Here is a 113,545-nt window from a genome sequence, read left to right on the forward strand (position 1 = left end):
CAGGGGCTTTACCCTAAAACCCCGCCTTCGAAAGAGGGCGGGGTTTTTCTTTGCGTCGGGAGAATGTCCGGCAGGTCCAGCATTATCGGTGCAGGCCCGGCGGGCTCCCCGACACGACTGCGGGGAGCCGACGGACGTATCTCCAGCCATTATCTTGGATATTAACGGGCCGTTATTCCGCCGTTATCGGCCGCGTTTTTTCGGCCGCCGATCGCATCAAAAAAAAGGCCGCCCGAAGACGGCCTTTTCCACATAGAACCTGTCCACCGGAGCCGCCGCTACAGCACCAGCGGCGGCTCCCCGCCCACGATCACCACGTCGGCCGGCCGCCGAGCGAACAAGCCCACGCTCACCACCCCCGGGATCTGGTTGATCGTCGACTCCAGACCCGCCGGGTCCACGTCCGCAAGCCGTGGATGTCCAATATCCAGTTGCCGTTGTCTGTCGTTAGCGCAGAGCGGTCGTCATGTCGACGATTGGTCTCGGCGCGCGCCGCTCAAACGCTGGTGAGGTAGCCGTATCGCCATTGCGGCATGGACGCCGATGAACGCTGGGTTCGGGCTTCAGGCGTCCGCCTTGAACGTCACGACCAGTACGTCCCGGTGCGCCTCGCGCGTGGGATCGAGCGGCTCGACGGCGGTGACGCCGTGATACACGCGCCGATCCACGACCAGCGCCGATTCGAGCGGGCGCGCAAGCGTGAAGCTGCCGAGCATCCGGCCTTCCAGATCGTGGATCGATGTCGTGCCGCTGGCGATGTTGTGGCGATCGACCATCAGCACCAGCACGTAGTCCACGCCGTCGCGGTGCAGCCCCTCCGGGGTCGGTTCGCCGGGGTGATCGGGGCTCGCCTCGATGCGGAACTGGTGGACCTCCACTCGCCAGATTCCGACCTCGGGCGACATCGCGCCAAACAGGGTCTGCGCGAATGCGAGGATCGATCGCAGGCAGCGGCTGGACGCCGCGGCATCCTCCACCGGCTCGAACCAGCGCTCGATACCGCCCTGCAGCGGATTGTTCGCGACGGCCTGGTAGTGCGGCTGGTGTGGCGCACGGACCAACGCGGCGCCGGTCGCCTCGAACACCGCGTGCCGTCGGCGACGGTGGCGGCCGAGCGCGGCGAGGTACGCGTCGGGCTGCAGGCGGTTCCAGCTGTCGGCGAACGCATCCCAGTCGTCGAGGCTCCCGCACGAGGTGACCAGCGCCCGCATCTCGGCGTGGTCCACGTGCGCGAAGCCCTCTCGCATCAGGCGGGCGCGTAGCGCCGCCGTGCCCGACTCGACCGACGACGTCATCGCGGGCGTCCTACTGACTGCTCAGCCGCCGACGCGCAGCGCCGCCAGCGCCAGCAGCGCGGCGGCGCAGGCGACGCCGCCGAACCACACCAGGCTGCGTGCGCCGTGGCGGTTGGCGAGGTACAGCAGACCGTGCGCCACCCGGAACACGACGAATGCGATCGCCAGCGTCGAGACGGTCTGCGCCGGCACGCCGGCCAACTGCGCCATCACGACGCCGGCGGCGAACGGGGCGAACGCTTCGAACGCGTTCAGCTGCGCCGCGTTGGCGCGCTGCACGAGCGGGTTGTCCTGGCGCGCGAGCCAGCCGCGCGGATCGCGGTTGTTGTAGCGCTGGCCGCGCGATTTGGCGATGCCGACCCACACGTACGGCAGCAACGCGGCAATCAGCACGCACCAGTAGGCGATCGACAGGGACATGGCCCAGCCTCGTGAAAAGACGGCACAGCCTAGCGGCAAAATGAACACGGCGCCGCCCCCTCGCGGGAACGGCGCCGTCAGGCCGATGCAGCGGTGACGCGCGGCTCAGCCGCGCGCGCCGTCACTTCGTTGCGGGCATCAGCTTCTGTTGCGCCGCGCGGAACGCGTTGCCCTCGTACCACGTCGGCCACGTCTCGCCGCCGGCGACCTCGCGGCCCACGGCGTACAGTGCCTCGAGGTCCTGGATCACTCCGTCGAGCTTCCACGCCGGATCGAACTCGTCGGCCGGCTTGTGGTAGCGGTTGTCGCGGTAGTCGACCTGAGCGGCCTGGCCCGCGGCGGTGCCGCCTTCGAGCAGGTCGTCGCCGCCCTTCGCGTACAGCGCCGGCACGCCGGCCTTGGCGAAGTTGAAGTGATCGGAACGGAAGTAGAAGCCGCTCTCTGGCGTGGCCTCGGCCACCAGCGTGCGGCCCTGCGCCTGCGCGATCGGCTTGAGGATGTCCTCGAGCTCGGAGCTGCCCATGCCGACGACGGTCATGTCGCGCGCCTTGCCGATCACCGGCATCGCGTCGAGGTTGATCACCGCCGCGGTCTTGTTCAGCGGCACGACCGGATTGGCGACGTAGTACTTGGAGCCGAGCAGGCCGGACTCCTCCAGCGTGACGGCCAGGAACAGCACCGAGCGCTTCGGCGCCGGGTTCTGCTTGGCGAACGCCTCGGCGATCTCGACGATGCCGGCCACGCCGGTCGCGTTGTCGACCGCGCCGTTGTAGATCGTGTCGGCTGCGGCGTCAGCGGCGGCCGGGGCCGCTCCATCGGCATGCCCCTCGCCCTGGTGGTCACCGAGGTGATCCCAGTGCGCCATGTAGACCACGGCCTCGTCCGGGCGCTCGCTGCCGGGCAGCATCGCCACCACGTTCTGCGAGGACTTCTCGGTGATCGTGCTCTTGAGGTCGACCGAGACCTTCGCCTTCAGCGGCATCGCCTTGAAGCCCTTCTTGCCGGCGGCCGCGTACAGCGCGGTCAGGTCGTGGCCGAGGTCGGCCAGCATCGACTGGGCCTGGGCGGCGGTGATCCAGCCCTGCACCGGCAGGCGCGGTTCCGGATCGCTCTTGGCCGGCAGGTCGAACTGCGCGCCCGACCAGCTGTTCTTGACCACGTCCCAGCCGTACGACGCGCCGGCGTCGTCGTGGATCAGGATCGCCGCGGCGGCGCCCTGGCGCGCGGCCTCTTCGTACTTGTACGTCCAGCGGCCGTAGTACGTCATCCGCTTGCCCTCGAACAGGCTCGCGTCCTGCTGGTGGAAGCCCGGGTCGTTGACGAACATGACGACCGTCTTGCCCTTTACGTCGACGCCGGCGTAGTCGTTCCAGCCCAGCTCCGGCGCGTTGACGCCGTAGCCGACGAACACCACGTCGCTGCCGTCGACCGTCACCTGCGGCTGCCCGGTGCGCGTGCCGATCACCATGTCGGTGCCGAACGCGAGCTGGCGGGGCTTGCCGTCGATCTCGACGGTCATCACCGTCGACGGATCGGCGGTGGTCTCGACCATCGGCACCTGCTGCACCCAGCTGCCGTTGTTGCCGGGCTTCAATCCGATCTGCTCGAACTGCGCCTGCAGCCACGCGACGGTCTTGGCTTCGCCGTCGCTGCCGGGCGCGCGGCCGCCGAAGCTGTCGTCCGACAGCGCCTTGACGCGCTCGGCGTAGTCGGCGGCGTTGATCTCCGGCGCGTAGGCATGCGCGGCGGCGGCGGGGGCGGGCGCGTCCTGCGCGGTCGGGGCCGGCGTTTCGGCCGGTCGGTTGCAGGCCGCGAGGGCGATCGCGGCGGCCACCAGCGAGGTGGCATGGAGCAGCGTGCGGGACATGGACTCTCCGGACTGGAATCACCGCCGTCGGGTGGCGGAACCCCATTCTATGTCCGGGCCGCCGACCGACGCAGGAAGGCGTCGGGCCGGCGGACAGGGCGCTGCGCGATCAGTCCTGAGGCGGCGTCGCGCCGCTGTAGGCGATCGCCGTCGCGCCGGTGACCGGGCCGGTCTTGGCGGTGGCGTGCACGTACAGCCGCACTTCGCGCTCGAACACGAGCGCGCCGTCGACGCGCGCGTCCGGCCCGATGATGACCCGCGGGATGCGCGGCTTGTTGATCGTCAGCCACTGCTTGCTGGGCTTGTCGATGCGCAGGCCACCGCGCACGTGCGAACCCGCGCCGACGGTGACGTCGCCGTTGACCGTCGCGATGCCGCCCGACAGGTCGGTGTCGACGATGCCGATCGCGCCGTTGACGGTCTCGACGCCGCCGCGCACGTCGCCGCCCCGGCCGATGTAGATGCTGCCGTTGACGGTCTCGACGTCGCCGCCGATCTGCCCCTGCTGCTCGACGCGGATGCTGCCGTTGACCGTCTCGAGCCCGCCGACGCGGACGTTCTCGGCCGCGCGGATGCTGCCGTTGACGGTCTCGGCGCTGCCGGTGGTGGCGTTCGCGCCGATGTTGATGCTGCCGTTGACGGTCTCCAGCGAGCCGACGCGCTCGCTGGCGTCGACGGTGATGCTGCCGTTGACCTTCTCGATGTCGCCCTGCGCGGCGAAGGCGGCCGGCGCGAACGCGGCGAGGGCAAACGAGAGCGAGAGGGCGAGGGAGCGACGCGTCATGGTCATGTCCTTTGTGGGTGGAACACCGGATGTGTACCGGGTGGGATGCCGGCCGCGCCCGCAGCGTTTAAAGCGCGCCGCCGGCGGCGGCGACGCGCTGCCGGGGCCGTGCGCGCCGCTTCGCTACAATCCCATGGCCATCGCCCCCGGGCCCCTGCCCGAAGTCACTGGGACCATCGTCGTGTCGAATCCTGCTGCCCGCCCGAAGCCCGTCGTCCTGCTGATCCTCGACGGCTGGGGCCACCGCGACGACCCGACCGACAACGCGCTCGCCCAGGCGACGCTGCCGAACTGGCACGCGCTGCTGGCCGACTGTCCGCACACGCTGATCCACACCGAGGGCCGCCACGTCGGCCTGCCCGACGGGCAGATGGGCAACTCCGAAGTCGGCCACATGAACCTCGGCGCCGGCCGCATCGTCTATCAGGACCTGACCCGCGTCGACGCGGCGATCGAAGACGGCAGCTTCTACGCCAACGACGAACTGCGCGCGGCATGCGCGGCGGCGAAGCAGGCGGGCGGCACGCTGCACGTGATGGGCCTCATCTCGCCCGGCGGCGTGCACAGCCACGAGCAGCACGTGTTCGCGATGCTCGAACTGGCGCGCCGCGAAGGCGTGCCGCAGGTGGCGGTGCATGCCTTCCTCGACGGCCGCGACACGCCGCCGCAGTCGGCCGAGCCGAGCCTGCGCGCCCTGCAGGACGCGTGCGAGCGCGCCGGCAACGCGCGCATCGCCAGCGTCGGCGGGCGCTACTACGCGATGGACCGCGACCAGCGCTGGGACCGCGTGCGCCGCGGCTGGGACGCGATCGTCGAGGCGAGCGGTGCGCATTCCGCCCCGAACGCCCTGACCGCGCTGCAAGAGGCCTACACGCGCGGCGAGAACGACGAGTTCGTCGCGCCGACCGTGCTGGCCGGGCATGCGCCGATGCGCGACGGCGACGCCGTGGTGTTCATGAACTTCCGCGCCGACCGCGCCCGCCAGCTGACCGCGGCGTTCGTGTCGCCGCAGTTCGATGGGTTCGACGCGCGCCGCCCGGCGCTGTCGCGCTTCGTCTGCCTGACCGAGTACGACGCCACGCTGCCCGCGCCGGTGGCGTTCGGCCCGGACGACCTGCGCAACACGCTCGGCGAGGTGCTGGCCGATGCCGGCCTGCGCCAGCTGCGCATCGCCGAGACCGAGAAGTACGCGCACGTGACGTTCTTCTTCAGCGGCGGGCGCGAGACGCCGTACGCCGGCGAAACGCGCACGCTGGTGCCGAGCCCGAAGGTCGCCACCTACGACCTGCAGCCGGAGATGAGCTGCCCGGAAGTCACCGAAAAGCTTGTCGCGGCGATCCGCTCGGGCGCGATCGACGTGGCGGTGTGCAACATCGCCAACCCGGACATGGTCGGCCACAGCGGCATTCTCGCCGCGGCGATCCAGGCCGCCGAAGCCGTCGACGTCGCGATCGGCGCGGTGCGCGCTGCGGTCGCCGACGTCGGCGGCGCGCTGCTGGTGACGGCTGACCACGGGAACGTCGAGATGATGCGCGACCCGGTCACGGGCCAGCCGCACACGGCGCACACGGTCGGCCCGGTGCCGTTCGTGTACTGCGGTCCGCGGGCGGCGACGCTGCGCCAAGGCGGCGCGCTGCGCGACGTCGCGCCGACGATCCTCGACCTGCTCGGCCTGCCGCAGCCGGCCGAAATGACCGGCCGCAGCCTGCTGATGCCGGCCGCCCGGGCGGACTGATGCGCCACGCCGCCGGGTTCGCCGTGCTGATCGTCGCGCTGCTGGCCGGACCGGCCGCGGCGCAGAACAGCCGCGAGGCCGAGCGCCGCCTGGAAACCGTGCAGCGCGAGTTGCGCAAGGTCGCCGCCGAGCGGCGCAAGATCGAAGGCCAGCGCGGCAGCGCATCGCGCGAGCTGCGCGCGGTCGACGAGAAGGTCGGCCAGACCAGCCGTGCGCTGCGCGAGGCCGAGCAGACGCTGGCCACCGACGAGCAGCGGCTGGCGCAGCTGCAGCGCGAGCGCGACGCGATGCGCGCGCGCGTGGCCGCGCAGCGCGCCGAGCTCGCGCAGCTGCTGCGCGCGGCCTACCGCGAGCGCGACGACGCGCCGCTGAAGGCGCTGCTGTCGCAGGACCGCGTCGCCGACGCCGGCCGCACGCTGACCTACCACCGCTACCTGCAGCGCGACCGCGCGCGGCGCATCGAGGAGCTGACCGCGCAGATCGGCGCGGTCGAGGCGATGGAGCGCGACATCCTCGCGCGCCGCAGCCGGCTCGACCGCGCCCGCGCCGAGCAGCGCGCGCGCCTGGGCACGCTCGAGCGCGACCGGCTCGAGCGCGCACGGATGGTCGCCGAGCTCGAACAGCAGTTCCGCGACCGCAGCACGCGCGAGAAGGCGCTCGGCCGCGACGCGAAGGGCCTGCAGCAGTTGCTGCGCAAGCTGCGCGCCGCGGCCGCCCGGGCCGAGGCGCAGCGCCGCGCGGCGGCGAAGGCCGAGCGCGCCGCGCCGCGGACCAACGGCGCCGCGCCGCGCAGGCCGGCGGCCGTCGCCAGCGCCGCGCCGCTGCAGGTCGGCGGCCTCGGCTGGCCGCTGTCGGGCGCGCTGCTCGCCGGCTACGGCGCGCGCATGCCCGACGGGCGCGGCAGCGACGGCCTGTTGATCGCCGCCAGCGCCGGCGCGCCGGTCAAGGCCGTCGCCGACGGCAGCGTCGTCTACGCCGAGTGGATGACCGGCTACGGCCTGCTGCTGATCGTCGACCACGGCAACGGCTACATGAGCCTGTACGCGCACAACGACGCGCTGCTCAAGGACGTCGGCGCCGCGGTCAAGCGCGGCGACACGGTCAGCACCGTCGGCAGCTCCGGCGGGCAGGGCCGCCCGGCGCTGTACTTCGAGCTGCGCCGCAACGGCCAGCCGGTCAATCCGAACGTCTGGCTGCGCCGGTGAGCCGGGCCTGACCGGCGGCGCGCCGCTTAACCGAAACTTCGCCGCCGCATGCGCGGCTGTGGTGATAATCCGGGCAACCCTGGCCGCCGCGCGCGGTCGAACCCCATCCACCCCGGAGCCGTCCATGCCCCAGCGCCGCCTGCATCCGCTCGCCGTTGCCGCCGCCGTCCTCGTTGCTTCGGCGTGCGTGCCGGTGGCCGCGCAGGACGCGCCCGCGCCGCCGGCGCCCGCGAAGACGGCCGCGGCCAGCGGGGCGGACGCCGACGCCGGCAAGGTGCCGCTCGACGAGATCCGCCGCTACGTCGCGGTCTACAACGCGGTCCGCCAGGCTTATGTCGAGCCGGTCACCGACCAGAAGCTGATGCAGTCGGCGATCCGCGGCCTGCTGTTCGACCTGGACCCGCACAGCGTGTACCTGGAAAAGAGCGCGGCCGACGACTTCGAGGAGGGCGCGCGCGGCGCGTACGAGGGCATCGGCGTGGAACTGCAGCGCCAGCCCGACGGCTCGCTGAAGGTGATCGCGCCGATCGACGGCACGCCGGCGGCGCGCGCCGGCATCAAGTCCGGCGACGTGATCACCGCGATCGACGGCAAGCCGTTCTCGATCGACGAGGGCGACACGTCGGCGCCGCTGCGCGGCGCGGCCGGCACCAAGGTCGTGCTGACGATCGTGCGCGCCGGCCGCGACAAGCCGTTCGAAGTCAGCGTGGAGCGCGACACCATCCGCGTCGCGAGCGTGCGCAGCCGCATGCTCGAGCCGGGGTACGGCTACATCCGTGTCGCCGCGTTCCAGGCCGACACCGCCGCCGATTTCGAAAGCCAGCTCGAAGCGCTGAAGGCGCAGTCCGGCGGCACCCTGCGCGGGCTGGTGCTGGACCTGCGCAGCAACCCGGGCGGGTTGCTGACCTCGGCCGTGCAGATCGCCGACGACCTGCTCGAGCGCGGCAGGATCGTCAGCACGCGCGGGCGCATTCCGATCAGCGACGCCGAGTTCGGCGCCACGCCGGGCGACCGCGCCGGCGGTGCGCCGGTGGTGGTGCTGGTCGATGCCGGTTCGGCGAGCGCATCGGAAGTGCTGGCCGGCGCCCTGCGCGACAACGGCCGCGCGCGCGTGATCGGAAGCCGCACGTTCGGCAAGGGCTCGGTGCAGACCGTGCTGCCGCTCGACAACGGCGACTCGGTCAAGCTGACCACCGCGCGCTACTTCACGCCGAGCGGCAAGTCGATACAGGCGCTCGGCATCCAGCCCGACGTGGTGCTGCGCGCCGGCAAGGACGCGCCCAACGGCGGGCGTCCGGGCTACACCGAATCGGCGCTGCCGGGGCGGCTGAGCGGTGACGAGGACGCGGTGGCCGGCGCCAACGCCGGCGAAGTGCTCGATGGCGAGGGCCCGATCGCCGCCGCGCTGCTGGAGCTGAAGAAGCCGGTCGCCGTCGCGCCGGTCGCGCCGGCCAAGGGCTAGTCGGACGACGCAATGCCGCGCGTTCGCGTCGTACCGCGACGGCGTGTCAGCGCGGCTTGGCCGGCATCGGGAACGGCATGACCACCTTCTCGCCGGTGGTCGCGTCGCGGATCGCCGACTGGCCTTTGCGCTCGACCTCCTCGATCCGCACGATGCTCTGCATCGGCAGGTGCAGCACGCGGGTGCTGCCGAACTCGTCGCGCAGGCGCTCCTCGGTCGGGTCGATGACGAGGCCGTCGTGCACGTCGAACACCAGTTCGGCGATCTCGGTGAATCCCCACAGGTTGCCGGAGCCGACGCGACGCGCGTACAGCTCGTAGATCTTGCCGGCGTTGAAGAAGGTCACCTTGTACAGGGGCTTGCTCATGGGGCGGGGATCCGTCGTCGTTACCGGCGAAATGGGGGCCGCGGCGCGCGACGGCAAGGGCCGCGGGCGCGCCGCCGGCCGGTCAGAAGCCGCGCTTGCGCCGCATCCGCCGGGCGATGCCGGCGCGGGCCACCAGCGCGAACGCACCGCCGAAGCCGAACCCGGCCAGGTGCGCCGACCACGCGACCGCGCCGAACGACGGGCCGATGAAGGTGTAGACGAGCTGCAGCAGCGCCCAGATGCCGATCAGCAGCGGCGCCGGCACCCGCACGAACTGCAGGAAGAGGCCCAGCGGCACGACCACGCCCAGCTTCGCGCCCGGGAACAGCGCCAAGTACGCGCCGATCAGCGCCGACACCGCACCGCTGGCGCCGATGATCAGCCGGTCGGGCGTGCCGATCATCAGCACCGCGGCGAGGTTCGCCGCCGCGCCGCCGAACAGGAACAGCGCGAACAGCCGCCACGGGCCCATCGTGCGCTCGGCCGGCAGCCCGAAGATCAGCAGGAACACCAAGTTGCCGATCAGGTGCGCCCAGTCGGCGTGCAGGAACAGCGCGCTGAACAGCCGCAGCGGTCCGCCGTCGCGCAGCCAGTCGCTGCCTTGGCCGGGGTGAGCGAGGTCGCCCGACAGCGCGCCCCAGTCCAGCATCAGCCGGCGCTGGTCGTGGTCGGGCAGCACGATGAATGCGACGAAGCACAGCCACAGCGCGGCGAACAGCAGCGGCACCGCCCAGCGCAGCGGCGCGCGGTCGCGCGACGGAATGGCTATGAACACGCGCGCACCTGCGTCGATGGCGGCGTGCCGCGTTCCGGAAAAATGAATGCGCGCGAAGGCGTGTGAATGTGCCGCGCGGCGCGGACGCAGGCGACGGTCGCGGCTACTGTTAGCGCGATGTTAATCGTATAGTGCATACGGCGTCGTACGTCGGGAGGGACTTCCGGCGAGCGTCCTGCCCCGTCCGCTGGGCACGCCCGACCGCCGCACAAGTTCAAAGCATCCATTGGAGAGTACACGCATGCAACACGTACACCGCATCACGCGCCTGTCGGCGCTTGCGCTGGGCATCACCGGCGCGCTGGCGCTCGGCAACGTCCACGCCTCGGGCTTCCAGCTGAAGGAAAACAGCGTCAAGGCCATGGGCAGCGCGTTCGCGGGCCAGGGCGTCCGCACCGACGACAGCTCGGTGGTGGTCAACAACGCGGCCACGATGGCGCGCTTCACCGGCACCACCGTGCAGGTCGACGTCACCGCGATCGACCTCAGCTACGAATTCCAGGGCTCGGGCACCGACGCGTTCGGTCGTCCGCTGACCGGCGGCAACGGCGGCAACGCAGGCGACCTCGCCGCGGTGCCGGCGATGTCGGTGATCCACAAGTTCGACAACGGCCTGGCGCTCGGCGCTATGGTCAGCGCGCCGTTCGGCCTGAAGACCGAGTACGAGCCCAACTGGGCCGGCCGCTACTTCGCCCAGACCTCGGACGTGGCGATCGTCGACCTGACGATGGCGATGGCCGTCGACATCGTGCCGGACCGCTTCTCGGTCGGCCTCGGCGCGATCTACTCGCACGCCGACGTGACCCTGTCGAAGGCGGTCGATTTCGGCACGCTGCTGTTCTCCAACCCGGCCACCCGCCCGCTGCCGTTCGCGCAGCCGCAGGCGCGTGACGGCTCGGCGGTGGTGCAGGGCGACGACGTCGGCTTCGGCTGGACGATCGGCGCCAACTTCAGCCCGACCGACAAGCTGTCCATCGGCCTGAGCTACCGCTCGGAGATCGACTACGACCTGGAAGGCACCGCCGACTGGACCGTGCCGGGCGACGTCGCCGCGGTGTTCGCCAGCAGCCCGACCGGCCGCGTGCTGTTCCAGGACGGCGACGTGACCGCCGCGCTGACCACGCCGTCGACGACCAGCGTCGACGTGTCGTACGCGTTCACCGACCGCTTCTCGATGATGGCCTCGTGGGCCGAGACCGGCTGGGAATCGCTGCGCGAAGTGCGCATCGACTTCGAGAACCCGGACCCGGACTCGGTCGAGGACTTCTCGTGGAAGAACACGCAGTTCATGTCGCTCGGCGCCGAGTACAAGCTCAACGACGCGTTCACGCTGCGCGCCGGCGTCGCCTACGACGAGACCCCGACCAGCATCGAGACGCGCACCCCGCGCCTGCCCGATGACGACCGCACCTGGTACTCGATCGGTGCGTCGTGGAAGGCCAGCGAGGCGCTCGAGATCAACGCCGGCTACACCCGGATCGAGCCGGACGCGCCGGAAGTGGACATCTCGTCGGGCGGCTCGACGATCACCGGTCCGTTCGACGGCCACGCGAACCTGTTCGGCGTCTCGGCGCAGTACAAGTTCTAAGCGTTCGCTCCATGCACAAAAAGAAAAGCCCCGCTTCGGCGGGGCTTTTCTTTTGCGTCGACGCCCGGCGCGTGCGGCGCGCGGGCGGGCCAGCGGGCCCCGATCAGTCGCCGAGCGTCAGCAGCGAGGCGTTGCCGCCGGCCGCCGTGGTGTTGACGGTGATCGTCTTCTCGGTCGCGAAGCGCGCCAGGTAGTGCGGGCCGCCGGCCTTGGGCCCGGTGCCGGACAGGCCCTGGCCGCCGAACGGCTGCACGCCGACGACCGCGCCGATCTGGTTGCGGTTGACGTAGCAGTTGCCGACCTTGATCCGGCTGCTGATCTTCTCGATCGTCTCGTCGATGCGGGAGTGGATGCCGAGCGTCAGGCCGTAGCCGGTCGCGTTGATCGCATCGATCACCGCGTCGAGCTGGTCGGCCTTCCAGCGCACCACGTGCAGCACCGGCCCGAACACTTCCTGGCGGAGCACGTCGAGCGACGCGATCTCGTACGCACGCGGCGCGAAGAAGCTGCCGTGCGCGGTGTCGTCGCCGAGCGGCACCTCGGCGATCTCCTTCGCCTCGCGGTCCATCCGCGCGGCGTGGTCGCGCAGCATCGCCAGCGCGTCCTCGTCGATCACCGGGCCGACGTCGGTCGACGGCAGGCCCGGGTCGCCGACGCTGAGTTCGGCCATCGCGCCGGCCAGCATGCCGACGACCTTGTCGGCGATGTCGTCCTGCACGAACAGCACGCGCGCGGCCGAGCAGCGCTGGCCGGCCGAAGTGAACGCCGAACCGACCGCGTCCTTGACCACCTGCTCGGGCAGCGACGACGAGTCGGCGATCATCGCGTTCTGGCCGCCGGTCTCGGCGATCAGAACGCCGATCGCAGCGTCCCGGGCGGCCAGCGCACGATTGATCGCGCGCGCGGTGTCGGTCGAGCCGGTGAACGCCACGCCGGCCACGCGCGGGTCGCGGGTCAGCGCGGCGCCGACGGTGGCGCCGTCGCCGGGCAGGAACTGCAGCACGGCCTCGGGGATGCCGGCCTCGTGCAGCAGCTTCACCGCGTGGTAGCCGATCAGGTTGGTCTGCTCGGCCGGCTTGGCGATCACCGTGTTGCCGGCGGCGAGCGCCGCGGCGACCTGGCCGGCGAAGATCGCCAGCGGGAAGTTCCACGGGCTGATACAGACGAACACGCCGCGGCCGGACAGTTGCAGCGTGTTGGACTCGCCGGTCGGGCCGGGCAGCGCCTCGGGCGCGAACTGCTTGCGCGCCTGGGCGGCGTAGTAGCGCAGGAAGTCGACCGCCTCGCGCACCTCGGCGACGCCGTCGGGCAGGCTCTTGCCGGCCTCCTTGGTGCACAGCGCGAGGTACTGCGGCATGCGCTGCTCGAGCAGGTTGGCGGCGTGTTCGAGGATCGCCGCGCGGCTCGCGGCCGGCGTCGCGTTCCACGCGTCGTGGGCGGCGACGGCGTTGGCGAGCGCGCGCTCGACCGTCGCGCTGTCGGCCGCCTGCCACTGGCCGACGGTCTCGCGCCGGTCGGCGGGGTTGGTGACCGCGATGTCCGGGCCGCCGACGCTCGCGCCGGGCACCAGCGGCGTCGCGCGCCAGTCGCTGCGGGCGGCGGCGTTGACCTGCTCGGCGAGTGCGCGCAGCTGGTCGTCGTTGGCGAGGTTGACGCCCATCGAGTTGCTCCTATCGAGGCCGAAACTGCGGTACAGGTCGACCGGCAGCGGAATGCGGGGGTGGGGAATGGAGTCGAACGCGGCCACGGTCTCGACCGGGTCGCGGACCAGGTCCTCGATCGCGACGGCCTCGTCGGTGATGCGGTTGACGAAGCTGGAGTTGGCGCCGTTCTCGAGCAGGCGGCGCACCAGGTACGGCAGCAGGTCCTCGTGGCTGCCGACCGGCGCGTAGACGCGGCACGGCACGTCGAGGCGGTCGGCCGGGATCACCTCGGCGTACAGGTCGTCGCCCATGCCGTGCAGCTTCTGGAACTCGAAGTGCCGGCCGCGGCCCATCGCCACGGCGCGGCGGTGGATCGTCGCGATCGTGTGAGCGTTGTGGGTCGCGAACATCGGGTAGATCGCGTCGTGCGCCTCGAGCATGCGGCGCGCGTTCGCCAGGTACGACACGTCGGTGTTCGGCTTGCGGGTGAACACCGGGTAGCCCGGCTGCCCGTCGACCTGCGCGCGCTTGACCTCGCTGTCCCAGTACGCGCCCTTGACCAGCCGGACCGGGATGCGGCGGCCGTGCGCGCGGGCCAGTTCGGCGATGAAGTCGATCACCTCCGGCGCCCGCTTCTGGTACGCCTGCACCGCCAGGCCGTAGCCCTCCCAGCCGTCGAGCGACGGGTCGCGGTAGGCGCCGGCGATCACGTCCAGCGACAGTTCGAGCCGGTCGGACTCCTCGGCGTCGATCGTGAAGCCGATCCCGTACGACTTGGCCAGCTGCGCCAGTTCGAGCACGCGCGGGGTCAGCTCGGCGAACACGCGCGCGCGCTTGGCGTGCTCGTAGCGCGGGTGCAGCGCCGACAGCTTGACCGAGATCGACGGCACGCCGAACACGTCGCGGCCCTTGAAGTCGCCGCTCTTGCCGATCGCGTGGATCGCGTCGCGGTACGCCTGCAGGTAGCGCAGCGCGTCCCTGGTGGTCAGCGCGCCCTCGCCGAGCATGTCGAACGAGTAGCGGTAGCTGGCGTTGTCGCCCTTGTTGGACCGCGCCAGCGCCTCGCCGATCGTGCGGCCCATGACGAACTGGTGGCCCATGATCTTCATCGCCTGGCGCACGGCGAGGCGGATCACCGGCTCGCCGACGCGGCCGATCAGGCGCTTGAATGCGTTGTGGACGTCGCGCTTGGTGTCGTCGGCCAGGTCGACCAGGTGGCCGGTGAGCATCAGGCCCCAGGTCGAGGCGTTGACCAGCACCGAGTCGGACTGGCCCATGTGGCGCTTCCAGTCGGCCTCGCCGAGCTTGTCGCGGATCAGCTTGTCGGCGGTGTCCTGGTCCGGGATGCGGAGCAGCGCCTCGGCCACGCACATCAGCAGCACGCCTTCCTCGCTGCCGAGGTCGTACTGGCGCATGAAGGCCTCGATCGCGCCCTGGTCTTGGGCGCGCGCGCGGACCCGGCGCACGAGGTCGGCCGCGGTGGCCTGCGCTGCGGCGCGGTCGGCGTCGGGCAGGCGCGCCTGCTCGAGCAGCGCGCGCACGTGCGCGGCCTCGTCGCGGACCCAGCCGGCGGTGATCGCGGCGCGGGCGCCGGTGGGCGCCGGCGGGAGCTCGGGGCGCAGGATCGCACGACGCGGCGAGACGTCGGCGGTGGGGGCGTGCTGCTGGTTCATGGGGCCCGGGGACAGCCGTTGCGGGCCGACTAGTCTAGGGCTTCCGTTCCGTTTTTGGCCCGACGGTATCGTCCCGGCGCGGCCCGTGTCGCATCCGCGCAAGCCTGCGCGGCGTAGCTTGGGCCATGCATGCCGGACGCTTTCCGACGCGGCGCAACCCGCGCCCGCGCGGGCTCCGCGGGTTGCCGCAGGGCGCCCCCGGGGCTACCATTTGCAGGTTATCCGCAGCGCCGCGCAGGCGTGCTGGGTCCGCTCGGGCCCGACACCAACACATTCCGGACGGTCCACCGCGCGCGACAGGGCGCTGGTCGGTGCCGGGATGAAGCGCCGCCGCCGCTCCCCGAGGTTTCCGATGATTACCAAGCTCAGTCTGGGGCTCGAAGTGATGAAAGCCGGTCGTATCAAGCAGTGGGCAGTCGGCGCGGCCATGGCCGTCCTGCCGGTCCTGGCGTTCGCGCAGTCCGCCGACCCCAAGCGTTGGCAGCTCAACATGGGCGAGGGCGTCACGGCGCAATCGGCCAACGCCTACTCGGCGCACATGCTGGCGCTGTGGATCTGCGTGGCCATCGGCGTGCTGGTGTTCGGCGCGATGGCGTACGCGATGTTCAAGTTCCGCCATTCCAAGGGCGCGGTGCCGGACAAGGACTTCACCCACAGCACCAAGCTCGAGGTGGTCTGGACCGTGGTGCCGGTGGCGCTGCTGGTGCTGATGGCGTTCCCGGCGACCAGCAAGCTGATCGCGATGTACGACACCCGCGACGCCGAGATGACCGTCAAGGTCACCGGCTACCAGTGGATGTGGAAGTACGAGTATCTGGGCGAGGACGTCGAGTTCACCAGCCGCCTCGACCGCAAGAGCGACCAGATCCGCCAGAGCGGCGTCGACGCGCGCACCGCCAACCACCCGACCTACCTGCTCGACGTGGACAACGTGCTGGTGCTGCCGACCGACACCAAGATCCGCTTCGTGATCACCGCCGACGACGTGATCCACGCGTGGTGGGTGCCGGCGCTGGGCTGGAAGCAGGACGCGATCCCGGGCATCGTCAACGAGGCCTGGACCGACATCAAGCAGCCGGGCATCTACCGCGGCCAGTGCGCCGAGCTGTGCGGCAAGGACCACGGCTTCATGCCGATCGTGGTCAAGGCCGTGCCGAAGGCCGAGTACCAGCAGTGGCTGACGGCGCAGCGCGAAGGCAACGGCGACGCCGCGGCCACCGCGGCCGCCCCGGCCGAAGCGGCCCCCGCCGAACCGACCCCGGCGCCGGTCGCCGATGCCCCGACCACCGACGCCCCGGCCGCCGACGCGGTCGCCGGCTGATCGACACGAACTTCCAGAGGTTAGGCCATGGCCGTCACGCACGCTGACCACCACCACGATGACCACGCCCACACGCAGGGCTTCGTCGAGCGTTGGTTCTTCTCGACCAACCACAAGGACATCGGCACGCTCTACCTGATCTTCAGCTTCGTCATGTTCATCATCGGCGCGGCGATGTCGGTGGTGATCCGCGCGGAGCTGGCGCAGCCGGGCCTGCAGTTCGTCGCGCCCGAGTTCTTCAACCAGATGACCACCGTGCACGCGCTGGTGATGATCTTCGGCGGCGTGATGCCGGCCTTTGTCGGCCTGGCCAACTGGATGGTGCCGCTGCAGATCGGCGCGCCGGACATGGCGCTGCCGCGCATGAACAACTGGTCCTTCTGGATCATGCCGTTCGCCTTCAGCCTGCTGCTGATGACGCTGTTCCTGCCGGGCGGCGCGCCGGCCGGCGGCTGGACGCTGTACCCGCCGCTGTCGCTGCAGGGCGGCAACAACGTGGCGTTCGTGATCTTCGCCATCCACCTGATGGGCATCAGCTCGATCATGGGCGCGATCAACATCATCGCGACCATCCTCAACATGCGCGCGCCGGGCGTGGACCTGCTGAAGATGCCGATCTTCTGCTGGACCTGGCTGATCACCGCGTTCCTGCTGATCGCGGTGATGCCGGTGCTCGCCGGCGCCGTGACGATGCTGCTGACCGACAAGTTCTTCGCCACCTCGTTCTTCAACGCGGCCGGCGGCGGCGACCCGGTGATGTTCCAGCACATCTTCTGGTTCTTCGGGCACCCCGAGGTCTACATCATGATCCTGCCGGCGTTCGGCATCGTGTCGGAGATCATCCCGACCTTCAGCCGCAAGCCGCTGTTCGGTTACCAGGCGATGGTCTACGCGACCGCGTCGATCGCGTTCCTGTCGTTCATCGTGTGGGCGCACCACATGTTCACCGTCGGCATGCCGCTCGGTGGCGAGATCTACTTCATGTTCGCGACGATGCTGATCGCGGTGCCGACCGGCGTGAAGGTGTTCAACTGGGTCACCACGATGTGGCGCGGCTCGATCTCGTTCGAATCGCCGATGCTGTGGTCGATCGCGTTCGTGATCCTGTTCACCATCGGCGGCTTCTCCGGCCTGATGCTGGCGATCGTCCCGGCCGACTTCCAGTACCACGACACCTACTTCGTCGTCGCCCACTTCCACTACGTGCTGGTGACCGGCGCGCTGTTCGCGATCATCGCCGCCGTGTACTACTGGTGGCCGAAGTGGACCGGCCGCATGTACAACGAGGGCCTGGCGAAGTTCCACTTCTGGTGGACGATGGTGTTCGTCAACCTGCTGTTCTTCCCGCAGCATTTCCTCGGCCTGGCCGGCATGCCGCGCCGCATCCCCGACTACAACGTCGTGTTCGCGGACTGGAACCTGGTCAGCTCGATCGGCGCGTTCGGCATGTTCGCCACTCCGTTCATGATGGCGTTCGTGCTGTGGCGCTCGAAGGCCGTCGGCGAGAAGGCCGAGGCGCGCGCGTGGCCGACCGCCCGCGGACTGGAGTGGACGGTGCCGAGCCCGGCCCCGCACCACACGTTCACGGTGCCGCCGGTGATCCGCGACGGCGACCTCGCCCACGGCGACATCACCCACTGACCGGCTGGCAGGACCGCGCATGACCGCCCCGACCGACACCCGCACCGACGTCGACGCGCGCCGCCAGCGCGCGCGCCGCACGGCGCTGGTGTTCGGCGTGCTCGCGGTCGCGGTCTACGTCGCATTCCTGATGCTCGGAGTGTTGTCGCAATGAGCGCCCCCGCGTCGAGCCCGCATGCCGGGCTGGTGAAGATGGTGCTGGTCGCACTGGCCGCGTTTGCGTTCACGTTCGCGCTGGTGCCGCTGTACCGAATCGCCTGTGAGAAGGTGTTCGGCATCCGCCTCGACCGCGAGGCCTCCGACGGCGGCACCGCGGCCGTCGCCACCAAGGCGCGCGAGCTGACGATCCAGTTCGACGGCGGCGTGAACTCGAAGCTGCCGTGGAAGTTCAAGCCGCAGCAGCTGACGATGACGGTGCGCCCCGGCGAGCAGTACGAGGCGATGTACGTGGCGCAGAACACCAGCGACCGCGCGATCGTCGGCAGCGCAACGCCGTCGGTGGCGCCGGCGAGGGCGTCGGGCTACTTCAACAAGACCGAGTGCTTCTGCTTCACCGCGCAGACGCTCGCCGCCGGCGAGTCGCGCGAGATGCCGGTGCGCTTCATCGTCGACCCGAACCTGCCGGCCGACGTCAAGACGATCACCCTGTCGTACACCTTCTTCAAGAACGACGTGCTCACCGCCCGGCTCGGCGCGGCGGGCACGGCGTCGTCGCCGGCGCCGTCGCGCGCGGCGCCCTGAGCCCCTTTACCCTCTAGTCGTCGCTTCTCAACGGAACCCGCCGCCATGGCCCAAGTCCACGCCTCGCCAGACGCCAACGTCTACTACGTCCCGCACAGCAGCCGCTGGCCGTTCCTGGGTTCGATCGCGCTGTTCGTGACCATGCTCGGCGTCGCCAGCTGGCTCAACGAGGTCAGCTGGGGCAAGCCGGTGTTCTTCTTCGGCATCGCGCTGACGATCGGCGTGCTGGCGGCGTGGTTCACGGACGTGGTCCGCGAGTCGGTCGGCGGCAGCTACAACAAGCAGGTCGACACGTCGTTCCGGATGGGGATGGTGTGGTTCATCTTCTCCGAGGTGATGTTCTTCGCTGCGTTCTTCGGCGCGCTGTTCTACGCGCGCCAGTTCGCGCTGCCGTGGCTGGGCGGCGAGGGCGACGGCGTGGCGACCAACAACCTGCTCTGGGACGGCTTCGCCAGCGCGTGGCCGAGCAACGGCCCGGGCGCGGTCGGCGGCCAGTTCCAGACGATCCCCGCGTGGGGCCTGCCGCTGCTCAACACGCTGATCCTGCTGGCGTCGGGCGTGACGGTCACGATCGCGCACCACGCGCTCAAGGCCGGCCACCGCAAGCAGCTGCTGGTGTTCCTCGGCCTGACGGTCGCGCTGGGCTGCCTGTTCCTGTTCTACCAGGGCGAGGAGTACATCCACGCCTACAAGGAGCTGAACCTGACGCTCGGTTCGGGCATCTACGGCTCGACGTTCTTCATGCTGACCGGCTTCCACGGCCTGCACGTCACGCTCGGCACGATCATGCTGGCCGTGATCTGGTTCCGCTGCGCCAAGGGCCACTTCACCAAGGAGAACCACTTCGCGTTCGAGGCGGTGGCCTGGTACTGGCACTTCGTCGACGTGGTGTGGCTGGGCCTGTTCCTGTTCGTCTACGTGCTGTAAGGCGAACGACACCGCATCGCTCGGGCCGGCATCGCCGGCCCGTTGCGTCTGTGGGGCCCGGAAAAACGTATCAGTACGGCGTGCGCAGCGCGCGCGCGAGGTTCAGCGGCACGATCAGCGGCCGACGCCGTGCGGCTGGATCCAGCCCATTTTGATCGACAGGACCACGATCAGGATCAGCGCGACGGACAGCGCGATGCGGCGGGTCAGCGCGTTGACGGTGCGCTTGCTCTCGCCCTTGTCGACAAGCATGTAGTAGAGGCCGGCACCGAGGTTCCAGAGGATGACGACCAGGAACGCGATGATCAGCAGGGTCTTCAGGGAGTCGTTCATTGCGGCCTCCGGGGCGGTGCAGGGCCGCGGCGCGGCCGGTGGATTATCGCGCCTTTGCGCGGGACGGGCATGAGTCGCGTCGGGATGCACCGTCCCGGCATCCGTCGGCGGCACACGCTCACGATCGGCTGGACGCTGGCGCTGCTGGCGATCGCGCTGTTCGCGCGGCTCGGCTTCTGGCAGGCGCAGCGCGCGGACGAAAAGCAGGCGATGCTTGATGCCGCGTCGCGCGTGCTGGCCGAACGCCGCGCCGCGCCGCGCGATGCCGCCGCCGATGCCACGCGCGCCGGCGACTTCGACTGGTACGTGGCGCGCGGACGATTCGATGCGCGCCCGCCGCTGCTGCTCGACAACCAGCTGCGCGGCGGTCGCGCCGGCGTGCGCGTGTACCGGCTGTTTGCGCCGGACGGGGCCGCACAGTCCGTGCTGGTCGATCTGGGCTGGCTGCCGCTGGCCGGCGACCGCGCCTTGCCGACGCTCGACGCGCCGCCCGCAGGCGAGGTCGAGCTGCGCGGGCTGCTGGCGCCGCCGCCGTCGACCGGGCTGGCGGTCGGCGCGCCGCTGGCCCGGCGCGACGGTGCGTGGCTGATGAGCCGGTTCGATGCGCCGGCGATCGCCGCCGCGCTCGGGCAGGCGCCGGCGCCGCGCGTGCTGCGGCTCGATCCTGACCTGCCGCTGGGCTACACCCGCGACCTGGCGCTGCTCGCCAATACCCTGCCGCCCGACAAGCACCGCGGCTACGCGCTGCAGTGGTTCGCCCTCGCGCTTGCGGTGCTGGTCACCGCCGTGGTCCTCACCCTGAGAAAGAAATTCGCATGAGCGACGCCCAGCCGACTCCCCGCCCCGAACCCCAGCCCGACATCGACCCGCGCACGCGCCGCCGCAACCGGGTGATGCTGGTCGGCATCGCCGCGATCTTCATCGTGCCGATCCTGGTCGCGACCGCGATCAACGTGCTGGGCCTGCGCCCGGCGCCGACGCGCCAGCACGGCGAGCTGCTCGATCCGCGTCCCGACCTGCGCGAGCTGTCGCCGACGACGCTCGACGGCGGCCGCTACGGTTGGGACCCGGCGGCGCGACGCTGGCGGATCCTGCTGGCCCCGCCGGCCGGCTGCGACGCCGCGTGCCAGCGGCTCGGCGCCGACCTCGACAAGGTCTGGCAGCTGTTCGGCAAGGACGCCGACCGCGTCGACGTGCTGTGGCTGTGCGCGGCCGAGCGGTGCACCGTGGCCGACGGCGCGCAGCGCATCGCCACGCTGCGCACGCTGCGCCCCGACCCGGCGCTGCGCGCGCGGCTGCCGCAGGTGGACGACGCCCGCGGCACCCCGGTCTACGTGGTCGACCCGTACGGCTTCGTGGTGCTGCGCTACGCGCCGGGCACCGACCCCGGCGGGCTGCGCAGCGACGTCGCCCGGCTGATCAAGCTCAAATGACCGGGCCCGCGGCGCGCCACAGGCGCGCCGATGGTGCGCGTCTCCCTTTTCCCCTCGTCTTGTCGTGAGTCCCCCATGACCGTCCCGACCAAGCCTTCGGTTCACCGTCACTTCCACCGCGTCGCGTGGCTCGCGGTCGCACTGGCGCTGTGCGTGATCGTGTTCGGCGCCTTCGTGCGCCTGTCGCACGCCGGCCTCAGCTGCCCCGACTGGCCGACCTGCTACGGCCGCGCCACGTGGCCGCAGGGCGCGCACGAAGTCAGCGACGCCAGCCTCACCGACATCCGCCCGGTCGAAGTGGCCAAGGCGTGGCGCGAGCAGTTCCACCGCCACATCGCCGCCGGCCTCGGCCTGCTGGTGTTCGCGCTGGCGCTGATGGCCGCGCGCCGCCGCCGCTTCGGCCTCGCGCAGGTGATCGGCGCGGCCGGCCTGGTCGCCGTCGCGATTCCGCTGTACATGCAGGGCGCGCACGTCGCGTCGTCGGCGCTGGTCGTCGTGGCGGAGGCCATCCTGCTGCTGGCCGCGCTGCGCTGGAGCAACGTCGACCTGGCCCGCGCGTCGGCGCTGACGCTGGCGGTGATCATCTTCCAGGCGATGCTCGGCATGTGGACGGTCACCTGGCTGCTGAAGCCGGTGGTCGTGATGGCGCACCTGGTCGGCGGCCTGACGACGTTCTCGCTGCTGGTGTGGATGGCGTGGCGCGCGACCCACGCGCCGATCCTGCTGGCCGAGGCGCTGGCGATGCGCAAGCTGGTGATCGCCGGCATCGCGCTGACCGCGGTGCAGATCGCGCTCGGCGGATGGGTCAGCGCCAACTACGCCGCGCTGGCGTGCGGCAACGACTTCCCGACCTGCGTCGGCCAGTGGTGGCCGCGCCACGACTTCCGCGAGGGCTTCGTGCTGTGGCGCGGCATCGGCGTCGACTACGAGGGCGGCATCCTCGACGGCGAGGCCCGCATCGCGATCCAGCTCGCGCACCGGATGATGGCGGTGGTGGTGTTCGTCTACCTGCTGTGGCTGGCGGCGCGCCTGCTGGCGACCCCCGGCATGCGCGGCTGGGGCACGACCCTGGCCGTCGCGACCCTGGCCCAGGTCGCGCTCGGCATCGCCAACGTCAAGCTCGGGCTGCCGCTGTGGGTCGCGACGCTGCACAATGCGGGCGCCGTGGTGCTGCTGTTCGTGCTGGTCTCGCTGCTCGCACGCCTGCGCCCGCCCCAACCGTGAGTCCCGCCCCGATGCGCGCCACCGTTCGCCAGTACTGGGACCTGACCAAGCCGCGCGTCGTCGCGCTGATCGTGTTCACCGCGCTGGTCGGGATGTTCCTGGCGATCGACGGCCTGCCGACGCGCGACGAGCTGGTCCGCGGCGCGCTCGGCTTCCTCGGCATCTGGCTGGCCGCGTCGAGCGCGGCGGCGATCAACCAGCTGCTCGACGCGCGCATCGACGCGAAGATGGCGCGGACCTCGTGGCGGCCGATCGTCGCCGGCCAGGTCACCCCGGAGCAGGCGCTAGTGTTCGCCCTCGTCCTGGCGCTGGCGTCGATGGTGGTGCTGATGGTGTGGGTCAACGCGATCACCGCGTGGCTGACGTTCGCCTCGCTGATCGGCTACGCGGTCATCTACACCGTGTTCCTGAAGCGCGCGACCCCGCAGAACATCGTGATCGGCGGCATCGCCGGCGCCGCGCCGCCGCTGCTGGGCTGGTCGGCGATCACCGGCATGCAGGGCGAGTGGGACTGGGCGCACGCGCTGCTGCTGGTACTTATCATCTTCGTGTGGACGCCGCCGCACTTCTGGGCCCTGGCGATCTTCCGCCGCGACGACTACGCGCGCGCGATGGTGCCGATGCTGCCGGTCACCCACGGCGTCACCTACACGCGCTGGCAGATCCTGCTGTACACGTGGCTGCTGGTCGCCGCGACCGTGCTGCCGTGGGCCGCCGGCATGAGCGGGCTGTTCTACCTCGGCGGCGCGCTGGTGCTCGGCGCGGTGTTCCTGTGGTACGCGTGGCGGCTGCTCGACCCGCCGGACGAGCTGTTCGCGATGCGGACGTTCAACTTCTCGATCGTCTACCTGATGGCGCTGTTCGCGTTCCTGCTGGTCGACCACTGGCTGATGCCGTGGCTGGAGCCCGCGCCGCTGCTCGAGTTCCAGCCGCTGCGCTGACGCGCGCGGCCTTCCTTCGACGGACTTCCCATGCCCAACGCCTTCCGCCGCCTCCCGCGCACGCTGCTGCTTGCGCTCGTCCTCGCCAGCCCGGCGGCGGCCGCGCAGCCGGTCGCCGACACGGTGGTGATCACCGCCGCGCGCCTGCTCGACGTGCGCAGCGGCCGCTACGTCGAGCAGCCGCAGCTGCTGGTGCGCGACGGCCGGGTCGTGTCGATCGAACGCGCCGGCGCGCCCGTGCCCGACGGCGCGCGCCGCGTCGACCTGGCCGGCCTGACGCTGGTGCCGGGCCTGATCGACATGCACACGCACCTGGACTCCGACCCGAGCTACGGCGGCTACACCGGGCTGCAGTTCAGCGACCGCTTCTGGTCGATGCTCGCGGTCAAGCACGCCGAGCGCACGCTGATGGCCGGCTTCACCACCGTGCGCAACGTCGGCTCCGACGCGTGGAACGACGTCGGCCTGCGCGAGGCCATCGACGAGGGCAAGGTGCCCGGTCCGCGCGTGGTGTCGGCGGCGTACTCGTTCGGCGCGACCGGCGGCCACTGCGATTCGACCTACTTCCCGCCGTCGATGGCGCAGAAGAGCCCGTACAACGCCGACAGCCCGGAGGAGGCGCGCAAGGTCGTGCGCGAGCTGCGCAAGTACGGCGCGCGCGTGATCAAGGTCTGCGCGACCGGCGGCGTGTTCTCGCGCAACACCGAGCCGGGCCAGCAGCAGATGTCGCTGGCCGAGATGCAGGCGGTCGCCGACGAGGCCCACCAGTGGGGCCTGAAGGTCGCCGCGCACGCGCACGGCGCGGCCGGCATCAAGGACGCGATCCGCGCCGGCATCGACACGATCGAGCACGCCAGCCTGATCGACGACGAGGGCATCCGCTTGGCGAAGCAGCGCGGCGCGTGGCTGTCGATGGACATCTACAACACCGAGTACACCCAGGCCGAGGGCAAGAAGAACGGCGTGCTCGAGGACAACCTGCGCAAGGACCGCGAGATCGCCGACCTGCAGCGCGAGAACTTCCGCCGCGCGCACGCGGCCGGCGCGAAGATGGTCTACGGCACCGACGCTGGCATCTACCCGCACGGCGACAACGCGCGGCAGCTGGCGGTGATGGTGCGCTACGGCATGTCGCCGCTGCAGGCGATCCAGTCGGCGACGCTCAACGCCTCGCAGGCGCTGGGCCGGGACGACGTCGGCGTGCTCGAGGCCGGCCGCTGGGCCGACCTGGTCGCCGTCGCGGGCGATCCGCTGGCCGACGTGCGCGTGCTCGAGACGGTGCCGGTGGTGATCAAGGGCGGCGCCGTGGTCAAGGACGCGCGCACGGGGGACTAACGCGACAGCCTTCCTCGGCGACGCCCAAAAAAGAACCCGAGGGCCCGCCGCGCGCGGAGAGATGCGACGGCGCGGTGGCCCCCGGGCCGGGAAATCAGCCGGCGGCGGGGTGCCAGTGCCCGCCGGCGACGGTCGCGCGCAGCGCCAGCGTGTCCGGATCGAGCAGCACCAGGTCGGCATCGGCGCCGACCCGCAGTTCGCCCTTGCGCGGCAGGCCCCACACCGCGGCCGGGGAGCGCGTCACCGTCGCCAGCGCCTGCTCGAACGTGACCCCGTGCGCGTGCACCGCGGCGACCAGCGCCTCGTGCAGGCTGCGCACCGGCGCGATGCCGAGCTCCAGCAGTGTCCCGTCCGCGGCGAAGTGCGGCAGGCTGGCCTGGCCGTCGGAGCTGATCGTGATCCGCGCCGCCGGTACGCCCGCGTCGAGCAGCTCGGCCAGCGCCGCGGCGGCCGGGACGTCGCCGGCCTCGACCAGCGCCGGCGTGGTGCCGGCGGTCAGGTCGACGCTGCCGCCGCGTGCGACCCACGCCGGCGCCTTGCGCAGCAGCTGGCGGTTGCGGTTGACGTGGGTCGGGTGCCACTGCGACGGCGGCAGCGGGAAGTGGTCGCTGACCTCGTGCAGCAGCGCCAGGCCCTCATCGGCATCGCCGACGTGGACCAGCACGGTGCCGCGCTTGCCCGCGAGCATGCCGCCGACGCGCGCGTCGGCGCCGATCCGCGCCAGCTCGCCGGCGGACGGCTGCGAGCCGCGGTGGTCGGCGATCGCGATCTCGCCGACGCCGAGGATGTCGGGCACCAGCACCAGGTCGTCGCGCACGCTGCCGGTCAGCGTCGCCACCGGCACCCGGTAGCTGCCGGTCAGCGCGTAGGCGCTGAGGCCGTGCGCCGACAGCGCGCGCGCGCAGGCCAGCAGGTCGGCGTGGCTGCGGGTGACGTCGTCGGTCCCGAGCGCGCCGATCAGCGTGGTGACGCCTGCGGCGAGCGCGTCGCCGGCCGACAGCGCCGGCGTGCGCGTGGCGAAGCCGCCCTCGCCGCCGCCGCCGGACAGGTGCACCAGCGAGTCGACGAAGCCGGGGCAGGTGAGCGCGCCGTCGGCGTCGATCGTCTCGTGCGGCAGGTCGAAGCGCAGGTCGGCCTGCATCGCGAGGATCCGGCCGGCGCCGAGCAGCACGTCCATCCGCCCGAGCGGCGTGGGCGCGTGCACCTGCGCGTTGCGGATCAGCACGAACGTCATGGGGGTCCTTGGGGCAGGGAGGCGAGGCGCGGCGGCGTTCGCGCGCGCCTCGACGGCAGATGGAGTGACGGCGACGCGGGAGGCGCGTCGGCCGCTGGACGCGCACCGCGCCCCGGGCGGACCCGGGGCGCGGCGAATGCACGACGCCGGCTCAGCGGAGCTTGATCAGCGGAACTTGTAGTCAAGCCCGATGTAGAACGAACGGCCGCGCGGGTCGGTGTAGGTCGGGTCGTACGAGGCGAGGAAGTAGTACGCCTGGTTCGAGAACGGCGGGTCGGTGTCGAGCAGGTTCAGCACGCCGGCGCGCACGCGCAGGCGCTCGCTGGCCTGCCAGCTGCCGGTCAGGTCCCACAGCGAGTACGCCTCGACGTCGCGCGACGGCAGCAGCTCGTCGCTGACCGGGTCGTAGGTCGTGTTCTGGTCGCGGTAGCCGGACGAGTAGCTGTTGGCCAGGCTCAGGCCGAACGCGCCCTTGTCCCAGTTGAGGCTGACGCGGTGGCGCCAGCGCTGGATCACCTGGTCGTTGAGGAACACGCCGAGATTGCTGCGGAACGGCTCCAGCGGCCCGAACTGGCGCTCGTACTCGAGCACGTACGTGCCCGACACGTCGATGCCGAACCGGCCCCACGCGCCGTCGGCGGTGCTGGCGCTGGCGGTCAGGTCGATGCCGGAGGTGCGCAGTTCGCCCTGGTTCTCCTTCTGCAGCAGGATGTTGGTGATGAAGCCGTCGGCGTCGCGCTCGATGTAGGTGCCGTCGTACTTGTCCGGGCTCTCGAGGATGATCTGCTCGCCGAGCGTGCTGATCACGTCGGTCTTCTCGATGTTCCAGTAGTCCAGCCCGACGCTGTAGCGGTCGTTCGGCGCGAACACGACGCCGAACGAGTACTGGGTCGACTCCTCGGGCTTGAGGTTCGGGTTGCTGCGGCGCTCGACCGGCCACTGGTCGGTGCACAGATCGATCGAGCCTTCGATGTCGACGCAGCCCGGGTCGGTCAGGAAGCTCGACGCGGTGCCGAACGTGGTCGGGCGGTACAGGTCGTCCAGCGACGGCGCGCGGAAGCCGGTGCCGGCCGACGCGCGCACCAGCAGCTCGGGGATCGGCTGCCAGCGCATGCCGAGCTTCGGGTTGACGGTCGAGCCCACGCGCCCGCTGTAGTCGTCGTAGCGCAGCGCGGCCTGCAGTTCGAACGTGCTGGTGAACGGCGCGACGAACTCGACGTAGGCCGAACCGACCTCGCGCTCGCGGAACGTCGGCACGATGTCCGAGCCGTCGCCGCTGCTGTCGCGGTCGCCGGCGATGTTGTTGCTCAGCAGCAGCGCCGACGGGGTGAAGCGCTGCGATTCGGTGCGGTACTCGGCGCCGAGCGCCATGCCCAGGCTGCCGCCGGCCAGGTCGAACAGCGGCCGCGACAGGTTGACGTCCCAGCTCTCGGTGATGCCTTCGGACTTGCGCGCGGTGTCGCGGATGGTGATCGAGTCGATGTAGTCGCGGCCGGCCTGCGACGATGGGCCGAACGGGTTGATCAGCCCGCTGCGCACGCCGGCGTCGAACGCGTCGAACAGCACGTAGCCGTCGACGTAGCGGTCGGCGACCTTATTCTTGCTGTAGCTGTAGGCGGTGTCGTAGCTCCACTCGCCGAACGCGCCCTCGAGGCCGGCGACGTAGCGCTGGCCGTCGCTGGTGACCTCGTTGGTGCGGTTGCCGGCTTCGGTCATGCGGTAGCGGATCCCGCTGAACGTGGTGAAGCCGGCGGCCGTCAGCGCGTTGCGGTACGCCGTCGGCAGCACCGAGACCGGCAGGTTGCGGATGCGCTGCGGGTTCGGGCTCAGCCGGTAGGTCGTGTCGGCGCTGGTGTAGACGGCCTCGACGAAGGCGCGGTGCGCATCGTTGAGCGCGAACGTGCCGCGGCCGACGAAGCCGAGCTTGCTCGCCTCCGGGTACAGCTCGGTGTCGCGCATGTAGTCGTAGCTGCACGCGAGCGGGCCGCCCGGGCCTTCCGGCGCGTACACGGTCGCCGGCGGGTTGCACTCGGGCGAGCTCGGGTTGATGCGGTTGCGCGTGGCGCCGGCCGGCAGCAGCCCGGCGGCGATCAGCGCATTGCGCTGCGCGCTGCTGATGTCGATGTTGGCCGGGTAGGTGTTCGACGACATCAGCGCCGGCAGGAACTCGGCCAGCGGCCGCTCCTGGATGAAGTCGCGCTGGCTCGAGCGCAGCGAGCCGAGCTCCTGCAGGTCGAGCACGCCGAACAGGTTGAAGCGGTCGGTGTCGAGGTCGCCATACCCGCCGCTCAGCGTGACGGTCTGCTTGTCGGCGCCGCCTTCCTGGGTGTCGGCCGCCGACACGCTCAGGTCGACGCCCTGGTAGTCCTTGCGGGTGATGAAGTTGATGACGCCGCCGATCGCATCGGTGCCGTAGACCGCCGAGGCGCCGTCCTTCAGCACCTCGACGCGCTCGATCGCGCCGGCCGGGATGGTGTTGAGGTCGACCGCCGAGGTGTCGCCGGGCGAGGCGAAGTTGGCCAGCCGCCGGCCGTTGAGCAGCACCAGCGTGCTCGATGCGCCGATGCCGCGCAGGTTCGCGCCGTTGAGGCCGCGCTGGCCCGAGGTGCCGTCGGTGATGCTGATGCCGTCGCTGATCGGCGCGGTGTTGGCCGACAGCGTCTTGACCAGCTCGGCCGCGGTGGTGACGCCGCGCTTGGCGATCTCCTGGCGGCTGATCGTCTCGACCGGCAGCGCGGTCTCGGCGTCGGTGCGCTTGACGCGCGAGCCGGTGACGGTGACCGCGTCGAGCGCGGTGACCTCGTCGCTGGCCGCCGGCGCGGCCGGCGCGTCCTGCGCCACGGCCGAGTGCTGCGCGAGGATCGCGCTGCAACAGGCGGCCAGGATCCAGCTGGACTTGCGCACGAGGCGCGTGGAGCGGCGCGTGGAGCGCGGAACGACAACGGTCATGCGATCGATCTCCCCGGGTGGTCATTGCCGTCGGCAACGGTGGAACGCCGTCACGTGCGGCAAGCCGGTGCGTGCGGTCGATTGGGGTCGGACTGTAGTGGCTCGATTCCGGCGCGCATGGGCCGATCGGCGGCGTTGTCGCGTGTCGACAACTTGCTGTCGCTTTCATGAAAACGACATCGCCGCGGTGTAGCGCGCGTCGACTTGCACGAATGCGACACCGATTTGCGCAATCGCACCGCGCGCTGCTTGCCGCGTCGACGGACGCGATCGGCGCGTCCGGCCGCGCGCTGCAACTCGGGTACATTGCGCCCCATGCACGATCCGGCCCACCGCCTCGGCTTCGTCCTGCTGCCGGGCTGCGGCCTGATGGCAGCGGGCGCGGCGTTCGACGCGCTGCGCGCGGCCAACGCGTGGACCGACGGCGTGCGCTACCAGCCGCTGCTGCTGTCGGCCGGCAACGACGACGACGGCGCGCTGCCGCTGCCCCCGCTCGCCGATGCGCCGCCCCTGCACGGACTGTTCGTGGTCGCCGCGCGGCTGCCCGACGCCGGCGAGGCGCTGCCGCCGGGGCTCGACGCGGCGCTGGCGAAGGTCGACGCCGGCGGCGGCGTGCTCGGCGGGATCGGCACCGGCGCGGCGTGGCTCGCCCACGCCGGCCGGCTCGACGGCCACCGCTGCACGGTCCCGGCGCGCCACGCCGAAGCGGTGTCGGCGCGCTACCCCGGCGTCACCGTGTCGCGCCACCTGTACGAGCTCAACCGCGCGCGCGCGACCTGCGCGCATGGCACCGCCAGCCTCGACATGGCGATCGCGTGGCTCGGGCAGCGTCACGGCCACGAGCTGGTGCAGCAGCTGCTGATGCACTTCGGCCTCGAGCGCCTGCGCCCGAGCGACGAGCCGCAGCACGCGTCGCGCCCGGCGATGCTGCGCGCGAACCCGAAGCTGGCCGAGGCGATCGCGCTGATGGAAGCCAACATCGGCGAGCCGCTGTCGACCCAGGACATCGCGACGCTGATCGGCGTCTCGCGGCGCCAGCTCGAGCGGCTGTTCAAGCAGCACCTCGATACGCTGCCGTCGCGCTGGTACCTGGAGAAGCGACTCGATCACGCCCGCAGGCTGCTGCAGCAGACCTCGCGCTCGATCCTGCAGATCGGGCTGAGCAGCGGCTTCTCGTCCGGAGCGCACTTCTCCAACGCGTACCGCGCCTGCTACGGACGCACGCCGCGCGACGAGCGCAGCGCGCGCGCCGTCGCCTGGCGCGACGCCGCCACCGACACCACGAGGGCCGAGCGGCCCGGGACACCCGCATGACCAACCACGACGCCCTCGACCCCGGCCGCTTCGTGCTGCGCCCGTGCGCGCCCGAGGACCTGCCGGCGCTGCGCCGCTTCGCCGCCGCCAGCGCGCACGGCATCACCACGCTGCCCAACGACGCGGCCGCGCTCGAGTCGCGGCTGGAGCGCTCGCTGCAGTCGTTCGCCACCGACGACACCAGCGGCGAGGAGATCTACCTATTCGTGCTCGAGGACCAGGCCGCCGGCCGCATCGTCGGCACCAGCGGCATCGGCGCGCGCGCCGGCTTCTCCGACCGCTTCTACACCTACCGCAACGAGTTCGTGGTCCAGCGCAGCGACGTGCTCGCCACCACCAACCGCATCCACACGCTCCACCTGTGCCACCACCTGACCGGGGTGACGCTGCTGACCTCGTTCTACCTCGACGCCGACTACCACGACACGCTCGCGCCGCAGCTGCTGTCGCGCGCGCGGCTGCTGTTCATCGCCCAGCACGCCGACCGCTTCTCCGACCGCATCGCGGCCGAAAGCCCGGGGCTGGCCGACGACAGCGGGCGCTGTCCGTTCTGGGACGCGGTCGGGCGGCGCTTCTTCGACATGGACTATCCGACCGTCGAGCGCCTCGCCGGCGGCCGCAGCAAGTCGTTCATCGCCGAGCTGATGCCGGCGTCGCCGATCTACGTGCCGCTGCTGCCCGACGCCGCGCAGTGGGCGATCGGCCAGCTGCACCCGGAGGCCGAGCTGCCGTTCTCGATCCTGCTCGACGAGGGCTTCGACGCCGACACCTACGTCGACATCTTCGACGCGGGTCCGACCGTGCAGGAGCGGCTGGGCATGCTGAAGACGGTCGCGCGATCGCAACTGCTGCGGGTCGCGGCCGGCGACGCGGGCACCGCGCAGCCGCGCCTGCACCTGGTCGCCAACACCGCGCTGCAGTCGTTCCGGGCGACGCTGGCGCTGGGCGCGGCCGGCCCGGCCGGCGCGGCGTTCGACGCCGAGGCCGCGCAGCGCGCCGGCGTCGCGCCGGGCGAGCTGGTGCGCATCGCCGAACTCGACGCGACGATCGGAGAAGCCGCATGAGCCCGCTGCGCCTACGTCCGGCCCGGAACGACGAATGGACGACGCTGCCCGCCTCGCTGCGCGAGTGCGCCGCGCCCGATCCGGGGCTCGACTGCGCCGACGACGCGCTGCTGGTGGTCGAGGCCGCGCGAGACGGCGGCTTCGATGCGCCGATCGCCTGCGTGCGCGTGCGCCGCGCGATCGGCCTGCGCCAGCCGCGCTACTGGTACCACGTCGGCTGCGCGATGCGCGTGGCCACCGAGCTGAACCTGCATCACCGCGACCGCGTGCTGTCGCTGGGCAACGACCACACCGGCGCGACCGAGCTTTGCGCGATCGCCGTGGACGCGGAGCGCACGGACGATGCGATGCGCGACGCCGCGCTGCAGCTGCTGGTCGACGGCGCGCTGGCGTGGGCGTGGCGCGACGTGGCCGACGGCCCCCTCGACGCGCGCGTCATTGTCGAACTGCCCGGGCTCCGCGCGGCGGGGCGCTCGCCGTTCTGGCACGGCCTCGGCCGCCACTTCTACGGCGGCGATCCGCGCGCGGCGGTGCAGCGGCACGGCGCGCTGTGGCGCACCCACGTCGCCGCGCTGCTGCCGCAGCACCCGCTGGTGGCGTCGCTGCTCGATGCGGACGCACAGGCCGCGATCGGCGCGGTGCCGGCCGAGGCCGAGCCGCTGCGCGCCGCGCTCGATGCCGCCGGGCTGCGCCGCGGCGACCACGTCACCATCGACGAGGGCGGTGCGGTCTACGTCGGCGAGTTGGCTCGGATGCCGGCGATCGCGGCGCTGCGGCCGCGCACGTTGCGCGTCGACGCCGGCATCGATGCCGACGCCGCGGGCGCCGACGCGTGCCTGCTGCTGCACGGCGACGCGGCATGGCGCATGCCGGCGCGGGTGGATGACGGGACGGTGCGCATCGCGCCCCGCGACGCCGCCGCAGTCGGCCTGGCCGACGGCGCGCGGGTTGACGCCTCTGATCTGGGCGGCCGACGCTAGCGTTGCGCCGCGCCTGCGCGGAGCCCCGCACGAAGAAGCCCGCCGATGGCGGGCTTCTTCGTCGACAGGCCGGTCGCGCGCCGGGCGCTAGTCGCCCAGCAGGTGCTGCTGCCAGAACAGCACCGTCGCGGCGTTGAAGTAGTCGCTATTGGCCTTCTTGCGGAAGCCGTGGCCCTCGTCGGCGTACTCGAGGTACCACACCGGCTGGCCGTTGGCGCGCACCGCTTTCACGATCTGCTCGGCTTCGGTGTACGGCACGCGCGGGTCGTTGCGGCCCTGGGCGACGAACAGCGGCGCGCGGATCTTCGACGCGTTCCGGAGCGGGCTGATGCGCTCGAACACCGCGGCCATCGCCGGGTCGCGCTCGTCGCCGTACTCGGCGCGGCGCAGGTCGCGGCGGTAGCTCTCGGTGTTCTTCAGGAAGGTGCCGAAGTGCGAGATGCCGACCACGTCGACGCCGGCGCGCACGCGCTCGGGGTAGTTGGTCAGCGTCGCCAGCGTCATGTAGCCGCCGTAGCTGCCGCCGATCACGCCGACCCGGGAGGCGTCGAGCTCCGGCTGCCGGGAGATCCATTCGAGCAGCGCGCCGATGTCCTTGACCGAGTCCTCGCGCTTCTCGGCGTTGTCGAGCGCCAGGTACGACTTGCCGTAGCCCGACGAGCCGCGCACGTTGGGCACCAGCATCGCCACGCCGAGTTCGTTGGCGAGGAACTGCGCTGTCGGGTTGAACGTCGGCAGCGACTGCGCCTCCGGCCCGCCGTGGATGTTGATCACCACCGGCAGCTTCCTCCCCGCCGGTACGTTGGCCGGGCGGTAGTAGAACGCCGGGATCGTGCGCGGCTGCCCGTCGACGGTGTCGAAGGTCGGGTAGCGCACCAGCGTCGGCTCGACGAACGTCGCCGGGTCGAGCCCGCCGACTTCGCTGCGCGTCCAGCGCGCCAGCGCGCCGCGCGCGAGGTCGATCACGTGCACGTCGCTCGGCGATGTCGCCGAGTTCAGGCTGATCGCCAGCCGCGTGCCGTCCGGCGAGAACGCGCCGGTGTCGATCACGCCGACCGGCAGCGCCGGCAGTGCGACCGGCCGGTGGTCGGGGATCGTGCGCACGTGCAGCTTCGAGATGCCGTCCTCGTTGCTGGTGAATGCCAGGTGCCTGCCGTCGTCGGCGATCACCAGGCCCGACACGTCCCACGGGATGCCGGCGCTCAGCACGGTGAGCTTGCCAGTCGCCGGATCGTGGTGGCGCAGCGAGCTGAATTCCTGCGGCTTGCCGTCGATCGGCTCGTCGGAGATGAAGTACACGCCGCGGCCGTCGGGCGCGAACGCGAAGCCGTCGAACGAGGCCTTGCCGCCGTCGACCGGGAACAGCTCGAGCTTGCCGGTGGCGACGTCGACGACGCCCGGGTAGGACTCGGCCGCCGACACGTACTTCATCACCAGCAGGCGCCGGCCGTCGGGCGAGAAGTCCATCGCCGCCCAGCTGCCGCCCTCGGTCAGCAGCGCGCGCGACCGGCCGGTGGCGACGTCGCGCACCCACACGTCGCGGTCGGTGCCGTTGCGCGCGGTGCTCGCGTAGGCGATGCGCGCACCGTCGCGGCTGAACACCGTGCCGCCGTTCTGCGAGCGCTTGCCGTCGGTCAGCAGCGTCGTCGCGCGGCTGTCGAAGTCGAACCAGTACAGCTGCGAGAACTCGTCGCCGCCCTTGTCCTTGGCGAACACGAAGCCGTTGGCCTTCGCCGCCGCGGGCACCGGCGTGATCCCGGCGACCGGCTCGGGGTAGAACGTCAGCTGCTCGCGCATCCCCAGCGGCTGGCACACGCGGTGCACCTGCGCGGTTTCGGCGAAGCGCGTGCTGACCAGCAGGCAGCCGTCTCGGGTCCAGCCGGCGACGCCGGCGCCGCGCGTGTTCTGGTAGCGATTGAGCTGTTCGACCAGCGCCGGCGGCAGCGCCGGGATGTTCTCGCTGGTGCGGTTGCCGACGGTTTCGCGCTGCACCGCCGGCGCCTGCGCGAACGCGGCGCTGCAGGCGAGGGCGACGAACAGGGCGGACAGCAGGGCGGTGCGGCGCAGGTGCATGGCGGATTCCCCGGGGAGCAGGCCGCGAGGGTAGCGCGAGCGGCGGCGCCGGCCTGCGTGAAGTGCAGCACGCCGGCGTAGCCGGACTACAGCTTGCGCAGCGACGCCTGCAGCGCGACCAGTTCGGCCTTCTCGGCCGGCGACAGCGCGCCGAAGCCGCCCTGGCGGACGTGCTCGTGCAGCTCGTCGACGCGCTGCTGCACGGTCTGCCGCTCGAGCTGGGTGATCGCGTCGATGAACTCGGTGCCCCACGCGGCGTCTTCGCCCGGCAGCGTCTGCGACGCGAGCTTCTGCAGCGCGGCGTGCTCCTCGCGGTCGGCGAAGTGGTCGACCAGGCTGCCGACCCCGATATCGGGGCGGCCGTGGACCAGTTCGACCAGTTCGACCAGCAGCGGGATGCCGGGCTGGCGCAGCGCGGCGAAGCGCAGCGGCGGCGCGAGCTCGAGCGCCAGCGCCGGACGCTGCAGCAGCAGCGCGATCGCACCGCGCACCAGGCTGCGCTTGGGCGCTGCGGTGCCGGTCGGCCGCGTCGCGTGCGCCCGCTGCGTCGGCACGTGGGTCTCGGGCGAACTCGCGCGCGCGCCGACGCCGGTCAGCTCGGTCAGGCGCTGCTTCATCAGGTCCGCGAACGCGCCGTCGGGGATCTGCGCCAGCAGCGGCCGCGCGCGCTCGGCCAGCCGGCCCTTGCCCTCGAGCGTCGACAGGTTGACGTCGCTCGACAGCGAATCGAACAGGAACTGCGACAGCGGCGTGGCCTGCTGCAGCCGCGCGTCGAAGCCGGCCTGGCCTTCGGCGCGCACCAGCGAATCCGGGTCCTCGCCGTCGGGCAGGAACAGGAAGAACGCCTGGCGCCCGTCCTTCATCCGCGGCAGCACCGACTCGACCGCCTTCCACGCCGCGCCGCGGCCGGCGCGGTCGCCGTCGAAGCAGAAGTACACGTCGGGCGCGTTGCGGAACAGCAGCTCGGCGTGGTCGGGCGTGGTAGCGGTGCCGAGCGTGGCGACCGCGTAGTCGACGCCGTGCTGGAACAGCGCGACCACGTCCATGTAGCCTTCGACCACGACCAGCCGCTCGATCTTCGAACGCGCCTGCCGCACCTGCCACAGGCCGTACAGCTCGCGGCCCTTATGGAACAGCGCGGTCTCCGGCGAGTTGAGGTACTTCGGCGAGTCGTCCTTCTCGATGACGCGGCCGCCGAACGCGATCGTGCGCCCGCGCCGGTCGAGGATCGGGAACATGATGCGGTCGCGGAACTTGTCGTAGACGCGGCCGCTGTCGTTCTTCGAGAACAGGCCGGCGCGCTCGAGCAGCGCTATCCGCCGCGGGTCGGTGCCGAGCGCGTCGCGCAGGCCGTTGAAGCCGTCCGGCGCGTAGCCGATGGCGAACTGCTCGCGCACCACTTCGCTGACGTCGCGCCGGTCGAGGTACGCCTGCGCCTTGGCGCTGCCGGCCAGCTGCTTGCGGAAGAACGCCGACGCCGCCTCGACCGCGGCGTACAGGTCCTGCAGGTCGGGGTTGGCGTTGCGCTGCTGGGTGTCGCGCGGCACCTCCATGCCGACGCGCTTGGCCAGCTCCTCGACCGCGTCGAGGAACTCGAGCCGGTCGTAGTTCATCAGGAAGCTGATCGCGGTGCCGTGCGCCCCGCAGCCGAAGCAGTGGTAGAACTGCTTGGTCGGCGACACGGTGAAGCTCGGCGAGCGCTCGTCGTGGAACGGGCAGCGGGCCGAGTACTCCTTGCCCTGGCGCTTCAGCGGAACGCGCGCGCCGATCAGCTCGACGATGTCGGAGCGCGCGAGCAGATCGTCGATGAAGGCGTCAGGGATGCGTGCCACGGGTCCGGGTCCATGCCGCACGGAAGAGGCGCAGGCGCGCGGCGGCGCGTCGACCCGTGCCGCGGCCCACTGGCGCCGCGGCGCGGTCGTCGATGAAGGCGTCAGGCATGCGTGCCATGGGTTCGGTTCCATGCCGCAGACGATCGCTGCCCACCCGCCGCGCGGCGCGATGCGCAGGCGTCCGCTCGCGAGGCTTCGAAGTGGGGCATCACGGCGTGGGTAGGGCAGGCCATCGGACCGCTAGGATGCCACGCGGGGTTGCCGCGACCGGTGTCGTGTGGCGCGACGTGGCGTCAGGTGCATGCGCGACGCCGGCACCGACGCGGGCGGCGCCGCGCGCGACCGGTCGAGTGCGCCGCGCGCGGGCCTCAGCCCGCGAGCGCCTGCTTGACCAGCTTCGACACGAGGCCCATGTCGGCCTGGCCGGCGAGCTTCGGCTTCAGCGCGCCCATCAGCTTGCCGATGTCGGCCGGGCCGGCAGCGCCGGTTTCGGCGATCGCGGCGGCGATCGCGGCCTGGATCTCGGCCTCGCCGAGCTTGGCCGGCAGGTAGCGCTCGATCACGCCAATCTCGGCCTGCTCGATCTCGGCCAGGTCGGCGCGGGCGGCGGCCTCGTACTGGGTCACCGAGTCGCGCCGCTGCTTGACCATCTTGTCGAGCACGGCGATCACCGCGGCGTCGTCGAGCTCGATGCGCTCGTCGACCTCCTTCTGCTTGATCGCGGCGTTGACCAGGCGGATCACGCCGAGGCTGTGCTTGTCGCCGCTCTTCATCGCGGCCTTCATGTCGTCGGTGAGGCGCTGCTTGAGGCTCATGCTGGGGCTCCGGTCGGGGCGCGGCGTCGGGGGGCGACGGCGGCAGGGGGTCGGGGCGCGGGTCCGGCGGCACGGGGCGCCGGGACCGGCAAAACGTCAGGCACGCAAAAAGCCGGCGGCGCAGGGCGCGGCCGGCTTGCGTGACAGCGGGGAAACGGGTCCGCGCGCGGCGCGGGGCCCGTCACCGGGCGCGATCAGTACAGGCGCTGACGCTTGGTGACGTCGCGCGACGAGCGACGGACCTGGCGCTTCACCGCCGCGGCCGCCTTGCGCTTGCGTTCCTGCGTCGGCTTCTCGTAGAACTCGCGCTTGCGGGTCTCGGCGAGGACGCCGGCCTTCTCGCAGGTGCGCTTGAAGCGGCGCAGAGCAAACTCGAACGGCTCGTTTTCGCGGACTTTGACGCTGGGCATACGTGATCTCTGTTGTGAGGACCGCACGGCCGGGCCGGGCGAGCCGCGTATGATAGCCAAACCCCGTCCGGGCGCGCAAGCCGATTGCGCCGGCGCCGGGCCGGGGGCCCGCCGCCACTGGGTTTGCGGGCGCGCGACCCCCAGATCGTCCCCCATCGCCACCCTCCTGAAGCGGATCTGCCGACGTGAAAGTCCTGGGTATCGAAACCAGCTGCGACGAGACCGGCGTGGCCGTGTACGACACGGACACCGGCCTGCGGGCGCACGCGGTCTACAGCCAGATCGCCCTGCACGCCGAGTACGGCGGGGTGGTGCCCGAACTGGCCAGCCGCGACCACGTGCGCAAGCTGCTGCCGCTGGTCCGCCAGACCCTGGCCGACGCCGGCCTCACCCTGGATGAGCTGGACGGCGTCGCCTACACCGCCGGCCCCGGGCTGGTCGGCGCCCTGCTGGTCGGCGCCGGCGTCGCCCGCGCGCTGGCATGGGCGCTGGACGTGCCGGCCGTCGGCGTCCACCACATGGAGGGCCACCTGCTGGCCCCGCTGCTCGAGGACGACCCGGTCCGCGGCCGGCCCGAGCCGCCGTTCGTCGCCCTGCTGGTGTCCGGCGGGCACACCCAGCTGGTCGCGGTCGACGCGATCGGCCGCTACCGGCTGCTGGGCGAGACGCTCGACGACGCGGCCGGCGAAGCCTTCGACAAGACCGCCAAGCTGATGGGCCTGCCGTACCCCGGGGGGCCGCAGCTGGCCGCGCTGGCCGAGACCGGCACGCCGGGCGCCTACCGCTTCTCGCGGCCGATGACCGACCGGCCCGGGCTCGACTTCAGCTTCAGCGGGCTGAAGACGCAGGTGCTGCTGGCGTGGCAGGACAGCGACAAGTCCGAGGCGACCCGCGCCGACATCGCGCGCGGGTTCGAGGACGCGGTGGTCGAGACGCTGGCGATCAAGTGCGAGCGGGCGCTGGACGCGGCCGGCTGCGACACGCTGGTGATCGCCGGCGGCGTCGGTGCCAACAAGCGCCTGCGCGCGCGGCTGGAGGCGATGGCCGCCAAGCGCGGCGGCCGCGCGTGCTTCCCGCGGCCGGTGTTCTGCACCGACAACGGCGCGATGATCGCGTTCGCCGGGGCGCTGCGGCTGCAGGGCGGTCAGCGCGAGAGCGCGTCGGTGACGGTGGCGCCGCGGTGGGACATGGCCACGCTGGAGGCGGTCGGCGCCGCGGCGTGACGCGCGTGCGGGCGCGCGCAACCGCGCGCCGCGAACGGCCGTAAGCTCTCACCGCTTCCGCTCCACTCCCCCACCACGCAACCCGGCCCGCACATGGACAAGGTTTTCATCGAGGCGCTCGAGATCGACGCGCTGATCGGCATCTACGACTGGGAGCGGCGGATCCGCCAGCCGCTGGTGTTCGACATCGAGATGGCCTTCGACAACCGCGTGCCGGCGGCCACCGACGCGATCGAAGACACGCTCGACTACAAGGCGGTCAGCAAGCGGGTCATGGAGTACGTCGGCGCGTCGTCGTTCGGGCTGGTCGAGACGCTGGCCGAAAGCGTGGCCGACCTCATCCTGGCCGAGTTCGGCGTGCGCCACGTGCGGCTCAAGCTCAGCAAGCCCGGCGCGGTGCGCGGCGCGCGCGCAGTCGGCGTGCTGATCGAGCGCTCGCGCGACTGAGCCGATCGCGATGACCTTGCACCGCGCGTACCTGAGCCTCGGCAGCAACCGCGACGCCGCCCACCACCTGCGCACCGCGATCGCCGAACTGCGCGATCGCTTCGGCGACGTCGTCGTCTCGCCGGTGTACCGCACGCGCGCGGTCGGCTTCGATGGCGACGACTTCCTCAATGCCGCCGCGATCGTGCGCACCGGGCTCGATCCGCTCGCGCTCAACGCGTGGCTGCACGCGCTCGAGGACGCGCACGGTCGCGACCGCAGCGGGCCGCGCTTCGGCGACCGCACGCTCGACATCGACATCGTGCTGTTCGACGAGGTGGTGATGGACGGTCCCGGCCACCTGCAGCTGCCGCGCGACGAGCTGCGCCACGCCTTCGTGCTGCGGCCGCTGGCCGACATCGCGCCAGGCGTCGTGGTGCCCGGCAGCGGGCGCACGCTGGCGCAGCTGTGGGCCGCGCACCCGGATTGCGACCAAGTGCCGGACGTGGTCGAACTGTGATCACGCTGCCGGCGGTGGCCGACGCCCGCGCGGTCCCCCGGCGGGTTGCATAATCGCCCGGTCCGGAGCCCCCGCTCCGGCGCCTGGGGAGGCAATCCAATGATCGACAAGTTTTCGCGCAGCTGGTCGCTGGTGAAGGCCAGCGCGGCCGTGCTGCGCTCGGATAAAGAGCTGATGGTGTTCCCGCTGGTGTCGGCGGCGGCGACGCTGCTGGTGCTGGCGACGTTCCTGGTGCCGATGGTCGGCTGGCGCGTGCTCGAGCAGGGCTTCGGCGTGACCACGGCGGTGTGGGCGTTCCTGTTCTACTTCTGCCAGTACGCGGTGATCGTGTTCTGCAACAGCGCGCTGGTCGGCGCGGCGCTGATGCGGATGGAGGGCCACGACCCGACCCTGCGCGACGGGTTCGAGATCGCGTGGTCGCGGATCGGCGCGATCCTCGGCTACGCCGCGATCGCCGCCACCGTCGGCGTGCTGCTGCAGGGGCTCAAGGACCGCGACAACAACATCGTGATCCGCCTGCTCGGCAGCGGGCTCGGCGCTGCGTGGACGCTGGCGACGTTCCTGGTGGTGCCGGTGCTGGTCAGCCGCGGCATCGGCCCGGTCGACGCGCTGAAGCAGAGCGCAGCGCTGCTCAAGCGCACCTGGGGCGAGAACGCGATCGGCACCGTCGGCATCGGGCTGGCGTTCGGCCTGATGACGTTCGGCGTCGCGCTGGTCGGCGTGCTGCTCGCGGTGCTCGCCGCGAAGCTGTCGTGGGCGCTCGCGCTGGTCGTGGCCGGCGTGTTCGTCGCCGCGATCGCGCTGATGGCGGTGTACCAGGCCGCACTGTCGGGCGTGTACTCGGCGGCGCTGTACCGCTACGCGTCGGCCGGCGAAGTGTCGCCGGGATTCGAGTTCGCCCAGATCGACCGGGCGTTCGCGCCGAAGTCGGCCTGAGGCCGGACGGCTGCCGCGGCCGCGCGCGTCGCGGTCGCGTCGGTCCGCCTTCGCTCAGCCCTCGATCATCCGCCCGCCGTCCAGGTGCAGCACCTGGCCGGTGGAGTAGTGCGCGTCCTGCAGCAGCCAGCGCACCGCCTCGGCGATCTCGTCCGGCGTGCCGGTGCGGCCGAGCGGCGTGCGGTCGAGCATCGCCTGCTGCGCCGGCGTGACCGCCGCGACGCCGTCGCCTTCGGGCCACAGGATCGCGCCCGGCGACACCGCGTTGACCCGCACCTCGGGGCCGAGCTCGAGCGCCAGCGCGCGCGTCATCATCAGCAGCGCGGCCTTGGCCATGCAGTACACCGCGTGGCCGCGCTTGGGCCGCTCGGCGTAGATGTCGACGAGGTTGACGATGCCGCCGCGCGCGGCGCGCAGGTGCGGCGCCGCGGCCTGCGACAGGAAGTACGGCGCGCGCGCGTTGCTGGCGAACAGCGCGTCCCACTGCGCCGGCGTCGTGGTGCCCAGCCCGGTCGGGATGAAGGTCGAGGCGTTGTTGACCAGCGCGTCGAGCCGGCCGAAGCGGCCCACCGTCTGCGCGACCAGCTCGGGCAGGCGGTCGAAGGCGTCGAGGTCGGCGCGCAGCAGCAGCGTGGTGCCCGGGCGCGCGCGCTCGAACTCGGCGGCCAGCGCCTCGGCGTCGCCCTGCGCGCTGCGGTAGTGGATCGCGACCGAGTAGCCGGCGTCGTGCAGCGTGCGCGCGACGACCGCGCCGATGCGCCGCGCGGCGCCGGTGACGAGTGCGACGGGCGGGGGGGCGAGCGACATCGGGCGGCTCCAGCGCGTGACGTATCCTGAGCGGCCAGTGTCCCACGCGACCGCGCCCGTCCGCATGCCCGCCTCCCGAACCGACCTGCCCGCCCCCGCGGCCGACGCGCTCGCGCACAGCGCCCGGCTGCAGGCGCACGTCCGCGCGGAGATCGACGCCGCCGGCGGCGCGATCCCGTTTTCCCGCTTCATGGAGCTGGCGCTGTACGCGCCCGGGCTGGGCTACTACAGCGCCGGCGCCAGCAAGTTCGGCGAGGAGGGCGACTTCGTCACCGCGCCCGAGCTCGGCCCGGTGTTCGCCGCGTGCGTGGCGGACTCGATCGCGCCGGTGCTGCAGCAGCTCGGGCCGCAGGCGCTGGTGCTCGAACTCGGCGGCGGCACCGGCGCGCTGGCCGAGGTCGCGCTGAAGCGGCTGACCGAGCTCGACGCGCTGCCCGACCGCTACCTGATCCTCGAGCCGAGCGCGCAGCTGCGCGAGCGCCAGCGCGAGCGCCTGCGCGAGAAACTGCCGCCGCTGCTGTTCGAACTGCTCGAGTGGCCCGACGGCCCCGTGCCGCACGACTGGGACGGCGTGCTGATCGCCAACGAAGTCATCGACGCGCTGCCGACGCCGCGCTTCGCAGTCCTCGGCCCCGGCGCGGACAGCGACGAAAGCGAGATCTTCGAGGAGCACGTCGCCGTCGACGACGGCGTGCTGGTGCGCGTGCTGCGCCCGGCCGACGCGTTCCTGGCCAATGCGGTGCGCCACGTCGAGCGCTCGCTCGGCCGCGCGCTGCCCGACGGCTACCGCTCCGAGGTGCTGCCGCAGCTGCCGTACTGGATCCAGGCGGTCGCCGGCGGCATGCAGCGCGGCGCGATGCTGTTCGTCGACTACGGCCACCCGCGCGGCGAGTACTACCTGCCCGAGCGCGACGACGGCACGCTGCGCGCGTACTACCGCCACCGCGTGCACGCCGATCCGCTGGTCTACCCGGGGCTGCAGGACATCACCGCGTCGGTCGACTTCACCGCGCTGGCCGAGGCCGGCGTCGCCGCCGGCTTCGACTTCGCCGGCTACTGCAGCCAGGCCAGCTTCCTGCTCGGCAACGGGCTGGCCGGGGTGCTCGAGCGGATCGAGCGCATCGCCGACCCGGTCGAGCGCCAGCGCCGCACCAACGAGGTGCGCAAGCTGACGTTGCCGAGCGAGATGGGCGAGCGCTTCCAGGCGATGGGCTTCCACAAGGGCGTCGAGTTCGGCGCGGCGTTCCTGCACGGCGACCTGAGCTTCCGCCTATGAGCGCGACGAACGCGGGCGGCGTGCTGCGCGGCTTCCGCCGCCCGTTCGTCTGGGTCGCGATCTGGGCGGTGATGGTCGCCGGCGTCGTCGCCGGTTCGCTGCTGCCGCCGAGCACGCTGCCGACGCCGATGTTCGACGGCGTCGACAAGCTGCAGCACCTGCTCGGCTACTTCGCGCTGTCGCTGTACGCGGTGATGCTGTTTGCACGGCAGCGCGGGCAGGCGCTGGCCGCGGCCGGGCTGGTGCTGCTCGGGATCGGGCTCGAGGTCGCGCAGGCCGCGCTGACCGCCGGGCGCCAGGCCGACCTGGTCGACGCGGCCTGCAACGCCGCCGGCGTGGTGCTGGCGCTGCCGCTGGCGTCGACGCGCGCGGCCGGCCTGCTGCAGCGGCTCGACCAGCGGCTGCGCTGACGCGGCGCGGCGGCGACGACCCCTGAAACGGGCTCCCCAAAACGAACGCGGCGCGGGAAATCCCGCGCCGCGTCCACTACTCCGGTGAGGCCGAACCTCAGAACTTGAAGCCGACCCGCGCGTAGTAGAAGCCGCCGTTGAAGCCGTACGGCGTGTGCACCGGGTACTGCGCGCCGGCGATGAAGTCCCACGGGTTGCGCTCGGGCACCTCGTCGAACAGGTTCTGCGCGCCGAGACTGAAGTACAGGCCCGAGGCGAACTTCCAGCCGATCTCGGCGTCGACCGTCACCGCGCTGTCGCCGTTGATCGGCAGGCCGCCGTCGTCGAGGTGGTCCTCGAAGAACGATCCGTAGTAGTTCACCCGCGCATTGGCGTGGAACACCTCGCGCTGGTGGTCGATGCTGAAGTAGCCCTTGGTGCTCGGCAGCGACTCTTCCAGCTTCTTGATCCGGATCGGCGTGATGATGCCCGGGGTGAAGTCGTCGACCTCGGTCTGGTTCCAGTTGGCGGCGAGCGAGTAGGTGGTCTCGCCGCCGAAGTGGTCGCTGGCGTAGCTGGTGACCAGGTCGATGCCGGTGGTGGTGGTGTCGAAGTCGTTGACGAAGAACTGCACCTCGCTGATGGACGCCGCCTCCGGGTTGCCGCCGGCCACAAGCGCCGCGCGGTCGGCCGGGGTCACGGTGAAGAACGTGCTCAGCGCGATCCGGTCCTCGGTCTTGATCTGGTACCAGTCGAGCGTGGCCAGCCAGCCGCCGCTGTTCCAGACCAGGCCCAGCGAGGCGTTCTTCGACTCTTCCGGGGTCAGCGGCTCGGCGCCGTAGAACTGCGCGATCGCGTTGTTCGGCGACAGCACCGCCGTGTCGCGCAGTTGGCCGGCGATGAACGACGTGGTCACCTGCTCGGCGTTGGCCTGGCCTGGGGTCGGTGCGCGGAAGCCGGTGCTGACCGCGCCGCGCACGGCGAAGGTGTCGGTGAAGTCGTAGCGGCCGGTGAGCTTCCAGTTGGTGGTGCCGCCGAAGTCGCTGAAGTCCTCGTGGCGGACCGCGGCGGCGAGGCGGAACTGCTCGGTGAACGGCGCCTCGGCATCGACGTAGACCGCCCAGTTGTCGCGGCTGTTGCTGCCGGCGGTGCGCGGGTTGAAGCCGTTGAAGCCGTTCGAGCCCAGCGAGAAGCCCTGCGCCACCAGCGGCCCGATCGCGTACGACGCGTAGTCGCCGGCGCGGACCTCGAACTCCTCCTCGCGCCACTCGGCGCCCATCGCGACGCTGACCGGACCGCCGCGGGTGAAGCCGGTGTCGAAGTCGCGCGACAGGTCGAAGTTGACGCTCATTTCGGTCTGGGTGTTGCCGCCCGGCGCGAACTCGTTGTCGCCCGGCTGGCTCGGACCCAGCGAGGCGTTGACCGTGTTGAGCATGTAGAAGTTGATCTCGTTGCGGCCGTGGCTGCCGCTGAGGTCCCAGTGCCAGCCGTCGCCCCAGACGCCCTTGACGCCGAGCGTCAGCGCGGCGTCCTCCATCCGTCCGCCGAACTTCGGCGTGAAGCCGCCCGGGAACTGCGACAGGAAGGTGAAGCACTCCGACGGCAGCGCGGCGACGGCGGCGCCGACCCCGGCGTACGGCAGCAGGTTGCCGTTGGCGTCGCGCAGCGCGATCGTCGGGCAGGTGGTGGCGTTGCCGGTGTTGAGGTCGCCGATCAGCAGCGTCTGGCCGCCGTCGTTCGAGAACACGCCGCTGCGGGCGGTCGGGTTGCGGTAGTAGAAGCCGCCCTCGACGTCGCGCTTGGCGTAGTTGCCGAAGCCGTAGAAGTCCACGCTCTCGCCGGAGATGCCGAAGTTGGCGACGAACTTCATGTCCTCGTGGGTCTTCGGCGAGCCCCAGACCTGCACCGGGTCGAGCACGCCCGGGTAGCCGGCGGCGGCCACGGCGGCCGCGTCGTCGCGCTGCACGCTGCGCGAGGTGTCGTCGGCCGAGCGCCACTCGGCGGTCAGCGTCGCAAAGCCATTGGCGGTCAGCGGCAGGCCGATCTGCGCGGTGTACTGCTGGGTGGCGCCGTCGCCCTCGTAGTACTGGCCGCCGAACGCCTCGACCGTGCCGCCGCTGTCGAGCCGCTTGAGGCCGAAGTTGATGACGCCGGCGATCGCGTCGGAACCGTACTGCGCCGCCGCGCCGTCGCGCAGCACTTCGACCTGCTCCAGCGCCAGCGACGGGAACACCGACACGTCGCCGCCCTGCGCGCCGTCGGACAGGCCGCGGCCGAGGAAGGTGATCACCGCCGCGCGGTGGCGGCGCTTGCCGTTGACCAGGATCAGCGTGTTGTCCGGCGGCAGGCCGCGCAGGTTGGCCGGGCGCACCAGCGTCGCGGCGTCGTCGATCGGAATCGTGCTGACGTTGAACGACGGCACCAGCGTGCGCAGCTTGTCGAGCACGTCGACCGACGGCTGGGTGTGGAACTCCTCGCCGCCGAGGATGTCGATCGGCACCGCTGAGCTGGCCTCGGTGCGCGGCTTGGTGCGCGATCCGAGCACCGAGACGGTCTCGAGCGTGGTCGCGCCTTCGTCACCGGCCTGCGCGGCCGGCTGTTGCTGCGGCGCGGGGGCCGGCGCCTGCTGGGCGTGGACGCTGCCGATGCCGGCCAGCGCCAGTACCGTGCCGCCCCACAGGGCGTGGCGGATGCCGAGCGCGATGGAATTCCTTCTGCAACGCAGTCTGCTGCTCATCGAGGTGTCCTAGTGACGCGCAGGCGCCCCCCTGGGACGGCCGTCCTGCCGTCCCATCCGCCAGCGCGCCGCGCTGAAGACCGACGGACCGGACCTGAATTAACAGAACCGCAACACTGAAACAACAAATCCGAAACACTCGGGCGCCGGATTGCGCACAGGGTCCCGCCAGATTCGGCACAGTCCGACGCCCGGCTGCGGGTCGCGGCCGCCGGCTGACGAGGTCGGAGAGGGCGCGACCCGACTTCGACGCCGGGCGCGGCCGCGGGCGCTCAGCGCGGCTTGGACAGCGCCTGGGCGATCGCGCCGATCCGCGCCTGGCGCAGGGCCTCGCCGAGCGCGGGCCCGTCGAGCGGGGCGCCGTCGCGGCCCGGTCCGAGGTCGGCGGCCCGCACGGCGCGGGCGGCCGCGTGGGCGGCGAGCAGGGCCGGGCCCTGCGGGTAGGCGTCCTCGGCGGCGCCGCCGCGGCCGCGCTTGTCGGCCTCGCACACCGTGGCCAGCTGGGCGATCCGCTCGGGGCGGCGGTAGCCGTCGCAGCGCGCGATCAAGGCCTCGACGGTGGACGCGCGCAGTTCGTAGAACCGGTGCACGTTGAGGTGCTCGCGGCACGCGGCCTCGGCCAGCTGGCGGTGTTGCGCCGGAATGCGCAGGCGCTCGCACAGCGCGCGCAGCGGGGCGACGCCAGCGTGCTCGTGGTTGACGTGGCGCGGCAGCTGCGATGACGGGGTCAGCGCCTTGCCGAGGTCGTGGGTCAGCGCGGCGAAGCCGACGAGGTCGTCGCCCGGGGCCAGTCGCGCGGCCATGTCGCAGACCATCTCGACGTGCACGCCGGTGTCGACCTCGGGGTGGTACTCGGCGCGCTGCGGCACGCCGTACAGCGCGTCGACCTCGGGCAGCACCGCGGCCAGGGCGCCGGCGTCATGCAGCGTGCGCAGGAACGCCGACGGCGCCGCGCTGGCCAGCGCGCGGCGCAGCTCCTGCCACACGCGTTCGGGCACCAGGTCGGCGAGTTCGCCCGCGTCGACCATCGCGCGCATCAGCGCCATCGTGTCCGGCGCGACGGTGAAGCCCAGCGGCGCGAACCGCGCCATGAAGCGGCCGGCGCGCAGCACCCGCAGCGGGTCCTCGGCGAACGCCGGGCCGACGTGGCGCAGCACGCGGTCCTGCAGGTCGCGGTGGCCGCCGTACGGGTCGACCAGCGTGCCGTCGGGGGCCTGGGCGATCGCGTTGATCGTGAAGTCGCGGCGATGCAGGTCCTGCTCGAGCGTGACCGACGGATCGGCGTCGACGACGAAGCCGCGGTGGCCGCGCCCGCTTTTGCGCTCGGTCCGCGCCAGCGCGTACTCCTCGCCGCTGGCCGGGTGCAGGAACACCGGGAAATCGGCGCCGACCGCGCGGAAGCCCGCGGCCTCCATCGAGGCCTGGGTCTCGCCGACGACCACCCAGTCGCGGTCGCCCGGCGGCAGGCCGAGCAGGGCGTCGCGCACGGCGCCGCCGACGAGGTAGGTCTGCACGGGGTTGGGCCTCGAGGGTCGGGCCCGACAGCCTACCCAGTCGCGCGCGTGGCGTGTGTCGCGGCCGGCCCGCGGGGCGGGCTCAGCCGTCGAGGTAGGGGTTCCAGGTCTGGATGCCCTGGCCCGACTGCATCTGCTCGCGCGCCTCGCGCCGCTCGGCGTCGCGCTCGCTCCTCGTGCGGCACACGCGCTTGACGAAGGCGGTGCCGGTGCGGCGCTCGCGGGTGCACAGCGGTCGTTCGTCGGCGCCGGTTGTCGAGGCGACCGGTGCGTGGGGCACCGTGTCCGACCCGGCCGCAGGGGCCGTGGACGGCGCCGACGAGGCGGCGTTCGCGAGCGCCCAGGCGAGGACGGAGGTCATGGCGAGGCTGGGCATGCGGGCGGCTCGAGCGGTGGTGGCCCGAGTCTAGGTCGCGGCCGCGCCGCACGACCTTGCCGAACGTGGCCGCTCAGCGCGGCGCGTACTGCGCCAGCAGCGCGATGATGTCCTCGGCGCCGGCGTTGCGCCCGAGCGCGCGCGCGATCGGCGCGGCCTGGCCCGACACCCACACGCGCAGCTCGGCCTCCAGGTCGAAATGCCCGGCCGTCTCCAGCGCGAACATCGCGATGCTGCGGTACGGCACGCTGAGGAACTCGCTCTTGCGCCCGGTCACGCCCTGCTTGTCGACGAAGATCAGCCGGCGGTCGGTGAACACGATCAGGTCGCGGATTTCGCCGAACGCGCGCTGCACGGTCTCGCCCGGCGCCAGCAGCGGGCCGAGCGCCTCGTTGACCTGGTCGGTGGACTTCTCGCCGGCGTGGCCGAGCAGGGTGTCGAGCAGTCCCATGGCGATCTCCGGAAGGTCGGGCGGTGCGGGGGTGGCGGCTACGCGTCGCGGGCGATGCCGAGGATCTCGGGCAGCTTCGGCAGCACCGGGGTCGGCGTCAGGCCGAGCTTCGGCAGGCCGTTGTCGGCGCTGGTCGAGTCCAGCTGCAGCGAGCGCCAGTTGTCGCGGCTGATCGGCTTGCCCGGCAGGTGCTCGCCGACCTCGGCCTGCAGCTTGCCCAGGCCGGGCGGCAGCGGGATCACGAAGCGCGTGCGCCGGCGCGCGCGCGCGGTGAAGCGCACGATCTCGGCCAGCGACATCGTGTCCGGGCCGACCAGGTCGTAGACCTGGCCGATGGTCTTGTCGTCGACCAGCGCGCGTGCGAACGCGTCGGCGACGTCGCCGACCCACACCGGCTGGAACTTCGCGTCGGCGCGGCCGATCGGCAGCACCGGGGCGAGTTTCAGCAGCCCGTCGAAGCGGCAGAACAGGCCGTCGCCCGGCCCGGCGATCACCGACGGGCGGAAGATCGTCCAGTCCAGCTGCGACGCGCGCACGCGCTTGTCGGCTTCGCCGCGCGCCATCAGGTAGTGGCTGGCGCCGTCGGTCGCGTGCAGCGCGCTCATCTGCAGCAGCCGGCGCACGCGCATATCGCGCATCGCCTGGATCAGCGTTTCGGTCAGGCCGACGAACACCTGGCGGAAGCCGTCGCCGTCGTCGCCGCGCTCGTTGAGGATGCCGGTCAGGTTCACGACCGCGTCGGCGTCGTCGAGCACCGCGCGCAGGAACTGGCCGTCGGCGACGTCGCCTTCGATCACGCTCGCCCCGCGCGGCAGCTGCGCGCGGCGGCCGGCGTCGCCGCCGCGGCTGAGCACGGTCACGCGGTGGCCGTCGCCGAGCAGGCGCGCGGCTAGGTGGCGACCGACGAAGCCGGTGCCGCCGAGGATCAGGACGTGCTGTCGGGCCATGGGGTGTGCTTCAACGGCGGGTGGCGGGCCTGCCGGCGGCCGGCGCCGCCGCGGCGGGCGCGGTCGACGGCAGCGGGCAGCTGAAGCGCTTGCGCGGGCCATCGAGCCGGCCGCGCATGCGGTCGTCCAGTGTCACCGCGTCGCCGTTGAGGCGCCAGTCGTAGATCACGCTGAAGGCCAGCACCCGGGCGACGTAGTCGCGGGTTTCCTTGTAGCTGATCGTCTCGATCCAGAAGTCCGGGTCCATGCCCGGGCGCTGCGACTGCCAGCGGCCCAGCGGCGCGGGGCCGGCGTTGTAGCCGGCAATCGCGAAGTACGGCTGGCCGCCGTACTTGTCCATCAGCTGGCGCAGGTACGCGCTGCCGAGGGTGATGTTGGTGTCCGGGTCGTACAGGCTGTCGGCGCCGCCCCACGGCTGGCCGATCCCGCGCGCGACCTGGGCGCCGGTGGCGGGCAGGATCTGCATCAGCCCGAGCGCGTTCGCCGACGAGCGCGCGGTCGGGGTGAAGATGCTTTCGGCGCGGATCTCGGCCGCGACCCACGCCGGGTCGAGGCCATTGCGGCGCGCCTCGCGGCGGATGGTGTCGTCGTGGTGCAGCGGGAAGCGCAGCGGGTACAGGCGCAGTTCGTCCGGCCGCGGCTCGCCCGCCGGCGTCTTGCCAAGGGAGAACACGCCGCGGTCGAACCAGCCGTGCTGCTGCGCGACCTCGACGGCCATGCGCCGCTGCGCATCGTCGAAGCGCGCGAGCGCCTCGTCCCACTCGCGCACCGCCCAGCCGTTGCGCTGGATCCGGTACAGGCCGAGCGCGCGCACGATCGCCGGGTCGCGGGCGACCGCGGCCTTGGCTGCGGCGCTGTCGGCCGGCATCCACGGGCACAGCGCGTACGGCTGGTTCAGGCGGTCGGCGGCGAGGAAGCCGTGGAACTCGGGCTTGGTCGCGGCCTCGCGGTACAGCCGCTGCGCGGTCGCGCGGTCGCCGGCGCGCTCGGCCAGTCGCGCCTCGAAATACGTCCAGCGCGAGTCGGCGCGTTGCTTGGCGCCCATCCTGCGGATCGCGGCCAGCGCCGCCGGCCAGTCCGAGCGCGCCATCGCCTCGCGTGCGCGCCACTCGTGCAGGCGGTCGTCGTAGGACACGTCGGGTACGGCGTTGAGGCGGCGCGCGGAGTCCGGTTCGTACGACGCGACGGTCCACAGCGCGATCTCGTACAGCACGCGGCCGCGGTCCTGGTCGCCCATGCCGAGCGCCTGCGCGTACTGCGGCAGCTGCGCCTCGGCCGCCGCCGGCGCCGTCTTGGCCAGCTTGGCCAGCCCGTACGAGGCGATGCGGCGGCTGCGTTCGGTCTTCGGCCACGACAGCGCACGCGCATGCACCCCGTCGAGGAATGCGGCGTAGTCGTTGGCCAGCGCGGCGTCGTCGGGCGGCAGGCCGCGCGCGACGCTGCGGATCACCGCGGGCTGCCGCTCGGCGGCCGCCGCATCGATGCGTTCCCAGCGCAGCGCCGGGGTGAGACCGCCCGCCGCCGCCAGCGACGCGAACGTGGCGTCGCAGGTGGCCGACAGCGGCTTGCCGGCGCCGCGCCAGATCGCCTGCGCTTCGCCGATCCACGCCGCATCCGCCGGGGCCAGCGCGCGGCGCGCGTTGAGCTGGGCGCAGCGCAGCTCGGTCGACTTGATGCCCGGCCGCCACGCGGCCATCAGCGCCGCCCAGTCCTCGCGGCGCGACGCCGCGGCGAGCCACAGCTCGCGGAACGCGTCGCCGACGGCCTGGCGGTCGTGGCGCGCGAGGAAGGCCTCGGCGCGCGCGCGCGGCAGCGTGTCGATCTCGCGGCGCAGCGCGGCGTACTCGATCCAGCCGTAGAGCGGATGGCGGGTCAGGTCGGCGTTGGCGCCGGCGTCGAAGTCGCCACGCTCGGCCGCTTCGATCGCTGCGCGCACGCGCGGCAGTTGCGGGTCGGACGCGACCAGCGCGGTGGAGGTGGCGGGCGACTGCGCACGCGGCGACGACGGCACGCCCGTCTGCGCGAGCGCGCAGGGAGCGAAAGCGAACGTCAATGCGGCGAGTACGATGGCGTGGGGGCGGGTCATCGTCATGCGCCGGACTATAGCCCAGCGTCGATGAACGACCCGCGTGAAGAACGCCTGCCAGCGATGCGCCGCAATGCCCTGCGCGCCAAGCGCGGCGCGGGTTTGCGCACGGCGCGCGTGAAGGCGTGGCGCGTGCGGAGGCAGGAGTGGATCGATGATCGAGTGGCTGCTGTTCCTCGTGCTCGGCGCGATCGCCGGCGTGCTCGCCGGACTGCTCGGCGTCGGCGGCGGGCTCGTGCTCGTCGCCGCGCTGGCGTGGCTGCTGCCGCTGCTCGGTGTGCCCGCCGACGCGGCGATGCATGCCGCGCTCGCGAGCTCGCTGGCGAGCATCGTGCTGACCGCGGCGGCGTCGGCTCGCGCGCACGCCAAGCGCGGCAGCGTGCTGTGGCCGACGGTGGCGTGGATGGTGCCGGGGCTGCTGCTCGGCGGCTGGCTCGGCAGCGGCGTGGCGGTGCGTATCGACGGCGACGCGCTGCGCTGGATCGTCGCCGGCTACTGCGTGATCGCCGCGCTGCAGCTGCTGCTCGGCAAGGGCCGCGAGGGCCGGCCGGACGGACGCCCTGCGCCGAAGGGCCCGGGCATGGCCGCGGCCGGCGGCGTGATCGGAGCGGTGTCGGCCGTGGTCGGAATCGGCGGCGGCAGCATGACGGTGCCGCTGCTGGTCTCGCGCGGCGTCGCACCGGTGCGCGCGGTCGGGACCTCGTCCGCGTGCGGCGTGGCGATCGGGCTGGCCAGCGCGGTCGGCTACGCGCTGCATGCGCCGGCGGGCGCGCTGCCGGAGCACGCCGTCGGCTACGTCTACCTGCCGGCGGCGATCGGCGTGGCGATGGCGTCGGTGCTCGCCGCGCCGTTCGGCACCCGCCTCGCGCACCGGCTGCACGGCGACACCCTCAAGCGCGTGTTCGCGCTGTTCCTGCTCGCGGTCGCCGCCAGCCTCGCGTCCGGCGGCTGAGCCGCCCCCGCGCCCGGTCTAGCCGGGGCTGCGGGTCGACGCACCACCCGCCAAGGACCGCCCGGCGGGTCTCCCCGAACTGTGCCGAATGCCGCGCGGACCTTTGCCGCTTGTGGCCGCTTCACAATTTGTTTACAACCCGGTGACGCCGCTGGACAGGGGCTGCGGCGCGTGCGATCGCCCTAAAAACGACAATTCTTCACGGAGAGATGCAATGAACGTGCTGCGCCGCAAGACCCTGGCGAAAGCCATCCAGCTGTCGCTGCTGATCAGCCTGCCCGGCCTTGCCGCCGCGCAGGACGCCCCGGCCCCCGCCGCGGCCAACCCGCAGGCGACCACCCTCGACACCGTCACCGTCACCGGCAGCCGCATCAAGAAGGCCGAGGTCGAAGGCCAGGTGCCCGTGCGCACGCTGTCGCGCGAGGACATCGAGCGCACCGGCCTGACGTCGATCGGCGACGTCGTCCAGCAGATCACCGGTTCGGGCTCGGGCTTCAATCGCACGCGCAACGCCTCCGGCAACGACGGCTTCCCGTCCGACGGCGGCGGCACCGGCGCCGGCTCGACCACGGTCGACCTGCGCAACCTCGGCACCAAGCGCGTCCTCGTGCTGGTCGACGGCATGCGCTGGGTCAACGAATCCTCGGCCTCGGGCGTCGGCGCGGCGGTCGACCTCAACACCATCCCGCTCGCGATCGTCGAGCGCATCGAGGTCCTCGAAGACGGCGCCTCGTCGCTGTACGGTTCCGATGCGATCGCCGGCGTGGTCAACGTGATCACCCGCCGCAACTTCGACGGCGCGCAGATCACCCTCAACTACGGCCAGTACGAGCCGGGCGACGGCCAGTCCACCGGCGTCGACCTGGCCTGGGGCGGCCTGAGTGATCGCGCCAGCTGGTTCGTCGGCGCCAGCTACTACGACCAGGAGGAAGTCGCCTCCAAGGACCGCGCGCGCACCCGCGATCCGGTGTTCGGCACGGGCCTGGCGCTGGGCAGCTCGCGCGTGCCGGGCGGCCGCTTCCGCTTCGTCGACCCGCGCAACGGCGGGGCCTACGACCTGGTCACCGACCCGACCCTGAGCAACCCGACCTACACGCCGGGCCTGCCGAACTGCACGTCCGCCGGCGCCGACCGCGCCGACGGTTTCCGCTGCTGGCTCGCCTCGCGCGACGCGTTCAACTACGCGCCGTTCAACCTCACGCAGACGCCGTCCGAGCGCGCCGGCCTGTTCGGCCAGTTCCGCTTCGACGTCGCCGAGAACGTCAACTGGTATGCGCGCGCGCTGGTCAATCGCCGCGAGTCGCTGAACCAGGCCGCGCCGGAGCCGATCGACCTCGGGCCGGGCAGCGGCACCGCGTTCGCGTCGAACGTCGTCATCCCGGTGAACCACCCGTTCAATCCGTTCGGGTTCCAGCTCGATTCGAGCAACATCCTGACGATCCGCCGCCGCCCGACCGAAGGCGGTCCGCGCCTGTTCGGCCAGCAGGTCGACACGACGTACTTCGGCACCGGCCTGGAAGGTGCGTTCGACGTCGGCGCGCGCAGCTGGTTCTGGGACGTCAACGCGTCGTACAGCACCAACGAGGCCGAGCAGGAGAACCGCGGCAGCTACAACATCAAGAACATCGTCACCGCGCTCGGCGATCCGGCCGTGTGCGCCGCGACGGCCGGCTGCACGCCGCTGGACATCTTCGGCTTCAACACGATCACCCAGGAGATGCTGGCCTACATCAGCCCGGTGTTCCGGGACCGCAGCGAGAACACGCTGACCCAGGCGACGGCCAACCTGTCCGGTGACCTGTTCGACGGCTGGGCCGGCGCGGTGTCGTTCGCGACCGGCTACGAGTACCGCAAGTACGAAGGCTCCTACGATCCCGACCCGCAGACCGTGCGCGGCGAGTACAACGGCGTGCCGTCGCTGCCGACCAGCGGCGAGTACGACGTCAACGAGGTGTTCGTCGAGCTCAACGTGCCGCTGATGGCCGACTCGAGCTGGGGCAAGAAGCTCGAGCTCAACGTCGCCGGCCGCTACTCGGACTACTCGACCTTCGGCGGCGAGTTCGTGCCGAAGTACGGCCTGCGCTGGCAGGTGGCCGACGAGCTGATGCTGCGCGGCACGTTCGCCGAGGGCTTCCGCGCCCCGTCGATCGGCGAGCTGTACGGCCTGGGCACCCGCTTCGACGCGAACATCGTCGACCCGTGCCTCGGGTCGAACTACGCCGCCAACGCGGCCAACTGCGCGGCGCTGGGCGTCGCCCCGGGCCAGCCGCAGTTCGACCCGCAGATCAGCGTGGAGACCGGCGGCGTGGAAACGCTGGAGCCGGAGCGCTCGCAGAGCTTCTCGCTCGGCTTCGTCTGGACGCCGTCGCTGTTCGAGAACTCCGCCGTCGCGCGCCGCGTCGACATCGAGGGCACGTTCTACAAGCACCGCATCGAAGGCGCGATCCAGGCGCCGGATCCGCAGACCCAGCTCAACCTGTGCGTGCAGACGCTCGATCCGCAGTACTGCAACGGCATCGTCCGCAACGGCGCGACCGACCAGATCGAGTCGTTCTCGAACTTCCTGGCCAACTTCAACGTCATCAAGACGGACGGCTGGGACTTCGACGTGTTCTGGACGCTGCCGGAGAGCTCGCTGGGCGACTTCAAGGTCAGCTGGCAGAACTCGTGGGTCGGCAACTACGAGGCCGTCGGCGGCGACGGGTCGCGCCAGCCGCTCGCGGTCGGGCTGCTGGTCAGCGATCCGGTCACCCGCTCGATCCCGAAGTGGCAGTCCACCGGCACGCTGGAGTGGAACCTCAACAACTGGTCGGCCGCCTGGACCGCGCGCCACATCAGCGACCTCGTCGAGTCGTGCGGTGACGCCGCCGACTTCCCGATCTGCCGCAACAACCCGGCGCCGGGCCTGAACCGCCTGGGCAGCACGACGTTCCACGACGTGCAGGTCGGCTACAAGTTCGACTGGATGAAGGGCCTGCAGCTGCTGGTGGGCGCCAACAACGTGTTCGGCAAGGATCCGCCGGTGTGCCTGTCGTGCAACCTCAACAGCTTCGACGGGTCGACGTACGACCTGCCGGGCGGCGGCTTCTACTACGTGCGCGCCGACCTGCGGTTCTGATCGGGCGGCACTGGTCGGGCCGCTCTGATCGGGCGGCCCTGATCGGTCGGTTCTGATCGGTCGGTTCTGATCGGAGATTCCCGCGAGTAGACGAACGGCCGGTGGTCCTCCACCGGCCGTTCTCTTTTGTGCGAAGCGAGGCGCGGCGCGGGCACTCGCCCGGCCGCACGGTAACGGCGGCTACTGCAGCGCGGCGTCCGGCACGTCGAGCTGCAGCGACAGCGCCAGGTGGTCCGACAGCGCGGCCGGCATCGCCTTCATCTCCGAGCAGCGCAGGCCGTCGCCGATCAGGATGTGATCGATCGCGCGCTGAGGGCGCCAGCTCGGGAACGTCGGCACCACGTGCGACGGCGGCTGCAGCCGGGTGCGGTTGAACAGCGACTGCATCTCCGGCCGGTCGATCGCGCAGTTGAAGTCGCCCATCAGCACCGCGTTCGGGTGGTCGTGCAGCAGCTCGGCGATGAAGCTCAGCTGCGACGCGCGCGAGCCGGCACCGAGCGACAGGTGAGGTGCGCGACCGCGATCAGCAGGCCGGCGTCGCCGTCGCCGAAGCGTGCCATCAGCACGCCGCGGCCCTTGACCCGGCCCGGCAGCGAGTGGTCGATGACCTCGCGCGGCTCCAGCCGGCTCAGCAGGCCGTTGGCGCTGGACGCGACGCCGCCGACGCGGCGGTTCGGCTGGTGGGTCCAGTAATCGAAGCCGCCGCGCTGGGCGAGGTAGTGGGTCTGGTTGGTGAAGCCCGAGCGCAGGCTGCCCGGGTCGCTCTCGTTGAGGCCGACGATGTCGTGCTGGCCGGCGAGCTGCGCGATCAGGTCGAGGCTGCCGCGCTTGTTGCCGGCCGGCAGCACGTGCGACCAGCTGCGCGCGACGTAGTCGCTGTAGCCGCGCGTGCTGGAGCCGGCCTGGATGTTGGCGCTGAGCAGGCGAAGCCGGCGGCTGTCCTTCACGGGGGCGTTCGCGCTGCGGGCCGGCCGCCGGTCAGTTGCCGGCCGCCGCGCGCTCCTGGGCGACCAGGTGGTCGGTGATGCGCAGGTTGTCTTCGAGCGTCTTGCCGGTCACGCGGTACTTGCCGTTGACGACCAGCGTCGGGGTCGAGTCGACGCCGCTGCGGGTGATGAAGGCTTCGGCGCGCTTGAGCTTGGCGTCGACCGCGAAGCTCGACATGGTGCTGGCGAACTGCTGCGCGTCGGCACCGTGCTTGGCGTAGAACGCGGCGATCTGCTCGTTGGTCGGCACCGGCTGCACCGGCAGGCTGCGCTCGACGTGGATCGCGCGGAACATTGCGTCGTGGGTCTTCGACGCCAGGCCGAGCGTCTGCGCGGCGTAGTAGGCGCGCGCATACGGGGTCCAGTAGCCGCCGAACGGCGCCGCGACCGGGGTGAAGCGCACGTCGGCTGTCTGCTTGGCGCGCCACGCGTTGACCAGCGGCTCGAACGAGGCGCAGTGCGGGCAGGTGTAGCCGAACACCTCGACGACCTCGACCTGGCCGGCGGTCGGTTCGAGCGGCTGGCCGCCGGCGATCTCGACGTAATCGGTGCCGGCGACCGGGGCCGGGCCCTGCGGCGGGGTCGCCGTCGCGGCCGGGACGATCTCGGCCGGGGCGGGCGTCGCCGCGGTCGCGGCGTCGGCGGCCGGGGCGGCCGGGGTGGCGGTCGGCGCCGCCGGGGTGGCGGCGGTCGGGGCGGCGTCCTGCTGGCCCGTGCAGGCGGCGAGCGGCAGCAGGAGGGCGAACAGCAGGGCGGTCAGGGCCGGGCGATGCGTCATCGGAGAGGCTCCAGTGGGATGGGGTGTCGGGGGCGGCGCCGGGGCGCGCCCGCGCTTCGTGGCCGCCGAGGATACCGGCGGCGGCCGCAGCGCGGCGTGTGCGCGCGTCGCGCTTCAGCGACCGCGGCGGACGGCGCGCTCGCGCGCGACCAGCTGGCCGGCGACGCGCAAGGTGTCGTCGAGGGTCCGCGCGGTGACCCGGTACTTGCCGTTGATCACCAGCGTCGGCGTGCCGTCGACCCCGCTGCGCAGCGCGAACTCGCGCGCCGGCAGCAGTTTGGCGCCGGTCGCGTCCGACGCCATCGCCTGGCGCATCGCCGCGGCGTCGAGGCCGAGCGTGCCGTGGAACGCGGCAAGCTCGTCGATCGTCGGGTTGCGCGGCAGGGTGCGGTCATCGTGGATCGCGCGGAACGTCGCGGCGTGGGTCTTGGCCAGCGCGCCCTTGGCCTCCGCGGCGAAGTACGCGCGGGCCAGCGGATCGGCCGGGCTGCCGGGCAGCGGCAGGTAGGTGACGCGCACGTCCTTGGGCTGCTTGGCCTTCCATGCTTCGAGCTTGGGCGCGAAGTTGGCGCAGTGGTGGCACCAGTAGCCGAACACCTCAACCACTTCGATCTTGCCGGCCAGCGGCGCCAGCGGCTGGCCGTCGGCGATCAGCGCGTAGTCGACGCCCTCGACCGGCGCGGCGGCCGGCTGCGACGCGGCGGGCAGCGCCGCGGCGATCAGCGCGATCGCCATCACGAAGGACGGCAGGGGGCGGCGCAGGGACAGGCTCATCGGCGGCGGTTCCAGTCAGCGGTCGGGGCGGGGGCCGGATACGACAGCGCCGACCGCGTGGGGCACGGTCGGCGCTGCGTTGGAGCGTGGATCAAGCGTCAAGTGCGACCGCGCGCGGCGGCCGAAGTTCACGGCGTCGTGGCGTCCGGCGCGTCCGGGGTCGCGGTGGCCTCGGCGCCGGCGTCGGCGTCGGTCGCCGGCGCGGCCGGCTCGGTGGGAGCCGCTGCCGGCGCCGGAGCCGCGGCGGGTGCGGCGGCCGGGGCGACCGCGGCCACGTCGACGGCCGGGCGCGTGTGCAGGCCCTGCAGGTAGCTCGACAGCGAGCCGATCTCTTCGTCGGTCAACTGCTTGGCGACCGCGGCCATGACGTTGTACAGCGTCGGGTCCTTCAGCGTGGTCGTGCCGGCGCGGTACTCCTCGAGGCGGCGCTGGCTGTAGCCGGCTTGCTGGCCGGCGATCGCCGGGTAGGCCGGGCCCGGGTTGCCGGCGCCGTTCGGACCGTGGCAGGCCATGCAGGCCGGGATGCCGCGGGCCTTGTCGCCGGCGCGGAACAGGGTTTCGCCGACTTCGTAGAACTTCTTGCCGGCGTTCGGGCCGCTGGCGATCGCGCTGTCGTCGGCGACGCCGGCACCGGCCTTCTGGGTGGCGTAGTAAGCGCCGATGTCGCGCATGTCCTGCGCGCTCAGGGCCTGCGCGAACGGGTACATCACCGCGGCCATGCCGGTGTTGCGCTCGCCGCTCTTGAACAGCGCCAGCTGCTGGGCGATGTAGCGCTCGCTCTGGCCGGCGATGCGCGGGTACTGCGGATCGACCGAGTTGCCGTCCAGGCCGTGGCACGCGGCACAGGCGCCGGCCTTGGTCGCGCCGGCCTTGGCGTCGCCCCACACCACCGTCTCCGGCTTCGCGTCCAGCGGCACGGCTTCGACCGGCGCGGCCTCCGGCAGCGGCGTGACCGTGGTCTGGGCGAAGGCAACGGCGGCGACCGCAAGGGCGGCGATACCGACGAGGCCGTAGACGCGGGCGTGGCGCATGAGCAGGGCTCCGAACACTGAATGAGTCGATGGGGCAAACGGGGGGACGCCGCGCGGAACGGGCCCCGGAACCTTGGAATTATCGTCGCCCGGCCCCGGACGGGTCAACGCGGGCCCCCGCGCGGCCGGGCGCACAGGCGCGGCATGCGATGCTAGCGCGATGGCCAGCCCCCTGATCCGCGCCCACTACCTGATGTCGGCGCACAACCCGCGCCAGCTGCCGCCCGACGGCGGCTTCGAGGTCGCCTTCGCCGGCCGCTCGAACGCCGGCAAGTCCAGCGCGCTGAACGCGATCTGCCAGCAGAACGCGCTGGCCAAGGTCTCCAAGACCCCCGGCCGCACCCAGCAGCTGGTGTTCTTCGAGGTCGAGCCCGAGCGCTGCCTCGTCGATCTGCCCGGCTACGGCTACGCCAAGGTGCCCAAGGACCTGCAGGCGCACTGGCAGTCGTTCATCGACAGCTACTTCCGCACCCGCGAGGCGCTCAAGGGCCTGGTCGTGGTGATGGACATCCGCCACCCGCTGAAGGACTACGACCGGCAGATGCTGGCGTACGCGGTCGAGCGGGGCCTGCCGGCGCACGCGATCCTGACCAAGGCCGACAAGTTCGGCCGCGGCCAGCAGACCCAGGCGCTGATGGCGGTGCGGCGCGAGTTGCAGTCCGCTTATGGCGACACCGTCAGCGTGCAGACGTTCTCGGGCGAGTCCAAGCAGGGCGTGGACGAAGCGCGCGCGGTCATCGAGGGCTGGCTGGGCTACTGAGCCTGCGCGCGGCTAGACCTGCACGCCGAACAGCTTGCCGACGGCGGCCGCGGCCGCCATCGCCAGCGCGCCCCAGAACACCACCCGCAGCGCGCCGCGCAGCACCGGCGCGCCGCCGGCCCAGGCGGCGAGCGCCCCGGAGGCGAGCAGCGCGAGCAGGGTGACGACCGCGGTGGCCAGCTGCAGCTGGGCGGCCGGCGCCAGCAGCACCGCGCCGACTGGCAGCAGCGAGCCGACCGCGAACGCGGCCGCCGACGCCAGCGCCGCCTGCAGTGGCCGAGCGCGCAGCGCCTCGGTGATGCCGAGCTCGTCGCGCGCGTGCGTGGCGAGCGCGTCGTGCGCGGTCATCTGCGCGGCGACCTGGCGAGCCAGCGCGGGATCGAGGCCGCGTCGCTCGTAGATGCCGGCCAGCTCGGCCAGTTCGCTGTCGGGATCGGTCGCCAGCTCGCGCGTCTCGCGCGCGACGTCCGCCCGCTCGGTGTCGGCCTGCGACTGCACCGATACGTACTCGCCCGCCGCCATCGACATCGCGCCGGCGACGACGCCGGCCACGCCGGTCATCAGCACCGTGCGTGGTTCGGCGCCGCTCGCCGCAACGCCGACGACCAGGCCGGCCACCGACACGATGCCGTCGTTCGCGCCAAGCACGGCGGCGCGCAGCCAGCCGACGCGCTCGGCGCGGTGGTCCTCGGCATGCCATCGACGCATCGGAGTTCTCCTGCGAGGTGGACTCCTCCCATGGTGCGCCCGCCACCGCGCATGTGCACATACCGTGTCCGGTGGACGTACAGCGTTGCAGCGCCGGCGTTGTCCGGTCATCGCAGCGGACTACACTGCCGGCTCCCCGGCACCGACGCAGCGCGGCCGCCGTCCGGCCGCGCCGCCAGCGCGCGGCAACCCCCATCCCGAGGTGTGCGTGTCCGGTCCCAGCCAGGTCAAGGATGTTCCGATCGAGACCGGCGCCGCCGGCCGCGCGCAGCTGGTCGAGTACCTCGTCTCCGGCCAGCGCCCGCGCGCCGACTGGATGATCGGCACCGAGCACGAGAAGTTCGGCTTCCGGACCTCCGACCTGCGCCCGCCGGCGTTCGACGGCGAGCGCGGCATCGAGGCCGTGCTGAAGGGCCTGACGCAGTTCGGCTGGGCGCCGGTCGAGGAATCGGTCGACGGCAATCCGGCGCGGGTCATCGCGCTGACCCGCGGCATGGCGTCGGTATCGCTCGAGCCGGCCGGCCAGCTCGAGCTGTCCGGCGCGCCGCTGGCGACGCTGCACGAAACCTGCTGCGAGGCGTCGACGCACCTCACCGAAGTGCGCGCCGTCGCCGAGCCGATGGGGCTGGGCTTCCTCGGCATGGGCTTCCAGCCGAAGTGGCGCCGCGACGAGATGCCGTGGATGCCGAAGGGCCGCTACAAGATCATGCGCGAGTACATGCCGAAGGTCGGTTCGCTCGGCCTCGACATGATGACCCGCACCAGCACCGTGCAGGTCAACCTCGACGTCGCGTCCGAAGCGGACATGGTCAAGAAGTTCCGCGTGTCGCTGGCGCTGCAGCCGATCGCGACCGCGCTGTTCGCCGACTCGCCGTTCACTGAGGGCAAGCCGAACGGCTACCTGAGCTACCGCTCGCACATCTGGACCGACACCGACGCCGACCGCACCGGCCTGCTCGACTTCGTGTTCGAGGACGGCTTCGGCTACGAGCGCTACACCGACTACCTGCTCGACGTGCCGATGTACTTCGTCTACCGCGACGGCCGCTACATCGACGCGTCCGGCCAGTCGTTCCGCGACTACCTCGACGGCCGACTGCCCGCGTACCCGGGCCATCGGCCGACGCTGAAGGACTGGGCCGACCACACCACCACCGCGTTCCCGGAAGTGCGGCTGAAGAAGTACCTGGAGATGCGCGGCGCCGATTCGGGGCCGTGGAACCGCATCTGCGCGCTGTCGGCGTTCTGGGTCGGCCTGCTGTACGACGACGCGGCGCTCGACGCGGCGTGGGACCTGGTCCGCGACTTCACCCTCGCCGAGCGCCACGCGCTGCGCGACGGGGTGCCGCGGCATGCGTTCAAGCTGCCGTTCCGCGGCGGCACCGTGCTCGACCTGTCGCGGCGCGCGCTGGAGATCGCAGCGCACGGCCTGCAGCGCCGCGCGATCCTCAACGGCAACGGCGCCGACGAGTCGGTCTACCTGGTGCCGCTGATGGAGTTCGTCGAGGCCGGCATCACCCCGGCCGAACGCAAGCTCGAGCTGTTCCACGGCGCGTGGAACGGCAGCGTCGACCCGGTGTTCACCGAATTCGCGTACTGAGCGACGCGACCGCGCGACGCGCGGCGCGCGGTGCGCTAGAACCGCGACGCCACCAGCGGCGTGTCCGCCCACTGCCACGCGGTGGCCTGGCGTCGCTGGGTGTCGATCGCGCCGGCGCGGTCGCCGAGGGCGCGCTGCGCGCGCGCCAGCCCAGCCAGCGACCAGCCGTTCTCGGGAAGCGTCGCCAGGTCCTCGCGGTACACCGCGGCGGCCTCGGCCGGGCGCCCGGCCGCGAGCAGCGCCTCGCCGAGGTAGGGCCGCACCGGCAGCGGCCAGTCGGCCGGCTCGGTGTAGTTCAGCGCGTCCTCGGCCGTCGCGGCGGCGCGCAGCGCGGCCAGGCCGGCCGCGGTGTCGCCGCGCGCGAGCGCGAGCTCGCCGCGCAGCATCGGCTCGGCCACCGCGAGCACGCCTTCGGCGGTGTTGACGCCGAACACGGTCTTCGCGATCGCCGGATCCGCGCGCAGCGCCTGCAGCGCGGCCAGCTCCGACGCGGCCGCGTCGAGCTGCCGCGCGCGCACGTCGGCCATCCCGCGGGCGAAGTGCCACACCGCGCGCGGATAGGGCTGCGTCGCCGGCGCCGCGGCCTGCGCGCGGATCGCATCCCACTGGCCGAACCGCACCTGCGTGTACAGCGGCGCGACGACGAACTGCTGCATGAAGGCGAGCGTGTCGAGCTGCTGGAGGTCGGCGCGCCGCGCGGTCTGTTCGGCCGCGCGCGTGGCCAGCGTGCGCGAGCCGTGCAGCCCGGCCGACAGCGCGGCGAAGTGCCAGTTGTGCGGCACGTAGCCCAGCGGGTAGACGCCGTTGGTGCCGCGGCACACCGCGAGGAAGGCCTCGTCGGCCGTGCTGGCGGCGAAGTTGGCCAGCGTCGCGTCGTGGTAGCGCCCGGTGCGCAGGTAGACGTGCGCGGGCATGTGCACCAGGTGGCCGGAGCCGGGCGCGAGTTCGGCCAGCCGGTCGGCGTGCACCGTCGCGCGCCCCGGCGTGCGCGAGGCCTCGACCGCGTGGATGTAGTAGTGGATCGCGCCGATGTGCCGCGGGTTGCGCGCGAGCACGCCCTCGAGCGCGGCGACGATCTGCGGCGTGCGCCCGGTCGGCTCGCCGTCGCGCGACCAGTACGACCACGGCGCCAGGTCCATCATCGCCTCGGCATACAGCGCGCCGATGTCGTCGTCCTCGGGGAAGCGGCGGGCGGCCTCGGCCATCGCGTCGGCGTAGGCGACGTCGAGCGGCGTACGGTCGGCGGGCGCGGGATCGGCATAGCGCGCGACCAGCGCTCGGATCAGCGCGTGGTCGGCCGGGCGGGCGCTGCCCGACAGCGCCTCGGCGCGGCGCGCCAGCCGCGTCGCCTCCGGCGCGAGCGCGGCGTCCATCGGCAGGTTGATGTTCGGCCCGAGCACCAGCGCCTGGCCCCACACGCACATCGCGCAGGCCGGATCGAGCCGCGCGGCCTCGGCGAAAGCGCGGCCGGCGGCCTCGTGGTTGAAGCCGTACGCCAGCCGCAGGCCCTGGTCGAAATACCGCTGCGCGGCCGGGACCGGCGTGCCGATGTCGCGCTGCAGGCTGCCGAACGTCTCGAACAGCGGCGGCGAGGACGCGCTGCGCGGTTCCTGCGGGGGCGCGGCGCAGGCGGCCAGGGCCAGGCCTGCCGCGACGGCAACGAGGACGCTCGAGGGGGATTTCACGACGGGGCTCCGCGGACCGATCGCCCGGGGGGGGCATCTACCGGGGCGAACGCCAACGCGGGCCGCGGCAGGCCACGCGCGGGATCACCGCCTCAGGTGAGGACGTGGCGCGCGATGCGGAACCGGCCGGCTTCGGTGGTCGCACCGGCCGCCGCCACGGAGAGCGGCGCCGACAGCATCGGCCCGTCGACGACCAGCGTGTGGAACTCGCCGTTCTCGCCACACGGGTCCACCCCGTCCGGCAGAGCGGCGAGCAGCGCGCGGTCGAACGCGCGACCGGCAAACGCCGGGTCGAGGCGCGTCGTGTCGACGCTGCTGATCAGCGCGCGCAGCCCGCCGTCGATCATCTTCTGCGCGAGCGCGGCGGTGTCGCGGCCGAACAGCGGGAAGTGCGCGGTCCAGCCCAGCCGCGCGCACAGCGCCGTCCGCCAGTCGCGGATGTCGGCCAGGAACAGGTCGCCGAACGCGACGTCGGCCAGCCCTGGCACCAGCGCGCGCGCCTGCGCCAGGCCGACGGCGAACGCGTCGGTGTAGGCGTCGTTGCCGGCGCCGGCGGGCAGCGGCACGGTCACCAGCGGGCGGCCGGTCAGCGCCGCCTGCGCGCGCAGCACCGCGCCGTCGATGCCCTGCATCGGGACGTGCCCGTCGCCGGCGTCGACGGTCGTCAGCAGCGCGACGACCTCGACGTCGGCGCGCGCGTCGAGCTCGTGCAGCGCCCACGCCGAGTCCTTGCCGCCGCTCCACGACAGCAGGATCGGCGTGCGCGGTGGCGTGGCGGTGCTGTCGGCGACGGTGGCCATCGGCTCGCGACGCTAGCACGTGGCGCCGCCGGCGCCGGCCGCGACGCCCGCTCGCCGCGGCGCTTCACCGCGGGCTAGCGGGCGCAGGCCGATCGTTGCAGACGCAACTTCCGCGTGGCCATTTGTTGCAGTGCGGTAGGCTCCGCGCATGGGCCCCCTCGACCTCCCCGTGACCCCTTCCGATCCCGCTGCCACTGCCCATCCGATCGCCGCGGGCGAGGCCTCGCCGCGCGCGCTCGACCGCGACGCCACCGACGCGCTGCTGCGCGAGGACGTCAAGCGCCTCGGCACCCTGGTCGGCGAGATCCTCGCCGAGCAGCGCGGCGCGCGCTTCCTCGACGAGGTCGAACGCGTGCGCCGCGCGGCGATCCAGCGGCGCGAGTCCGGCGCGCCGGTCGAGGACCTCGCGCAGGCGCTGGCCGGGGTCGAGCTAGAGCATGCCAGCGACCTCGTCCGCGCGTTCGCGACCTACTTCCAGGCGGTCAACCTTGCCGAGCGCGTGCACCGCATCCGCCGCCGCCGCGAGCACGAGCGCGGCAACCACGGTGCCCAGCCCGGCGGCCTGCGCGACGTGCTCGGCGCGCTCGCGGCCGACGGCGTGCCGGCCGGCGAACTCGCCGCGCTGCTGCCGCGGCTGTCGATCGAGCCGGTGTTCACCGCACACCCGACCGAGGCCGTGCGCCGCGCGCTGCTCGACAAGGAAGCGCAGATGGTCCGCTGCCTGGTCGACGACATCGACCGCACGCGCACGCCGCCGGAGCGCCGGGCCGATGCCGAGCGCATCCGCTTCGCGCTGACCGCCGGCTGGCAGACCGCCGAGGCGTCGCCGGTGCGGCCGAGCGTCGCCGACGAGTTCGAGCACGTCAGCTTCTACCTGTCCGACGTGCTGTACCGGGTGCTGCCGGTCTACCACGAGATCTTCGAGGACGCGCTGCGCGAGGCCTATGCCGGCGCGGTGCCCGCGCAGGGCGACGTGCTGCGCTTCGGCAGCTGGGTCGGCGGCGACATGGACGGCAACCCGAACGTCGGCGCCGACACGATCGCGCACACGCTGGCCGGCCAGCGCGCGCAGGTGCTGGCCGCGTACCGGCGCGACCTGCGCCAGCTCGCGGAACTGCTGACCCAGTCGCTGACGCGGGTGCGCGTGTCGGGCGCAGTGCTCGCGCGGATCGAGGAGTACCGCGCGCTGCTGCCGAAGGCATCGGCGCGACTGAAGCCGCGCCACGCCGACATGCCGTACCGCACCCTGCTGGCGCTCGCGTCGGCGCGGCTCGGCGCCACCGAGCGCGACGAGGACGCTGCGTACCCGGATGCGGACGCGTTCGTCGCCGACCTGGTGCTGGTCGAGGCCAGCCTGCGCGAGCACCACGGCGAGCACGCCGGCGCGTTCGCGGTGCGCCGCCTGCTGCGGCGCGCGCGCTGCTTCGGCTTTCACCTCGCCACACTCGACCTGCGCCAGGACTCGGGTACCCACGACGCCGCGCTCGCCGCGCTGCTCGACGACCCGGACTGGGCGTCGCGGCCGGCGGACGCGCGCGCCGCGCGGCTGCACGCGCTTCTGGCTTCGCCCGCTTCGCCGCCGGCGGGGACGGACGCGCCGCCGCTGCAGTCCACGCTCGCGGTGTTCGCCACCGTCGCGCAGCTGCGCCCGCGCTATGGCGAGCGCGCGTTCGGGCCCTACATCGTGTCGATGAGCCGCAGCGCGGCAGACGCGCTCGCAGTGCTGGCGCTGGCCCGGGTCGGCGGCTGCGCCGACCGTGCCGGTCGCGTGCCGCTCGACGTCGCGCCGCTGTTCGAAACCGTCGACGACCTCGATGCGGCCGCCGACACGCTGCGCGCGCTGTTCGCCGACCCGGTCTACCGCGCGCACCTCGCCGCGCGCGGCGACCGCCAGGTGGTGATGCTCGGCTACTCCGACAGCGCCAAGGACGGCGGGCTGATCGCGTCGCGCTGGTCGCTGCAGCGCACGCAGGTCGCGCTGACCGCGCTCGCGCAGGAAAGCAGCGTGCGGATCGCGTTCTTCCACGGCCGCGGCGGCTCGATCAGCCGCGGCGGCAGCAAGACCGAGCGCGCGGTGATCGCCGCGCCGCGCGGCTCGGTGGACGGCAGCCTGCGCCTCACCGAGCAGGGCGAGGTGATCCACCGCAAGTACGGCATCCGCGCGATCGCGCTGCGCAACCTGGAGCAGGCGACCGGCGCGGTGCTGCGCGCCTCGCTGCGGCCGCGCCCGCCGGAGCCGCGCGAGGACGGTTGGCGCGCGCTGGCGACGGCGCTCGCGCTCGATTCGCGCGCGCACTACCGCGCGCTGGTCCATGAGCACCCGGAGTTCCCGGCCTACTTCCGCGCGGCGACGCCGATCGACGTGATCGAACGGCTGCGGATCGGCTCGCGCCCGGCCAAGCGCGGCGGCGCCGGCGACGTGCAGTCGCTGCGCGCGATCCCGTGGGTGTTCGCGTGGTCGCAGAACCGCTCCGGCCTGACCGCGTGGTACGGCGTCGGCACCGCGCTCGCCGGCGCGCTTGAGCGCCACGGCCGCGACGCGCTCGCCGAGATGGCGCGCGACTGGGCGTGGTTCGGCACCCTGGTAGACGACGTCGAGATGGTGCTTGCCAAGTCAGACCCCGACATCTTCGCGCGCTACTCGCGGCTGGCCGGGCCGCTGCATCCGCGGTTTCACCCGGGGCTGGCCGACGAGTTCGCGCGGACCCGCGACGCGGTGCTGGCGATCAAGGGCAGCGCCGAACTGCTCGACGGCGACCCTCGGCTGCGCCAGTCGATCCGACTGCGCAACCCGTACGTCGATCCGATCAGCGTGCTGCAGGTCGACCTGCTCGCGCGCTGGCGCGCGGCCGACCGCCCCGACGGCGCGCTACTGGACTCGCTGATCGCCACCGTCAACGGCATCGCCGCGGGCGTGCAGAACACCGGCTGATCCCGGCGCGGCGCGCCCGCGCCGCCGACGCCGCTGCGGAGCGCCTGTCGTCATTCCCTTGGGGCGGCCCGATTCGCTGCGCCAAGCACGGCTGCGCATCGCTCATATACTATGGCCCAGTATAGGTCGCCGGGCCGCCGCGATGCCGCACACCCCGCAGGAAAAGAAGCGCGTGCTCACACGCGTCCGCCGCATCCGCGGCCAGGCCGACGCGCTTGGACGCGCGCTCGAGGCCGGCGCCGACTGCGGCGCGGTGCTGCAGCAGATCGCGGCGATCCGCGGCGCGGTCAACGGCCTGATGGCCGAAGTGATGGAGGCGCACATCCGCGAGGAGTTCGGCCAGCCCGCGACGACCGACCGACAGCGCGCCGCGCGCGTGCGCGAGATGACCGCGCTGGTGCGCTCGTACCTGAAGTGACTGCGCCGCGCGGGGCGCAACCCCACCGTCCACCCGATTCCACTTGCAGGAGCATTCCATGAAGAGTCGCGCCGCCGTTGCCTTCGCCGCCGGCCAGCCGCTGCAGATCGTCGAGATCGACGTCGAGCCGCCGCGCAAGGGCGAAGTGCTGGTCCGCATCACCCACACCGGCGTCTGCCACACCGATGCGTTCACGCTCAGCGGCGAGGACCCGGAAGGCCTGTTCCCGGTCGTGCTCGGGCACGAAGGCGCGGGCATCGTGGTGGAGGTCGGCGAGGGCGTCACCAGCGTGCAGCCCGGCGACCACGTGATCCCGCTGTACACCGCCGAGTGCGGCCAGTGCCTGTTCTGCACCAGCGGCAAGACCAACCTGTGCGTCGCCGTGCGCGCGACCCAGGGCAAGGGCGTGATGCCCGACGGCAGCTCGCGCTTCTCGTACAACGGCCAGCCGCTGTACCACTACATGGGCTGCTCCACGTTCAGCGAATACACCGTCGTCGCCGAGGTCTCGCTGGCCAAGGTCAACCCGGACGCGAACCCCGAGCACGTGTGCCTGCTCGGCTGCGGCGTCACCACCGGCATCGGGGCCGTGCACAACACCGCCAAGGTGCAGGCGGGCGATTCAGTCGCCGTGTTCGGCCTCGGCGGCATCGGCCTGGCGGTGATCCAGGGCGCGCGCCAGGCCAAGGCGGGGCGGATCATCGCGGTCGACACCAACCCGGGCAAGTTCGAGCTCGCGCGGCAGATGGGCGCGACCGACTGCGTCAATCCGAAGGACCACGACCGGCCGATCCAGCAGGTGATCGTCGAGATGACCGGCTGGGGCGTCGACCACTCGTTCGAGTGCATCGGCAATGTCCACGTGATGCGCGCCGCGCTCGAGTGCGCGCACCGCGGCTGGGGCCAGTCGGTGATCATCGGCGTGGCCGGCGCCGGCCAGGAGATCTCGACGCGGCCGTTCCAGCTGGTCACCGGGCGCAAGTGGATGGGCACCGCGTTCGGCGGGGTCAAGGGGCGCTCGCAGCTGCCCGGCATGGTCGAGGACGCGATGCGCGGCGACATCGAGCTGGCGCCGTTCGTGACCCACACGATGCCGCTGGACGGCATCAACGAGGCCTTCGACCTGATGCACGAAGGCAAGTCGATCCGTTCGGTCATCCACTACTGAGGCCGGCGATGGAGCGGATCGAACACCGTGCCTGCTTCGGCGGCTGGCAGGACGTGTGGCAGCACGAGTCAACGGTGCTCGGCTGCGCCATGCGCGTCGGCGTGTACCTGCCGCCGCAGGCCGCCGACGCGCGCTGCCCGGTGCTGTACTGGCTGTCGGGTCTGACGTGCACCGAGCAGAACTTCATCACCAAGGCCGGCGCGCAGCGCTACGCGGCCGAGCACGGGATCATCCTGGTCGCGCCGGACACCAGCCCGCGCGGCCCCGGCGTGGCCGATGCGGACGGTTACGACCTCGGGCTCGGCGCGGGTTTCTACGTCAACGCGACGCAGGCGCCGTGGTCGACGCACTACCGCATGCACGACTACGTCGCCGATGAGCTGCCGGCGCTGGTGGAGGCGCGCTTCCCGGCGAGCGACGCGCGCGCGATCAGCGGGCATTCGATGGGCGGCCACGGCGCGCTGGTGGTCGCGCTGCGCCACCCGGGCCGCTACCGCAGCGTGTCGGCGTTCGCGCCGATCGTCGCGCCGTCGCAGGTGCCGTGGGGGCGCAAGGCGTTCGCCGCGTACCTCGGCGACGACGTCGAGGCGTGGCGCGCGTACGACGCGTGCGAGCTCGTCGGCACGGCGCGCGAGCGCCTGCCGCTGCGCGTCGACCAGGGCGGTGCCGACGAGTTCCTCGCCGAGCAGCTGCGCCCGGACCTGCTGCGCGCGGCCTGCGAGCGCGCCGGCCACCCGCTCGACCTGCGCGTGCACCCGGGCTACGACCACAGCTACTACTTCATCGCCAGCTTCGTCGGCGAGCACATCGCGCACCACGCGGCGGCGCTGCGCGACGGGTCGGGTTCAGGCACGGCGCGCTAGGGCTGCGCTCGCCGCGCGACGAGGTCGCGCCGGTCCGTCGAAACCGCGGCGGCGACGACGTCGCGGCAGGAGTTCCGACCATCGCAGCGGAACGAGTCACCGGGCGGACCATACCTAAGCGGTGGAATCCGACTGGAGCTGCGTCGCATTCAGATAAATGACCGCGGGGCCGCGACGCACGACTTCCACCAACCGTGCGCGCGTTCCCGGTTCATGCAGGGCGGCGCCACGACCATGCGCCCTCGGATCGTCGCGCGGTTGCGGCGATCGGGTGCGATGCAGGGACGTGTCAGCGGGCCGGGGAGGCCCGTTTCGATCGTCCTGCGGGATCGGTCGGGCACCGGCCGGACGGCCATGCCCGTTCCACTCCCAGGTGCCCCCCCATGCCAATGACCCGCGCGTTTCGCCACGCAGGCCGTGCTTCAAACGTAACCTCTGCAAACCCCGGCGCCGCCGCCCGCGCCGTCTCCTCCGCTTATCTCTCCCGCGCATCGCGGCTGAAGGCCGCCGCGCTGCTGACGCTCGGCGCCGTCGCCAGCGTTACGTCCGCGCAGGCCGCGCTGCCGACCACCGGCGAGCAGCGCACCGCGGTGCTGCTGGTCAACTTCCAGGACGACACCTCGCGCCCGATCACGCCGACCGACGCGCGCGCGATGGTGTTCGGCCAGGTCAGCGACTTCTACTGGGAAGCGTCGTATGGCAAGACGTTCCTTAGCGGCGACGTGCACGGCTGGTTCACGATCCCGGTCAGCCGCGGCACCTGCGACACCGCGCTGTTCGCGCGCGAGGCCGACCGCCTCGCGCTGGCCGCCGGAGTCGACGTCAATGCGTTCGACCGCGTGGTCTACGTGATGCCCGACAACGTGTGCAGCGGCGCCGGCTACAACTCCGGCGCCGACACCCTGCCGGCGCGCACGTGGCTGCTCAGCAACAACCTGTCGACGCGGCTGTTCGCGCACGAGATGGGACACAACTTCAGCCTGCTGCACTCGCAGTCGCTGGACTGCGGCGCGACCGTGCTCGGCGGCACGTGCACGGCGTCGAGCTACGGCGACCCGGCCGACACGATGGGCGGCGGTGCGACCCCGCACTTCAACGCGGTGCACAAGGACAAGCTCGGCTGGTTCGCCGGCGGCCCCGCGATCGCGACGGTGACCGCGAGCGGGCGCCACGTGCTCGCGCCCTATGCGACCAACGCCGCTGGCACCAAGGCCCTGCGCGTTCCGCGCGGCACCGATCCGGCGACCGGCCTGCCGCGCTACTACTACCTCGAGTACCGCCAGCCGGTCGACTTCGACACCGTGCTCGGCGGCATCGGCAACCTCACCGGCGGCGTGCAGGTGCGGCTCGGCGGCCCCGAGCAGGCGCCCGAACTGCTCGACATGACGCCCGGCAGCGTCACCACCTCGTCGTACGACGACTTCCGCGACAGCGCTCTGGCGGCCGGACGCAGCTATGTCGACAGCGCGGCCGGCGTCACGATCACCGTCGTGTCCGCCGACGCCAACGGCGCGGTGGTCGACGTGAGCGTGCCCGGCGGCGGCGCCGCCACCTGCGTGCGCAGCGCGCCGACGGTGTCGCTGGCCGGCGCGACGATCGCGGCCGGCGGCAGCGCCACGCTGCCGGTGTCGATCACCAACCGCGACGCGAGCGCGTGCGCGGCCACCACGTTCACCCTCGCGCGCAGCGTGCCGACCGGCTGGGGCGGCACCCTCGGTGCGGCCAGCGTCACGCTGAGTCCCGGCGCCAGCGCGTCGACCACGCTCGCCGTGGCCGCCCCGACGAGCGCCGCCGCGGGCAGCTACGGCGTCGGCGTCGGCGCCGGCAGCGCGATCGGCAGCGCGCACACCGCCAACGCCGCGGCGACCGTCACCGTCGGCGCGGCGGGCACGCTCGCCGGCAGCGTCAGCACTGGCAAGTCGACCTACCTGCGCGGCGAGACCGCGACGTTCGCCGCGACCGTCACCAGCGGCGGCAGTCCGGTCGCCGGCGCGGCGGTGAAGTTCACCGTCACCGCGCCCGGCGGCGTGGCGACGACGCTGTCGGCCACCACCGGCAGCGACGGCATCGCGCGCGCGTCGCTGAAGCTCGGCAAGGCCAAGTCGGCGATCGGCAGCTACGCGCTGCGCGCCGACGCGACCGCCGCCGCCGGCAGCGCGACATCGACGTCCGCGTTCTCGGTCCGTTGACGGCCCCCTGCGCGACGCAAAAAGAAGGGCGGACCGCTTCCGGTCCGCCCCGCGGGGGAGGCGTGCGGCCCGGCGACGCGCCAGGCCGCACGGGTGGGTCAGTCCGTCAGTCGTCGCATGACGGACACGTCGGGCACAGCTTGCACGTCGCGCTCTTGGGCAGTGCGTCGAACGACACGTTGTTGATCTTGCCGCGGCCGCTGGCCGTGACCGTGTCGGTGTACTGCGCCAGGCCCGGATCGGTCTGGTTCTCGTCCGGCGCGGTCGGCGTGTAGCAGCGCGACACGGTGTAGGTGTCGCCGGCGCTGCCGAGCGGTGCGAGCGTCAGGCCGCCTTCGGGCAGCAGGTTGCCGATCTTGTCGTCGCTCAGGCTGTCGATGATCATCCGCTGGTTGCTCGTGGTGCTCTGCAGCGTGATGTCGACGCACACCTGCGGCGCGTACCCGTTGGTCGGGTCGAGCACGACCGAGCGATCACCCGCGGCGTACAGCGTGTTCGGGTTTTCTTCGGTGCCCGGGTCGCCCTGGCAGAACTTGGTCAGCTTCAGGCCGGTGTCGAGGTCGAGCAGGCAGACCGCCGCCTGCGCATCCGACTCGGTGTCGCTGTCGGTGACGTCGGCCGTGCCGCCGTCGGTCGCACTGGACCGCACGCTCACCGCGTTCTTGAACGGATTGACGTCGGTCACGCACAGCATGTCGACCGTCATCGACGCACCCGCGGCCAGCTCATCGGCCACCGTCACGTAGGTGCTGCTGTTCGGGAACAGGATGCCGTCCGCCGGGACCGACGGGGCGCCGGTGCCGCCGCTGATGGCGCTGATCGCGCAGACCTTGCCGGCCGCCACCGCGTCGTCGCGCAGCGCGACGTCGTAGATCTTGCCGAAGCCGTCGTTGGTCACGGTGACGGTGTGCTTGGTCTGGAACGTCTCGTTGATCGGGTCCACCGTCGGGCTGACGTTCTCCTCGACCACGCAGACCTTCTCGACGTCGACCGAGCACAGCGAGAAGTCGCCGAGCGCGAAGTCCTTCAGCTCCGCAGTCTCCGAGTGCGAGCTGCGCGTCTCGGCCATGAAGCTGGAGAAGCACACTTCGCCAACCAGCGCGGTGATGTCGATGCCGGCCTCGAAGAAGCTCTGCTCCGGGAACACGTTGTCGGCGCCGGACTTCGGCGTGTACGCCCACGGCGACGGAATCGCGTTGGGGTTCGACGTGGCGCACGCGGTGTCGTCGTCGGTGCACACGGTCAGGCCGTTGGAGCTGTCGAACACCAGCTCGTTGAGCGGACCGTGGCTGCCGCCGCTGCCGACCCACTCGAAGATCTGCACTTCGCTGAGCGCGCCGCCGTTGACGTAGTCGATCTGCACGAGCACGTCGCCGATCGCGTGCTCGCCGGTGAACGTGCCGCCAGGCGCCATGCCGACGTCGTTCTGGAAGAACCAGAACCCGAGCGCGGCGTCGCCGGAATTGGCGAAGCGGTCGGCGCCGAAGTAGATGACGAGGTGCTCGTGTACGCCGGCCGGGTGGCCGGGGAAGTCGCCGCCGGGGAAGCCGCCGACCGGGTAGGCCTTGGCGTAGGCGTTGGTGATGTTGTCCTTGTCGGGGGTGACCTTGGACGCCTTGTACTCCCAGGTGCTGATCAGGTCGATGTCCTTGTTGCTCCCGGCCCAGGCCGAGGTTTCCTTGCCGCCGGCGAGGTTCGGGCCGTCGGCCACGAACACCTCGCCGTCGCCGGTGACCGGGGTGCCCGGGAAGGCCGCGATCTCGAAGACGTTGTTCCAGTCGTCGTCGGCGGTCTGGCGCACGGCGTCGGCGTCGAGTTCGAACGGGGCGGACGGCTGGTGGACAGCCAGTGCGTTGGTGAGGATCGCGGCTCCACCGATGACGGCGCCGAGGGCAAGGCCCAGGGCGGCGATCGGCCAGCGGGGTCGGGTCCGGGTGCCGGTGGTAGTGGCCATGGCAGGACTCCAGGGAACAGGTGGGGGAGGGTTTGCACGCGCGCCGGGTGGATGGCCCGAGGGGGCGGCGCCGGCAGCCTGCGCCCGCCCGCGCGCGCCGGGAATCGCTCCGGAGGGTTACGTCGCGCGGGTTACGGCCGGCGTGTCCGGTGTTCGCACGCGCCCGCGTTGACCTCCCTACCGGCGTACAGGGCGCCGCCCCCGGGGACGACGCATAGGGGTGCCGTGATGTCCGCAATGGCGATAGTGGCAATTGGCAGCGACCGGGCGTGGCGGGCCCGGCTCGAGCGCATGCTCGCGCTGCGCGGCGAAGTGAACTGGCGCGGCAGCTTCGATCCCGATGCCCTGCGCGGCGGACGCGTGCCGCACCAGGCGCTGTGGCTGGTCGACGGCGACGACCCGATCGTCGACCGCGCCTGCGAGCACCTGCGCGGGCCCGAGCCGGCGCGGCTGTACTTCTACCGGACCCCGGACGCGGTCGCGCTGCGGCGCTGCGCGCAGGTCGGCGGCAGCGGCTGCCTCGACAAGCAGGCCGCCCCGGACGTGGTGCTGCGCGCGCTGCGGGCGGTCGGCAACGGCCTGTTCGCGGTCGACCCGACCCTGCTGCTCGACGCGCTGGCGCGGCAGGTCGCGCCGCCGGCCCCGGCCGCGCCGATCCCGGCCGCGGTGCCGCACGACCGCTGGCCGCAGCTGACCGAACGCCAGCGCGAGATCGTGCACTGGGCGTCGCAGGGCCTGAGCAACAAGCAGATCGGGCGCCGGCTCGGGATCAGCCCGGAGACGGTCAAGACCCACCTGCACCACGTGTTCGAGCGCGAGGGGATCAGCGGGCGCATGGCCCTGGTCGCGGCGCACCGCAACGAGACGGACGGCGCAGTCGCCTAGGCAACCGACCGAGCGACATGGCGCAAACGTCCGCCGCGGCTACGCGGCGGTGACGTCGCGCAGCTCCCAGCCGCTGCCGGCCAGCATCCGCAGCCGGTGCTTCAGCACCGTGCCCGGCAGCGAGCTGATCACGACCAGGTTGATGTGCAGGTCGCGCTGCTGGCCGGTGACGGTCGCGGCCGGGTCGGTCGCGCCGAGCGCCGGGTCGACCGCGTCGGGATCGTCCTGCCGCGCGCGCCAGCGCTCGAACAGCCCGTCGCTGCGCAGCGCCTGTTCGAGCTGCTCGGCAAAGCCGTCCGCGCCCTGCGCGGTGAACGACAGCGCCGGCTCGGTGCCGCGCGCGCGGGTGCCGTCGGGCAGGGTGATGTAGTAGCGGGTGGCCATCGGCGCTCCTGTGCGGTGCGGCCCGGGCGGGCGCGGGAGGGGCCACCAGCGTCGCGATTTCCCCATTCAGACAAAGTGAACGCGCCCGCGGTGTGCGGGCGCGTCCGGGTGCCGCACGGCGATGGCGGCGCGTCAGTCGAGGTGGACGTGCGCCGCGCCGCCCTTCGGGCAGTGGCAGACCGCGGTCGGGCCGAACTCGAGGCCGAACGTCTGGCCGTCGCGGTGGCGCTGCCAGTAAAAGTTCGGCGCCGCCTCGCCGCGGTGGCCGATCTCGGCCATGTCCGCGTCGACGTCGAACAGGCGGCCGTCGACCATCACGTAGCGGGTGTCGATCGTCGCGCGGATGTTCTTCAGCGGGTTGCTGTTGAGCACGACCAGGTCGGCCTGCTTGCCCGGCTCGATCGAACCGAGCTGCTTGCCGAGGCCAAGCAGGTCGGCGCCGTCGATCGTGGCCGCGCGCAGCGCCTCGAAGTTGCTGAAGCCGCCCTGGACCAGGCTCCACGTTTCCCAGTTCGGGCTCAGGCCCTGCAGCTGGCCGTGGCCGCCGGTCTGGATGCGCACGCCGGCGTCGCGCAGCTTCTTGGCCGCCTTGGCCACCTCGATGTGCCAGTAGTCCCAGTCCGGCGCGGTCTCGCGGCGCACGCTGCGCGCATCGAGCGTTTCGCGCGGGAAGAAGCGGTTGAGCTTCGGGTCCTCCCACACGTTGTCGCGCGAATACCACCAGTACTCGCCGGACAGGCCGCCGTAGCTGACGACCAGCGTCGGCGTGTTGCGCACGTCGGTCTGCGACCACAACCCGATGACGTCCTTGTACAGCGGCGCGACCGGGATGTTGTGCTCGATCGACGTGACGCCGTCGAGGATCATCGTCATGTTGTGGTGGAACGTGCTGCCGCCTTCCTCGACGACGAGCATGCCAAGCTCGCGCGCGGCGGTGTTGATCTGCTGGCGCTGGTCGCGGCGCGGCTGGTTGTAGCTCTTGACCGAGAACGCGCCGTTGGCCTTCATCCGGCGCAGGTGGCTGCGCGCGTCGTCGAGCGAGTTGACCACCGCCTTGAAGTCGCCGTCGGCGCCGTACAGGATCGTGCCGGTCGAGAACACGCGCGGGCCGACCATCCTGCCGGCCTTCTGCAGCTCGGCCTCGGAGAACACGAACTCGGTCGTCGCGGACGGGTCGTGCATCGTGGTCACGCCGAACGCCAGGTTGGTGTAGTACGCCCAGTTCTGCTGCGGCACCACGCCCTGGCCGAAGTGCGCCGCGTGCGCGTGCGCATCGACGTAGCCGGGCACGATGGTCTTGCCGGCGGCGTCGATCACGTGCGCGCCGGCCGGCACCGCGACGTCGGCGCCGACCGCCTCGATGACGTCGCCGCGCACGACGACCGTGCCGCGCTCGATCACGTCCTGTGCGTTCTCGGCGTCGCGCATCGTGACGATGCGCGCGTTGGTGAACGCGACCAGGCCCTTCGGCGCGTCGACCGGCACGGTCAGGCCGACCGCGATGCCGCCATCGTTGCTCGGCTTCGGCAGCTCCTTCGGCGCGCCGGGCAGGAATGCGAACGCCTGGCTCAGCTCGCGCGAGAAGTAGCGGTCGCCGACCATCCAGTTCAGCGACTTCGAATCGGCCGACCAGTGCAGGTAGCTGCCGACGTCGGCGGTGACGCGGGTCACCGGCAGCGCCTTCATCTCGCGGCTCAGCTCGATCGCCTTGCCGGTCGGCGCCATCGGCGCGACGTAGGCGTTGAACAGCTCGGTGAACGCCACCCACTTGCCGTCCGGCGACACGCTGACGCCGTCGACGTACTTGAGGTCGAACACCTCGCGCGGCTCCTCGCCATTGAGGCCGACCGACATCAGCTTCTTCTTCAGCCCGCCGCCGGTCAGGTACATCACCCGCTTGCCGTCGGCGCTGAACTGCGGCGCCTCGCCCTCGAGCGCGACGCGCACCGGCGTGCCGCCGTCGGCCGGCATCACGTAGATGCCGCGGTCGTTCGACCACATCGAGCCGGTCAGCCCGCCGCCGCCGCTCTTGGCGTAGACGATGCGGCGCCCGTCCGGCGAGAAGCGCGGGCCGTAGTAGAAGCCCTTCTCCTGGGTCAGGCGCTTGCCCATCCCGCCGCCGCCGGCGTCGCGCACGTAGATCGCGCCCATGCCCGCGTCGGACCAGGTCGTGTACAGCAGCTTGCGGCCGTCGGCGCTGAAGCTGGGCTGGTACTCGTACACGCCGTCGTTCGAGGTCAGCCGCTCGGGCCGGCCGTCGGGCAGGCGCTTGCGCCACAGCTGGCCGACCGCGTGGAACACCAGCGTGTTGCCGTCGGCGCTGGTGGCGACGTCGCGGATCATCTTCGGGGCGAACGTGCCCTCGTCGATCGTCTGCTCGAAGCGCAGCGGCGCGGTCACGGTCTGCTCGACCTGCGCGGTGAACGGCACGTTGCTGGCCTGCCCGCTGGCCATGTCGACGCGCCACAGCTTGCCCTGCGCCCACACGACGACCGACTTCGAGTCCGGGGTCCAGTCGTAGTTCGCGTACGGGCCGAAGATCGCCCACGCCTCCTGCTGGTCGTGCGACAGGCCGTCCCACACCGCGCGGGTGCGGCCGCTGGCGAGATCGAGCACGTGCAGCACCGACTTCTCGCGGATGCGCTTGATGAAGGCCAGCGACTTGCCGTCCGGCGACGGCTGCGGGCGCACCGCGCCGCCGGGCGTGGCGACCAGCGTGTCGATGCGGCCGCTCTCGCGGTCGAGCCGCTTGAGCGCGTAGATCACGCCGTGCGGGTTCTTGTTGTACTGGAACGTCGGGCCCGGGCTGACGTCCTCGGAGAAATACACGTAGCGCCCGTCGGGCGACACGGCCGGTTCGCCGAGGTCCTGCTGGTCGTTCTTCTGCTTGGTCAGCTGCAGCCCGCCGCCGCCGGAGGCGTGGAACAGCCACAGCTCGCCGGCGCCGAGCGAGCGCTCGCCGGTGAAGTGCTTGCGGCCGATCAGGTACTGGCCATCGGGCGTCCACGCCGGGTTGTTGAGCAGGCGGAAGTCTTCCTTGGTCACCTGGATCGCGTTGCTGCCGTCGGCGTTCATCCCGCCGACCGGCACGCGCCACAGGTTGTTGCCGCCGCCGCGGTCGGAGGTGAAGGCCAGTTCGCGTCCGTCGGGCGAGAAGCGCGGCTGCACGTCCCACGCCGGGCCGGTTGTCACGCGCGTCGCCGCGCCGCCGCCGATCGGCAGGCGGTACAGGTCGCCGAGCAGCGAGAACGCGATCTCGCGGCCGTCCGGCGAGACGTCGACGTCCATCCACGTGCCCTCGTCGGTGTCGAAGCGCACGGTCTTGGTCGGGCCGTGGGCGGCGTTGACGTCCCACTTGGCCTCGTCCTTCGCGGCGCCCGGCGCGGTGCGGCCCTTGGCCGTCTGCGGGTCGGCCTTGGCCGGGTCGAGGCCCGCCGGGTCGAGCGCGTCCTGTTCGAGCTGGCTCTTGTCCGGCGCGTCCTTCGCCTGGGGGGCGGGCTGCGGCGCCGGCTGCGGCGCGGGCGGGTTCTGGGCGGCAGCGGGCAGCGACAGGGCGCTGGCCAGCGCGAGGGCCAGCAGACGGCGGTCGAGGATCATGGCAAAACCCCTGGAAGCGGTGCGGAAGTGGTGCGAACGGACAGGCAAGCGCCGCAGCCTAGCGCGCGCGGCGGCCCGCGGCTCTAGGCGGAAAGTCCTGTGTGCGCGGCCGGGCGTCGCGGTTTGCGGGGCGTGGCGTGCGGCGCAGCGGGGCGGGGCGGGGACGTGGCGCGCGTCCCGGCGCGCCGGCACGGCTCAGGCCGCGAACTTGTTGCCTTCGGCCGCGAAGCCGACTACCACCGCGCCCTTGCCGACGTTGACCATGCCGGTGAGGCTCATCACCGACTCGAACAGCTCGATGTTGTTGGCCGCGCACGCGTCGCGCAGCGTGGTGTAGCCGGGCAGCGCGCGCATGTCGTCGAGCTCGCCGCCGTAGCTGATGCACATCGTCGGGGTCAGCAGCTCGCGCTGCTCGACGCGCTTGGCGGCGTGCTCGAACACCTTCTGCACCGCCGGCTCGAAGCCCTTGATCTTGGCGACCGGCCCGGTCTCGCCGCGGTAGCCGTGCAGCACCGGCTTGATGTCCAGCGCGGTGCCGAGCGCCGCGCTGAGCAGGCTGACGCTGCGGTCGCCCTTGGTGCGCGCGCGGTTGCGAATGTAGTACAGGTCCGGCGGCACCAGGTAGCCGTGCGTGTGCATCGCCAGGTTCTCCAGCCGCGCGCGGATCTTCGGCGCGCCTTCGCCGGCCGCGCGCAGGCGCACGGCCTCGACCGCGGTCACGCCCTGGGCGGCGAACAGGTTCTGGGTGTCGATCACGCGCAGCGCGAACGGCGTGTCGTGGCCGGCGGCGGCGCGGATCGGCCGGTAGTCGTTGAGGATCGCGAAGCTGGCCTGCTGCGCGTTGTCGAAGATCGGGCTGCGCGTCTTGGTGATCGTCATGCAGAACACGTAGTCGTAGTCGATCACCAGCCGCTGCAGGAACAGGTCCTGGATCTGCTGCACGGTGAACGGCATCGTCTCGGCCTCGGCGCCGCGCGTGGCGACGTGCGAATGCAGGAACTGCAGCGTCGCCTGCTCGTCGCGGTGGTCGGCCAGCACCGCTTCGCCGATGCGCACGGTGATCGGCAGCACGGTGATGTCGTTCTGCTGCAGGTACGACAGCGGCAGGTCGCAGGCGGAGTCGACGACGAGACCGATGCGCATGGTGCCTCCGGGGCGGAATCAAGTAATTGCACTAAAGCATAGTCGCGAGCGTGACGGCGAGCACATTGCGACCGCAGCAATTCACGCGCCCGGGCGCGTGGGCGTCCCCGCCCCGCGCGGCCTCAGGCGCGCCGCACCCCCACTGGCAGCGCCGCCGCGCGGCCCATCTCGCCGCGGTCGAGCAGGCCCGGGTCGGCCAGCGCGGCAACCGCCAGGTCGTGCGCGTCGTTGCCCCACAGCAGCGCGTCGCCGATCGCCAGCGTCGGCACGCCGAACACGCCGGCAGCGAGCGCGGCGTCGGTGTTCGCGCGCAGCGCCTGCTTGGCGGCGTCGCCGCCGATCGCGTCGAGCGGCACGCCGAGCGCGTCGGCCAGCGGCGCCAGCGCCTCGACGCTGCCGGCCTCGCGCCCATCGCGCCAGATCCAGTCGAAGATCGCGCCAATCGCGTCCGGCGTGATGCTGGCGGCCACGCACAGGCGCAGCGCGTGCAGCGAGTTGAACGGATGCGCGGGCGGAAAGCGCAGCGCGACGCCCTCGGCCTGCGCGCGCCACAGCACGTGGCGGTAGGTGAACTCGCGCTTGCGCTCGATCTCGGCCGGGCCCTTGTGCGCCATCGACGCCAGCACCGCGCCGAACACGATCGGCACCGGCTCGATCGCGTGTTCGGCCAGCAGCGGCCGCAGCTTCTGCCACTGCAGGTACGAGAACGGCGAGATGAAGTCGAAGTACCAGCGGGGGTGGGGCATGGCGGGCGCCTGGCTCGGGTGGGTGGGCCAGCTTGCCCCGGTCGGAGCCGCGCCGGCGAGTGCCGACCGCGGCGGCCCGGGTTGTGGCACCTTGGCGCGGGGCCGGACCGTACCGGCCCGAACGGGGGCGGGACGCATGAGGCCGACGTGGCTGCTGCTGATCGCGCTGGCGCTGGGCGCCACGACCGTGCCTGCGCGCGCCGCGGACGGCGAGCCCGGCCGCGTGCCGATCACCCGCGTCGACCGTCTGGCGACCGCCGCGCCCGAGGGCGACGCCGCCACGGCCGCGGCCGCATTGCGCGCCGCGCCCGAGTCCGCCTGGTCCAGCACCGGCAGCGCGAGCCAGCTCGGCGGCGCGGTCGACGGCGCCGGCTGGTGGCGCGTGCACCCCGGCGCCGGCGACGGCCCGCTCGAGCTGCTCGTCTACCACGCCTTCAGCGCCGAACTGGCGGTGTTCGCGCCGCCGGACTACCGCCCGCAGCGCGCGTCGATCTTCGACCGCAGCGGCAACACCGGCCATTCGCGCCGCACGCTGGCGTTCGACCTGCCCGAGCCGGGTCCGGTCTACGTCCACGCGCGCGGCGTGCGCTACCCGCTGCAGCTGGCGGTGATGGACAGCGACGCCCACCACGCAGAGGACCACCGCCACGTGCGCGTGCTGTGGATGAGCGTCGGCCTGCTGTTCGGCATCGCGGTCGTCGTGCTGCTGTTCTGGTCGCGGCTGCGCGAGCGCATGTACCTGCTGTTCTCGGCCAGCGTCGCGCTGCAGCTGCTGTACGTGCTGATGGCGTATGGCGACGCCTACACGCTGTCCGGCATCGACCGGCTGGCGCGGTTCGGCGTCGAGGGGATCTGGTTCGTCGCGACGCTGTCGACGTTGGTGACGGTGCTGTTCCTGCTCGACTTCGCCGCGCTGCGCACCGGCTCGCCGTGGCTGGCGCGCGCGCTGTGGCTGGTCGGCGTGCTCGCGCCGGCGCTGCTGCTGGTGCTGCTGGTGTCGCCGCTGCCGAGCGACAAGTCGTGGTTCCCGCCGGTCGGCAACGGCCTGCTGCTGCTGGCCAACGCGCTGGCGATCGTCACCCTGCTGCGGGTGTGGCTGCGCGGCGGGCGCTACGCCGGCTACGTGCTGATCGGCTGGGTGCCGCTGGTCGCGGTGTCGACCGCGCGCGCGCTGCAGCTCAGCGCCGGCGTGCCGCTGGCGCCGTGGCTCGAGTACGGCCTGCCGGTGATGCAGGTGTTCGCGGCGATGGTGCTGCTGCTCGGCCTGGCCGACCGCATGCTGACGTTCCGCCGGGAGCGCGACGCCGCGCAGGCCGACGCCGACCACGACGCGCTGACCGGCGTGCTCAACCGAGGCGGCCTGCTGCGCCAGCTCGACCGCGCGCTGCTCGACGCGCGGCGCGAGCGGCTGCCGCTGTCGGTGCTGTTCCTCGACCTGGACCACTTCAAGCAGGTCAACGACACCTGGGGCCACCCGGTCGGCGACGACTGCCTGCGCCGCGTCACCGAGGTCGTGCGCGGGCAGGCCGACGGCGAAGGCGGGCAGGTGCTGGGCCGGATCGGCGGCGAGGAGTTCGTGCTGCTGCTGCCGCGCCACGGCCGCCGCCACGCGCGCGACATCGCCGAGCGGATCCGGCTCGAGGTCGTCGAGGCGTGCCGGCAGGTGCGCGAGGCGCCGGTCGCGCTGACGCTCAGCGTCGGCGTGGCCGAGGCGCGGCCCGACGACACCGTCGCCGCGCTGCTCGAGCGCGCCGACGCGGCGATGTACCGGGCCAAGGGCGAGGGCCGCAACCGCGTGGTCGTGGTCGACGACGCGCCGGCCTGAGGCCCGGCGCCGGTCATGAAAAAGCCCGCCCCGCGTGCGCGGGACGGGCTCGGGGGTCGCGTCGCGGGCGTCTGCTAGCGGCCGTCGCCGGCCGGGTACGCGCGCGGCAGCGGGCCTTCCCCGCGCAGGTAGCGGTCGCGCAGTTCGGTCTGGCGGCTGCGCATCGGCACCGCGCGGCCGTCCATCCACACCTGCACCGCGACGGCGTTGACCTCGAGCGGGTCGCCGCTCCACAGCACCAGGTCGGCGCGCTTGCCCGGCGCGATCGTGCCGAGCGTTCCGGCCACGCCGAATGCCTCGGCCGGCACGCGCGTGAGCCCGGCCAGGCCATCGGCCCACGGCAGCCCCGCGGCGACCGCGTTGCCGGCCAGCTGGCGGACCTTGCGCGCGTTGTGCGAGGCGTCGCCGCGCTGGCTGAAGCCGACGTCGACGCCGGCGGCGCGCAGCCGCGCGGCGTTGTCCATCGACGCGCCGAGCGAGTCGAAGTCCGACGGCAGGTTCGCCAGCGGATCGACGAACACCGGCACCTTCGCCGCAGCCAGCTGCGGGGCGAGCTTCCACGCCTCGGCGCCGCCGGAGATCGCGATGCGCACGTTGTGGCGCTGCGACCAGCGCAGCAGCTGGCGGATGTCGGCCGCGCGGTTGACGCCGACCATCACCCGGCCGCCACCGCCGATGTACTTGGCCAGCGTGGCGCGCCCGGCAGGCGTCAGCAGCGCGGCGTTGGCGTCGGGCGAGATCCGCCCGCGGACCTCGTCGATCAGCTGGTCGAGGATCATCCACTGCGCCGCACGCGAACTGCCGGTCAGGCCCGACGCGTCCGCGCCGAGGTCGACGAACAGCACGCGCGGGCCGATCGGGTCGGGGCTGCCGTCGAGCCGAACCAGCCCGCCCTGGCCGGCGACGATCGAGCCGCCGCTGCCGGTGCCGGCGCCGAGCAGGGTCCAGCCGATGCCCTCGATCCGGTTGACCGGGATCAGCACCGACTCGGGGTTGAACGCGAGCGTGACGTCGAACTCCGGACGCACGGTCATCTGCTTGGTCTCGGCGCCGAGCGAAACGGCCGCATCGACGGTCTCGCGCACGCCGGACACCTCCTCGATGCCGATGCCGGTGACGCCGCCGAACAGCGTCGGTGTCAGCGCGCGGCCCTGCGCGTCGACGACCTGCGCGTTGGCCGGCGCGGCCAGGCCGCGCCCGACCGCGCGGACGGTGCCGCCGCTGACCAGCACGTCGGCGTTGTCGAGCGTGCCCTGCGGGCCGGCGGTGTGCACGGTGGCGTTGCGGATCAGCAGGCTGTTCGACGGCGCGTCCTGGGCCGGCGCGCCGAGGCTGCACGCGGCCAGCACCGCGGCGGCGAGGGTGGAGCGCAGCACGCGGCTCATCGCACGCCTCCCTGGCCGTTGTCCTGGCCGAGGAGGAAGTCCGAGGTCGGCTGGCGCGAGCGGTCGGCGCGGTCGAACACGCGCGCGCCGTCGACGTACACCTGCTCGGCCTTCGCGTAGACGCTGAACGGATTGCCGCTCCACACCACGACGTCGGCCATCTTGCCGGCCTCGAGCGTGCCGGTGCGGTCGAGCACGCCGAGCGACTTGGCCGCGTTCGACGTGACCCAGCGGATCGCCCGCTCCGGCGCGATCTCCATGCCGGCCAGCCGCGCGTGCGCCATCACCTTGGCGGCCTCCTGGTTGAGCCGCTGGATGCCTTCCTCCGAATCCGAATGCACGATCGCGCAGCCGTTGGCCGGGCGGTCGACCAGCGCGATGTTCTCCTGGATGCCGTCGAAGGCCTCCATCTTGAAGCCCCACCAGTCGGCCCACAGCGCGCCGCAGGTGCCCTCGGCGGCGAGCCGGTCGGCGAGCTTGTACGCCTCGACGCCGTGGTGGAACGCGGCGACCTTGAACCCGAACTCCCGGGCCAGGTCGAGCATCACCGCCATCTCGTCGGCGCGGTAGCAGTGGATGTGCACCTGGATGTCGCCGTTGATCGCGCCGGCCAGCGTGTCGAGCTTGAGGTCGCGCTTGCCGCCGGTGTCCTTGTCGCTGTCGGCGCTGCCGTTGGACGCCGACTGCCACCAGCGGCGCTTCGGCGGCTCGGACTTCTTCGGTGCGTTCTTGCGCAGGTACTCGCTGGCGTCGATGAACGCCGCGCGGTAGCCGGCGACGTTGCCCATGCGCGTCGACGGGCCGGCCTTCTGGCCGTACACGCGCTTGGGGTTCTCGCCGCAGGCCATCTTCAGGCCCCACGGCGCGCCGGGGAACTTCATCGCCTGGTAGGTCGTCGCCGGCACGTTCTTCAGCGTGACGCCGCGGCCGCCGATCAGGTTGGCCGAGCCGGGCAGCACCTGCAGCGAGGTGACGCCGCCGGCCAGCGCGGTCGCGAAGCCCGGGTCCTGCGGCCACACCGAGTGTTCGGCCCACACCGCCGCGGTCACCGGCGAGGTCGCCTCGTTGCCATCGCTGTGCGCGTTGACGCCGGGGCTGGCGTACACGCCCAGGTGCGAATGCACGTCGATCAGGCCCGGGGTCACCCACTTGCCGCTGCCGTCGACGCGGATCGCGTCGGCGGGCGCGTCAAGGTTGGCGCCGACCGCGACGATCGCGCCGTCGCGCATCAGCACGTCGGCGTTGTCGAGCCGGCCGCCGTTGCCGTCGAGCACGGTCGCGCGCTGGATCAGCACCGGCGCGGACGGGATCGCGCGGTAGGTGCTGGCGTACGGGTCCTGGGTGAAGCGCGACGGCGCGGACGAGGTCGCGGGCGCGGCGTGCGCGGCGCTGGCGAGCAGCGCCAGGCCGGCGCCGGCCAGTAGCGGTCTGAACATTGGGTTCCCCTGGAAGCGGTGCACGAAGTGGCGCAAAGGACAGCCGTCCCACCGTAGCCCGCGGCTCGCGCACGCGCCAACCCTGACCAAGGTCATGGGTCGGTGCGAGAATGCCGTCGGTGGCGCGGTTCGCGCGGGGCCGCGCACGGCGCGGCGCGCGACGCCGCCCCCTCGACGGCGCCCGCTGCAGCCCAGCGGCGGCGTGGCCGCCACGGCGGTCCGCCAGCCCGCATGGCCGCGGACGCGCGGCGCGTATGGCCCAGGCCGCGCATCGCGATGGCGTCGATTCGATAGGAACTTTCGATAGCCGCATTCGACTCCCGCCGTCGCCCGCGCGCCGGCGCCCCTGACCCCGACGCGCGCCCGGCGCGCGCCCACCGAGACCCCCGCATGAAGGACAAGGAACAGATCGTCGCCAACTGGCTGCCGCGCTACACCGGCGTGCCGCTCGACCAGTTCGGCAAGCACGTGCTGCTGACCAATTTCGGCGGCTACCTGCACGTGTTCTCGCGGCTGACCGGCGCGCCGGTGGTCGGCCTCGACCGGCCGATGCCGAGCGCCACCGCCGACGGCATCACGATGATCAACTTCGGCATGGGCAGCCCGAACGCGGCCACGCTGATGGACCTGCTGTCGGCCATCTCGCCCGAGGCGGTGCTGTTCCTCGGCAAGTGCGGCGGGCTCAAGCGCAAGAACCAGCTCGGCGACCTGATCCTGCCGATCGCGGCGATCCGCGGCGAGGGCACCAGCGACGACTACCTGCCGCCGCAGGTGCCGGCGCTGCCGGCGTTCGCGCTGCAGCGCGCGGTGTCGACGATGATCCGCGACCTCGGCCACGACTACTGGACCGGCACCGTGTACACGACCAACCGGCGCGTGTGGGAACACGACGAGGCCTTCAAGGAGCGGCTGCGCGCGATGCGCTGCATGGCGATCGACATGGAGACGGCCACGGTGTTCGCCGCCGGCTTCGCCAACCGCATCCCGTGCGGTGCGCTGCTGCTGGTGTCCGACCAGCCGATGATCCCGGAGGGCGTGAAGACCGAGGCCTCCGACGCGCGCGTCAGTGCCGACTACGTCGACAACCACATCCAGGTCGGCATCGAGGCGCTGCGGCTGATCCGCCGCCACGGCAAGTCGGTGCGCCACCTGCGCTTCGACGAATAGCCGGCGCCGGCCGGGGCGTGCCCGCGGTCGCAGCGGGTGCGCCGCCGGCGTCGTACCCTGTGGGTCCCGGCACGCGCGGAGCCCGCCATGGCCACCCAGACCGTTTCCGGCAGCTGCCACTGCGGCGCCGTCCGCTTCGAGGCCGACCTCGACCTCACCGCGGCCACCGGCAAGTGCAACTGCTCGATGTGCACCAAGACGCGCTACTGGGTCGCGTTCCTGAAGCCGGACGCGTTCCGCCTGCTGACCGACGAGGCCGCGCTGTCGGACTACACGTTCGGCCGCCACGCCACGCACTGGCCGTTCTGCCGCACCTGCGGCGTGCGGCCGTTCCTGCGCGGGCACCTGGCCGAACTGGGCGGCGACTACGTGTCGATCAACCTGGCCTGCATCGACGACCTCGATGCCGACACCCTGGCCGCGCTGCCGGTTCGCTACGCGGACGGGCGCCACGACAACTGGCACGCGCCGCCGGCGGTCGTCGGCCACCTGTGAACCGGGTCGGCGACCGGCGTCGCGACCCCTGAGAAGCGCAACCGCCACACTGGCGGCCGGGCTAGGGAGGACATGGGCATGGAACAGGGAGGCTGGAACGAGGCGGTGTTCCTGCTGCTGGGCGCGGCGCTGACGTGGGCGTTCTATTTCGTCCAGCGCCGGGTCGAGCGGCGCGGCGACGTCGACGCGATCGAGCGCCACCAGAAGCTGCTGGCGCTGAAGCAGGGGCTGGACGGCGCCAACGTCGACCTCGACGAGCTGCGCCGGTTCGAGCGGCGGCTGATCGGCAAGGCCGAGGTCGCCGTGCGCCTGGCCGACGACTACTTCACCCGCGCCGAACAGGTGGCGCGCGACAGCGACGACGCACGGATCAGCCAGACCGAAATGAACCAGCAGGCCGCCACCCGCTTCGAACGCGTCGACCGCCGGCTCGATGCGCTGGTCGTGCACCTGCGCCGCCAGCTCGACGCCGGCAACCGGGCGACGTTCGACGAGGCGCACCGCGCCTGGCTGCGGTTCCGCGAGTGCTACGCGCGCTTCATCTCGCAGTCGTACTCGACCGGCTCGATCCGCCCGCTGATCCACGCGGTCACGCTGGAAAGCATCACCGCCGCGTGGACGACCGAGCTGGAGACCCAGCTCGGCGACGAATCGCTGGGCGAGGACTGAGCCGATGACGAACCTGCAGCCGCACGAGGTGATCGGGTTCTGGCGCGACGCCGGGCCGGGGCGCTGGTTCGCCACCGACGCGGCGTTCGACGCGGCCTGCGCGCGCTTCGTCGACGCCCACCACGCCGCGGCGCGGCGCGAGCTGGACGGCTGGCTCGCCAGCGCCGACGGCGCGCTGGCCCTGGTGCTGCTGCTCGACCAGATCCCGCGCAACGTGTTCCGCGGCAGCGCGCACGCGTTCGCGACCGATCCGCTGGCGCTGCGCTTCGCCGCGCACGCGGTCGACGCCGGCTTCGACACCGCGGTCGACCCGGCGCTGCGGGTGTTCCTGTACCTGCCGTTCGAGCACAGCGAGGCGCTCGACGACCAGCAGCGCGCGGTGATGCTGACCGGGGCAATGGCCGCGGCCGATCCGGGCGAGGCGGCGGCGATGTACGCCGACTACGCGCGACGGCACCGCGACGTGATCGAGCGCTTCGGCCGCTTCCCGCACCGCAACCGCGCGCTCGGCCGCGACAGCACGCCGGACGAGCAGGCCTACCTCGACGCCGGCGGCGGCTTCTAGCGGCAGAAAACCGTCGCCGCGGCGATCCGCGGCGCGCGACGCGTCACACCGCTTCGGCGCGCACCAGCCACACCTCGCCGCGGCGCGTGCGCGGCAGCCCGCTGAGCAGCGCGAACAGGGGCGCCAGCAGGCGCACGCCCCAGCCGAGCTTGCGCACCCGACGGAACGGACTCGACACGGCGCGTTCGGCGCGGATCGCGAAGCCGGCCTCGCGCAGCGCCTGCTCGAGCACCCACGGGCTCAGCGGCGTGATGTGGCCCTGCTCGCGGTAGTCGACGTCGCGGAACCACTGGAACTGCCCCTGCCGCAGGAACAGCGCCTGCGACACCGGGTTGGCGATGTTCGGCGTCGACAGCACCAGCTGGCCGCCGGCGGGCAGCAGCGCGCGGATCTGCCGCAGCGTGTGCCGCGGGTTCTCCAGGTGCTCGATGATCTCCAGCGCCATCACCGCGTCGAAGCCGCCGGGCCACTGCGCGGCGAAGCCGCCGTTGAGGTCGGCCGCGACGAACGCGATCGCGTCGGGCTTGAAGCTCTCGGCGAACAGGTCGCTGGCCGTCACCGCGAAGCCGGCATCGTGCAGGCGCAGCGACATCGCCCCGCTGCCGGCGCCGAACTCGAGCACGCGCGCGCCCGGCGCGGCGGCCTCGGCCAGCAGCGCCGCGGCGGCCTCGTGCAGTCCCGGCGCGGCGTAGATCGGCAGGCCGCGGTACTCGCGCATGCGCCGGCCGTCGAAGCCGGTGCGGAAGCTGTCGGCGCGCCCGGCGACGAGCGCGTCGGCCGAGGGGGCGGACGCGGTTGCCGCCGGTTCCGTGGCGTCGGTCATCGCCGGATCAGTACCGCGCGACGTGGCTGTCGGCGACGTCGGCCCAGGCCTCGATGCCGCCCTCGACGTTGTACAGCGCGCGGAAGCCGAGCCCGCGGAAGTGCTCGGCCGCCTGCGCGCTGCGCTGGCCGTGGTGGCACAGGAACGCGATCGGCGTGTCCTTCGGCAGCGCCTCGAGGTGGATCAGGCCGTCGCCGTCGAACACCGCGAACGGCTCGTTGACCGAGGCCAGCGCGCGCTCTTCCGGCGGGCGCACGTCGACCAGCGTCAGCGTGCCGGCGGCCACGCGCTCGCGCGCCTCGACCGGCGACAGCGCGGCGACCTTCGGCGGCGCATTCGGGTTGTCGATCACCAGCCCGCGGCCGCGCTCGTCGTCGACCCAGTCGATCGTCAGCCCCTCGGCGCGGCGCGCGCTGGCCAGGTCGAACTGCGCGCGGATGCCGTCGACCTCGGCCGCGATCGCGTTCGGCTCGGCTTGGGCGAGCTGCAGCTTGGTGTTGAAGCGGTTGTCGACGTCGACCTGCAGCGCATAGCCGTCGCCGGCGTTGGCGATCGCCTCGCGCAGCATCTGCACCGCGGCCGGGGTGATCGCGATGCGCGGCGGCGTGCGGTCCGGCGCCGGCAGCCCGACCGCCTCGTGCAGCTGCCCGGAGTTGGCCATCTGCTCGATGATGTCGCTGCCGCCGAGCAGCTCGCCGCGGATGTACAGCTGCGGGATCGTCGGCCAGTCGCCGTAGGCCTTGATGCCCTCGCGGATCTCCGGGTCGGCCAGCACGTCGACGTGGGTGTAGTCGATGCCGAGCGCGCCGAGCGCGCCGACGGCCTTGGCCGAGAAGCCGCACTGCGGCGCGCGCGGCTCGCCCTTCATGAACAGCACGATCGGGTGGGCGGCCAGCAGCGATTCGATGCGGGCGCGCAGGGCGGGGTCGAGGGACATGGGGCGATCCGGTGCGGTGCAGGGGAACCGACAGTTTACGCCCGTCGCCCGGGCCGCCCCGCGAGCACGCGTCGCGGCGACGGCAGGGCCGCGTGGCATCATCCGCCGATGCCCGCCGCCTCCCTCCAGCGCGTTCCGCGACGCCCGCACGCCGCGCCGGCGCTGTTCGTCGCCTCGCAGCTGGGCTGGGTCGCGGTGTGGGCCTGGGCCGGCTGGCGCTGGGGCGTGGCGACGATGATGGCCACGCACGCGGCGTTCCTGTGGGGCACGCTGCGGCCGGACTCGGCGTGGTTCAGCCCGGTGCTGCGGCGCCTGCCGACCGAGGCGCGCGTGGTCTGGCTGACGATCGACGACGGCCCGTCGCCGGACACCCGCGCGATGCTCGACCTGCTCGACGCCTACGGCGCGAAGGCCACGTTCTTCCTCGTCGGCAGCCGCGCGGCGGCGCGGCCGGCCGACGTCGTCGCGATCGCGCGCCACCGCCACGACGTCGGCAACCACAGCCACCGCCACCCGGCCGCGTGGTTCTGGGCGCTCGGCCCGCTGCGGCTGTCGCGCGAAGTGGCCCGCACCCAGGCCGTGCTGGCCAAGCTCACCGGCCGGCCGCCGCGCTGGTTCCGCGCCGTGGTCGGCATGGCCAACCCGTTCCTGGCTGCGCCGCTGCGGCGGCACGGGCTGACGCGCGTGGCGTGGAGCGCGCGCGGTTACGACGCGGTCGTCGCCACGCCGGCCGACGTGGTCGCGCGGATCGAGAGGCAGCTGGCCCCTGGCGCGATCGTGCTGCTGCACGAGGGCGCCGCGCACGGTCGCAGCGTCGAGACGCTGGCGCTGCTGCTGAAGCGGCTGGACGAACTGGGCTACCGCTGCGTGCTGCCGGACGAGCTGTCGGCCGGGACGGCGGCCGTCGCCGCGCCCGCGGCGGCGACGTCGCCGTAAGCCCCGCGATCAGGCGGCGGGCCGGGTCGCGACCACGCGCCAGTTGTTGAACGGCGTGTTGCCGAACAGCGGGGTGAACTCGGCCTGCAGGCCGGCGGCGTCGAAGCGCGCGCGCAGCGCATCGGCCGACGGGTAGCTGCGCGGACCGGCGTTCATCCAGCCGAGCAGGCGCGAGAACACGTCGACCGCGCGGGTGACGCGCGCGCGCCGTCCGCCGTCGTCGAGGCCGGTGCGGATCACCAGCCGCGCGCCCGGCGTCAGCATCGCGACCGCGGCGTCGAGCGTGCGCGCCTGTGCGTCCGGCGCGATGAACTGCAGCACGTCGAGGATCGCGACGCTGCCGGCGTGCGCCGGCGCGCCGGCGGCGAGGTCGACCGTGTCGAAGCCGACGTCGGCCAGCCCGGCGCGGCGGGCGGCGCGCGCGGCGCGCGCGACCTTGCCGGCGTCGTTGTCGACGCCGCGGTAGGCCAGCGCGATGCCGTCGGCGCGCAGCGCGTGCGCGAGCAGGCCGAGCCCGCAGCCCAGGTCGAGCAGCGGCGCCCGGGTACCGCGCAGCGCGTCGCACACGCCGGCATAGAGCGGGTCGCTGCCGAGCTTGGCGCGCGCGTAGTGGTAGTCCCAGCGGCTGCCGAGCGCGCGCTCGGGCAGGTAGTGGCGCGCGATCGCCGCCGCGCGCTCGCGCGGCATCGCCGCCGGTGCGCTCACGCGGCGGTCAGCAGCGCGCGGGCCACCGGCAGCGCGCGCTGCGCCCAGCGCGCGTACATCGCCGCCGACGGGTGCAGGCCGTCGTCGACCAGCATCGCCGCGTCGCCGTCGCCGTCGCGGCTGACGTCGGTGATGTTCACGAACGCGACCCCGTGCGCCTCGCACAGCGCGCACGCGGCGGCGTTGTAGTCGTCGAGCTCGCGCGCGACCTGCGCGGGGTCGCGGCCCTGCTGCGCGGCGAACGGGGTCACGCCCCAGTCGGGAATCGACAGCACCAGCACGCGATCGGCGCGGCCGCCGGCCAGCGCGACCGCGCGCGCCAGCAGCGTGTGGAACTCGCCGCGGTAGTCCGCGCACGAGCGGCCGCGGTACTGGTTGTTGACGCCGATCAGCAGGCTGACCAGGTCGTGCGTGCCGACCGGCTCGGCTGCGGCGATGCCCACCGCCAGTTCGTCGGTGGTCCAGCCGGTCGTCGCGATCGTGCGCGGGTCGTCGAGCGCGATCCCTTCGGCGCGCAGCGCGGCGGCGAGCTGGTGGGTCCAGCGGCCGTCGGCCGGCACGCCCTCGCCGATCGTGTAGCTGTCGCCGAGGGCGAGGAAGCTCAGGGGCGCGCGGTCGGCCATCGTCGTGCTCAGGCCACGGCCGCGCGCGCGGACTCGGCCGCGTAGCGGTCGAGCACGCGGTCGATGCGGCCGAACACTTCGCGCATGTCGTCCGGCTGCGGCAGCAGGGTCACGCGGAAGTGGTTGCGGTACGGCACGTTGAAGCTCGAACCGGGCACGACGAGCACGTCCTCGGTCTCCAGCAGCTCCAGCGCGAAGCGGTGGTCGTCGAACCCGCGCGCGGCCGGGCCGACCACACCGGGGAACGCGTACAGCGCGCCGGCCGGCGTCACCAGCTGCAGGTGCGGGCTGGCGGCGACGGCGTCGACGACCGCGCGCCGCGCCTCGAACAGCCGCCCGCCCGGCGCGCACAGCGGCGCGATGGTGTCCTCGCCGTTGAGCGCGGCGTCGATCGCGAACTGGCCCGGCACGTTGGCGCACAGGCGCAGCGCGCCGAGCAGGTCCATCGCGTGGTGGAAGTCGCCGCTGGCCAGCGGGTCGCCGCTGAGCACCGCCCAGCCGACCCGCCAGCCGCACGCGCGGTGCACCTTCGACAGCCCGCCGAACGACAGGCACGGCGTGTCGCCGGCGAGCGGGGCCAGCGGCTGGAACGTCGCGTCGTCGTACAGAATCGAGTCGTAGATCTCGTCGGCCATCAGCAGCAGCTTGTGGCGCGCGGCGATCGCCGCGATCTTCTCGAGCAGCTCGCGCGGGTAGGCCGCGCCGGTGGGGTTGTTCGGGTTGATCAGCACGATCGCGCGGGCGCGGCTCGACACCAGCGACGCGATCTCCTCCGGGTCCGGCAGGAAGCCGTTCTCCGGCAGGCAGCGGTAATAGACCGGGCGGCCGTCGTTGAGGATCGTTGCGGCCGACCACAGCGGGTAGTCCGGCGACGGCAGCAGCACCTCGTCGCCCGGGTTCAGCAGCGCGCGCAGGCTCAGGTCGATCAGCTCGCTGACACCGTTGCCGATGAACACGCGCTCGGGCGAGGCGTTCGGCGTGCCGCGGCGCTTGTGGAACCCGGCGATCGCCTCGCGCGCGGCCGGCAGGCCCTGCTGGTGGGTGTACGGGTCGGTGTGGGCGATGTGGTCGGCGATCGCGCGCTGCAGGTGCTCCGGGGCGCGGAAGCCGAACGCGCCGGGATTGCCGATGTTGAGCTTGATCAGGGTGCGGCCCTGGGCCTCGAGCTCGCGTGCGCGGCGGGCCAGTTCGCCGCGGATCTCGTAGCGGACTTCGGACAGGCGTTCGCGCGTCTTCAACGCAGACGATTTCAGCGGGGTCGAGGACATGCGGGGCAGGCGGGGCGGGGGTGGAGTGCCAGCCTAGCCCAACGACGCCAGCGAAGCAGCCGCGGCGGGGCGCGCCGGCGACGCGGGCGGCGGCGTCTGCGACCGCCATCGCGCTTAGAATCGCGGCATGACCCCGACCGCCGCGCGCCGTTGATCCGCGACCCCGCCGCCCTGCAGGCCATCGGCTGGCGGATCGACGCGGCCGGCGATCCGGCCGAGCCGGCCTGGCGCGAGGCCGTCGCGGCCCACCCGCAGGCGCGCCCGGCGCGCGTGGTCGAGCAGCACCGCAGCGGCTACGCGGTCGCCGAGGCCGCCGACCACGCCGAGCGGGTCGAGTCGTTGCCCGAGTGGCAGCGGCCGCGCTTTCCGGCCGAGCAGCGGCCCGCGGTCGGCGACTGGGTGCTGGTCGAGGGCGACACCGCGGCCACCTACCGCATCGTCTCGCTGCTGCCGCGGCGCACCGCGATCAAGCGCGGCGCGGCCGGCGAGCACTACAAGCAGCAGGTGATCGCGGCCAACGTCGATACGGTGTTCGTCGTGTGCGGGCTCGACGCCGACTTCAACCCGCGCCGGATCGAGCGCTACCTGCTGCTGGTCCGCGGCGGCGGCGCCGAGCCGGTCGTGGTGCTGACCAAGGCCGACCAGGCCGAGGACGTCGAGGCCACGCGCGCGGCCCTGGCCGACCTGGCCGGCGGCGCGGTGGCGGTCGTCGCGGTCAACGCCAAGGACGCGGCCAGCGTGGCGCAGCTGCACGCGTGGCTGCCGGCCGGCAGCACCGCGGTGCTGGTCGGCAGCTCCGGCGCCGGCAAGTCGACGCTGACCAACACCCTGCTCGGCACCGAGAAGATGAAGACCGGCGCGGTGCGCGAATCCGATGCGCGCGGCCGCCACACCACCACCCACCGCGCGCTGATCCCGCTGCCGACCGGCGCGTGCCTGATCGACACGCCGGGCATGCGCGAGCTGAAGCCGACCGGCGAGGAGGACGTCGCCGAGAACTTCAGCGACGTCGAGGCCGTCGCCGCGCAGTGCAAGTTCCGCGACTGCCAGCACGGCCGCGAGCCCGGCTGCGCGGTGCGCGCGGCGATCGAGGCCGGCACCCTGTCGGCCGAGCGCTTCGCCCACTACGTCAAGCTCAGCGCCGAAGTCGCCGGCGCCGCCAGCAAGCTCGCCGGCCGCCGCGCCGAGAACGCCGCGGCCAAGGTGCAGGGCAAGGCGCTGAACAAGCGCCTCGACGAAAAATATGGGCGGCACTGACGCCGCGTCGGCGCGCTCGCTCGCCCACCACGCCGCGCTCGATGCGCGGCTCGTCGCCGCGGTGCGCGGCATCCGCCTGCTCGAGGCGGTCAGCTGGCCGGCGCGGGTGCAGGAGGAGTTCCTCGCCGCGTGGCGGATCGGGCGCATCCACCTGCCGGTGATCGAGTACGCCAAGCGCGACTACACCGAGGTCCGCGCCGAGCTCGACGCGGTCGGCGCCGGCGCCGACCCGGACGACCCGCTCGGCCGCTACCTGCAGCAGACCGCCGAGAGCTGGCGGATCGCGACCCGGCTGCTCGACGTCGCCGGCAGCCACCGCGTGACCGCGTACTCGACCCGGCTGTTCGGCCGCCCGGTCGAACTGCTGCCCGGCGACGGCCCAACCCACCTCGAGGCCGCGCTGCACTTCGTCAACCTCGCCGACGAACTCGACCAGGAGCTGCGCGAGGTCGAGCCCGACGCGGTGATGTCGGCCGAGACCGTGCAGGCCGAGCTGCAGCAGGCGATCGACGCGCTGTTCACCGGCCACAGCGTGCGCGTCGAGCTCGACGACACGCTGATCGCCAAGGCCGCCGCCAGCGCGACGCGGATCCGGCTGCGCACCAACACCGGCTTTTCCGAGTACGACCGCAACCAGCTGCTGGTGCACGAGGCCTTCGTGCACACGCTGACCGGCCTCAACGGCCGCGAGCAGCCGCACCTGCAGTCGATGGCGCGCGGGTCGCCGCGCACCACCGCGACCCAGGAAGGGCTGGCGACGTTCGCCGAGCTGATCTCCGGCTCGATGGACATCGAGCGGATGAAGCGGATCAGCCTGCGCATCGTCGCGATCGACAAGGCGATCCACGGCGCCGACTTCGTCGAGGTGTTCCGCTTCTTCCTCGAGGCCGGCCAGCCGCCGGCGGAGAGCTTCGCGTCGGCGCAGCGGATCTTCCGCGGCGTGCCGCTCGGCGGCGGCGCGGCGTTCACCAAGGACACCGTGTACCTGCGCGGGCTGCTCAGCGTGCACACGTTCTTCCGCTGGTGCCTGCGCCACCACAAGCTGGCGATGGCGCGGCAGCTGTTCGCCGGCAAGCTGGCGCTCGAGGACGTGTTCTCGCTGGAAAGCGCGTTCGCCGACGGCGCGATCGTCGCCCCACGCTACCTGCCGCCGTGGATGCAGCGCGCCAACGGGCTGGCCGGGCTGCTGGCGTTCTCGCTGTTCGCGAACAAGATCCGGCTCGACCAGGTCGACGCCGACGACCTGGTGCTCGGCCTGTAGCGGCGGCCGGGCGCCGGGCGCGGCCCACGTGCGCGCGGCGCATTTGCGGATTCGCGACCTGTGCCGCCTGCGCCGCCGCGACGCGGGGGCTTTCGCCGCCCCCAGCCGCTAGAATCGGGCTCCCGCTGCCGCCGACGCCGCAATGTCCAACAGCCACGACGATTTCAAGCAAGCCGCGCTCGACTACCACCGGCTGTCGCCCCCCGGGAAGATCCGGGTCACCGCCACCAAGCCGATGGTCACCCAGCGCGACCTCGCGCTCGCGTACTCGCCCGGCGTGGCCTACGCGTGCGAGGCGATCGTCGCCGATCCGACCACCGCGTTCGACTACACCGCGCGCGGCAACCTGGTCGCGGTGATCTCCAACGGCACCGCGGTGCTCGGCCTGGGCGACATCGGCCCGCTCGCCGGCAAGCCGGTGATGGAAGGCAAGGGCGTGCTGTTCCAGAAGTTCGCCGGCATCGACGTGTTCGACATCGAGATCGACGAGAAGGACCCGGACAAGCTGGTCGAGATCATCGCCAGCCTCGAGCCGACGTTCGGCGGCGTGAACCTGGAGGACATCAAGGCGCCGGAGTGCTTCATCGTCGAGCGCAAGCTGCGCGAGCGGATGAAGATCCCGGTGTTCCACGACGACCAGCACGGCACCGCGATCATCGTCGGTGCGGCGATCTACAACGCGCTCGAAGTGGTCGGCAAGAAGATCGAGGACGTGGTGCTGGCCACCGCCGGCGCCGGCGCCGCCGGCATCGCGTGCCTGGACATGCTGGTCGCGCTCGGCATGAAGCCGGAGAACATCCTCGCGGTCGACCGCGACGGCGTGCTGTACACGGGCCGGCCGAACCTCGACCCCGACAAGGCGCGCTACGCGCGCGACACCGACAAGCGCACGCTGGCCGACATCGTCGCCGGCGCCGACATCTTCCTCGGCCTGTCCGCCGGAGGCGTGCTGAAGCCGGAGATGGTCGCGACGATGGCCGACCGGCCGATCATCCTCGCGCTGGCCAACCCGTACCCGGAGATCCTGCCGGAAGACGCGAAGAAGGTCCGCCCGGACTGCATCGTCGCGACCGGCCGTTCGGACTACCCGAACCAGGTCAACAACGCGCTGTGCTTCCCGTACATCTTCCGCGGCGCGCTCGACGTCGGCGCGACCACGATCAACGAGGCGATGAAGCTCGCCTGCGTGCGCGCGATCGCGCAGCTGGCGCGCATGGAAGCCGGCGACCTCGCCGCCGCCTATGGCGAGGAGATCCCCAGCTTCGGCGCCGAGTACCTGATCCCGCGCCCGTTCGACCCGCGCCTGCTGGTGATGCTGGCGCCGGCCGTCGCGAAGGCGGCGATGGAGTCGGGCATCGCCACGCGCCCCATCACGGACATGCGCGCGTACGTCGAGAAGCTCAGCCAGTACATCTACCGCACCAGCCTGCTGATGAAGCCGGTGTACGACCGCGCGCGCGGCGACCTCAAGCGCGTGGTCTACGCCGAGGGCGAAGAGGAAACGGTGCTGCGCGCGGTGCAGACCGTGGTCGACGAAAAGCTCGCCTACCCGATCCTGATCGGCCGCCCGGACGTGATCGAGACGCGCATCGCGCGGCTCGGCCTGCGCATGCGCGCCGGCGTGGATTTCGAGCTGACCAACATCAACGACGACCCGCGCTTCAACGACTACTGGCAGCAGTACCACGCGCTGACCGAACGCCGCGGCGTGTCGCCGGCAGCGGCCAAGAACCTGCTGCGCTCGCGGCCGACGCTGATCGCCGCGCTGATGGTCGAGCGCGGCGAAGCCGACGCGATGATCTGCGGGCTGGTCGGGCGCTTCCACAAGAAGCTCGGCTACCTGCGCAGCGTGTTCGACTTCGACAAGGGCGTGACCGGCACGGCGGCGATGACCGGCGTGATCAACGACCAGGGCGTGTGGTTCTTCCTCGACACCCACGTGCAGGTCGACCCCAGCGCCGAGCAGATCGCCGAGGCGACGCTGCAGGCCAGCTACCGGCTCAAGCTGTTCGGCATCGAGCCGAAGGTCGCGCTGCTGTCGCACAGCAACTTCGGCAGCCACGACAACCCGTCGGCGGCGAAGATGCGCCGCGCCTACCAGCTGATCCGGCAGCGCATGCCGAAGTTGGAGATCGACGGCGAGATGATGGCCGACACCGCGTGGGACGCCGAGCTGCGCCAGCGCATCTTCCCGAACACCACGCTGACCGGCCGCGCGAACCTGTTCGTGATGCCGAACCTCGACGCGGCCAACATCACCTACAACATGATCCGGGTGATGACCGACGGCGTCGCGATCGGCCCGATCCTGATGGGCCTCGACAAGCCGGCGCACATCCTGACCCCGGCCTCGACCCCGCGCCGCGTCGTCAACATGACCGCGATCGCCGCCGTCGACGCGCAGATCCGCGCCGCCCGCGACGCCGGCGAACGCCGCGGCTGACCGGCGTGTCCGTCGGCCCGCGCGCGCGATCGCGTGGCGGGCCGGGCGGCGCTCAGTTGAACTCGCTGTCCTCGTCGTCGCCCGACAGCACCTTGCGCTGCATCGCGTCGAGGTAGGCGTCGGCCTCGGCGACGCTGGTGAAGATCTCGTTCAACGGCACCGCCTTGACCACGTCGAACACCTTCTGGATCTGCGGCTGCGGGTTGACCACCAGCACCTTGCCGCCGCGCGCGGCCAGCGCCTTGCGCGCGCGGAAGATCGAGCGGATGCCGGCCGAGCTGATGTACTCGAGCCCGGCCAGGTCCAGCACCAGCGACGGCACCGTCGACGCGAGCAGCGGGGCGAGCTGCTGGTCGAGCTCGGCGTAGGAGTGCGTGTCGAGCCGCCCGCCGAGCGCGACGCGCTGGCTGCCGGCGGTGGGCGGGTCGATGCGGATCGTCAGGTCCATCGTGGGGCTCTCCGTCGTGGGGGGGCGTGCGCGCCGATGCGGCCATCGGCGCTCGGAACGGGGTCGGGGTCAGGAACCGGGGTCGGGCAGCCGCACCACGAGCCGCAGCACGTTGTGCGGCTCCTCGCGGGCGTATCGCACGTCCTCGGCCAGCGCCTGCACGAGGTACACGCCGAGGCCGCCGATCGGCCGCTCGCCGATGTCGGCGTCGAGGTCCGGCGGCGGGCACGCCAGCGGGTCGTAGGCCAGGCCGGTGTCGCGGAACTCGATGTGCAGCCGCGGGCCGTCGCGGACGATGCCGACGCGCAGCCAGTGCGCGTCGTCGTCGGCCGGCTTCGACCCACTGTGTGCCGCGGCACTGTGCTCCAGGCCACCGTGCTCCTGCCCGCCGTGCTCCGGCACGCCGTGCTCGAGCACGTTGCACGCGACCTCCTCGGCGATCAGGCACAGGTCGGCGCGCAGCGCGTCGTCGTAGCCCTGGGCGATCATCGCGGCGTTGAGGCTGCGCAGCAGGTGGTGGACCTGGTCGCGGCGGACGGGAACTTCGGCGTTGAATTCCATCGCGGCTCAGCCTCCTGTCCGGCGCAGCGCGAGTACGGTGATGTCGTCCGACTGCGGGGCGCCGTCGGCGAAGCGGTGCACCGCCGCCACCAGTCGCGCGCACAGCGCCTGCGCATCGTCGCCGGGGTCGAGCGCGGCGAGCAAGCGCTCGACGCCGAACGCCCGGTTGCCGGCGTCGAACGCCTCGGTGATGCCGTCGGTGTAGGCCAGCAGCGCGTCGCCGGGCTCCAGCCGCCCGCGCCAGCAGTCGAACGCGGCGATCGGCTCGAACCCCAGCGGCGGCCCGGACTCGACCGGCAGCAGCTCGCGGCGGCCGTCGGCGTGCAGGCGCACCGGCGGCTCGTGTCCGGCGCTGGCCATGACCAGCTCGCCGGTCGCGACGTCGACCACGCCGCACAGCACGGTCGCGAACATGCACGTGTCGTTGCCTTCGACCAGCCGCTGCGAAGCCTCGACCAGCGCGGCGTCCGGCGCGCCGCGCAGCCGCGCCGCGGTTTCCAGCACGGTCACCGCGCGGGCCATGAACAGCGCCGCCGGCACGCCCTTGTCGGACACATCGCCGATCACGAACCACAGCGTGCCGGCCGGGCGCTCGAAGAACGTGTAGAAGTCGCCGCCGACCGCCTTGGCCGGCTCCAGCTGCGCCTGCGCGTCGAGCCGCGCGCCGTCGACGGCGAGCGCGCGGCCGGGCGGCAGCATCGCCAGCTGGATGTCGCGGGCGATCGACAGCTCGCTCTCGAGCCGCTGCCGCGCCGCGCTCATCTGCGCGATCTCGTGGATCTGGCGCTTGATCGAGCCGCGCGCGTTGTCGAACGCGCGCGCCATCACGCCGACCTCGTCGCTGCGCGCGACGTGGCCGAGCGGGTACTCGAACTCGCCGGCGGCGAAGTGCCCGGCCGAGTCGGTCAGGTCCTCGATCGGACGGGCGATCGCGCGCGAGTAGTGGCGGATCGCCCACACGCTCAGCACCACCCCGAGCAGCCCGCCGAGCACCACCAGCAGCGTCGCGCGGCCGAGGTTGGCGAGGATCCGCGACTCCGACACCGACAGCACGTGGCCCCAGCCGCCGTGGCCGACCGGCGTGGCGACCGAGAACCGGCGCCCGCCGACCGGCGCGTCGTGCACCAGTTCGGCCGGCATCCGCCGCGCCAGCGCGTCGGCGATCGGGACCAGGTCGGCGCGCCCGTGCCGCGCGACCAGCTCCGCGACCGACGCCTTCAGCGCCAGCGCCGGGTCCGGGTGCGCGACCAGCCGCCCCTCCGGCGACACCAGCCACGACTCCATGCCGGCGCGGCCGGCGTCGCGCTGGATGATCGTGCGCAGCCGGTCGACCGGTACGTCGACGCTGACCATGCCGATCGCCGGCGCGTCGTCGCGGTCGCCGGGCCGGCGCAGCGGCAGGTTGTAGGTGGTGAACCAGCGGTTGGCGGTGGCCGCGTTCGCGTACGGCTCCGACCACCACGGCGCGCGCGTGGTCGCGGTGCGCACGTACCACGGCATGCGCCGGTAGTCGTCGTAGCCGAGCCCCTCGACGCTGCTTTCGGCGTAGCCGGCGCCGTCGCGGCGGATGTACCAGGTGAAGCCCGGGTCGTCCGCCGCGAGCTTGCCCGGCTCGATGATCAGCATCGCCCCGGCGATGTCCGGGTCGGCCAGCAGCACCGCCATCAGCAGCGAGCGCAGGTTGAACGGTTCGCGCCCGACCCCCGACGCGCTGGCGGCCAGCGTGCGGCCGCTGACCTGCACCGAGTCCATCGTCGCCGCGAGGCTGCGCGAGGTCTGCGCGGCCAGGCTGCGGACCTCGTCCTCGGCGTTCTCGATCATCGCCACCCGGATCGCGGCGTAGAACAGCGCGGCGACCAGCACCAGCAGCACCGTGCTGGTCAGCATCGACCACAGCATCAGCCGCGTGCGCAGGCTGTGGCGCCACGGCACCCGCGCCGGCGCGGGCGGGCGCACGGGCAGGGCAGCAGCAGGGTCCGTCGCGCTTGCGTCCATGGCCGGCTCCGCGGAGGCTGCCGGCAGGATAGCGCCGGTCAGTCGAACCAGTCGCGCAGCAGGCCCGGCAGCCGGTCGAACTGGTCCTTCAGCACCATCGCGTCGGCCTCCGGCGGGCACTGGTTGTGCAGCAGCGAGCCGGTCATGCACACCGTGCGGGTGCCCGGCGCCAGCTCGCCGGTCAGGCGCAGCGCGCGCTCGCCGTCGAAACCGGGGATGTTGATGTCCGAGACCACCACCTGCGGCTGGAACTCCGCCAGCGCCTGGCGCAGGCCGGCCTCGTCGAACACGCGTACGCACTCGGCGGCGACGCCGCCGTCGACCAGCGCGAACTTCACCAGCTCGGCGTCGTCGTCGGAATCATCGACGACCAGCACCCGCAGCGGCTTGTCGGCCGACATCCGTCAGGCTTCCGGCGGGACTTCGTTGAACACCGCCCAGAACTTGCCGAGCGTCTTGACCGCCAGGAAGAACTGGTCGACGTCGACCGGCTTGACCACGTACGCGTTGACGCCCAGGTCCCAGCTTCGGGCCAGGTCGCTCTCCTCGCGCGAGGACGTCAGCATCACCACCGGGATCCGGCGCAGGCGCTCGTCGGTGCGCAGCTGCTGCAGCACCTCCAGCCCGTCCATGCGCGGCATCTTGATGTCCAGCAGCAGCACCGCCGGCTCGCCGCCGGTACGGCCCTCGTACGCGCCGCGGGCGTACAGATAGTCCATCGCCTCGGCGCCGTCGTTGACGTGGATGATCGGATTGACGAGGTTGGCCTCGCGCAGCGCGTCGATCGCCATTTCGGCGTCGGCCGGGCTGTCTTCGGCCAACAGGATGCTGCGGATCTGGGTCATGCGCTGAACTCCGGGGAAAGCGGGGCGTCCGTGGACGGTGGGAGGGTAAAGAAGAAACGCGCGCCGCGGCCGGGTTCGGACTCGGCCCAGATGCGGCCGCCGTGGCGTGCCAGCACGCGGCGCACGCTGGCCAGGCCGATGCCGGTGCCTTCGAACTCGCTCGCGCCGTGCAGGCGCTGGAACACGCCGAACAGCTTGCCCGCGTAGTTCATGTCGAAGCCGACGCCGTTGTCGGCGACCTCGAAGCGGTGGGTGCCGTCGGCCTCGCGCAGGTAGCGCACCTCGATCTGCGCCGGCTCGGACTTGCTGCTGTACTTGACCGCGTTGCCGAGCAGGTTCAGCCACACCTGGCGCAGCATGTTCTCGTCGCCGACCACGACCGGCAGCGGCGCGATGCGCCATTCGATCCGGTGGCCCGGGTACTCCTGCTCGGCGTTGGCGTCGAGCAGCGCGCGCTTGTCGGCCACCACGGTCTGGAAGTCGACCGGCTGCAGGCGCAGGCCGCTGCGGCCCAGGCGCGAGTACACGAGCAGGTCGTCGATCAGCTGCGACATGCGCTTGGCCGAGGTGCCGATCACCGACAGGTAGTGCTCGCTCTTGTCGTCCATGCGCTCGCCGAGGTGGCGGCGCAGCTTGTCGGCGAAGCCGGCGATGTGGCGCAGCGGGGCACGCAGGTCGTGCGAGACCGAGTAGCTGAAGGCCTCGAGCTCGCGGTTGACGTCGGACACCTGCTCGACCTTGCCCTCGAGCTGGCGGTTGAGCTCGCGGATCTCGCGTTCGCTGGCCTTCTGCGCGCTGACGTCGCTGGCGGTCAGCAGCACCAGGCCCTCGGCGTCGGCGGTGTCGGCGTCGTCGATCGACATGCGCGCGGCGTTGATCAGCATGGTCCGTTCGACGCCGTCGGCGGTGCGCTGGCGCTGCTCGTAGTCCCACAGCTCGCGGCCGCGCAGGGCGACGTCGCCGATCCGGCGCAGCGTCTCCTCGTTGCTCCACGCGCCGTCGCCGGCGTCGGCCAGCCGCGCGCCGCCGGCGCCGGCGTCGAAGCCGTACAGCTCGGCGAACGCGGCGTTGTGCTGCACCACCCGCAGCGAGCGGTCGATCACCGCGATCGGCTCGCGCACGGTGTCGAGGATCTGGCGCGCGCGCTGGTCGGCGCGGCGCACGCCCTGCTCGGCGTCGCCGCGCTGGCGGGTCATCTTCGCCAGCGCCGCGGCCAGCAGGCCGAGCAGCAGCAGCTGGGCCAGCATCGCCAGCCACGCGATGCGGTCGGCGCGGGCGACGATCACCTGCTCGCGCGCCTCGCGCGCCACCAGGTTGCGCTCCTCTTCCTCGATGATCCCCTGGGCCATGTCCAGCACCGGGAAGCGCGCCACCAGCTGTGCCAGCAGCGTGCTGCGCGCGCCGGGCGGCGCGGCGCGCAGCCGTTCGACCGCGTCGAAGCGCTGGCGCAGCATCGTGCGCAGCTCGCCGATCCGGACCTGCTGCTTCGGGTTGTCGCGGGTCAGGCCTTCGAGCTCGTCGAGCGCCGCCTCCGCGCGCGGGCGGCCGGTGGCCAGGCGCTTCTCGATCACCGGCGTGGTCGCGCCCATCAGCGCGGTCAGCGCGGCCGATTCGAAATCGCGCGACGCGGCCACCATGCGCTGGGCGGCGGCCTCGACGCGCAGGGTGTGCTTGACCAGGTCGCCGGCCGCGGCGCTCGCGTTCACCGAGCGCTGCGCGTACAGGAACGGCACCACGACGATCGCCGCGATGAGCAACACCAGCGCTGGGAACCGCCAGGACAGAAAAGCCATCAACCAACCCGAGAGCGACGAGGACGCAGGCCGCGACTGGACGGGACGGGCACGCAGGGGGACGCGCGGGAGCCGGACATCGGGCGAAACGCGCACGACGGTACGCAGGCGGGCGTGAATGCCCGATTCACGCAGCCCTCACGGGAGCGCGGCGCGGCCCCGGCGGCGGCCTGCGCGGCCCGCGATGTTTACGTATTCAGCCGCTCCCGTGCCCGGCCGGCGCGTCTCGCCCCACTGTTAGAATCCGGACTCTAAACACGCACGACGCATCCCCCACGACGCACGACGCCCCGCCCCGCCGGCCGGGCCGCCGCGAGGACCGCATGAACGACACCCTGTTGAATGAGCTGCTGCAGAACGACCCCGATCCGACCGAGACCCGCGAGTGGATCGAGTCGGTCCAGGCGGTCATCGAGCGCGACGGCGCCGAGCGCGCCCACCAGCTGCTCGAGGGCATGGTCGAGGTCACCCGCCGCGCCGGCGCGCACCTGCCGTTCCACCCGACCACCGAGTACATCAACACCATCCCGCCGCACCTGGAGGCCAAGAGCCCCGGCGACGCGGCGATGGAGTGGCGGATCCGTTCGATCATCCGCTGGAACGCGATGGCAATGGTCGTGCGCGCCAACCGCAAGCCCGGCGACCTCGGCGGCCACATCGCCAGCTTCGGCTCGGCGGCCACCCTGTATGACGTCGGCTTCAACCACTTCTGGCGCGGCCCGGAAGGCGACCACCCGGGCGACCTGATCGGCATCCAGGGCCACAGCTCGCCGGGCATCTACGCACGCAGCTTCCTCGAGGGCCGCATCAGCGAGTCGCAGCTCGACCACTTCCGCATGGAGGTCGACGGCCGCGGCGTGTCGTCGTACCCGCACCCGTGGCTGATGCCGGACTACTGGCAGGTGCCGACCGTGTCGATGGGCCTGGGCCCGATCGCCGCGATCTACCAGGCGCGCAACTGGAAGTACCTCGAAGGCCGCGGCCTGCTGCCCAAGACCGACCGCAAGGTGTGGGCGTTCCTCGGCGACGGCGAGACCGACGAGCCCGAATCGCTCGGCGCGATTTCCGTTGCCGGTCGGGAGGGCCTCGACAATCTGGTGTTCGTCGTCAACTGCAACCTGCAGCGCCTCGACGGCCCGGTGCGCGGCAACGGCAAGATCATCCAGGAGCTCGAGGGCCAGTTCCGCGGCGCCGGCTGGAACGTCATCAAGACCATCTGGGGCAGCTACTGGGACCCGCTGCTGGCGCGCGACACCAGCGGCCGCCTGCGCCAGCTGATGATGGAAACCGTCGACGGCGAGTACCAGAACTGCAAGGCGTTCGGCGGCAAGTACACGCGCGACAACTTCTTCGGCAAGTACCCGGAGACGGCCCAGCTGGTCGCCAACCTCAGCGACGACGACATCTGGCGCCTCAACCGCGGCGGCCACGACCCGCACAAGGTCTACGCCGCGTACCACGAGGCGGTGCACACCACCGGCCGGCCGACCGTGATCCTGGCCAAGACGGTCAAGGGCTACGGCATGGGCAAGGCCGGCGAGGCGCTGAACCCGACCCACGGCACCAAGAAGATGGACGACGAGGACGTCAAGGCGTTCCGCGACCGCTTCAACATCCCGGTCACCGACGCCCAGCTCGCCGACGGCCAGATCCCGTTCTTCCACCCGGGCGAGAAATCGCCCGAGGTCGAGTACCTCGTCGAGCGCCGCCGCGCGCTCGGCGGCTTCCTGCCGCAGCGCCGCCGCAAGAGCGCCGAGTCGCTCGCCGTGCCGCCGCTGGAGACCTACGACCGCCTGCTGAAGTCCACCGGCGAGCGCGAGATCTCCACCACGATGGCATTCGTGCAGATGCTCAACATGACCCTGCGCGACAAGGCCGTCGGCCCGCGCTGCGTGCCGATCGTCGCCGACGAGGCGCGCACGTTCGGCATGGAGGGCCTGTTCCGCCAGATCGGCATCTACTCGCCGCACGGGCAGAAGTACAAGCCGGTCGACCGCGACCAGCTGATGTACTACCGCGAGGACACCGCCGGCCAGGTGCTGGAAGAGGGCATCACCGAGGCCGGTGCGTTCTCGTCGTGGCTGGCCTGCGCGACCAGCTACAGCACCAACGACCTGCAGATGCTGCCGTTCTACATCTACTACTCGATGTTCGGCTTCCAGCGCATCGGCGACAGCGCGTGGCAGGCGGCGGACATGCGCGCGCGCGGCTTCCTGCTCGGCGCCACCGCCGGCCGCACCACCCTCAACGGCGAAGGCCTGCAGCACGAGGACGGCCACGGCATGGTCCAGGCCGGGCTGATCCCGAACTGCCGCAGCTACGACCCGACCTTCAGCTACGAGGTCGTGACGATCCTGCAGTACGGCATGCAGCGCATGCTCACCGAGCAGCGCGACGAGTACTACTACGTCACCCTGATGAACGAGAACTACACCCATCCGGACATGCCCGAGGGCAGTGCCGACGGGATCATCAAGGGCATGTACCTGCTGGAGGACGCCGGCAAGCCGAAGAAGGGCGAGCTGCGCGTGCAGCTGCTCGGCAGCGGCACCATCCTGCGCGAGGCCATCGCCGCGGCCGAACTGCTCGACAAGGACTTCGGGGTGACCAGCGATATCTGGTCGTGCCCCAGCTTCAACGAGCTGGCCCGCGACGGCAGCGACGCCATCCGCCACAACCGCCGCAACCCCGAAGCCACGCCGCGCGTCCCGTACGTGACCAGCCTGCTCGACGGCCGCCAGGGCCCGGCGATCGCCGCAACCGACTACATCCGCGTCTACGCCGACCAGATCCGCGAGTTCGTGCCGATGCGCTACACCGTGCTCGGCACCGACGGATTCGGCCGCTCCGACACCCGCGCCAACCTGCGCCGCCACTTCGAAGTCGACCGCTTCCACATCGCCCACGCCGCCATCGCGGCGCTGGCGGCGGACGGCAAGATGACGGCGAAGGACGTGGCGCGGGCGGTCAAGCAGTACAAGATCGATTCGGAGAAGCCGAATCCGATTGGGGTTTGAGCAAGTACCTGGCTAGGCGCATTTAGTGGAAGGGTGGCCTCGAGCCACCCTTTCCGCATATGGAGGGTGCGTGAACGATCGTGTCCAGATTGCCGGAGTGTGCGAGCGCGATATCGATCTACTGTTGTTGGAGGAATTCCACGCTTCGCCCGGGTTTCGCAGTTGGTTCTTGGAGCGCGCATTGCAGGGGGCGGCCAGTTCGGCGACCTATGTCGGAGCCAAGCGCTCAGTGACGCATTCCTCCGGCGAATCCGACCTGGAAGTCTCGTTCGTCGACGCCGAAGGCAGACGTATGCGGCTCATGGTCGAGAACAAGGTCGGAGCGGGCCTTCAGCCCGACCAAGCAGCTCGCTATCGCGTGCGGGGCGCAAGCTACGTGTCGTCTGGAAGTTGCGAGGTGTTCGCCACGGTGATCGTGGCGCCGGGAAGATACTTTGGCGAAACGCAAGGCAGTAAGGGTTTCGATGCCCGCATTGCTTACGAAGATTTGCTCGACTGGTACATCAAAGCTGATGAGCTTGGTGAGCGCCGGAATTACAAGGTTTCCCTTCTTCGGTCGGCGATCGCCAAGGGCACGCTGGGATACCAGCCTGATCTAGATGACATCACAAGTGACTTCTGGCACGACTACTGGAAGCTGGCGAGAAAGCATGCTCCCGAGCTCGAAATGCCGGAGCCCCGTAGTAAGCCAGCGGGTGCGGGATTCATCTGGTTCCGTCCGCCATCACTGCCCAAGGGCATGTCCATCTGCCACAAAGTCAATCGTGGCTATGTAGACCTTCAGTTTCCGGCGATGGGCGAACGCCTCAATGAACTTCACGCGCGGTACGAAGCGCAACTTGAACCCGACATGCAGATCGTCAAGGCAACGAAGTCAGGCGCCATTCGCTTAATTGTTCCGGCGCTGGATTCCAGCAAAAAATTGGAAGGCCAGGTGCAATCTGTCTTGGTAGCTCTGGAGGAGGCGAGGCGAATCCTCGATTGGTTTCACCTCGCGCGAGTGCGAGCCGGCGAAACGCCACCTCGCGCCTGAACTCGAGGGTGCATTGGCTACCAGCGCCAAGTTCTCGCGACTGCTGTCGGTACTCTAAGAATTACCAACCCGCGCTAGATCCGAAGTGGCCGATCCGCACGGGACCCACTGTTGTCATCTCGCCATGCGTGTCCATGGGCTTTACCGGTCCAAATATCCCAAACCTTGCGAAAGTGCCTAACTCGTCAGGCGTTCGTGATACGCCCTCAATAAGAGTGAAGGACATCCTGTTTTGCTTGGCGTCGTAGACGACACCCACCGAGGGGTTATCCAACAGCGGGGGCTCCTCCTGGGGCATCTCAGCCTCATCGAAAGGGAACTGCCTGAGATCTATCCGACTGTGAACGGACCAAGGAAGATCTTCAATAGAATCTTTGTGGCCAGCGTTTTCCGCCGAGAAGCAAAGTCCATTTAGTTCTGCAGGCTTTCCGTGCTTTCTTATCAGCGAGACGATATCGGCGGACGTGCCCTCGCACAAAACCCCATAACTGTTCACCCACACTGAGATATAAACCTTGGCGGGGCCGTCCTTCTCTGTCATTTCGGCGTGAATGCGCATACTTCTAATGCTTTTCATTTCCGTTCTAAAGGACCGTTCCACCATGCGTCTAATGAGAATAGACAGTGGCGTGGGCCGTGCGCCCCCAACTGAAACACCGACGCTATGCAAGGCCGCAGGCTCTTCGTTTCCTAGGTGGGTCTGATAGAGGCTGAAGTTTGTGAGGTAGCCAAGCCTCCTCTCGGGGGCATTCAGTGCTACATGAAAATTCACTTTGTCGAGTAGCGCATTCCGTTGGAGCGATTCGCATCCAAGGACCTCAAGTAGGAAATTCGCCATCTGATCGGTAATGTCCACGCTGGTGCCATCACCGAGGTCTTTCAGCTGGATAGCGACGAGGTACTCCAGAATGGAGCGGTGCGCAAACTTATAGTTTCCCTCTGATGTGCGATTGAGCAATGAGCGCGCCGTCAATCTATCGTCGGTCACCGTTATTCCTAACGCATTCGCGAGCCTCGTTATTTCCTCAGGTTTTGCAAACTCGCCTCCTCTCGATGATTTGTTGAAGAACAGGTCTATCGCGAGGTGAGCTGAGAACAGCCTTAAGGTTGAGGGGTCGATCCAATCGCGTTCTCGCATAGCCCATGCTTCGATCATTGCCTCATATACATCTATCGTGCGATCTAGCTTGATAGTCGTATCGAGCAGATCCGGCATGTGTGCGAGCAGCATTGGCCGCACACTGAGCGATGGCACGCGTTTAACCAATTCCCTCGCGCGTCGCCGCTGCTGCATGCCCAGGAGACCAGGGAAGCGCCTAACAAGGAACTGCTTTACTTGTGTTTCGTCGAATGGGGAGAGGTACAGCTTGCGAACTGAGTAATGTTTCGAGCGTCGGGCCGGTGTCGGGCCAACTCTAGCCACCCCCGTGCTCTCCGGGATTTGATCGTCGCTCTCGAAAAACTGTGTCCTGCAGGTGATTACAACTCGACGAAACCCTTCGGTCAGGCCAAATATTTCACTGATACGGCTTGATACGCGTCCAATAGCCAATTGGTCTTCGTCCAAGGCGTCGAGGAAGAGGTTGGTAGTCTTCCGATCAGCAAGAGGTACGGCGCGGATCTGCTCATTCGCGGAGCGATTTGCCAGACTAATTAATCGTGTCCTCCATCTTGTGCGTCGGATTAAGCGATGTTCCCAAGCGAAGAAGTTGATAAGAAAGGTTGTCTTGCCCATCCCAGAGTCGGCAAAGAGAAAAAGGTGGCGGTCGTCCGACTCTGCACTTTCGACAAACATTCGCACGCGGTCAAACAAGTCGTCCCTAGCATAGAGAAGCGCTTGCATGGGCTCAGCCTCGCGTGATGGATCCACATTTTGAAACTTGGGCCTAACGTAGTAGCGCAGCGCCTGACTTATTGTCGTCTGGTCAAAAAATCCGGACGAGTCGTGAATCCGCGCTATGAGGCTTCCGCGCTTCTCCCTTATGGTGGCTGCAAGCCTGCGGGGCAGGCCGACGGCGAGCCCTAGGGCCAGAAGCACCAATGCTACGAGCAGTTGGACTGCTACTTCTTCAATAGTGCTGTGCAGGTAGTTGCTCATCGTCGGGTGGCAATTGAGGTCATTTTTGACCGTTAGCAGGTGAGTGGGGACTTGTCACGGCTCCGGGGTCGACCGGCGTGCGGACGTTACTGATTCTGGTAACCCAGGCGTCGCCTTCGCTAGCGGCCCTCTCGATCGCATCGTCTCGGGTCAAGCTGGCCGCCGCGAGAAGGCCTAGGAAAGCGCCAGCGCCGTACGCCCACTCGCGAACCACTCCGTGACCTAACTTCAAGGCCCTCCAGCCGGCCCCGGCGGTGGAGATACACATTCCCAGGTAGGTGATGAATATGCCGAGTGTGCTCAGATGAAGATTCGACGCGTGCCATGCCACTGCAGTCGCCAGCTAACGGTGGTGCTCTCCGGGTCGCATCTCAGTAGCGGCCTTAATGAGGTGGTAAGTAGGTCCCGAGAAAGGTTCGCGCGGCGAACTCTGGCCACGAGTCGTCTTGAAGGCGGCGCTCGTTCCAAAGCTCGCGAAAACCCCTCCATTGCTGACTAGTCCGCCCGTGCAGGCCAAGGTCCTCCGCGGAACCGATCGGATCTATTCGCATCCAATCCCGTCGCCGTCGCGATCCAGGTGCGCGCCGTACCCCGGCTCGCCGCGCCGTACCGGGGCTGCACCGGCCGCGCGCGCATGTGAACAGTTGCGATATGCCCCGACAGCGGGCGCATCACTGAGCGAGCGCAGCGCGTTGCCGGTAGATGAGAGCGACGCAGCCGGTGTGGCGGATGCCGCATAGCTGCTGCGCGCGGGCGCGCTGCCGCGATGGCAGTGGTAGTCCCCGCGCTTGCGGTCGTTATGGCAGCCCTCGGCGTTGAGTCCCCCGCCGTGAGCAGATGCGGTGCTGGCCCCCAAGGCCAGGGCGCCGAACACGGCGCCGCGAATGATGGACAGCATCGGACTCCCCTAAGCCCTTCGCGCGAATCGCGAAGCTAACACCATCCATTACGCCGGGCGTGACGGGAGTCGGTCCCCCAACCCCTAGGAAAATGTCTAAGTAGCCGCGCCAGCCGCTTGGCGGAGCACGGCCCTTGCATCGGAACGCCGCCCACTGGGACTGGTAGATACTCCCAGGTAGCTCATGGGGAGGGTCGGTCTTGAAGCGTTTCCGAATGGGGCACTTGTACCGGTACCCGCGGGCCAGCAACCCGCAGCTCGAGCTGATGGATGGTCTGCCGAACTTCCACTACGTCGTGTCGATGGACGGTCTTCCGTCGCTCCAACTGGAGCGCGGGATCAATGCGCCTGCCCCCACGCTGGCAGCCGATGGTGTTCGCGTCGCCGCGATTCTGCTGTCGAGCAACGAGAACAAGCTCGGGTCCGTCGAGAATCCGTGGCACGACACGATCGCACCTGACGAAGGATTCGCGCGCTACTTCGGCGACAACAAGACGCCCGATGTCGATCCGGGCACGTCGCTGGGGAACCGCACCTTGTTGCGGCAGTTCGAGCTGCACACGTCGCCGGAACTCGCGAAGCGCCGACTGGCTGCGCCGATCCTCCTCTTCCGGTCCTCGAAGAAGGGCTACAAGGAGTTCGCTGGACTCGCTCTGATCACCGGGGCGCGCCGCGTGACGCAGTACGCCGAGAAGAACGGCGGATTCTTCACAAACTACCTCTTCGACCTCGCTGTGCTTTCGCTCACTGAAGAAGACGAAAGCGTGGCGATGATGTGGATTCGCGACCGTCGCGACAAAAGCATTGCTTCCATCCACGCCAACGCCATGGCGCCGAAATCCTGGCTGGATTGGGTCAAGTACGGAAGCTCCGAGATCGAGCGCCTCCGGCGTCGCGTGGCCCGATATCACATCCTGTCGAAGAAGGCTCAGGTCGCGCCGGTCGATTCGGACAAGCGCAAGGTGCTCGAGAAGATTTACTCCTTTTACGACGCGCGCAAGCACCGCTTCGAGGCACTCGCCAGTTTGGCGTGCGAGTCGATGGTGAAGGAGACGGGTACTGCCTATCACCGCGGGTGGCTGACGCGGGGCACCGGCGACGGCGGGCTCGACTTCGTGGGCCGGATCGACATCGGAGACGGTTTGTCACGCACCAAGCTGGTGGTGCTTGGGCAGGCTAAGTGTGAGCGCATCGACTCGGCCACGGGCGGGGTACACATCGCGCGGACGGTGGCGCGGCTCCGTCGCGGCTGGGTCGGCGCGTACGTCACTACCTCCTTCTTCTCTGAGGCCGTGCAACGCGAGGTGTACGAGGACCAGTACCCGGTGTTGCTCCTCAACGGCGCCGGCTTGGCCGATCAGGTGACCAAGCTGCAGCTCGCGTCGGGCTACTCGACGGTAGACACGCTGCTAGAGCATGTGGACTCCACCTACGAGGAGCAGGTCAGCGCCCGTAAGCCGGAAGAGGTGCTGTGGGCCTGAAGCTGCCAACGCGTCGCCGTGCGGCCTAGGGGTGACTGCCGGATACAGGCACGCGACCGACGAAGAGTCGCCGTCAACTGAAAACCAGCCGGCAGTGCCTGATCAGGACGGGCGGCCCACCGCCAGCCAGACGCCGCCGCCCAAACTTCAGGCGCCGACGCCTCCCAATCAGTCACCGGCCTCCACCAATCAGTCGCCGCCGCCCGAATTCCAGTCATCGCCGTCTGAAGTTCACTCACCGGTGCCCGGAAATTGCTCATCGGTGCCTGTAAATCACCCGCCGGCGCCCGGCGAACACTCATCGCCGGGCCCAATCCCCCCGCCAGACGCAAAAACGCCCGACGGATGGAACGGTCTCCATCCGCCGGGCGCTGGGTTTAGAACGGTCGGCCGGCCCCAACGCGGGGTCGGCCGAGCCGGTCGGCCTGGGCTAGTACGCCCGCTTCATGCAGCCGACGTTCGCGCCGGCGTGCTCTTTCAAGTAGGCCTTGCGCGCTGCTTCACAGCTGCCCGAGGACGGGTGCTCGCTGACGACCTGGCAATTGGTGTTGCCGGGGCCACAGAGATTCAGTTCGTACACGACGGCCGGGGCCGGTGGCGGGGTCGCCACCGTGGCGCAGCCCGACAGGGCGACAGCAAGTACCGCGGCAGCGATGCGGAACGTGGACATGGGCTTCTCCGATTCGAGGGTGATCACAGGCACATCTTCTTGCCCCAGACCTTCGCGCACTTCTTTCCGATGGTGACGCGCGGCATCACGTCGGCCACCAGATTGCCGGCGCGCTCGGCCGCCCGCGCGGCCTCGTTGCTGATGTTGTCCGCGGCGCGGTTGAGCTCGCGGTCGACGTCTTTCACCGCGCGGGCCATCGCCGCCGGGTCGGACGCGAGGCGGGCGGCCCGCCATGCGGTGTAGGCCGGGTTGCTCTTGCCCAGTGCAGCGGCGAGTTCCTCGTCGACGCGTTCGTAGGCCTGGGTCAGGGTGTTGTTCTTGCCAAAGCAGCCGTTGTCGCCTACGCCGTCGGTCAGGCACTTGTCCAGCTC

The 113,545-nt window shown here is 71.7% G+C and carries 94 protein-coding genes and 2 pseudogenes (1 of these 96 cut by a window edge); 45 read left to right on the forward strand and 51 right to left on the reverse strand.

Annotated features, from left to right (window positions below):
• Positions 1-278: 278 nt before the first annotated feature.
• The 5 genes and pseudogenes from D3A60_RS12520 to D3A60_RS12540 form a co-directional block, all read right to left on the reverse strand.
• Positions 279-460, reverse strand: a pseudogene (locus tag D3A60_RS12520) (ribose-5-phosphate isomerase A); the annotation flags it as partial.
• A gap of 103 nt (positions 461-563) precedes the next feature.
• Complete coding sequence (locus D3A60_RS12525) at positions 564-1,295, reverse strand: 2OG-Fe dioxygenase family protein (RefSeq protein ID WP_119719117.1); 732 nt, start codon at positions 1,293-1,295, stop codon at positions 564-566.
• A gap of 21 nt (positions 1,296-1,316) precedes the next feature.
• The gene (locus D3A60_RS12530; RefSeq protein ID WP_196778742.1) at positions 1,317-1,715 is read right to left on the reverse strand and encodes an MAPEG family protein; all 399 of its coding nucleotides are present in this window, start codon (positions 1,713-1,715) and stop codon (positions 1,317-1,319) included.
• Between the two features lie 121 nt (positions 1,716-1,836).
• Positions 1,837-3,582 carry a M28 family metallopeptidase gene (locus D3A60_RS12535; RefSeq protein ID WP_119719118.1) on the reverse strand — a complete coding sequence of 582 codons (1,746 nt, stop codon included), beginning with the start codon at positions 3,580-3,582 and terminating at the stop codon, positions 1,837-1,839.
• A gap of 109 nt (positions 3,583-3,691) precedes the next feature.
• The gene (locus tag D3A60_RS12540; RefSeq protein WP_119719396.1) at positions 3,692-4,366 is read right to left on the reverse strand and encodes a hypothetical protein; all 675 of its coding nucleotides are present in this window, start codon (positions 4,364-4,366) and stop codon (positions 3,692-3,694) included.
• A 133-nt stretch (positions 4,367-4,499) separates the two neighbouring features.
• On the opposite strand from D3A60_RS12540, the gene gpmI reads away from it, so the two are divergent.
• From gpmI to D3A60_RS12555, 3 genes are all read left to right on the forward strand, one after another.
• Entirely contained in the window at positions 4,500-6,101 is a 1,602-nt protein-coding gene (gene gpmI, locus D3A60_RS12545) for a 2,3-bisphosphoglycerate-independent phosphoglycerate mutase (protein WP_119719119.1), read from the forward strand.
• Positions 6,101-7,306: a murein hydrolase activator EnvC family protein gene (locus D3A60_RS12550; RefSeq protein WP_119719120.1), complete on the forward strand. Its 1,206-nt coding sequence runs from the start codon at positions 6,101-6,103 to the stop codon at positions 7,304-7,306. Before gpmI ends, D3A60_RS12550 begins: the two co-directional genes overlap by 1 nt.
• Before the next feature lie 124 nt (positions 7,307-7,430).
• Positions 7,431-8,768 (forward strand): S41 family peptidase, encoded by a 1,338-nt coding sequence (locus tag D3A60_RS12555; RefSeq protein ID WP_119719121.1) that lies wholly within the window; start codon positions 7,431-7,433, stop codon positions 8,766-8,768.
• 46 nt (positions 8,769-8,814) lie between these two features.
• On the opposite strand, the gene D3A60_RS12560 is transcribed toward D3A60_RS12555, so the two are convergent.
• Positions 8,815-9,135, reverse strand: coding sequence for a DUF1820 family protein (locus D3A60_RS12560; protein ID WP_119719122.1), 321 nt, complete (start codon positions 9,133-9,135; stop codon positions 8,815-8,817).
• An 82-nt stretch (positions 9,136-9,217) separates the two neighbouring features.
• On the reverse strand, positions 9,218-9,910 hold the full coding sequence (locus D3A60_RS12565) for a rhomboid family intramembrane serine protease (protein ID WP_119719123.1): 693 nt from the start codon (positions 9,908-9,910) through the stop codon (positions 9,218-9,220).
• A gap of 241 nt (positions 9,911-10,151) precedes the next feature.
• On the opposite strand from D3A60_RS12565, the gene D3A60_RS12570 reads away from it, so the two are divergent.
• Entirely contained in the window at positions 10,152-11,498 is a 1,347-nt protein-coding gene (locus D3A60_RS12570) for an OmpP1/FadL family transporter (protein WP_119719124.1), read from the forward strand.
• A 103-nt stretch (positions 11,499-11,601) separates the two neighbouring features.
• Here the strand turns inward: D3A60_RS12570 and putA are convergent, their stop codons facing one another.
• A complete protein-coding gene (gene putA / locus D3A60_RS12575; protein WP_119719125.1) occupies positions 11,602-14,814 on the reverse strand; it encodes a bifunctional proline dehydrogenase/L-glutamate gamma-semialdehyde dehydrogenase PutA in 3,213 nt (1,070 codons plus the stop codon).
• Positions 14,815-15,199: 385 nt separating this feature from the next.
• On the opposite strand from putA, the gene coxB reads away from it, so the two are divergent.
• From coxB to D3A60_RS12595, 5 genes are read left to right on the forward strand one after another with little or no spacing between them, the layout of a single operon-like run.
• Positions 15,200-16,135, forward strand: coding sequence for a cytochrome c oxidase subunit II (coxB, locus tag D3A60_RS12580; RefSeq protein WP_119719126.1), 936 nt, complete (start codon positions 15,200-15,202; stop codon positions 16,133-16,135).
• 27 nt (positions 16,136-16,162) lie between these two features.
• Entirely contained in the window at positions 16,163-17,776 is a 1,614-nt protein-coding gene (ctaD, locus tag D3A60_RS12585) for a cytochrome c oxidase subunit I (RefSeq protein ID WP_119719127.1), read from the forward strand.
• Positions 17,777-17,795: 19 nt separating this feature from the next.
• Complete coding sequence (locus D3A60_RS14780) at positions 17,796-17,930, forward strand: hypothetical protein (RefSeq protein ID WP_269203667.1); 135 nt, start codon at positions 17,796-17,798, stop codon at positions 17,928-17,930.
• Positions 17,927-18,517 carry a cytochrome c oxidase assembly protein gene (locus tag D3A60_RS12590; protein WP_119719128.1) on the forward strand — a complete coding sequence of 197 codons (591 nt, stop codon included), beginning with the start codon at positions 17,927-17,929 and terminating at the stop codon, positions 18,515-18,517. Before D3A60_RS14780 ends, D3A60_RS12590 begins: the two co-directional genes overlap by 4 nt.
• Before the next feature lie 45 nt (positions 18,518-18,562).
• Positions 18,563-19,444: a cytochrome c oxidase subunit 3 gene (locus D3A60_RS12595; RefSeq protein WP_119719129.1), complete on the forward strand. Its 882-nt coding sequence runs from the start codon at positions 18,563-18,565 to the stop codon at positions 19,442-19,444.
• A gap of 114 nt (positions 19,445-19,558) precedes the next feature.
• On the opposite strand, the gene D3A60_RS12600 is transcribed toward D3A60_RS12595, so the two are convergent.
• Positions 19,559-19,777 carry a twin transmembrane helix small protein gene (locus tag D3A60_RS12600; RefSeq protein ID WP_119719130.1) on the reverse strand — a complete coding sequence of 73 codons (219 nt, stop codon included), beginning with the start codon at positions 19,775-19,777 and terminating at the stop codon, positions 19,559-19,561.
• Between the two features lie 84 nt (positions 19,778-19,861).
• Here D3A60_RS12600 and D3A60_RS12605 point away from each other — a divergent pair, with 84 nt between their 5' ends.
• The 5 genes from D3A60_RS12605 to D3A60_RS12625 all read left to right on the forward strand — a co-directional run bounded on the left by D3A60_RS12605 (position 19,862) and on the right by D3A60_RS12625 (position 24,710).
• Positions 19,862-20,596, forward strand: coding sequence for an SURF1 family protein (locus D3A60_RS12605; protein WP_407062786.1), 735 nt, complete (start codon positions 19,862-19,864; stop codon positions 20,594-20,596).
• Positions 20,593-21,210 carry a hypothetical protein gene (locus D3A60_RS12610; protein ID WP_231120513.1) on the forward strand — a complete coding sequence of 206 codons (618 nt, stop codon included), beginning with the start codon at positions 20,593-20,595 and terminating at the stop codon, positions 21,208-21,210. The genes D3A60_RS12605 and D3A60_RS12610 overlap by 4 nt, the downstream gene beginning before the upstream one ends.
• Positions 21,211-21,285: 75 nt before the next feature.
• On the forward strand, positions 21,286-22,434 hold the full coding sequence (locus D3A60_RS12615) for a COX15/CtaA family protein (RefSeq protein ID WP_119719132.1): 1,149 nt from the start codon (positions 21,286-21,288) through the stop codon (positions 22,432-22,434).
• Between the two features lie 11 nt (positions 22,435-22,445).
• The gene (locus D3A60_RS12620) at positions 22,446-23,375 is read left to right on the forward strand and encodes a heme o synthase (RefSeq protein ID WP_119719133.1); all 930 of its coding nucleotides are present in this window, start codon (positions 22,446-22,448) and stop codon (positions 23,373-23,375) included.
• A gap of 30 nt (positions 23,376-23,405) precedes the next feature.
• Entirely contained in the window at positions 23,406-24,710 is a 1,305-nt protein-coding gene (locus D3A60_RS12625; protein ID WP_119719134.1) for a Xaa-Pro dipeptidase, read from the forward strand.
• Between the two features lie 94 nt (positions 24,711-24,804).
• On the opposite strand, the gene iadA is transcribed toward D3A60_RS12625, so the two are convergent.
• Both iadA and D3A60_RS12635 read right to left on the reverse strand, forming a co-directional pair.
• Positions 24,805-25,944 (reverse strand): beta-aspartyl-peptidase, encoded by a 1,140-nt coding sequence (gene iadA / locus D3A60_RS12630; RefSeq protein ID WP_119719135.1) that lies wholly within the window; start codon positions 25,942-25,944, stop codon positions 24,805-24,807.
• 165 nt (positions 25,945-26,109) lie between these two features.
• The gene (locus D3A60_RS12635; RefSeq protein ID WP_119719136.1) at positions 26,110-28,893 is read right to left on the reverse strand and encodes a TonB-dependent receptor; all 2,784 of its coding nucleotides are present in this window, start codon (positions 28,891-28,893) and stop codon (positions 26,110-26,112) included.
• A 315-nt stretch (positions 28,894-29,208) separates the two neighbouring features.
• Here D3A60_RS12635 and D3A60_RS12640 point away from each other — a divergent pair, with 315 nt between their 5' ends.
• Genes D3A60_RS12640 through D3A60_RS12650 form a run of 3 tightly spaced genes read left to right on the forward strand, consistent with a single transcriptional unit; the run spans position 29,209 to position 32,251 of the window.
• Positions 29,209-30,207, forward strand: coding sequence for a GlxA family transcriptional regulator (locus tag D3A60_RS12640; protein WP_119719137.1), 999 nt, complete (start codon positions 29,209-29,211; stop codon positions 30,205-30,207).
• Positions 30,204-31,271 carry an arginine N-succinyltransferase gene (locus D3A60_RS12645; protein WP_119719138.1) on the forward strand — a complete coding sequence of 356 codons (1,068 nt, stop codon included), beginning with the start codon at positions 30,204-30,206 and terminating at the stop codon, positions 31,269-31,271. Before D3A60_RS12640 ends, D3A60_RS12645 begins: the two co-directional genes overlap by 4 nt.
• Positions 31,268-32,251 carry an arginine N-succinyltransferase gene (locus D3A60_RS12650; RefSeq protein WP_119719139.1) on the forward strand — a complete coding sequence of 328 codons (984 nt, stop codon included), beginning with the start codon at positions 31,268-31,270 and terminating at the stop codon, positions 32,249-32,251. The genes D3A60_RS12645 and D3A60_RS12650 overlap by 4 nt, the downstream gene beginning before the upstream one ends.
• 87 nt (positions 32,252-32,338) lie before the next feature.
• On the opposite strand, the gene D3A60_RS12655 is transcribed toward D3A60_RS12650, so the two are convergent.
• From D3A60_RS12655 to rpsU, 4 genes are all read right to left on the reverse strand, one after another.
• Positions 32,339-34,324 (reverse strand): S9 family peptidase, encoded by a 1,986-nt coding sequence (locus D3A60_RS12655; RefSeq protein WP_196778743.1) that lies wholly within the window; start codon positions 34,322-34,324, stop codon positions 32,339-32,341.
• 86 nt (positions 34,325-34,410) lie between these two features.
• Positions 34,411-36,156: a DNA primase gene (gene dnaG, locus D3A60_RS12660; protein ID WP_119719140.1), complete on the reverse strand. Its 1,746-nt coding sequence runs from the start codon at positions 36,154-36,156 to the stop codon at positions 34,411-34,413.
• 368 nt (positions 36,157-36,524) lie between these two features.
• Positions 36,525-36,971 (reverse strand): GatB/YqeY domain-containing protein, encoded by a 447-nt coding sequence (locus D3A60_RS12665; protein WP_119719141.1) that lies wholly within the window; start codon positions 36,969-36,971, stop codon positions 36,525-36,527.
• Positions 36,972-37,165: 194 nt separating this feature from the next.
• Positions 37,166-37,381, reverse strand: coding sequence for a 30S ribosomal protein S21 (gene rpsU, locus D3A60_RS12670; RefSeq protein ID WP_119719142.1), 216 nt, complete (start codon positions 37,379-37,381; stop codon positions 37,166-37,168).
• 185 nt (positions 37,382-37,566) lie between these two features.
• Between rpsU and tsaD the strand changes: the two genes are divergently transcribed.
• From tsaD to D3A60_RS12690, 4 genes are all read left to right on the forward strand, one after another.
• Positions 37,567-38,604, forward strand: coding sequence for a tRNA (adenosine(37)-N6)-threonylcarbamoyltransferase complex transferase subunit TsaD (gene tsaD / locus D3A60_RS12675; RefSeq protein ID WP_119719143.1), 1,038 nt, complete (start codon positions 37,567-37,569; stop codon positions 38,602-38,604).
• Between the two features lie 93 nt (positions 38,605-38,697).
• Positions 38,698-39,051, forward strand: coding sequence for a dihydroneopterin aldolase (gene folB, locus D3A60_RS12680; protein ID WP_119719144.1), 354 nt, complete (start codon positions 38,698-38,700; stop codon positions 39,049-39,051).
• 16 nt (positions 39,052-39,067) lie between these two features.
• Positions 39,068-39,550 carry a 2-amino-4-hydroxy-6-hydroxymethyldihydropteridine diphosphokinase gene (gene folK, locus D3A60_RS12685; RefSeq protein ID WP_407062791.1) on the forward strand — a complete coding sequence of 161 codons (483 nt, stop codon included), beginning with the start codon at positions 39,068-39,070 and terminating at the stop codon, positions 39,548-39,550.
• A 99-nt stretch (positions 39,551-39,649) separates the two neighbouring features.
• Positions 39,650-40,486, forward strand: a complete 837-nt coding sequence (locus D3A60_RS12690; RefSeq protein WP_119719146.1) for a DUF6159 family protein — start codon at positions 39,650-39,652, stop codon at positions 40,484-40,486.
• A gap of 54 nt (positions 40,487-40,540) precedes the next feature.
• Here the strand turns inward: D3A60_RS12690 and D3A60_RS12695 are convergent, their stop codons facing one another.
• Positions 40,541-41,293 carry a pteridine reductase gene (locus tag D3A60_RS12695; RefSeq protein ID WP_119719147.1) on the reverse strand — a complete coding sequence of 251 codons (753 nt, stop codon included), beginning with the start codon at positions 41,291-41,293 and terminating at the stop codon, positions 40,541-40,543.
• A gap of 64 nt (positions 41,294-41,357) precedes the next feature.
• Here D3A60_RS12695 and D3A60_RS12700 point away from each other — a divergent pair, with 64 nt between their 5' ends.
• Entirely contained in the window at positions 41,358-42,569 is a 1,212-nt protein-coding gene (locus D3A60_RS12700) for a class I SAM-dependent methyltransferase (protein ID WP_119719399.1), read from the forward strand.
• Positions 42,566-42,979, forward strand: a complete 414-nt coding sequence (locus tag D3A60_RS12705) for a VanZ family protein (RefSeq protein ID WP_119719148.1) — start codon at positions 42,566-42,568, stop codon at positions 42,977-42,979. The genes D3A60_RS12700 and D3A60_RS12705 overlap by 4 nt, the downstream gene beginning before the upstream one ends.
• Positions 42,980-43,076: 97 nt before the next feature.
• Here the strand turns inward: D3A60_RS12705 and D3A60_RS12710 are convergent, their stop codons facing one another.
• The 6 genes from D3A60_RS12710 to D3A60_RS12735 form a co-directional block, all read right to left on the reverse strand.
• Complete coding sequence (locus D3A60_RS12710; RefSeq protein WP_119719149.1) at positions 43,077-45,695, reverse strand: TonB-dependent receptor plug domain-containing protein; 2,619 nt, start codon at positions 45,693-45,695, stop codon at positions 43,077-43,079.
• A gap of 272 nt (positions 45,696-45,967) precedes the next feature.
• Complete coding sequence (locus D3A60_RS12715) at positions 45,968-47,209, reverse strand: multifunctional CCA addition/repair protein (RefSeq protein WP_119719150.1); 1,242 nt, start codon at positions 47,207-47,209, stop codon at positions 45,968-45,970.
• 82 nt (positions 47,210-47,291) lie between these two features.
• Entirely contained in the window at positions 47,292-47,570 is a 279-nt protein-coding gene (locus D3A60_RS12720; RefSeq protein ID WP_196778744.1) for a hypothetical protein, read from the reverse strand.
• 88 nt (positions 47,571-47,658) lie between these two features.
• Complete coding sequence (locus tag D3A60_RS12725) at positions 47,659-48,036, reverse strand: PH domain-containing protein (RefSeq protein ID WP_119719152.1); 378 nt, start codon at positions 48,034-48,036, stop codon at positions 47,659-47,661.
• A gap of 38 nt (positions 48,037-48,074) precedes the next feature.
• A complete protein-coding gene (locus D3A60_RS12730; protein ID WP_119719153.1) occupies positions 48,075-48,983 on the reverse strand; it encodes a complex I NDUFA9 subunit family protein in 909 nt (302 codons plus the stop codon).
• 10 nt (positions 48,984-48,993) lie between these two features.
• Positions 48,994-51,069 carry a lytic transglycosylase domain-containing protein gene (locus D3A60_RS12735; RefSeq protein WP_119719400.1) on the reverse strand — a complete coding sequence of 692 codons (2,076 nt, stop codon included), beginning with the start codon at positions 51,067-51,069 and terminating at the stop codon, positions 48,994-48,996.
• A gap of 154 nt (positions 51,070-51,223) precedes the next feature.
• On the opposite strand from D3A60_RS12735, the gene D3A60_RS12740 reads away from it, so the two are divergent.
• Positions 51,224-52,021 carry a sulfite exporter TauE/SafE family protein gene (locus D3A60_RS12740; protein WP_119719154.1) on the forward strand — a complete coding sequence of 266 codons (798 nt, stop codon included), beginning with the start codon at positions 51,224-51,226 and terminating at the stop codon, positions 52,019-52,021.
• 214 nt (positions 52,022-52,235) lie between these two features.
• A complete protein-coding gene (locus D3A60_RS12745; RefSeq protein WP_119719155.1) occupies positions 52,236-55,139 on the forward strand; it encodes a TonB-dependent receptor domain-containing protein in 2,904 nt (967 codons plus the stop codon).
• Between the two features lie 180 nt (positions 55,140-55,319).
• Here the strand turns inward: D3A60_RS12745 and D3A60_RS12750 are convergent.
• The 4 genes and pseudogenes from D3A60_RS12750 to D3A60_RS12765 form a co-directional block, all read right to left on the reverse strand.
• Positions 55,320-56,062 (reverse strand): annotated as a pseudogene (locus D3A60_RS12750) (endonuclease/exonuclease/phosphatase family protein).
• Between the two features lie 55 nt (positions 56,063-56,117).
• Positions 56,118-56,903, reverse strand: a complete 786-nt coding sequence (locus tag D3A60_RS12755; RefSeq protein ID WP_119719156.1) for a thiol:disulfide interchange protein DsbA/DsbL — start codon at positions 56,901-56,903, stop codon at positions 56,118-56,120.
• Positions 56,904-57,017: 114 nt separating this feature from the next.
• Positions 57,018-57,677 (reverse strand): thiol:disulfide interchange protein DsbA/DsbL, encoded by a 660-nt coding sequence (locus tag D3A60_RS12760; protein WP_119719157.1) that lies wholly within the window; start codon positions 57,675-57,677, stop codon positions 57,018-57,020.
• 128 nt (positions 57,678-57,805) lie between these two features.
• Complete coding sequence (locus D3A60_RS12765) at positions 57,806-58,708, reverse strand: c-type cytochrome (protein ID WP_119719158.1); 903 nt, start codon at positions 58,706-58,708, stop codon at positions 57,806-57,808.
• 160 nt (positions 58,709-58,868) lie between these two features.
• On the opposite strand from D3A60_RS12765, the gene yihA reads away from it, so the two are divergent.
• The gene (gene yihA, locus D3A60_RS12770) at positions 58,869-59,468 is read left to right on the forward strand and encodes a ribosome biogenesis GTP-binding protein YihA/YsxC (protein WP_119719159.1); all 600 of its coding nucleotides are present in this window, start codon (positions 58,869-58,871) and stop codon (positions 59,466-59,468) included.
• Between the two features lie 12 nt (positions 59,469-59,480).
• Here the strand turns inward: yihA and D3A60_RS12775 are convergent, their stop codons facing one another.
• The gene (locus tag D3A60_RS12775; RefSeq protein WP_119719401.1) at positions 59,481-60,176 is read right to left on the reverse strand and encodes a VIT1/CCC1 transporter family protein; all 696 of its coding nucleotides are present in this window, start codon (positions 60,174-60,176) and stop codon (positions 59,481-59,483) included.
• A 208-nt stretch (positions 60,177-60,384) separates the two neighbouring features.
• Between D3A60_RS12775 and D3A60_RS12780 the strand changes: the two genes are divergently transcribed.
• On the forward strand, positions 60,385-61,776 hold the full coding sequence (locus D3A60_RS12780; RefSeq protein WP_231120516.1) for a glutamate--cysteine ligase: 1,392 nt from the start codon (positions 60,385-60,387) through the stop codon (positions 61,774-61,776).
• Between the two features lie 35 nt (positions 61,777-61,811).
• Here D3A60_RS12780 and D3A60_RS12785 read toward each other — a convergent pair whose 3' ends face one another.
• Together D3A60_RS12785 and D3A60_RS12790 are read right to left on the reverse strand one after the other, a co-directional pair.
• On the reverse strand, positions 61,812-63,461 hold the full coding sequence (locus tag D3A60_RS12785) for a hypothetical protein (RefSeq protein ID WP_119719160.1): 1,650 nt from the start codon (positions 63,459-63,461) through the stop codon (positions 61,812-61,814).
• A 92-nt stretch (positions 63,462-63,553) separates the two neighbouring features.
• Positions 63,554-64,261, reverse strand: coding sequence for a Dph6-related ATP pyrophosphatase (locus tag D3A60_RS12790; RefSeq protein ID WP_119719161.1), 708 nt, complete (start codon positions 64,259-64,261; stop codon positions 63,554-63,556).
• A 148-nt stretch (positions 64,262-64,409) separates the two neighbouring features.
• Here D3A60_RS12790 and ppc point away from each other — a divergent pair, with 148 nt between their 5' ends.
• From ppc to D3A60_RS12815, 5 genes are all read left to right on the forward strand, one after another.
• Positions 64,410-67,193, forward strand: coding sequence for a phosphoenolpyruvate carboxylase (gene ppc, locus D3A60_RS12795; protein ID WP_119719162.1), 2,784 nt, complete (start codon positions 64,410-64,412; stop codon positions 67,191-67,193).
• 142 nt (positions 67,194-67,335) lie between these two features.
• Positions 67,336-67,611 (forward strand): formaldehyde-responsive transcriptional repressor FrmR, encoded by a 276-nt coding sequence (frmR, locus tag D3A60_RS12800; protein ID WP_119719163.1) that lies wholly within the window; start codon positions 67,336-67,338, stop codon positions 67,609-67,611.
• A gap of 58 nt (positions 67,612-67,669) precedes the next feature.
• Entirely contained in the window at positions 67,670-68,779 is a 1,110-nt protein-coding gene (locus D3A60_RS12805; protein ID WP_119719164.1) for an S-(hydroxymethyl)glutathione dehydrogenase/class III alcohol dehydrogenase, read from the forward strand.
• An 8-nt stretch (positions 68,780-68,787) separates the two neighbouring features.
• Positions 68,788-69,642, forward strand: coding sequence for an S-formylglutathione hydrolase (gene fghA, locus D3A60_RS12810; protein WP_119719165.1), 855 nt, complete (start codon positions 68,788-68,790; stop codon positions 69,640-69,642).
• 383 nt (positions 69,643-70,025) lie between these two features.
• A complete protein-coding gene (locus D3A60_RS12815; RefSeq protein WP_119719166.1) occupies positions 70,026-71,831 on the forward strand; it encodes an NEW3 domain-containing protein in 1,806 nt (601 codons plus the stop codon).
• 106 nt (positions 71,832-71,937) lie between these two features.
• On the opposite strand, the gene D3A60_RS12820 is transcribed toward D3A60_RS12815, so the two are convergent.
• The gene (locus tag D3A60_RS12820; RefSeq protein ID WP_119719167.1) at positions 71,938-73,785 is read right to left on the reverse strand and encodes a hypothetical protein; all 1,848 of its coding nucleotides are present in this window, start codon (positions 73,783-73,785) and stop codon (positions 71,938-71,940) included.
• A gap of 228 nt (positions 73,786-74,013) precedes the next feature.
• Here D3A60_RS12820 and D3A60_RS12825 point away from each other — a divergent pair, with 228 nt between their 5' ends.
• On the forward strand, positions 74,014-74,670 hold the full coding sequence (locus D3A60_RS12825; protein WP_196778745.1) for a response regulator transcription factor: 657 nt from the start codon (positions 74,014-74,016) through the stop codon (positions 74,668-74,670).
• Between the two features lie 39 nt (positions 74,671-74,709).
• Here D3A60_RS12825 and D3A60_RS12830 read toward each other — a convergent pair whose 3' ends face one another.
• From D3A60_RS12830 to D3A60_RS12845, 4 genes are all read right to left on the reverse strand, one after another.
• Positions 74,710-75,054, reverse strand: coding sequence for a hypothetical protein (locus tag D3A60_RS12830; RefSeq protein ID WP_119719169.1), 345 nt, complete (start codon positions 75,052-75,054; stop codon positions 74,710-74,712).
• Between the two features lie 132 nt (positions 75,055-75,186).
• Positions 75,187-78,651 carry an amidohydrolase family protein gene (locus D3A60_RS12835; RefSeq protein WP_119719170.1) on the reverse strand — a complete coding sequence of 1,155 codons (3,465 nt, stop codon included), beginning with the start codon at positions 78,649-78,651 and terminating at the stop codon, positions 75,187-75,189.
• Positions 78,652-78,846: 195 nt separating this feature from the next.
• Complete coding sequence (locus D3A60_RS12840) at positions 78,847-79,794, reverse strand: DegV family protein (RefSeq protein WP_119719171.1); 948 nt, start codon at positions 79,792-79,794, stop codon at positions 78,847-78,849.
• Positions 79,795-79,916: 122 nt separating this feature from the next.
• Positions 79,917-80,540, reverse strand: a complete 624-nt coding sequence (locus D3A60_RS12845) for a 2-hydroxychromene-2-carboxylate isomerase (RefSeq protein WP_119719172.1) — start codon at positions 80,538-80,540, stop codon at positions 79,917-79,919.
• A gap of 136 nt (positions 80,541-80,676) precedes the next feature.
• On the opposite strand from D3A60_RS12845, the gene D3A60_RS12850 reads away from it, so the two are divergent.
• Entirely contained in the window at positions 80,677-82,365 is a 1,689-nt protein-coding gene (locus tag D3A60_RS12850) for a GGDEF domain-containing protein (RefSeq protein WP_196778746.1), read from the forward strand.
• Between the two features lie 74 nt (positions 82,366-82,439).
• Here the strand turns inward: D3A60_RS12850 and D3A60_RS12855 are convergent, their stop codons facing one another.
• Positions 82,440-83,750 (reverse strand): amidohydrolase family protein, encoded by a 1,311-nt coding sequence (locus tag D3A60_RS12855; RefSeq protein ID WP_119719174.1) that lies wholly within the window; start codon positions 83,748-83,750, stop codon positions 82,440-82,442.
• Positions 83,747-85,186 (reverse strand): amidohydrolase, encoded by a 1,440-nt coding sequence (locus D3A60_RS12860; protein ID WP_119719175.1) that lies wholly within the window; start codon positions 85,184-85,186, stop codon positions 83,747-83,749. The genes D3A60_RS12855 and D3A60_RS12860 overlap by 4 nt, the downstream gene beginning before the upstream one ends.
• 390 nt (positions 85,187-85,576) lie before the next feature.
• On the opposite strand from D3A60_RS12860, the gene D3A60_RS12865 reads away from it, so the two are divergent.
• The 4 genes from D3A60_RS12865 to D3A60_RS12880 all read left to right on the forward strand — a co-directional run bounded on the left by D3A60_RS12865 (position 85,577) and on the right by D3A60_RS12880 (position 88,082).
• Positions 85,577-86,353 carry an AMP nucleosidase gene (locus D3A60_RS12865; RefSeq protein WP_119719176.1) on the forward strand — a complete coding sequence of 259 codons (777 nt, stop codon included), beginning with the start codon at positions 85,577-85,579 and terminating at the stop codon, positions 86,351-86,353.
• Positions 86,354-86,440: 87 nt separating this feature from the next.
• Entirely contained in the window at positions 86,441-86,848 is a 408-nt protein-coding gene (locus D3A60_RS12870; RefSeq protein ID WP_119719177.1) for a GFA family protein, read from the forward strand.
• Between the two features lie 78 nt (positions 86,849-86,926).
• A complete protein-coding gene (locus tag D3A60_RS12875) occupies positions 86,927-87,517 on the forward strand; it encodes a lysozyme inhibitor LprI family protein (RefSeq protein ID WP_119719178.1) in 591 nt (196 codons plus the stop codon).
• Positions 87,518-87,521: 4 nt separating this feature from the next.
• A complete protein-coding gene (locus D3A60_RS12880) occupies positions 87,522-88,082 on the forward strand; it encodes a DUF924 family protein (protein ID WP_119719179.1) in 561 nt (186 codons plus the stop codon).
• 43 nt (positions 88,083-88,125) lie between these two features.
• Here the strand turns inward: D3A60_RS12880 and D3A60_RS12885 are convergent, their stop codons facing one another.
• Both D3A60_RS12885 and grxD read right to left on the reverse strand, forming a co-directional pair.
• Positions 88,126-88,905 (reverse strand): class I SAM-dependent methyltransferase, encoded by a 780-nt coding sequence (locus D3A60_RS12885; RefSeq protein ID WP_119719180.1) that lies wholly within the window; start codon positions 88,903-88,905, stop codon positions 88,126-88,128.
• Positions 88,906-88,912: 7 nt separating this feature from the next.
• Positions 88,913-89,842 carry a Grx4 family monothiol glutaredoxin gene (gene grxD, locus D3A60_RS12890; protein WP_119719181.1) on the reverse strand — a complete coding sequence of 310 codons (930 nt, stop codon included), beginning with the start codon at positions 89,840-89,842 and terminating at the stop codon, positions 88,913-88,915.
• A 108-nt stretch (positions 89,843-89,950) separates the two neighbouring features.
• Between grxD and D3A60_RS12895 the strand changes: the two genes are divergently transcribed.
• Positions 89,951-90,778, forward strand: a complete 828-nt coding sequence (locus D3A60_RS12895) for a polysaccharide deacetylase family protein (protein WP_119719182.1) — start codon at positions 89,951-89,953, stop codon at positions 90,776-90,778.
• A 9-nt stretch (positions 90,779-90,787) separates the two neighbouring features.
• Here D3A60_RS12895 and D3A60_RS12900 read toward each other — a convergent pair whose 3' ends face one another.
• From D3A60_RS12900 to D3A60_RS12910, 3 genes are read right to left on the reverse strand one after another with little or no spacing between them, the layout of a single operon-like run.
• Positions 90,788-91,465 (reverse strand): methyltransferase domain-containing protein, encoded by a 678-nt coding sequence (locus tag D3A60_RS12900; protein WP_119719183.1) that lies wholly within the window; start codon positions 91,463-91,465, stop codon positions 90,788-90,790.
• Between the two features lie 14 nt (positions 91,466-91,479).
• Complete coding sequence (locus tag D3A60_RS12905) at positions 91,480-92,106, reverse strand: SGNH/GDSL hydrolase family protein (protein ID WP_119719184.1); 627 nt, start codon at positions 92,104-92,106, stop codon at positions 91,480-91,482.
• 8 nt (positions 92,107-92,114) lie between these two features.
• The gene (locus D3A60_RS12910; RefSeq protein ID WP_119719185.1) at positions 92,115-93,374 is read right to left on the reverse strand and encodes a pyridoxal phosphate-dependent aminotransferase; all 1,260 of its coding nucleotides are present in this window, start codon (positions 93,372-93,374) and stop codon (positions 92,115-92,117) included.
• A gap of 150 nt (positions 93,375-93,524) precedes the next feature.
• Here D3A60_RS12910 and rsgA point away from each other — a divergent pair, with 150 nt between their 5' ends.
• The 3 genes from rsgA to D3A60_RS12925 all read left to right on the forward strand — a co-directional run bounded on the left by rsgA (position 93,525) and on the right by D3A60_RS12925 (position 98,335).
• The gene (rsgA, locus tag D3A60_RS12915; protein ID WP_119719186.1) at positions 93,525-94,631 is read left to right on the forward strand and encodes a ribosome small subunit-dependent GTPase A; all 1,107 of its coding nucleotides are present in this window, start codon (positions 93,525-93,527) and stop codon (positions 94,629-94,631) included.
• Positions 94,618-95,892, forward strand: coding sequence for a peptidase MATCAP family protein (locus tag D3A60_RS12920; protein WP_119719187.1), 1,275 nt, complete (start codon positions 94,618-94,620; stop codon positions 95,890-95,892). The genes rsgA and D3A60_RS12920 overlap by 14 nt, the downstream gene beginning before the upstream one ends.
• A 142-nt stretch (positions 95,893-96,034) precedes the next feature.
• A complete protein-coding gene (locus D3A60_RS12925; RefSeq protein ID WP_119719188.1) occupies positions 96,035-98,335 on the forward strand; it encodes an NADP-dependent malic enzyme in 2,301 nt (766 codons plus the stop codon).
• Positions 98,336-98,387: 52 nt separating this feature from the next.
• On the opposite strand, the gene D3A60_RS12930 is transcribed toward D3A60_RS12925, so the two are convergent.
• The 6 genes from D3A60_RS12930 to D3A60_RS12955 form a co-directional block, all read right to left on the reverse strand.
• Positions 98,388-98,783 (reverse strand): STAS domain-containing protein, encoded by a 396-nt coding sequence (locus tag D3A60_RS12930; RefSeq protein WP_119719189.1) that lies wholly within the window; start codon positions 98,781-98,783, stop codon positions 98,388-98,390.
• Positions 98,784-98,852: 69 nt separating this feature from the next.
• On the reverse strand, positions 98,853-99,344 hold the full coding sequence (locus D3A60_RS12935; RefSeq protein ID WP_119719190.1) for an ATP-binding protein: 492 nt from the start codon (positions 99,342-99,344) through the stop codon (positions 98,853-98,855).
• A 6-nt stretch (positions 99,345-99,350) separates the two neighbouring features.
• A complete protein-coding gene (locus D3A60_RS12940; RefSeq protein ID WP_231120517.1) occupies positions 99,351-101,339 on the reverse strand; it encodes a SpoIIE family protein phosphatase in 1,989 nt (662 codons plus the stop codon).
• A gap of 38 nt (positions 101,340-101,377) precedes the next feature.
• Positions 101,378-101,740, reverse strand: coding sequence for a response regulator (locus tag D3A60_RS12945; RefSeq protein ID WP_119719191.1), 363 nt, complete (start codon positions 101,738-101,740; stop codon positions 101,378-101,380).
• A 3-nt stretch (positions 101,741-101,743) separates the two neighbouring features.
• Positions 101,744-102,184 carry a response regulator gene (locus tag D3A60_RS12950; protein ID WP_119719192.1) on the reverse strand — a complete coding sequence of 147 codons (441 nt, stop codon included), beginning with the start codon at positions 102,182-102,184 and terminating at the stop codon, positions 101,744-101,746.
• Positions 102,181-103,977 carry an ATP-binding protein gene (locus D3A60_RS12955; protein WP_119719193.1) on the reverse strand — a complete coding sequence of 599 codons (1,797 nt, stop codon included), beginning with the start codon at positions 103,975-103,977 and terminating at the stop codon, positions 102,181-102,183. Before D3A60_RS12955 ends, D3A60_RS12950 begins: the two co-directional genes overlap by 4 nt.
• Before the next feature lie 323 nt (positions 103,978-104,300).
• Between D3A60_RS12955 and aceE the strand changes: the two genes are divergently transcribed.
• Entirely contained in the window at positions 104,301-106,994 is a 2,694-nt protein-coding gene (gene aceE, locus D3A60_RS12960) for a pyruvate dehydrogenase (acetyl-transferring), homodimeric type (RefSeq protein ID WP_119719194.1), read from the forward strand.
• A 70-nt stretch (positions 106,995-107,064) separates the two neighbouring features.
• Positions 107,065-108,027 carry a hypothetical protein gene (locus D3A60_RS14565; RefSeq protein ID WP_157981480.1) on the forward strand — a complete coding sequence of 321 codons (963 nt, stop codon included), beginning with the start codon at positions 107,065-107,067 and terminating at the stop codon, positions 108,025-108,027.
• A gap of 61 nt (positions 108,028-108,088) precedes the next feature.
• Here the strand turns inward: D3A60_RS14565 and D3A60_RS14570 are convergent, their stop codons facing one another.
• Together D3A60_RS14570 and D3A60_RS12965 are read right to left on the reverse strand one after the other, a co-directional pair.
• The gene (locus D3A60_RS14570) at positions 108,089-110,125 is read right to left on the reverse strand and encodes an NACHT domain-containing protein (RefSeq protein ID WP_157981481.1); all 2,037 of its coding nucleotides are present in this window, start codon (positions 110,123-110,125) and stop codon (positions 108,089-108,091) included.
• A gap of 541 nt (positions 110,126-110,666) precedes the next feature.
• On the reverse strand, positions 110,667-111,023 hold the full coding sequence (locus D3A60_RS12965) for an excalibur calcium-binding domain-containing protein (RefSeq protein ID WP_119719195.1): 357 nt from the start codon (positions 111,021-111,023) through the stop codon (positions 110,667-110,669).
• Between the two features lie 200 nt (positions 111,024-111,223).
• On the opposite strand from D3A60_RS12965, the gene D3A60_RS12970 reads away from it, so the two are divergent.
• Positions 111,224-112,504, forward strand: a complete 1,281-nt coding sequence (locus tag D3A60_RS12970) for a restriction endonuclease (RefSeq protein WP_119719196.1) — start codon at positions 111,224-111,226, stop codon at positions 112,502-112,504.
• Between the two features lie 430 nt (positions 112,505-112,934).
• On the opposite strand, the gene D3A60_RS12975 is transcribed toward D3A60_RS12970, so the two are convergent.
• Entirely contained in the window at positions 112,935-113,201 is a 267-nt protein-coding gene (locus D3A60_RS12975) for a hypothetical protein (RefSeq protein ID WP_119719197.1), read from the reverse strand.
• A protein-coding gene (locus tag D3A60_RS12980; protein ID WP_157981482.1) for a hypothetical protein crosses the window boundary here: on the reverse strand, positions 113,198-113,545 show its 3' end. The gene runs 1,128 nt beyond the window's last position; 348 of the gene's 1,476 nt are visible here — the last part of the coding sequence; its start codon lies off the right edge, out of view — the gene reads right to left on this strand; the stop codon is at positions 113,198-113,200. The genes D3A60_RS12975 and D3A60_RS12980 overlap by 4 nt, the downstream gene beginning before the upstream one ends.

Source organism: Cognatilysobacter tabacisoli (assembly GCF_003586305.1).
GTDB classification, from domain to species: Bacteria; Pseudomonadota; Gammaproteobacteria; order Xanthomonadales; family Xanthomonadaceae; genus Cognatilysobacter_A; species Cognatilysobacter_A tabacisoli.

What these genes read in the sequence shown, in the direction of transcription:
- D3A60_RS12525 (WP_119719117.1), bottom strand. Translation starts at nt 1,295, where the DNA reads ATGACGTCGTCGGTCGAGTCGGGCACGGCGGCGCTACGCGCCCGCCTG.
- D3A60_RS12530 (WP_196778742.1), bottom strand. Translation starts at nt 1,715, where the DNA reads ATGTCCCTGTCGATCGCCTACTGGTGCGTGCTGATTGCCGCGTTGCTG.
- D3A60_RS12535 (WP_119719118.1), bottom strand. Translation starts at nt 3,582, where the DNA reads ATGTCCCGCACGCTGCTCCATGCCACCTCGCTGGTGGCCGCCGCGATC.
- D3A60_RS12540 (WP_119719396.1), bottom strand. Translation starts at nt 4,366, where the DNA reads ATGACGCGTCGCTCCCTCGCCCTCTCGCTCTCGTTTGCCCTCGCCGCG.
- gpmI (WP_119719119.1), top strand. Translation starts at nt 4,500, where the DNA reads ATGGCCATCGCCCCCGGGCCCCTGCCCGAAGTCACTGGGACCATCGTC.
- D3A60_RS12550 (WP_119719120.1), top strand. Translation starts at nt 6,101, where the DNA reads ATGCGCCACGCCGCCGGGTTCGCCGTGCTGATCGTCGCGCTGCTGGCC.
- D3A60_RS12555 (WP_119719121.1), top strand. Translation starts at nt 7,431, where the DNA reads ATGCCCCAGCGCCGCCTGCATCCGCTCGCCGTTGCCGCCGCCGTCCTC.
- D3A60_RS12560 (WP_119719122.1), bottom strand. Translation starts at nt 9,135, where the DNA reads ATGAGCAAGCCCCTGTACAAGGTGACCTTCTTCAACGCCGGCAAGATC.
- D3A60_RS12570 (WP_119719124.1), top strand. Translation starts at nt 10,152, where the DNA reads ATGCAACACGTACACCGCATCACGCGCCTGTCGGCGCTTGCGCTGGGC.
- putA (WP_119719125.1), bottom strand. Translation starts at nt 14,814, where the DNA reads ATGAACCAGCAGCACGCCCCCACCGCCGACGTCTCGCCGCGTCGTGCG.
- coxB (WP_119719126.1), top strand. Translation starts at nt 15,200, where the DNA reads ATGAAAGCCGGTCGTATCAAGCAGTGGGCAGTCGGCGCGGCCATGGCC.
- ctaD (WP_119719127.1), top strand. Translation starts at nt 16,163, where the DNA reads ATGGCCGTCACGCACGCTGACCACCACCACGATGACCACGCCCACACG.
- D3A60_RS14780 (WP_269203667.1), top strand. Translation starts at nt 17,796, where the DNA reads ATGACCGCCCCGACCGACACCCGCACCGACGTCGACGCGCGCCGCCAG.
- D3A60_RS12590 (WP_119719128.1), top strand. Translation starts at nt 17,927, where the DNA reads ATGAGCGCCCCCGCGTCGAGCCCGCATGCCGGGCTGGTGAAGATGGTG.
- D3A60_RS12595 (WP_119719129.1), top strand. Translation starts at nt 18,563, where the DNA reads ATGGCCCAAGTCCACGCCTCGCCAGACGCCAACGTCTACTACGTCCCG.
- D3A60_RS12600 (WP_119719130.1), bottom strand. Translation starts at nt 19,777, where the DNA reads ATGAACGACTCCCTGAAGACCCTGCTGATCATCGCGTTCCTGGTCGTC.
- D3A60_RS12605 (WP_407062786.1), top strand. Translation starts at nt 19,862, where the DNA reads ATGCACCGTCCCGGCATCCGTCGGCGGCACACGCTCACGATCGGCTGG.
- D3A60_RS12610 (WP_231120513.1), top strand. Translation starts at nt 20,593, where the DNA reads ATGAGCGACGCCCAGCCGACTCCCCGCCCCGAACCCCAGCCCGACATC.
- D3A60_RS12615 (WP_119719132.1), top strand. Translation starts at nt 21,286, where the DNA reads ATGACCGTCCCGACCAAGCCTTCGGTTCACCGTCACTTCCACCGCGTC.
- D3A60_RS12620 (WP_119719133.1), top strand. Translation starts at nt 22,446, where the DNA reads ATGCGCGCCACCGTTCGCCAGTACTGGGACCTGACCAAGCCGCGCGTC.
- D3A60_RS12625 (WP_119719134.1), top strand. Translation starts at nt 23,406, where the DNA reads ATGCCCAACGCCTTCCGCCGCCTCCCGCGCACGCTGCTGCTTGCGCTC.
- iadA (WP_119719135.1), bottom strand. Translation starts at nt 25,944, where the DNA reads ATGACGTTCGTGCTGATCCGCAACGCGCAGGTGCACGCGCCCACGCCG.
- D3A60_RS12635 (WP_119719136.1), bottom strand. Translation starts at nt 28,893, where the DNA reads ATGACCGTTGTCGTTCCGCGCTCCACGCGCCGCTCCACGCGCCTCGTG.
- D3A60_RS12640 (WP_119719137.1), top strand. Translation starts at nt 29,209, where the DNA reads ATGCACGATCCGGCCCACCGCCTCGGCTTCGTCCTGCTGCCGGGCTGC.
- D3A60_RS12645 (WP_119719138.1), top strand. Translation starts at nt 30,204, where the DNA reads ATGACCAACCACGACGCCCTCGACCCCGGCCGCTTCGTGCTGCGCCCG.
- D3A60_RS12650 (WP_119719139.1), top strand. Translation starts at nt 31,268, where the DNA reads ATGAGCCCGCTGCGCCTACGTCCGGCCCGGAACGACGAATGGACGACG.
- D3A60_RS12655 (WP_196778743.1), bottom strand. Translation starts at nt 34,324, where the DNA reads ATGCACCTGCGCCGCACCGCCCTGCTGTCCGCCCTGTTCGTCGCCCTC.
- D3A60_RS12665 (WP_119719141.1), bottom strand. Translation starts at nt 36,971, where the DNA reads ATGAGCCTCAAGCAGCGCCTCACCGACGACATGAAGGCCGCGATGAAG.
- rpsU (WP_119719142.1), bottom strand. Translation starts at nt 37,381, where the DNA reads ATGCCCAGCGTCAAAGTCCGCGAAAACGAGCCGTTCGAGTTTGCTCTG.
- folB (WP_119719144.1), top strand. Translation starts at nt 38,698, where the DNA reads ATGGACAAGGTTTTCATCGAGGCGCTCGAGATCGACGCGCTGATCGGC.
- D3A60_RS12690 (WP_119719146.1), top strand. Translation starts at nt 39,650, where the DNA reads ATGATCGACAAGTTTTCGCGCAGCTGGTCGCTGGTGAAGGCCAGCGCG.
- D3A60_RS12695 (WP_119719147.1), bottom strand. Translation starts at nt 41,293, where the DNA reads ATGTCGCTCGCCCCCCCGCCCGTCGCACTCGTCACCGGCGCCGCGCGG.
- D3A60_RS12700 (WP_119719399.1), top strand. Translation starts at nt 41,358, where the DNA reads ATGCCCGCCTCCCGAACCGACCTGCCCGCCCCCGCGGCCGACGCGCTC.
- D3A60_RS12705 (WP_119719148.1), top strand. Translation starts at nt 42,566, where the DNA reads ATGAGCGCGACGAACGCGGGCGGCGTGCTGCGCGGCTTCCGCCGCCCG.
- D3A60_RS12710 (WP_119719149.1), bottom strand. Translation starts at nt 45,695, where the DNA reads ATGAGCAGCAGACTGCGTTGCAGAAGGAATTCCATCGCGCTCGGCATC.
- D3A60_RS12720 (WP_196778744.1), bottom strand. Translation starts at nt 47,570, where the DNA reads ATGACCTCCGTCCTCGCCTGGGCGCTCGCGAACGCCGCCTCGTCGGCG.
- D3A60_RS12725 (WP_119719152.1), bottom strand. Translation starts at nt 48,036, where the DNA reads ATGGGACTGCTCGACACCCTGCTCGGCCACGCCGGCGAGAAGTCCACC.
- D3A60_RS12730 (WP_119719153.1), bottom strand. Translation starts at nt 48,983, where the DNA reads ATGGCCCGACAGCACGTCCTGATCCTCGGCGGCACCGGCTTCGTCGGT.
- D3A60_RS12735 (WP_119719400.1), bottom strand. Translation starts at nt 51,069, where the DNA reads ATGACCCGCCCCCACGCCATCGTACTCGCCGCATTGACGTTCGCTTTC.
- D3A60_RS12740 (WP_119719154.1), top strand. Translation starts at nt 51,224, where the DNA reads ATGATCGAGTGGCTGCTGTTCCTCGTGCTCGGCGCGATCGCCGGCGTG.
- D3A60_RS12745 (WP_119719155.1), top strand. Translation starts at nt 52,236, where the DNA reads ATGAACGTGCTGCGCCGCAAGACCCTGGCGAAAGCCATCCAGCTGTCG.
- D3A60_RS12755 (WP_119719156.1), bottom strand. Translation starts at nt 56,903, where the DNA reads ATGACGCATCGCCCGGCCCTGACCGCCCTGCTGTTCGCCCTCCTGCTG.
- D3A60_RS12760 (WP_119719157.1), bottom strand. Translation starts at nt 57,677, where the DNA reads ATGAGCCTGTCCCTGCGCCGCCCCCTGCCGTCCTTCGTGATGGCGATC.
- D3A60_RS12765 (WP_119719158.1), bottom strand. Translation starts at nt 58,708, where the DNA reads ATGCGCCACGCCCGCGTCTACGGCCTCGTCGGTATCGCCGCCCTTGCG.
- yihA (WP_119719159.1), top strand. Translation starts at nt 58,869, where the DNA reads ATGGCCAGCCCCCTGATCCGCGCCCACTACCTGATGTCGGCGCACAAC.
- D3A60_RS12775 (WP_119719401.1), bottom strand. Translation starts at nt 60,176, where the DNA reads ATGCGTCGATGGCATGCCGAGGACCACCGCGCCGAGCGCGTCGGCTGG.
- D3A60_RS12790 (WP_119719161.1), bottom strand. Translation starts at nt 64,261, where the DNA reads ATGGCCACCGTCGCCGACAGCACCGCCACGCCACCGCGCACGCCGATC.
- ppc (WP_119719162.1), top strand. Translation starts at nt 64,410, where the DNA reads ATGGGCCCCCTCGACCTCCCCGTGACCCCTTCCGATCCCGCTGCCACT.
- frmR (WP_119719163.1), top strand. Translation starts at nt 67,336, where the DNA reads ATGCCGCACACCCCGCAGGAAAAGAAGCGCGTGCTCACACGCGTCCGC.
- D3A60_RS12805 (WP_119719164.1), top strand. Translation starts at nt 67,670, where the DNA reads ATGAAGAGTCGCGCCGCCGTTGCCTTCGCCGCCGGCCAGCCGCTGCAG.
- fghA (WP_119719165.1), top strand. Translation starts at nt 68,788, where the DNA reads ATGGAGCGGATCGAACACCGTGCCTGCTTCGGCGGCTGGCAGGACGTG.
- D3A60_RS12815 (WP_119719166.1), top strand. Translation starts at nt 70,026, where the DNA reads ATGCCAATGACCCGCGCGTTTCGCCACGCAGGCCGTGCTTCAAACGTA.
- D3A60_RS12820 (WP_119719167.1), bottom strand. Translation starts at nt 73,785, where the DNA reads ATGGCCACTACCACCGGCACCCGGACCCGACCCCGCTGGCCGATCGCC.
- D3A60_RS12825 (WP_196778745.1), top strand. Translation starts at nt 74,014, where the DNA reads ATGTCCGCAATGGCGATAGTGGCAATTGGCAGCGACCGGGCGTGGCGG.
- D3A60_RS12830 (WP_119719169.1), bottom strand. Translation starts at nt 75,054, where the DNA reads ATGGCCACCCGCTACTACATCACCCTGCCCGACGGCACCCGCGCGCGC.
- D3A60_RS12835 (WP_119719170.1), bottom strand. Translation starts at nt 78,651, where the DNA reads ATGATCCTCGACCGCCGTCTGCTGGCCCTCGCGCTGGCCAGCGCCCTG.
- D3A60_RS12840 (WP_119719171.1), bottom strand. Translation starts at nt 79,794, where the DNA reads ATGCGCATCGGTCTCGTCGTCGACTCCGCCTGCGACCTGCCGCTGTCG.
- D3A60_RS12845 (WP_119719172.1), bottom strand. Translation starts at nt 80,540, where the DNA reads ATGCCCCACCCCCGCTGGTACTTCGACTTCATCTCGCCGTTCTCGTAC.
- D3A60_RS12850 (WP_196778746.1), top strand. Translation starts at nt 80,677, where the DNA reads ATGAGGCCGACGTGGCTGCTGCTGATCGCGCTGGCGCTGGGCGCCACG.
- D3A60_RS12855 (WP_119719174.1), bottom strand. Translation starts at nt 83,750, where the DNA reads ATGAGCCGCGTGCTGCGCTCCACCCTCGCCGCCGCGGTGCTGGCCGCG.
- D3A60_RS12860 (WP_119719175.1), bottom strand. Translation starts at nt 85,186, where the DNA reads ATGTTCAGACCGCTACTGGCCGGCGCCGGCCTGGCGCTGCTCGCCAGC.
- D3A60_RS12865 (WP_119719176.1), top strand. Translation starts at nt 85,577, where the DNA reads ATGAAGGACAAGGAACAGATCGTCGCCAACTGGCTGCCGCGCTACACC.
- D3A60_RS12870 (WP_119719177.1), top strand. Translation starts at nt 86,441, where the DNA reads ATGGCCACCCAGACCGTTTCCGGCAGCTGCCACTGCGGCGCCGTCCGC.
- D3A60_RS12875 (WP_119719178.1), top strand. Translation starts at nt 86,927, where the DNA reads ATGGAACAGGGAGGCTGGAACGAGGCGGTGTTCCTGCTGCTGGGCGCG.
- D3A60_RS12880 (WP_119719179.1), top strand. Translation starts at nt 87,522, where the DNA reads ATGACGAACCTGCAGCCGCACGAGGTGATCGGGTTCTGGCGCGACGCC.
- D3A60_RS12885 (WP_119719180.1), bottom strand. Translation starts at nt 88,905, where the DNA reads ATGACCGACGCCACGGAACCGGCGGCAACCGCGTCCGCCCCCTCGGCC.
- grxD (WP_119719181.1), bottom strand. Translation starts at nt 89,842, where the DNA reads ATGTCCCTCGACCCCGCCCTGCGCGCCCGCATCGAATCGCTGCTGGCC.
- D3A60_RS12895 (WP_119719182.1), top strand. Translation starts at nt 89,951, where the DNA reads ATGCCCGCCGCCTCCCTCCAGCGCGTTCCGCGACGCCCGCACGCCGCG.
- D3A60_RS12900 (WP_119719183.1), bottom strand. Translation starts at nt 91,465, where the DNA reads ATGCCGCGCGAGCGCGCGGCGGCGATCGCGCGCCACTACCTGCCCGAG.
- D3A60_RS12905 (WP_119719184.1), bottom strand. Translation starts at nt 92,106, where the DNA reads ATGGCCGACCGCGCGCCCCTGAGCTTCCTCGCCCTCGGCGACAGCTAC.
- D3A60_RS12910 (WP_119719185.1), bottom strand. Translation starts at nt 93,374, where the DNA reads ATGTCCTCGACCCCGCTGAAATCGTCTGCGTTGAAGACGCGCGAACGC.
- D3A60_RS12920 (WP_119719187.1), top strand. Translation starts at nt 94,618, where the DNA reads ATGGGCGGCACTGACGCCGCGTCGGCGCGCTCGCTCGCCCACCACGCC.
- D3A60_RS12925 (WP_119719188.1), top strand. Translation starts at nt 96,035, where the DNA reads ATGTCCAACAGCCACGACGATTTCAAGCAAGCCGCGCTCGACTACCAC.
- D3A60_RS12930 (WP_119719189.1), bottom strand. Translation starts at nt 98,783, where the DNA reads ATGGACCTGACGATCCGCATCGACCCGCCCACCGCCGGCAGCCAGCGC.
- D3A60_RS12935 (WP_119719190.1), bottom strand. Translation starts at nt 99,344, where the DNA reads ATGGAATTCAACGCCGAAGTTCCCGTCCGCCGCGACCAGGTCCACCAC.
- D3A60_RS12940 (WP_231120517.1), bottom strand. Translation starts at nt 101,339, where the DNA reads ATGGACGCAAGCGCGACGGACCCTGCTGCTGCCCTGCCCGTGCGCCCG.
- D3A60_RS12945 (WP_119719191.1), bottom strand. Translation starts at nt 101,740, where the DNA reads ATGTCGGCCGACAAGCCGCTGCGGGTGCTGGTCGTCGATGATTCCGAC.
- D3A60_RS12950 (WP_119719192.1), bottom strand. Translation starts at nt 102,184, where the DNA reads ATGACCCAGATCCGCAGCATCCTGTTGGCCGAAGACAGCCCGGCCGAC.
- D3A60_RS12955 (WP_119719193.1), bottom strand. Translation starts at nt 103,977, where the DNA reads ATGGCTTTTCTGTCCTGGCGGTTCCCAGCGCTGGTGTTGCTCATCGCG.
- aceE (WP_119719194.1), top strand. Translation starts at nt 104,301, where the DNA reads ATGAACGACACCCTGTTGAATGAGCTGCTGCAGAACGACCCCGATCCG.
- D3A60_RS14570 (WP_157981481.1), bottom strand. Translation starts at nt 110,125, where the DNA reads ATGAGCAACTACCTGCACAGCACTATTGAAGAAGTAGCAGTCCAACTG.
- D3A60_RS12965 (WP_119719195.1), bottom strand. Translation starts at nt 111,023, where the DNA reads ATGCTGTCCATCATTCGCGGCGCCGTGTTCGGCGCCCTGGCCTTGGGG.